The sequence below is a fragment of the Marinobacter alkalisoli genome (assembly GCF_045449795.1).
Taxonomy (GTDB): Bacteria; Pseudomonadota; Gammaproteobacteria; order Pseudomonadales; family Oleiphilaceae; genus Marinobacter.
Genome location: NZ_JBJJLB010000016.1, coordinates 57,672 through 173,014, shown reverse-complemented (window position 1 = coordinate 173,014; position 115,343 = coordinate 57,672). Strand labels below are relative to the sequence as shown.

Genomic DNA, 115,343 nt, shown 5'->3' with positions numbered 1-115,343 from the left:
GGCCGCTTTTCCGGACAGGTCAGAGTCCCAGTAGCTGACGTTCGCACCCAAACCTACAATGTCCGCATGAGCCAGCGGAGCTGCCAGGACCGCCGCGCCGCCCATGGCCAGAATCAGTTTACGCATATAACACCCGTTGCTTGTTGTTTGGTTCTTTTCGATCAATCGAACTGGATACCCAGCCGACGACCCACCTCTTCATAGGTTTCAATCACGTCACCCAATCCCTGGCGGAAACGGTCCTTGTCCATCTTCTTGCGGGTTTCCTTATCCCAGATGCGGCAGCCGTCAGGGCTGAATTCGTCACCCAGCACGATCTGCCCGCCGGAACGACCGAACTCCAGCTTGTAATCCACCAGCAGCATGCCGGCATCATCAAACAGACTCTTGAGCACGTCGTTCACTTTATAGGTAAGTTCTTTCATTTTGGCGAGTTCGTCCGCGGTTGCCCAGCCGAAACTGACCGCCAGGGACTCGTTCACCATCGGATCGTGCAATTCGTCGTCCTTGAGGAACAGTTCGAAGGTGGGCGGATTCAGGTTCTGGCCCTCTTCCACGCCCAGACGACGGCACAAACTGCCGGCGGAGACATTACGCACCACGCACTCCACCGGAATCATATCCAGCTTCTTGACCAGGGATTCGGCGGGTGAAAGCAAACCCTCGAAATGGGTCGGCACACCCGCCGCTTCCAGCTTTTCCATGACGAAGGCATTGAAGCGGTTATTGACCATGCCCTTGCGATTCAGTTGCTCTTTCTTCTCGCCATCGAACGCCGAGGTGTCATCACGGAATACCAGGACAAACCGTTCGGGATCATCCGTGCGATAAACGGATTTGGCTTTGCCCGCGTAGAGCTCTTCGCGTTTTTCCATTTCAGGTCTCCGGAAATGCCGGCTGCGTGCCGGCACTTCATCATTAATAAAGGTATTCAAACAGTTCTGAGAGCAGTTCGGAGGAGCGGTCGTCGCCGCTGTATTCCGCCGCGCGGGCAGCGGTCACCACCAGGGCGCCCTCTTGTTCCTTGAGGCGCAAATCAAAGGTGTGCTGCGGTTCCTCATCATCACTGGACCAGTCGAACCACCCGGATTCCCGCTCGGACTCGCTGCGGAAATCCACGTTGAACCAGCCTTCGCTCCGGTTCAGGTCCAGAACCGGCACCTCTGCCTCATCCAGTGCGCGACTGACTTCGGACCAGGCGCGGCCGTAGTCCAGATCCATCTCGATGGCGACCGGCTCTTCGTTCTCGGAAATCAGGCGCACCAGCGGTTCGCTGACCATACCCAGGGCAGCCCTGGAGTAGGATTTACTCTCATCGCGACCGCGCAGGAACTCGCCCATGTCTTCCAGCAGTCTTTTGCTGTTGGCCAGACCTTCTGCCGTTAGTTCCTCACCGGTTTGCCAGGACAGCAGCCCGTCAGGGTTACTCTCTACTTCATGGACCCGCAATTGGACTTCCGTGGTCTTGCGACGAACCCCCGGCGCCACACGGGTCTGAACCACCAGCATGTCTTCCGATGAGCCCGGATCGCTGTCCAGTTCCAGCAAGGTTCTTGCACGCTTGCTGAAATTAACCAGTTCGCTCTGCAAAAGGCCGAGCTGGGGGCTGTCATGGGCCACGCCCAGGCCCCGCTCGTTCATATAGGACGATACCGCCGGCCATACCCGCCCGGGCACGTCGTTGATCAACAGCCACATCTGGCCATCCAGTTCCTCGACCACGTAGTTCTCGTCGAGAATTTCAGACGTCATATCCGGCGGCTCAGGAATGGACGAGCGATACATGCGACCGGAATCGGCGGTGGTGACCTCGCGAACGGGCATGGCCTGCCCGAAACGGCTTTCATCTGCAGTATCAGGGAGACGGAGCGGCTCCCCTTCCTTCGCATTGACGTACCGTTCCGACCGGTCTTCCAGAAGACTGCAACCACTGGCAGCCAATACAAACAGCAGGCCGGTCGCTGGCGCAACCGACCCCAATACACGCTTTACTTCTGTCCTGAAAAGGAACGCCATCAGGCTACTCCAGCTTCTTTGGTGGTACGGAAAACTCAGAGTACGCCCGACGCTTCAAGGGCATCTTCCACTTCGCTGTGGAATTTCTCACTAAGTGGCGTCAACGGCAGACGAATACCCTCACCGATCATCCCCATGCGCCGCAGGGCCCACTTGACGGGAATCGGGTTGGCCTCCAGGAACAGTTTGCGATTCAGCGGCATCAGCAACTCATTGAGGCGTTCTGTTTCTTCACGGTTACCGGCAACGGCGGCCTCACACAACTGGGACATGCCCCTGGGCGCAACGTTGGCAGTCACTGAAACGTTGCCTTTGGCCCCGGCCAGCATCAGTTCAGCGGCGGTTGCGTCGTCACCGGAATAAACGGCAAGACGGCCCTTCACGGCCTCGATGAGCTCGGCGCCCCTGGGGATATTGCCCGTGGCGTCCTTGATGCCGATGATATTGGGAATGTCCGCCAGGCGCTCAACCGTCTCATTGAGCATGTCGCACGCGGTACGGCCCGGAACGTTATAGAGCATCTGACTCATCCCCGGAACGGCCTCGGCGATGGTCTTGAAATGCTGGTATAACCCTTCCTGGGTGGGCTTGTTATAGTACGGCACGACCAACAGGCAGGCGTCCGCACCGAGCTTGTGGGCCTCGGAGGTCAGTTCGATGGCTTCACGTGTGCTGTTACCACCGGTACCCGCGATCACGGGAATACGACCATCGACCCGCTTTATGATATGGCCGATAACCCGGCAATGCTCATCCGGGTCCAGCGTTGCGGATTCGCCGGTGGTACCCACGGCCACAATACCATTTGTGCCGTTTTCAATATGAAAGTCCACCAGCTTGTCCAGATCCTCCCAGTGAATATCACCGTTGGGATGCATGGGCGTGACCAGTGCGACAAGGCTACCCGTAATCATAAAAGCTCCGTCCGAATAAAACCGATATGGTAATGTTGGGCGCAAACTGACACAAGGGAATTAAAGGAGATGTCATGCCAGCAGTTGCACTAAACCAACCCGTTGACGATTTTGAGGCGCCGGCAACCGGAAACCAGACCATCCGGTTATCGGATCTCAAGGGCAAAAACGTCATCATCTATTTCTACCCCAAGGATAATACACCCGGCTGTACCACCGAGGGCCAGGACTTTCGCGACCGCATGGAAGCCTTTGAAGCACTCGATACGGTTATCCTGGGTGTTTCCCGTGATGGCCTGAAAGCTCACGAGAATTTCCGGGCCAAACACGAGTTTCCGTTCCACCTGATTTCAGACAAGGATGAAACGGTTTGCCAGCACTTCGATGTCATCAAGCTCAAAAAACTCTATGGCAAGGAATACATGGGCATTGACCGCAGCACCTTCCTGATCGACAAGGACGGGGTTCTCCGCCAGGAATGGCGGGGCGTTAAGGTCAAGGGCCACGCCGATGAAGTACTGGAAGCGGTGAAGAGTCTCTAGGCCTCTTCCGTTGCCTCCACTGGCAGACTGTCCTTGACCGGCCATGCGGCAAATATGGCCTTGAGCATGGTCGCCAGTGGAATGGCAAAGAACACACCCCACAAGCCCCAGATCCCGCCAAAGAACAGCACGGCCACAATAATGGCAACCGGATGCAGATTATTCACCTCTGAAAACAGCACCGGCACCAGCACGTTCCCATCCAGGCCCTGGATAATGCCATAGGCCACCATAACCCAGATGAAGTGGGATCCCCACCCAAACGCAAACAGCGCAATCATCGCCACAGGAATGGTGACCACTGCCGCGCCGATATAGGGAATCACCACACTCAGCCCCACCAGCAATGACAACAACGCCGCGTAAGGCATACCCAGAAGCTTGAAGGTGACGTAGGTGATGCCGCCGACGATCAGGATTTCAACGGCCTTACCGCGAACATAGTTAGCGCACTGCAGGTTCACCTCACGCCAGATTCTCAGCATCATCGGGCGCTGTGGCGGCAACAGGCGGGAGATGGACGTCAGCAGCAGGTTTCGATCCTTGAGGAAGAAGAACACCAGGATTGGCACCAGCACCATGTAAATCAGCAAGGCCACCAGATCCGGAATACTGGACAGGGAGAAAGACACCAGCCATTGGGTCAGATGCCCGGCTTCGGTACTGATCTGCCGATACACGGTGTTTACGGCTTCCATGGAGATCAGCGTCGGGTACTGTTGGGGTAGCAGCTCCATGTAGGACTGCATTTCGCGGATAATCCTGGGCGCTTCCCCCGCCAGTGACGATACCTGGGTCCACAGCAATGGCAGCAGGCCAAAGATAAAACCTACAAGGATGCCGAGGAATATGATGAACACGCCCAGGATCGAAACCATCTCCGGCACCCCCATGCGGGTCAGCTTGGTCACCAGGCCCTGCAGAATGAAGGCGATAATGACCGACGCGATCGCAGGCGCCAGCATCGCGCCAAAAAGGATGACAAATACCGTGCCCGCAACAAGCAGCAGAAAAAGAATGACGGCTTCTTCATCTGAAAAGTATTTGTGGGCAAGACCGCGTAAAATTCTGACCATGTACATCTCCGTGGAATCACGGCTGGGGGCGATAGCGCCAACTCATCAGCCGCCGCACTTTATCACAAACCGAAAACAGCCATCCGCTTCGGTTGAGCTCACCAGCTCGTGCCGGGAGAGTTTCAGGAAAGCCGGGATATCGCGGGCAGAACCTGCGTCCGTGGCTATCACCTCCAGCTCTTCTCCCGGTAACATGCTGTTAAGTTCAAGCTTGGTTTTTAGCAATGGCATCGGGCAGTGGAGCCCGGATGCATCAAGAATTCGTTCAGCCATGAGAACAGGTAACCTTGCGGAACTGACGAGAATCAGGCGGCATTATGCCGGCCTGACACGGCGAATGCACCTCAATACTGATTAATGAAATGTAGCAGAACTTTTAATGGCAAAATGGTGTCATATCAAGCGGTTTAACAACGGGTAGTCCATATTGATGAGTATGTTCCTTGCATTCACCAGGCCGGTACGATCGTCGCTGGCTCACTGTCTGGCAGTCTTGATGCTTCTGCTGCCGATGACCGCTGCCCAGGCCCAGGACAGCTCCCTGCCCTCCATTGGCGGGGCCGGCGGCGGACTGATCTCGGAGCAACAGGAATCCGAGATAGGGCGACAGGTGATGGTATCCATCCGGCGCTCGGCACCGCAAATCACCGACCCCCTGGTTTACAGCTACCTCAACGATGTCATCTACCGTCTGGTGCCTTCAGCGCCCCTGAAAAACCGGGACCTGACACTCGCGATCATCGACAGCCCGGACATCAACGCCTTTGCGGTTCCCGGAAGCATCGTCGGCATTAACGGCGGCCTGGTGCTCAATGCCAGCAGTGAGCAACAGTTCGCCTCGGTTCTGGCACACGAACTGGCTCACCTGAGCCAACGACATTTTGCCCGCCGCATGGAACAACAGGAAACCAGCGCGCCACTGACCATCGCCGGAATGATCGCCGGCATTGTCCTGTCCGCCGTCACCCAATCGGACATCGGTATCGCTGCCATTGCCGGCACCCAGGCCCTGTCGGTTCAGAACATGCTTGCGTACAGCCGAGCACATGAGCAGGAGGCCGATCGCGTGGGCATGGACATCCTCGCGGACGCCGGCATGGATCCCCGGGGCATGCCGGAGATGTTTGAAACCATGATGAAGCAGAACCGGTTGCAGGGTAATCGCCTTCCCGAGTATCTATCGACACACCCCCTGACCCAGAGCAGGGTCTCCGACACCCGCAACCGGGCGGAACAATACCCGGTGCGTAATATCGAGGATACCCAGGAGTACCACCTGATCCGGTCCCGGTTACAGGTCCATTACGCACGCTCCGCAAAGGTGGCGGCGGAAACGTTCCGGGATTACCTGGAGCGCCCCGACACCGAAAAAACCGATGCGATCCGCTATGGCATGGCCGTGGCGCACCTGCGTAATGACAACCCTGCCAGCGCTATCCAGGTGCTGGAACAGCTGCTGGACAGCAGCCCGGGCCGAATCACCTATATCGTGACCCTGGCAGAGGCCCTGATTCAGCAGAAGCGGCTTGATGAAGCCAGAAACCTGTTGACTGAGGGGTTGTCCCGCAATCCCGGTAACTACCCGATTACCTTCACCCTGGCAGAACTGGAAACGGCCAGCGGCAACGGAGAAGCTGCCTCGGAATACCTGCGAGAATTGACGAGACGCATGCCCAGACAGGAGCATCTCTGGAACCGGCTGGCGGAAGCGGAAGGCATGGCACGCAATATTGTCGGGGTACACCGGGCCAGGGCGGAATACGATGCCTTGATGGGGGATCTTGAGGCCGCGCAACGGCAACTTCGGCAGGCGCAGGAGAAATTGCCAGCGGGGGCACCCATGCGACAGGTGGTCACCGAACGCCTGGCGGAAATCACCGACAGGCTGAATGCGCAGCGGAGCTGAAGCCCCGCTGCGCATAACTTGTCAGGCGTTACCGGCTGCTTTCAGGTTCATTCCGGCGGTGAAATCCAGCATCCGATGCAGTGGCTTCAGGGCCCGCTCCCGCAGATCATCACCAACCAGCACTTCCTGATCCCCATGCTCCAGCACGTGAAGCAGGTTCTCCAAACCGTTCATGGCCATCCAGGGACAGTGGGCGCAGCTACGACAGGTCGCGCCGTTGCCCGCCGTAGGCGCCTCAATCAGGGTCTTGTTGGGCGCCAGCTGTTGCATCTTGTAGAAAATGCCATTGTCCGTCGCCACGATGAACTGTTGGTTGGGCAGTGTCTGCACTGCGTGAATCAACTGCGAGGTTGAGCCAACCACATCGGCCATTTCAACCACCGCGTCCGGTGATTCCGGATGCACCAGCACGGCCGCATCCGGATAGATCGCCTTCAGATCCTCCAGACCACGGAACTTGAACTCCTCGTGGACAATGCATGAGCCATCCCACAACAGCATGTCGGCGCCGGTGGTCTTCTGGACGTAGTGGCCCAGGTGCTTGTCCGGCGCCCAGAGGATCTTCTCGCCCCGGGCATCCAGAGACTCCACAATGGCCTGGGCACAACTGGAGGTAACCACCCAATCCGCCCTCGCCTTCACAGCGGCGGAGGTGTTGGCATAAACCACCACGGTGCGATCCGGGTGCTGATCACAGTATTCCGCAAACTCATCCGCCGGGCAGCCCACATCGAGAGAGCAGGTTGCCTCCAGGGTGGGCATCAATACCCGCTTTTCGGGATTCAGGATCTTCGCCGTCTCCCCCATGAAACGAACCCCGGCAACCACCACGGTCGAAGCCGGATGCTGGTTGCCGAAACGCGCCATCTCCAGTGAGTCGGCGACACACCCGCCGGTTTCCTCGGCCAGACGCTGGATATCGGGATCGGTATAATAATGGGCGACCAGCACCGCATCCTGATCTTTCAGGGTTTGCCGGATACGTGCTTCCAGTTCGGCTTTTTCGTCCTCACTCAACGGTTTGGGTTCAGCCTGGTGCGCCAGATGCTCCTGAACCAGAATGCGGTCTTCAGATCGTGTCATTACTGCGTCTCTGTGTTTCGTTGACCTGTGGAGTATACCATTGGGAGCGTTCGCGCAAAAAAAAAGAGCCCTAAGGCTCTTTTTTCCAGACAAGCAGCCAAGGCGGCCTGTCTTATTGGTGGGTCGTGAAGGATTCGAACCTTCGACCAATTGGTTAAAAGCCAACTGCTCTACCAACTGAGCTAACGACCCTTAACTGTTGATCCACTCTTCGCCTCGGCGTCAGGATCGAACACCGCAACCACTCAGCCAGTTGCCATGCTCCGGATTTGGTGGGTCGTGAAGGATTCGAACCTTCGACCAATTGGTTAAAAGCCAACTGCTCTACCAACTGAGCTAACGACCCAAACGAGGCGCATATAGTAATGATTTTTTGCCGCTGATCAACCCCTTTTCTCAGGTTTCTCAACATTCTTTCAGAGGGCGGTTATCAGCTGCCCGCGGAATCCAGATACTTTTGGGCCAGTTCGGCCGCTTTGGTGTCCGGGTAGTTGCCTACCACCGATTCCATCCGGCTCTTCGCTTCCGCTTTTTCACCCAGGCGATCCAACGTCACCCCGAGCTTATAGACAGCATCCGGGGCTTTCCGGTGATCCTCGTACCGCGTGGCCACAATGGTAAACGCCTGCTTGGCCTGCTCCAGCTGGGGCTTGACCAGATACACTTCCCCCAGCCAGTAATAGGCGTTCACTGACAAATCACCCTCCGGATACTTATCGACAAAGTCGTAGATCCGGCTGATGGCTTCGTCGTAATCCTTTTTCTTATGAATCAGATCCTGAATCTGCTCATAGGCCTGGCGCTCATCCGCTTCCGGTTGCCGGTATACCTTGGTGGCTGGCTTCTCAGCCTGCCCGGCATCGGAACCCTCGGCATTTCCGCTCGGAACGCTGTCACCACTGCTCGCCGCAGCGACGGTTTCGGACAACTCCAGAATGCGCTGATCAAGGTCAATGTAACGATCCCGAGACTGCCGGCTCAGCCGGTCAATCAGGTTTCGCTGCACCTCGACTTCGCCCTGAAGCCGGCGAACCTCACCCTGCAGCTGCTGAATCATGTAGAACAGCTCGGCGTTCGCCTGGCTGTTACTGGCCTTGTTGCTGGCTCCAGAGGCATTGTCCTGAAACACCGGTGTTGCAGATTGCGCCAGTGCTCCTCCCACTGGCACGAAGGCCAGTGAGAGTGCCGCTGTCGCCATGAGTAGATATCTCATGGGGGATCCTGTGGCTATCTGGTTGTTACTCAAATACGAGCTCAACACGACGGTTCTGGGCCCACGCACTCTCGTTGGAACCCATGACTGCCGGCTTTTCCTCGCCATAGCTTACGGTTTCCATCTGACCGCGGGAAGCGCCGTTCACAATCAGGAAACGCTCAACCGCGTTGGCACGACGCTCGCCCAGCGCCAAGTTGTACTCCTTGGTGCCACGCTCATCGGAATGACCTTCCAGGCGCACTTGCTGGCTCGGGTTGTTCTCCAGGTAGCGTGCATGGGCGACCAGTACTTCACGGGCTTCCGCCTTGATTTCGGCAGTATCGAAATCGAAGTAGAAGGTGGTGATATTGCGCATGGCTTCCTGTTCAGCGCGCTCTTGACGCTCGCGGAGCTCTTCCTCGGTCAGGTCAGAAGCGGACACACCGCCGTCGTCGGAACCGCCGTAAACGGTGCTGCCACCATCTTGGTCGACTGCAGATACGTCAGAGCCGTACTCATCTTCTCCCATAGTGTCGCCAGTGGAGCTACAACCGGCTACCAGGCCAAGGGACAGAACCATCGCAAATGCTTTCTGGTGAACTGACAATTTCATAATCTTTCCTTCCTTTAGGTTTACAGTTTTCTGGTGTTTTTTTAGTAGAACCACCATCGGGTGGTTCCGGATTAGCGAATGACCGGCGACCAGGCCGGCTCCCTGACATCACCTTCGGTGGCCGGCAGGCTGTAGGCTGCGCCGCCGTCCGCCGAAACCACTGTCAGCACACTGTTGCCACTGTGTTTGGTGGCGTAGATCAGCATTCTGCCGTTGGGCGCAAGTGACGGAGATTCATCGGACGCTGTCCGGGTCAGAACCGTTTCCTCGCCATTGCTCAAGTCCGTGCGCGCGATATGAAACCCGCCATTACGCTGGTGGACGTAATACACATACTCTCCCTCACTGTCCGGCCGCGGTCGGGCATTGTAACGGCTACCGAAGGTAATCCTCCGGGGCTCGGCACTCTCGCTGGACTTGTGATAGATCTGGGGCCCGCCCGAGCGATCGGAGGTAAAGTAAATACCGTCGCCGGTGTGATCCCAGACACCTTCGGTATCGATGGACCAGTGGTTGGTCAACCGCTTCAGGTTCTGGCTCTGGATATCCATACGATAGATTTCGGCGTTGCCATCCTTTGACAGGGTCAGTAACAGGGAACGACCATCGTCAGACCAGGCCGGAGCCGAGTTAAGGCCACGAAAATCGGCGACACGAGTACGGTTACCGGATCTCAATTCGTGAATGTAAACCGCGGGCTTCCCGGTTTCAAACGACACGTACGCCAACTTCCTGCCGTCCGGAGACCAGGCCGGAGACAGTATGGGCTCCTTGCTTTCCAACCGCACACTGGCCCGTTTACCATCCACATCGCTCACCTGGAGGCGGTAACGGGGTTCGCCATTGACAGCATCCCGGGTGACGTACGCCAGTCGGGTTGAGAAGGCACCAGGCACTCCGGTGATCGCCTCATAGGCTTTGTCACTGATGTGATGCGCCAGGGTGCGCATATTCCCTGCGCTGGCACTGGCGGACTCACCCAGAATGCGCTCCTCCCGGTTGACATCAAAGAGCTCATAACGGGCCTCCACCCGATCGCCATTGCGGGTCAGTTGACCGACCAGCACGTATCGCTGGCCCAGAAGGCGCCAGTCCCGAAAGTAGAGCTCTGAACGCTCGGACGGCAGGCTGAGCATTTTTTCCGGGGGCAAGGTGCGGAACTCTCCGCTCATGCTCAGATCGTTCTGGACGATACTGCTGATCTTGTCCCCGGACGGAATAACGCCACTTTCTGCAAACGGCACCACCGCCACGGGAATCGCCGAATCGGCCCCCTCGGTGATTCTGATGGTCAGCTCCGCAGAAGCGGAGCCCGCGCCAAGCATCCAGACCAGAAGGGAGCAAACCAGGCTGAACGCCAGGCGGGTACGGGTATTGTTTGTCCGGTGTGTCATCAGCTTTTCCATTTGTCCTTATTTCAATCGCCGTGGATTGAATTCGATCGTAAACTGGCGGAAATAACGCTCAAACGTATCCCGGTCATCCGGAATCGGATAGCGGCTCAGAGACCTGACCGCGCTCAGGGCGGAGTTGTCGAACGCGGTGTTGCCACTGCTGTTGACCAGCTTCACAGATTGTAGTTCACCGGTCGGCAGCAAGGTGATCTGCAACCGGGCCGTCATCTCCTCAGTTGCGGATGACGGCGGATACCAAGCCTGGCTCAGTCGCTCGCGAATCAACGCCTGGTACTTTTCACTGTCCGACATCATGCGGGCTTCCCGGGCTTTTGCTGCAGCCGCTTCCCGCTGGCGCCGCGCTTCTGCTTCGCGCTCACGACTGGCCTCTTCCGCAAGCGCTTCCAGTTGCTGCTCTTTCAGGCGGCGCTCAGCTTCCTTCCGCTTTTGCTCCGCTTCGCGACGAGCCTGCTCTTCACGCTCACGCTTTTCCGCTTCCTCGCGCTTGCGACGCTCCTCTTCTGCTTTACGACGCTCTTCTTCCGCCTTGCGCCTGGCTTCTTCCTGGCGGCGTTTTTCCTCTTCCGCCCGCTGCCGCTCGCGCTCTTTAGCTTCGGCCTCGGCCTTCTGTCGCGCCGCCTCTTCCTCGCGAGCCTTTTGCGCCTCGCGCTCACGGGCCGCAGCCTCTTCCTGACGCTTGCGTTCCTTTTCCTGTTCTATGCGCCTTGCTTCTTCCCTGGCCTTCTCTTCTTCAGCGGCCTTGCGTTCCGCTTCCTCCCGCTGCTTCTGCTCTTCCTGCTCCTTGCGGCGCTCCTCATCCCTGTCGGGCTCATCCACCTCCTCAACGACCGAACTGGGTTCCGGTTCCTGCTGAGTGATCAGCCGGGCAGCGATGCTGCGGGGCTCCGGTTCATCCTTTGGCGTGGTCCAGGTCCAGCCCGCCAACGCTACAACCACGATCAGCCCGTGCAGCAGCAGTGACAAGGCAACGGGCGACTTCCACGGTTGCTGCCCGATATTGGTTACATCACGTTCCTGACCTGTCACAAAAAACCTGCCCGCTCTATGCTCAGTTGTCAGTGGATGGCGCTTCGGTAATAAGTCCGACACTGGTGGCGCCGGCGCCCTGCAGTTCCGCCATCAGACGAACCACGGTGCCGTACTCCACATGCTCGTCGCCGCGCACCAGGATTTCCCGGGCACTGCGCTCGGACAGTATCTTGGACACCTGCGTTCGAACCTCGCCCAGAGACATCGGATCACTGTCTTCGTCACCGATTTCCAGGAAATAGGCGCCATTCGAATCCACCGACACAATAATCGACTCCACATCCTTGTCGGACTGAATCGGATCTGAGGTCGTTTCCGGCAAATCCACCTTGACGCCCTGAGTCAGCATCGGTGCGGTCACCATGAAGATCACCAGCAGAACCAGCATCACATCGATGTATGGAACTACGTTGATCTCGGACATTGGCTTCCGGCGGTGCGCCGGCATCATCCCCATGCCTTTCATGCCTGTATGCTCCTGACTGCCTTACACTGGCCGATGGATTTCACGCTGCAGATGACTGCTCGCTGCTGTGCACGCGACGATGGAGAATGCTGGAGAACTCGTCCGCAAAGGTCTCGTAGTTCTTCAGCAGGGCATCGGACATGGCGGAGAAACGGTTATAGGCAATGACGGCCGGAATCGCCGCAAACAGACCCATGGCGGTCGCGATCAGTGCCTCGGAAATCCCCGGCGCCACCGTGGCTAGCGTGGCCTGCTGAACCTGGGCCAGACCGCGGAACGAGTTCATGATGCCCCAGACGGTACCGAAGAGGCCGATATAAGGACTCGTCGAACCAACGGTCGCCAGGAAAGGCAAGGACATTTCCAGCCGCTCCTGTTCACGGGAGAACGCAACACGCATGGCGCGCTGGGTACCTTCCATGACAGCGTCGGCGTCACGACTCTGCTGGCGCAGGCGGGAGAACTCCTTGAAACCGGAACGAAACAGCGACTCCATCCCTGAAAAGGGCGTGGGATCGCTGTTCACTTCCCGGTAAAGCTGGCCCAGATCCATACCGGACCAGAACCGCTCCTCGAACTCGAGCTGTGCCCGCCGGGCTTTGCGAAACACCTGGAAACGCTGGAAGATAAGCGCCCAGGACACCACGGAAGCCAGAGCCAGCAACAGCATGACCAGTTGAACCAGCACCCCCGCGTTGGCGATGAGATACCAAACAGAAACTTCTGACTCCACCTTCTACTCCTGGCTTGTTCCGGTTAACAGTTGGTTTTCATGAACGTTTTCCAACAGTTCACGCATATTGTCCGGCAGCCGTCTCGGCCGCCCGCTGTCCAGGGCCACACAGGCAACCCTCACATCAGCGGAAGCAAGCAGGGTTTCGTCCCCCGCCTTCAGCACCCGCTGTCGGAAGTCCATCCACACCCGGCCAAAACCGATGGGCTCCGCTGTCACCAGCAATTGATCATCAAGCTTTGCCGGCACCGCGTAATGGATATTCAACCGCTGGACCACATAACTGATGTTATCCGCCAGACCCGCGCGCAGACCAACTCCGCAGGTCCGCACCCACTCTGTGCGGGCCCGTTCCATATAATGCAGGTACTTGGCATGGAACACGATGCCACCGGCATCGGTATCCTCGATATAAACCCTGACTGGCAGACGGAACTGCGCGGCACTTTGCGCTTCAGTCAAAGAGATCCTCCTTTCCCGGACGCGCCGGCGCCACACCGAAATGCTGGTAGGCGCTGGAGGTCACCATACGCCCCCTCGGTGTCCGAACCATGAATCCCTGCTGAATCAGGAACGGCTCAAGAACGTCTTCAATGGTGCCGCGCTCCTCACTGATCGCCGCGGCCAGACTCTCGACACCAACCGGGCCACCGTCAAACTTCTCAATCATGGCCAACAGCAGACGGCGGTCCATATGGTCGAAGCCCTGATCATCCACCTTCAGCATGTTCAGTGCCTGGTCCGCGATGGTATTGCTGATACGACCATCAGCTTTAACCTCGGCAAAATCCCGAACCCGGCGCAACAGCCGGTTGGCGATCCGCGGCGTACCCCGTGACCGCCGCGCGATCTCAAACGCCCCGCCTTCGTCGATATCGACAGAGGACAAACGCGCCGAGCGCAGAATAATGCTCGTCAGGTCCTGGGTGTTATAGAACTCCAGACGCTGAACAATGCCAAACCGGTCCCGCAGCGGTGACGTCAGCAGACCCGCGCGGGTGGTGGCGCCGACCAGCGTGAAGGGCGGCAAGTCCAGCTTGATGGATCGCGCTGCCGGACCTTCGCCGATCATGATATCCAGCTGGTAATCTTCCATCGCTGGATACAGGACCTCTTCCACCGCCGCACTGAGCCGATGAATCTCATCTATAAAGAGAACATCGCCCTCTTCCAGGTTCGTCAGCATGGCGGCAAGATCACCGGCTTTTTCCAGTACCGGTCCCGAGGTGGTTTTGATCGACACGCCCATTTCGTTGGCAATGATGTTCGCCAGCGTCGTCTTGCCCAACCCGGGCGGACCAAAAATCAGGACGTGGTCCAGCGCTTCCTCACGACCACGGGCAGCCGATATAAAGATATCCATCTGCTCCCGCACCGCAGGCTGCCCCACATACTCGGACAGCAGCGTTGGCCGGATCGCTCGATCCTGCACTTCTTCGTATTGCCCGGCCTGGGCAGTAATCAGACGATCTGACTCAATCATGGCGTTACCCGAACAAAGGGACTCAACTTCATGCCTGTACATTCACGTCGGGATCAGGTGAATACTGGAGACCCAATTGTACAAACGGCTCAGTGGCTGTCACGTTACGCTCTATACAGATTTGGCGCCAGACAGACCGCAAATTACGACGGATTCATCCCGCCGGAATCATATTACGCAAGGCCAGCCGGATCAGCTCTTGACTGGCCATGCCCTCCTCTTCGACCTTGTTGATGGCCTTGGCTGCCTCCTGGGGCTTGTAACCAAGGGCTATCAGGGCGGCTTCGGCTTCGTCCCTGGGGTCGTGCGTGGAGGTTGGCGCTGTCGCATTACTCGCACCATCACCTGTCGTTTCGGACGACATAGGCGTGAACTGCCCTTCAAGTTGCCCTATCCGATCCGTCATTTCAATAAGCAGGCGTTCGGCGGTCTTTTTTCCTACCCCCGGCAACTTCACCAACGCATTGGCGTCCCGCGCTTCGACACAACGAATAAACTGGTGCGCATCCAGTCCCGAAAGAATGCCTACCGCCAGCCTGGGGCCCACGCCATTGACCTTGATCAGTAACCGGAACACATCCCGGTCAAGACGGGACGCAAAGCCGAACAGGCTCTGGGCATCCTCCCGGACTGCGAAATGGGTGTGCAGGGTAACTTCCGCGCCTGCATCCGGGAGGTGGAAGAAGGTGGTGTAGGGAATATCCACTTCGTATCCCAGGCCTGAGCACTCAACCAGTGCCTGACCGGGGGATTTTTCTACCAGTGTGCCTCGAATTCGACCTATCAACGGAAGTCTCCTCGGGCGCGAACGCGCCGGCTATTGTTGTCTTACCCGCCCACTACGCACTTTTCCGCCGGCAGCCAGACGCGTGATGCTCTGGCTCATGTGGGCATGGCACAGTGCAATCGCAAGGGCATCGGCGGCGTCCGCCTGGGGGGTGCGGGAAAGAGATAAAAGCGCCTGGACCATATGCTGAACCTGGGACTTGTCAGCACCGCCCTTGCCCACCACCGCCTGCTTGACCTGGCGGGCAGAATACTCGTGTACCGGCAACCCGCTGTTGGCGGCACTGACAATGGCAGCGCCACGGGCCTGCCCCAGCTTGAGGGCGGAATCCGGGTTACGGGCCATGAACACCTGCTCAATGGCGAATTCTTCCGGACGGTACTCTCCGATCAACGTGGCAAGACTGTGGAAAATTGTCTGCAAGCGTTCCGCCATGGGCTTCTCACCCACCCGGATACAACCGCTGTCAATGTACTCAATGTGGCGTCCGTGCGCCCGGATAATACCGTACCCGGTAATTCGGGACCCCGGATCTACGCCCAGAATAATGGCCACATCACATTCCTTGGTTGGCTACAGGGAATCCATCACCTCGCCGGGAATATCGGCGTTGGAATAGACGTTCTGGACATCATCCAGATCTTCCAGCATCTCGATCAGCTTCAGGATGGTTTCAGCCCCGTCGCGATCCAGCTCAACGCGGGTGGAAGGCACCATGGTGACTTCCGCATTGTCCGGCTTGAGCCCGGATTCCACCAGCGACTGTTTGACATCCAGAAACTGCTCGGGCGTGGTGACAATCTCGTAGGAGTCGTCGTCCTGCTCGGCAAGGTCGTCCGCGCCTGCCACCAGGGCCGCCTCCATCAGTTTGTCCTCTTCCACCTCGGGACTGTAACTGATGATGCCCTGCTTGCTGAAAAGGTAGGCCACGGAACCGTCAGTTCCGAGATTGCCGCCCATCTTGTTGAAGGCGTGCCGGATTTCCGCCACCGTGCGATTCCGGTTGTCGGTCATGGCCTCTATGAAAATAGCGACGCCACCCGGACCATAGCCTTCGTAGGTCAGCTCTTCATAATTGTTGTCGTCGCCACCACCGGCGCCGCGCTCTACCGCGCGCTCGATGGTGTCTTTCTTCATATTGGCAGTGAGCGCCTTGTCGATCACCGCCCGCAAGCGGGGATTGTCGTCCGGGTTGCCGCCACCCTGACGGGCAGCGACGGTCAGCTCACGGATGATTTTGGTGAAGATCTTGCCCCGCCTGGCATCCTGAGCCGCCTTGCGATGCTTGATGTTGGCCCATTTACTATGACCAGCCATACTCTACTCCATCAATCTTCCGGGCTTCCCGATCCGCAACCGGGAAGCCCAACCAGGGTGTTGCTTACTCGTTATTGGCTTCTGCCTTGTTGCCTTCAGCTGCCTTGGCCGCTGGCTTGCGCAGGCGGATGTGCAGCTCACGCAGCTGTTTTTCGTCCACTTCGCCCGGCGCCTGGGTCATCAGACAGGTAGCGCTCTGGGTTTTCGGGAAGGCAATTACGTCACGGATGGACGAGGCGCCGGTCATCAGCATCACCAGGCGATCCAGACCAAAGGCCAGGCCACCGTGGGGAGGACAACCGAACTTCAACGCATCCAGCAGGAAGCCGAACTTGGCGCGGGCTTCTTCCTCGCCGATACCCAGGATACGGAACACCGCTTCCTGCATATCCTCGTTGTGGATACGGATGGAACCGCCGCCCAGCTCGGTACCGTTAAGCACCATGTCGTAGGCCCGTGACAGAGCCGTTGCCGGGTTGGCCGCCAGTTCTTCAGCCGAACAGGAAGGCGCGGTGAACGGGTGGTGAATAGCCGTCAGGCTGCCGTCCGGAGTTTCCTCAAACATCGGGAAATCCACAACCCACAGCGGCGCCCACTCGGAAGTGAGCATATCCAGGTCATGGCCGACCTTGATGCGCAGCGCGCCCAGGGCTTCGTTCACCACGTTGGCTTTGTCCGAACCAAAGAAAACGATGTCGCCGTCTTCCGCGCCAACACGCTCGATGATCGCCATGGCCACGTCATCGCCAAGGAACTTGATGATCGGTGACTGCAGGCCTTCAACGCCCTTGGCAAACTCGTTCACCTTGATGTAGGCCAGACCCTTGGCACCATAGATTCCGACGAACTTGGTGTATTCATCAATCTGCTTACGGGTCAGTTCACCGCCCTTGGGCACACGCAGTGCGGCAACACGACCTTTCGGATCCTTCGCCGGGCCGGCAAAGACCTTGAAGTCCACGCCTTCAACCAGGTCGCCTACGTCCAGTAGCTCCAGCGGAATCCGCAGGTCCGGCTTGTCACTGCCATAACGCTGCATCGCCTCTGCGTATGGCATGCGCGGGAATTCCGGCAGCTCGACGCTCAGAACGTCCTTGAACAGGGAGCGAATCATGCCCTCGTTCAGGGACATCAGGCTTTCTTCATCAACAAACGACGCCTCGACATCCACCTGGGTAAATTCAGGCTGACGATCGGCCCGCAGGTCTTCATCGCGGAAGCACTTGGCAATCTGGTAGTAACGGTCAACACCGGACACCATCAGCAACTGCTTGAACAGCTGCGGCGATTGCGGCAAGGCGAAGAACGAACCGTCATGGGTCCGGCTCGGCACCAGGTAGTCCCGCGCACCTTCCGGCGTGGCACGGGTCAGGATCGGGGTTTCCACATCCATGAAACCGTTGCCGTCGAGGTAATTACGGATATAGCTGGTCACGCGGGAGCGGAAACGCAGCCGGTTCAGCATTTCCGGGCGACGCAGGTCGACAAAACGGTACTTGAGGCGGACATCCTCGCCCACGTCGACGTGCTCATCCAGAGGGAACGGCGGCGTGGCAGCGGCGTTCAGGATACTCACTTCCTTGCCGAGCAACTCAACCTGGCCGGTGGGCATGTTGTTGTTCTCGGTGCCGGACGGACGGCGACGAACGCGCCCGGTCACCTTGATAACAAATTCACTGCGTACCTTTTCCGCCAGGGCAAAACTCTCAGGGGTATCCGGATCAACCACGACCTGGGATATGCCATCCCGGTCCCGCAGGTCGAGGAAGATAACCCCGCCGTGGTCGCGGCGACGGTGGACCCAACCGCAGAGTGTTACTTCCTGATCAATGTGAGATTCGTTGATACCACCGCAATAATGACTGCGCATACCGGTTCCCGTTGTTTCAGATGTGTGCATAAATGTGTGCGAAATATGGATTCGGCGGACACTAGGGTCTGTTGACGTTTCGTATTCACCCCCTGCTGGGGCCATTTTTTCGTCCAGCTAGGCAGAAGGAGCGCCGTTTGGTCATTCCAAATAAGCGACTGATAACGACGCTGGGCGGAAAAATGGCCCCAGCCCTTCGGGTTGCGCCTGAAAAAGCGCCACTCGTCGTTGCTCGTCACTTATTTGGAATGACCAAACCTCATTCCTCGCGCCTAGATTGGTGCTTTTTCAGGCGCAACAGGGGGTGAATACGAAACGTCAACAGACCCTACTGGAAAAGCCGCCCATTATAAACACAATGCGCGTGAAAATCAGGCTCCAATCACGGTGGGTGACGCCCTCTGCACAGACCGATAGAATGTAGCGCCCTATTCAGCAATCGGAGCCCTTGTATTGTCGTCCCGAGCCGAACAAAAACTTAAAACACGCCGCGCCCTGATGGACGCTGCCCTCGCCCAGCTCAGCGCGGATCGCGGCTTTGGCAGTCTCAGCCTGAGGGAAGTCGCCCGGGAAGCCGGCATTGCGCCGACCTCGTTTTACCGACACTTTGCTGAACTGGACGAACTGGGACTGGCGCTGGTGGACGAAGGCGGGGTGGCCCTGCGTCAGCTTATGCGCCACGCACGAAAGCGGATCGCAAGGGACGGCAGTGCCATCAGCACGTCCATTGAGACGTTCATGGAGTACCTGGGTAACAACGCCAACCTGTTCCGGCTCATGCTGCGGGAACGCACTGGCGTCTCAAAACCTTTCCGTACCGCCATCAAGGCGGAAATCGACCACTTTGTTACGGAACTGGCAGACGATCTCCGGCGCTTTGCGGATGAACAGAACAAGCCCCTGTCTGACGCCCGGCTCGTCGCCGAATCCATGGTGACCCTGGTATTCAATCAGGGTGCGGAAGCACTGGATGCCACGCCAAAGCAGAGAGAGGAACTGAAACTGAAACTGAAGACGGAACTGCGGATGATTCTGATGGGTTCCCAGGCCCTGGCGAAACACGCCCGAAGGGCGCGAACCTGAATACCTGAGATAAATTCTATTTTTTTGGGAACCTTAACGGCTCAACGTTCGTCAGCTAATTGGGATAGAGCCTATCCTATTGTTGAGTCGTTGCCTCCATGAGGCGACTTGAGCCCGCCACTTGGCGGGCTTTTTTCTGCCTTCTTCAAACGGCGTACTTCATTCTGCCGCCGACCTGATATCCCTCCGGAACCTCGTAAGCAGAGGAGGCCATGCGTGCAGCATCAGCATGGTGCCGGTCCAGGTAATTTTCTATCTCGATGGCCCGACGGCGAAAAGTATCTTCGATGTCGTGGTGGCCGGCGTACTCCAACTTGATTCCAACCCTGACCCCATTGCCAATATCGCTGACATAGCGAACATTACCGGGCACAAAACTGATGGCAAGCTCTTCCCTGGCATTCCGGGCCACATGCTTGCGCGCCAGGGAAAGACGCACTCTCTGGTCCGGCCTGACCTGCTCTTCGGGAAGAATCAACGCCACGCCGTCACGGTCAAAATCGAGCACTGCACATTCACTGATAAGTTCGGCGGTGTCTTCCGAATACACTCTCGCAGATAGCAACCCGAGGGCGAGGTATCGATAGTTAACGACCTCATCGTGGGACGCTTGTGGCAGATTTACATGAGCAAAGGAATGACTCTCCATGGGTACGCTCTCTTTTTTTCATTCGTTTTTGAGATCTACGTCACATTCTTATTATTCACACGCATATATAGCATCCCTGGTTCACAGAGATTCCCGGATAGGCTCATGGAGAAGGCCTTTGGCCCAATAAGTCAGACGCCCATGGCAGAACGGGCCACAGTAAAAGCCGGTGACGACCCCTGAAAGGTCGGCCGCCACTCGGGTCAGGCGAGAGAGGAAATAACGGGGTTAAGCTTTTTACGAACCGATTCCAGTTCGGGCTCGCTATAGGGTACCGGGGCCTGCTTGCCCCACACCGGGCCTGGCCATGCCGGATCACCCTCGAAGCGCACAATGTGGTGCAAGTGCAACTGCGGCACCATATTTCCCAGCGCAGCGACATTCAACTTGTCACCGCCAAACAGGGTCATCATGTCTTTACTCAGGGCCGAGGACTCTGTCAGCAGTCGTTGCTGATCGCTCACCTCGAGCTGATAGATTTCGCGGACCCCGGGCACGGCCGGCACCAGGATAACCCAGGGCCAGGTGCGGTCATTCATCAACCGCACCTGGCACAACCGGGTTCGTCCCAGGCTGACGGTGTCAGCGGCGAGGCGCTGGTGGAGCTGAAAGTCGCTGGTTGCCGGCATATCAGTCAAACTGGAACTGGTTACGGCCACGACCGATGGCGTAATAAATGAGGCCGTTGCGGTCCAGCATCTCCGGCTCATAAAGGTTTCGGCCATCAAACACCGCCGGCTCCCTCAGCGCCGCAGCTATGGCTGCGAAATCCGGAGAACGGAATTCCTTCCACTCGGTGCAGATAGCCAGAACGTCAGCACCTTTCAGGGCCTGCTCCTTGGTTCCGCACAGGGTGAGCCCGGCATGATCTCCATAAATGCGTTGTGTTTCCTCCATGGCTTCCGGATCAAAGGCCTGCACCTTGGCACCAGACTTCCACAGATCTTCCATCAGGGTGCGTGCTGACGCTTCGCGCATATCGTCGGTATTGGGCTTGAATGCCAGCCCCCACAGCGCCACAACCTTGCCCTGAAGGTCGCCGTTAAAGTAATGGCTGATCTTATCGAACAGCACATGCTTCTGAGCAGAGTTCACCGCTTCCACCGCATTGAGCAAGCGCGCATCATAGTCACAGTCCCGCGCTGTCCGGGCCAGAGCCTGGACATCTTTCGGGAAGCAGGAGCCACCGTAACCACAACCCGGGTAGATAAAGTGATAACCGATACGCGGATCGGAACCGATGCCACGGCGCACTGCTTCGATATCAGCGCCCAAACGCTCAGCAAGATTGGACATCTCGTTCATGAAGCTGATCTTGGTGGCAAGCATCGAGTTGGCTGCGTACTTGGTCAGTTCCGCTGAACGGATATCCATAAAGATCATCCGGTCGTGACTGCGATTGAAGGGATAATAAACCTCCCTCAGCAGGTCAGCGGCCTTATCACTGTCAGTGCCAACCACAATACGGTCAGGCTTCATGAAATCATTGATGGCAGCCCCTTCCTTGAGGAATTCCGGATTGGAAACCACGTCAAATTCCAGTTCCAGCCCGCGGCGATCAAGCTCGGCGCGCACCGCTGCCCTGACCTTGTCACCGGTACCCACAGGCACAGTGGACTTGTCGACGACCACCTTGTAATCATCCATTTGCTCACCGATGGAGCGGGCAACCGCTGTCACGTATTGCAGGTCGGCGGAGCCGTCTTCATCCGGTGGCGTACCAACAGCGATGAACTGGAGCACACCGTGCTTTACGGCCTTCGCGGTATCCGTGGTGAACGACAACCGGCCGGCGTCAACTGTGTGCCTGACGATGCTGTCCAGACCCGGCTCGTATATCGGGATCTGGCCATTTTCCAGCTTTTCGATCTTGCCGCGATCCACATCCATGCACAGCACGTCGTGCCCTACGTCCGCCAGGCAGGCACCTGTCACCAGCCCCACGTATCCGGTACCAAAAATGGTGATTTTCATCCGTCAATCCTGATAGTTATAAGGTTGCAAATTGAGTTGGGTCAGGCGATCTGCCGGTCTTGCCAGATTTTTTCCCAGGCCAGAGCGGTGCCCACGATGGTTTCCAGGTCATCGTAATCCGGCTGCCAACGCAGAACCTCCCGAATGCGCGTATTGTCCGCCATCAGGGCGGCAGGATCCCCTGCCCGGCGGGCGGTTTCCTGTACCGGGAAATCCGCGCCGGATTGGCGTTTGACCACATCGATCACTTCCCGCACGGTAAACCCGCGCCCGTACCCACAATTCAGTACCCGCGATTCTCCACCATCCGCCATGTAGTCCAGGGCCATCACGTGGGCCTTGGCCAGATCCTCCACATGGATGTAATCGCGGATGCAGGTGCCGTCACGGGTATCGTAATCCGTACCAAAGACGCTCATGCCCTCGCGCTTTCCCGTCACACATTCGCTGGCAACCTTGATCAGGTGCGTGGCCTCCGGAGTCGCCTGCCCCAGCAATCCGTCAGGGTTGGCGCCGGCCACATTGAAGTAACGGAGTATGACGTAATTCAGCGAACAGGATGCTGCCAGATCCATGATCATGCGTTCGCTCATCATCTTTGAGGCGCCGTAAGGGTTGATCGGCGCCAGCGGCAGGTCTTCGGTCAGCACGGTCTGTTCCGGCATGCCATAGACGGCAGCGGTAGAAGAAAACACCATGTAGGGTACGCGATGCTGCTCAACAGCCCGCAGCAGGTTCAGCGTATTGCGGGTGTTGTTGCTGTAATACTTGAGAGGGTTCTCAACCGATTCAGGAACCACAATGTTGGCGGCGAAATGCAGGACGGCATCAAACCGGTGCTGCGCAAACACATCGGCAATGGCCGCTTCGTCTGCCAGGTCTCCCACCACCAGTTCCCCGCAGGTCACTGCCCAGCGGTAGCCGGTGGAGAGATTATCGAAAACCACTATGTCATGACCTGCCGCGCCAAGCTGACGGACAACATGACTGCCAATATAGCCGGCTCCGCCGGTCACCAGTACTTTCATGGTTTGCCCTGCTCCTTCCCTGAATCCTGTTTTTGTTGCTGGCGCTGGCGGCGGATCTCCGCACGCCGGCGACTGAAAAACTGGCTGATCACTGCACCGCAACGCTCGGCAAGCACGCCACCACTGGCTTCTACCTGCCAGTTGAAGTGCTCTTCTTCCAGCGTGTTGCGCGCCGATTCCACGGCGCCCGCCTTGGGTTCAGCGGCTCCGTAGACTAATCGGCTGATGCGACTGTGGACAACCGCCCCTACACACATAGTACAGGGCTCAAGCGTGACATACAGGGTAGCGCCGGATAAACGGTAATTACCAACCCGCCGCGCCGCATCCCGCAGCGCCCTGATCTCGGCATGGGCGGTGGGATCACAACCGCTGATCGGAGCGTTGAAACCCGCCCCGATTTCCCGGCCGTCGAGAACGACCACCGCCCCTACCGGCACCTCTCCCCTGGCACCGGCTTGTTCCGCCAACGCCAGGGCGCGGGTCATCCACTGCTCATCCGCCTCAGCGCCAGTATTCATGAACGGTTTTGCCCCGTTTTCCACACAATCATCGACGAGGATTCTAGCCCATTGAAGTTAAGGGGGGTATAAACAGGCTGATTTTGGCTTTTACCGTCAGAATTGCCAATTTTTTGCTTCCGCTGGTAATGCAGCGGTTTTTCTGGCGACGGTATCTTAGACACCATAATCAACCGCTTGCATATTACCAGAGTTGATCATGCCGGCGCGACTGCTTGACTCTCCGTTCACCAACGAACCTGGCCCACCATCACGTACAAAGCTTACCGCGTGAAAAACGCACTCAGATCCGTTCCGATGTCAGGGGGAATCCGTAAATCTTACTGTTTTCCAGCTTCAATTTGTGCCGCAGCACACGGTGTCTCACCGCACAATCGAGTCGGTCTGCCGCAAGCTCAGAGCGTAGCTCAGCAAGTTCGGCCTGGCGGCCATAATATTCCTCTTCGTTATCGAGCAGTTCCGAGAGCTGTCGCGTTCCCAAATCAAAATATTGGCTGCGATAGAGTTCGCGCGTTCTCGACAGAAGATCGATCTGCTGCCGCAACAGCCCGGCCTTTCGATTCCCGGAGGCGAGTGAACGAAGCAATCCACGCTCTTCAAGGCTGTCCTCAAGCCTGACATTCTCCAACTCGGCCTTTGCCGCCGCAAACCTGTTGCGCTCCGCATTCGCCCTGGCGCTGAGAGCGCCGCCTTGCAGAAAATCGGATTGAATACCCAGATTTAGCCCGACCGGCAGCTCGCCGGTTCCCAGTTCGCCCCGCACCACCGGATTAAGCTCCACCCGGGGAATACGTGCGTTCTCAGCTTGTTCCAGCACAAGCTTCGCACGCGCTATTTCCAGCCGCGCTATAAGTAGTTCATCGGTTTCGCCGCGCACTTTGCAGCTCGAAGGGGATATCCGGACAGTCCCGCCATGCGACTGACCACTCAACAGGATCAACCGGTCCCGGGCCTCGGCCAGCGCCAATTTCGTATCATTGACCAGGAACGCCGCAGACTGCAGACGTTTTCGGGCTTCCAGAGCGTCGGTGGTTGATACTGCCCCCCTTTCGACACGCGCCGTTACGAGCGCCTCCAGCTCGCTCAACGCGTTGAGCTGTCGCCTGTAAATATGGAGCAGCTCACGTTGCCTCTGCACGTCGTCATAGGCTTTGAGAAGCTCAAGTAAAGCATCATCCACCGCTTTCTGGAAGTCGATATAACTAATCTGCAGGTCAAAATCCGCCACCTTGATCGCGCGCTGACTGTTACCGCCATCAAACAGCAACTGCGACCCCGTCAACTCAACGGCGGGATCGCCGCTTCCGGCGTCCCCCGTACCGGCTCCCAGGAAAAGGCTCAGTTCGGGAAACAACGCCGCGCGCTGCACCCGAACTTCATCAGCGCTGGCCGATATCTGGCTGGCGGCTTCACGCACGGAGGGGCTGCGCAGCAGGCCGTTTCGGGCCACACTCTTCACATCACCCTCACCGGACGGGGTTAATGTGGTGAGGCCCTCGGCACTCTCGATTACCGCTGCCTCGAACCCATCCGGCTCGGGCAGCCCGGCGCAACCCGCAAGCAGGATACAGGTGATCAGCGCGACGCTTCCGGGCCAACGGCATCTGTCCAGGGGTAATTGGCCGCGGATCATTGCGGCTGTTCGAGGACCAGATCAGCGCATTGCGGGCGACGCCAGACCGCGCTCGCCACCTTGTCCCGGTCGTCGAAGAACACGCGATACTGGCAAATAAGCCGATCCTGCCGGGTCAGCGGCAGGGACAGGTGATACTCATAAGAACCGTCATCATGCTCAACCGCAGAGCTGCCAAGCGCGGCCTGAAGCTCGTCCTGCGACTGCCCAACGGCGATACGGCGTACCTGGGTGATCTCGCGCAGGACGCCCTCCCGGGCATAGCGAGCATCCATATCGTCATAATTCCGCTCAGCGGATGAGAACTCCACCTCGGGGGCTACCCGGTTGAGCCTGTCGTTATCTTGCGCCTCGGCGGCACCAAGGGGCACGAGAACCAAAAGGAGCATTACCAAAGGGACGCCGCGCCCGCTAAACCATCGTGTCATATCAGGAACCTCTTCTCGGTATCAAAAAATCGTATAAAAGACTGCTGGCCATTAGCACATGCGCCATGGCGTCATCGTTCACGCAGCGCCTCCTGCGCCCGGTTGAACGGTTTGACCAGATATTGCCAGACGGTTTTTTCGCCGGTCCGGATGTCGACCGTCGAGATCATGCCCGGAACAATCGGAAATCGGGTTCCGGCCTTATTGACGAGGTACTCCTCGCGAGTCCGGATATACACCCGGTAATAGACCTGTTCCGGATCCACTTCATCGCGCACAGTATTGGGCGAAATCGTCACCACCTCGCCGGACAGGCCGCCGAAAATCGCATAGTCGTAGGCCGAGACCTTGACCAGCGCCTCCTGCCCCGGATGAATGTAAGCGATATCCCGGGGCGAAATACGCGCCTCGATCAGCAACTGGTCATCCATCGGAACAATGGTCATGAGTTGTCCGCCGGGTGGAACAACACCACCGATGGTCGTCACGGCGATGTCCTTGACGATACCGCGCATTGGTGCCCGGAATACCAGGCGTTCGAGCTGTTCAGAACGCCCGCGCATAATCGACGCCTGCACCTCCGCCTCCGCGTTGACCTTCTGCAGCTCCTCCCTGGCCTGAACCTGTGAATCCGCACGTAAGCGGGCAATTTCCAGCCTTATCTGAGCCGCTTCCCGACGTAGACGGATGACCTCAACCCGGCTCGCCGCGCCACTGCTTTGCAGCCTTTCGGCAATGCCCAGCTCCTGCCGGGCTAGCTCCAGACCCTCAGTCAGTCCCGCCAGCGCATCGCGCTGGCTGGTGCGGCGCGATTGGAACAGTGCCTGTTCATTGGTCCGCAACTGGGCGAATTCAGCACCGGACAACTCATCGGGGAAGGTGACCGTCTCACGGTCCGCCAGCTCGCCCCGCAGCCGTGCCGCCGCGGCAATGGCGGCATGATATTTTGCCGCCGCCTCTCCAACGCTGGAGGCGGTGCGGGTGGGATCGAGCCGCGCGATGACCTCGCCCTGCTCCACCAGATCGCCTTCCCTGACGGAAATCGAGGCGACGATGCCGCCTTCCAGTGACTGGATCACCTGTTCCCGGGAACTGGGCACCACTGTGCCCTGCCCGCTAGATACCTCCACCAGGGGAAAAAACCACGCCCAGCCGAGGAACAGCGCCAGCATCACAACCACCAGCCAGACCAGGCGACGCTCGGGCTTCGCGGTCTCGCGCTCTTCCATCACCAGCAAGACGCTCATGCCGCCGCCTTCGCGGAGCGCAGTTGCGCCAGTACCTGATCTTTCGGCCCGTCCATGGCAATTGCGCCGTTGTTGACCACAATCAGTCGGTCCACGAGCTTAAGCACTTCCGGGCGGTGGGTCGCGACGATGACGGACACACTGCGTCCGAGACGCCCAAGCACGTCAATCACTGCGGCTTCGGACACCTCGTCCAGGGAAGCGGTGGGTTCGTCGAGCAGCAATACATTCGGGTTACGTAGCAGCAGCCGGGCCAGAAGCAATCCCTGTTTCTGGCCACCCGACAGCCCCAGCCCGCCTTCCAGCACCATGTGGTCCAGGCCCTCGGGCAGCCGGTGGACAAAGTCCACCAGCCCCATCTGGCCAAGCGTTTCAAGGATGGCCTCGTCCGTTGCCCTGGGCGCACCAAGGGTCAGGTTCTCACGCAGGGTACCGTGGAACAGCCGCGCATCCTGCCCCATCAGGCCGATATCGCGCCGGAGGTCGGTCGGGTCGATCAGCCCCATCACCACGTCGTCAACGCGAACCTCTCCCGCCAACGGCTCCAGCAGACCGGCCAAACCGGACAACAACGTGGACTTGCCCGCCCCGTTGCGCCCGATAATGGCGATACGCTCGCCCCGGTTGATGGTCATCTGCCCGACCTTCAGCACCGGGGCCTGGGAATCATGACCGAATACGGCACCTTTAAGCCGAAGGTCGCCGTGAATCAATGGCTTGTGAATGCGTTGCTCTTGCGCCGCTGTATCCACCGGCAGGGCCATCAGACCATCCAGCGCCTCCCGTGCGACCTGCGCCTGCTGCCAGCGATTCAGAATCTGAGTCACCGAGGCCAGTGGCGCCAGCATCCGCGAAGACAGTATCGAGGCGGCGACGAGCACGCCTGTACTCATGTCCCCCGCCATTACCATGGGCGCACCGAAGAAGACCACCAGGGCAAAGACTCCGCCTTGCACCGTCTGGGCCCAGGAGGAGAGCCGGTTCATCAGGTCGCGCAGTTCCATCGACGATCCGGCGGTGGTTTCGTTGTAATGGTTCCAAAGGTTCTGGAACCGTGTCTCGGCCTGCAGGGATTTAATATCGTCCAGGCCCTGGATCGCCTCAACCAGCATCGCGCTACGCAACGCGCTTTCACGGGTGTTCGCCTCGGCCAGGCGGCGCAGGCGCTTCTGCGCCAGCAGGCCGGGCACAATCAGCAGGACCACTGCCGCCAGAGGAATCCAGACCAGCGAGCCGGCGATGTAGAAGAACAGCGCACAGAACAACAGGAAGAACGGCAGATCGGCAATCGCCGCGACCGTACTGGAAGTCAGCATCTCGCGCACATGTTCCAGCTCGCGAATCTGCGAGATGAAGGTACCGGTTGAACGCGGGCGGGCAGTGTTACGGACCCGGAGTGCGTGGCCGAACACCCGGTCGGAAATCCGCAGGTCCGCCGCCTTGCCCGCCGCGTCGGCAATCCGGCCACGCGCGACGCGCATCATCAAGCCAAAGAAGGTGGCTACCAGGACGCCTATAAACAGTACCCAAAGCGTGTTCATCGACTGCGCCGGTATCACCCGGTCATAGACCTGCATGGAAAAGATCACGCCCGCCAGTGCCAACACGTTGGTCACCAGTGATGCGACGGTAACGGCGCGATAGGGCGCCATGTCGGCCAGGGCGATGCTGCGCAGCCAGTCCGGTCGCCAGGGCGCAATATAGTCATCCACCCGGCGGTCGGCCCGGTTGGCCAGTGGACGCAATACAAACAGGCGGCGAACCCGTCCGGTCAGTTCCTCCCGCGTGAAGGGGGTTTCCAGCCCCTCATCACCCGTCAGGACGACGCCGAAGCCATCGGTGGTTTCGCGCTCGATAATCCCGATCTCACCGCCATCGAACTCGGCCACGAGCGGCAGGCGAAGGCCCGTTAAATCATTCGGCATTACACCGGTTTCGCGGATGGAAAGCCCGGCGGAGCGCGCCAGCGTGGCGAGCTGATCCCCCTCGGCAGACCAGGCCAGGTCGAGCCGAACCCGTTCGGGCGAAACGGCGATGCGGTAATGCGAAGCAACCCGCAATACCACATCCTGCCAGTCCCGGTTGTCGGTCGCGGCACCCGTGCCGAACGCGCCTGTCTCTGTTTTCACCACTCTAGACATCGTAGAGCACACCGGACTGGAGCTCGTCTTCCAGCGTCGACCCAGGCATCGGCCTGCCTGGATCGGAGGTGCTGGCATCATCGGTCGGAGCCGCATCACCGGTATCCTCTTCCGGCAGCCCCGCAGTCAGATCCTCACCGCCCGACTCGGCGGACAAAACCTCGTCCATTGTAATAACCGTCTCGGCTTCGGGTTCGTCCGCCTCCGGCGCCTCTTGAGTGTCGAGCGAGGCAAGACCGAAGCTTTCCGTATCGCCGGAGGACATCACCATGGACGATGCGGCGAACCCACTGACCGGCGGCGTAACCGTCACATCCTCGACCGTCAGGGTGACATCGCCCCCGCCGGAGGACGTGGTGCCGGTGTAGCTGCCGTCGCCGTTGTCGCTCCAGTCCCCGGAAAGGGACACCTCGTCCTCTCCCGATCCACGGATCGTCAGGAGGCTGTCGCCATCGGTCATGGCCTCGACCTGCTCCGGGGTCAGATCATCGATCGAGTTGCTGCCGTCGATCCCCAGCTCAAGCGTCTCAATGTTACTCAGTTGCGTGGCCAGCTCGTCGCCTGTCAGGCTTTCACCCTCGCGAAACTCAATGGTATCCGAACCGCCAAGGCCGTCGATGGATTCTCCGGTCCAGATCAGGCTGTCGTCACTGGTCGAGGGCAATTGCTCGCTGAGGTCGATCGTCGCGGTGCCTGCGACATCGTCCGACACGTCGGTTCCGTCCGACGTTCGCGCCGTTACGTTGATCTGCAGACCCGATGTACCGCCGTCCATGTCGGTCAGGGCACTGGTCGCCTGGCGAAAGCCCAGGCCGTCCAGATCGGTCTGGCTCAGTCCGGTCAGGGTATAGGTATCGGTTCCCGCCTCGTAGCTCACTCCGGAGGTCACGATCTCCTCGCCTATATAGAACGAGGCGTGCTCGCCCAGCCCCTGAAGTTCCAGTGTCGTAGTTTCAACACTGTCATCCGGCGCCGCCGTCACCGAGGCGTCTTCAGAATCGGCCATGGACGCATTCAGGTTCAGCGATACGATACCGCCTTCAGCGCCGAAGGATTTGGTGGGTGTCAGTTCGATGCCGTTGGCGACCGGGTTCACCGTCACATTGCCAACCTCGAAGCTCTCGACAAGCGATTCCGACAGGGCGGTTTCCCCCGAGGTCACGGTCAGGGACAGATCCTCCAGCGTCCCGCTCCAGTTCTTCGGCGGCAGGATACCAATGTAGTTCGGCAGGCTCCCTTCGGACAGCACCCAGGTGTTGGTGCCGTCGAGACCACCTGCGTTGGTCGTCATCTCGGCCAGGGTGGCATCACTTTCGCTGGGCCCGGTATAGAGCAGGAAGCCTTCCGGCAGGTTCGAGAGCAGTACCGTGGCGATCTCCTCGGAGCCGTCAGCGTCGCTCAGGGCCAGGTCCAGATCCAACTCGGTCAGGGATTCCTTGTCCGAATTCGCCGCTTCGCTCCCGGTGGTGGGATCGGACGACAGGGAGACGCCCTCGTTGACGATGGCGACCGGCAAGGTGGCCGAGCCCTCCGACGTTGTCGCCGTGGCGCCGGTTTCCCGGTTCCGCACCCAGGCATCCACCGTAATCTCGCCCTCAGACATGGTATCGGGAGTGAAAACCAGTCCCTCCAGCGGCGCGCCCATGGTGACACCGTCAATGACGTAGTAGTCCCCATCGGCGATACCGTCGACGCCGGTGACCGACTCGGCCGTGTAGGTCACGCCATCCAGTGTCAGCGTGCCCTCGCCCAGCCCGTTGGTACCGTCAATCTGCAGATAGAGTTCTCCGCCCTCAACGGTTCCGTGCTCGCCGTCCTCCGGATTGGTTACCGTCACCGTGAGCGGGATGTCACTGTCGGCTTCCGTTCGTTCACCGTCGGTGGTGATCGAGATTCCCGCCTCGTCGGTCACCGGGTCCACCGGAATCGTCGGCGCGACCGTTTGTTCCTCCGAACGCCCACCGGCAACTGCCGAGGTCAGCGTGGCGTTGAACGAGAGCTCGTCCGCAGCATTGTTCTCGTTCGCGTTATCCGCAGGGTCAATGACGATGCTGCTCATCAGGCCGTCAAGCTTGGCCTGCACAGCGGCGGGATCGTCGCCCGGATCGGTCGTCACCGAGGCCGTCCAGACCTCCTGCCCATCCACCGTGGTACGCACCATTCCGGTTACCTCGGTGCCAGCAGGCAGATCGGTGAGCGTGACCGTCAGGAGGTTGGATTCCGTACTCTGTGCCGTGACCTGTGCATCGAGCATGTCCGACAACAGGAAGCTCGTGTCCTCCGTGGCGGTGGCCTCGTTGTACTCCCAGGTATCAATTGTGGGCGGGGCAGTGGAGTCGCCAGAACCTTCGAAATCCGCCGTCAGGTTCCAACCAAGACTGTCGGCCAGGACCTCGGTCCCGGCCCCCGGCTCATTGCCGCGATCCTGGGTCTGCACGGTCACAGTGATCGGCACATCGGCAATGCCCGCCGCCTCATCGCCCACGGTGAAGGTCACGGGCACTACCAGGCCACCCGCGTCATTCACCGACAATGCATCGGCCTCGTCGTAGATCAGGAGCCAGCTTCCGCCAGAGGTCATCTCGCCGCCCTCGACGGTCACGCCATCAGGCACGTCGTCGATGAGCACGCGAATCAGGTGCTCGCTGCCGTCGCTGTCGGGCGTGGAGACATTCAGGTCGAGGGTCACCGGCTCTCCCGCGCTGGTCACGGTGACATCGTTACCGGACACGGATCCTGAGCCGCTTCCAAGCGTGATACTGTCAATCGCCAGATCCGGCTGATCGGTCACTGCTGCTGCGCCCAGGTCGAAATGGCCGTTCTGCCAATCGCTGGTCACGTCCGCAAGGCCGTCATTCCCCGGATCGGTGATTCGATAGATCAGATCAAATCCATCCAGGTCCCCATCGAGGTGTTCGCTGCCCTGGGCCGTCAGATTGCCCGCCTGTGCAGCGGTCAGCTCGTAATAGTCAACGCCGCCCACATTGATGATATCCAGGCCGGCATCCGCCAGGGCATCGCTCCCGAGATAGAGCGTGAAATCCGCACCCACGGTATCGGACACCTTGATGCCGGCAGCCTCGAGCGCCTCATCGGTGTCGCCGCCCTGATGAACGATGCCCAGATTGATCGGTTGCCGCGCATCCTCATTCAGCCCTGCCCCGGTGGTGATATCCGCTTCGGGCGAAGGCGTCACCGCGAAGTTGACCGTCTGCTCGGTACCGGTCAGCGAGTCACCGTCACTCTCCGTGGTCACCGGAACCGCACTAAACGACACCTCGCCGTTGAAGTTATCCGGCACCGTAATCTCGGCGGTGGCAAGCTGTGCTTCGCTCAGGACCCAGACCCGGTCCTCGCCAACCGCGGTGCCCAGCGAGGTGCCCTGAGTCAGGCCGAACCCTTCTGGCAGATCCGAGATCCGAACCGTGAGGGTTTCAGAACCGTCGCTATCCTGCTTATCCACAGACAGCAGGTCTGCCAACGTTACGCTGTCGGCGCCGCTGTCCAGGTTGGTTTCAGCGTATTCCTGCGGGGTCACGGAAACATCGGCCTGATCGGCGACACCCTGGATCTCAACATCCATATCCAGGCTGATCGGGTCCGAACTGTCTGAGTAGGTTGTCCCGTCAACTTCCAACTCGTCGACGGACTGGGCCGTGACGTTCAGCGTGAGGTCGTCATTGCTGTGTTCCGGCGGCCGCAGGGTGAGCGGAGCCGAAGAATCGAAGTTTTCGATGGTGACACTGCCCCCCGCCACGGTCAGCGGGTTGCCATCATAGGTCAGCACCGCACCATCAGGAATATCGGCAATGGTGACGGTGAAAACCTCGGACGGGTCGGAGCTGGTGGGACGGATATTCAGCGGGATGTCCTCGTCCTCACTGCCCTGCGTTCGCGAAGCGAGCGACAGGGTCACATCGTCGGCGACGGGGGTAATCAGAACGTTGGTCAGGGTCGCCTCGCCGCTGACCGCCTCTGAACTGTTCGTACCACCGTCATCGTCGGCATCGACGGTAAAGGCCTGCACCTTGATATCGAACTGACCCGAGAAATCGTCGGCGGCACGGAATTCCAGTGTGTCCAGCGCGCTTGCGGGCACATCGATCGGCGTGCCGTTGTAGACGGCCTCCTTCTGAACTCCATCTTCCATCCACCGGAACTGTGATCCGGTGGCATCGGACAGGCCACCATCACCGGCAATCAGCTCGGGCGTCAGTCGCGCGAAGGTTTCTTCGCCACTGTCCTGGTTGAGCCAGCCTGCGCTCAGGTCAAAACCGTCACTGTTCAGGTCGAACCACTGGTCTTCCTGCGCCGAGCTGGAGTAGGAAAAATCCGGTGCCATGGTCAGGTCATCGTTGGTGTCGCCGTCGGTATCGGTCCCGACTTCCTCGGCCACCGGGTTCACCGTTATGGTCAGGTCGTGTTCCCTTTCCAGGGCGGTATCCGTCTCGGTCGAGCCGTTGACAGAGCTTTCATCCTCGCTCGACACCCGGAGCGTGATGGTCGCGTCGCTGCTGTCATGGGCAGGCGGGGTGATGGTGAAGCCGTCCAGATATTCTTCACGCTCCGCTTCAGTCCCGCCCGTAAAGGTGATCGTATAGGTGCCCCCCGAAAGCCCGGCGGACGCACCCGTCGAGGCCCCGTTTGACACCGTTGAGTCCGCCACTTCCCAGCCTGCGGGAACCTCGAAGGACACTTCGGTGATTACTTCACTGCCGCCAGCGCTGACATCGGCACTGCCATCAGTCAGCCGGACCCCCGAGAGGAAGGCAATGGCGCTGTCCTCATCGCCTTCAGCATCATCGACCTGCACGTCGTCGGCCACTGGTGTGACGTGCAGGTTCAGCGTGACGCTGTTGTCACTCTCATCCGCCTCGGCGACGCCGTCGGCCGGGCCCGGCACCTCCGCGCCGTCCCAGTAGCCGTCAGCATCCCGGTCCTGGGCATTGAGCGTTACCGTAATGCCTTCAAGGTCGCCACTGAAATCGTCCGCGCCGCCGATGTTGATGGCGGGCAGACCTTCGGTATCGCCGCTCAGGCCAGGGGCGGCCACGGTCACGTCATCGCCGCTCGCAATCGTTTCCCCGTTGACAACGATATCGGCCCCGGTGTTGTTGCTGATGGTGATCGAACGCAGTTCGCTGCCGTCCAGGTCGTCGAAGCTGGTCGAGAGGATTTCGGACAGGTCGACCGTGGTGTCTTCTTTGAGGGTTACATCGGCCTGAGTGTTACCACCATCGCCCCCATAGCTGATGGCATCGGCGTTATCCACGGTGCTGTCATCAACCGAGCTGTCGAAGACCAGCGCCGCCGGGTCGGTCACCGCCTGGACATGGACCGTGACACTGTCGCTGCTGGTGGTCCCATCCACACCGGCCAGGACCGTGCCGCTACCGTCGACCTCATAGCTGGTGACTGTGTAATTCACCTCGAAATTCCCCGAGGCGTGCTCCGGCGGCAGCACCTCAAGCGCCTCGAGCTCAGCACTGGTCATGGTCAGGTCCGCGCTGGTGCCCGTTACCGTCAGCCCCGGATCACTCAGCGTAATGGTCACGCTGCCGCTGGCGTCGACCGTTGTGGTGCCAAACGGCCCTTGAAGCACCGCCCCTTCGGGAAGACCCGAGAGGGTGATCTCGCCAATCCGTTCGGGGGTGGTGTTGTTGCCGGTACCCCCGCCGTCATCGGTGATGGTCGGCGCCTCCAGCCCCAGGGCCACCGCCGTGTCTTCAAGCGTGTTGATATTGCTGGTATCGACAGACACCCCCGGGGCATCCGCCACCGGGGCAACATTTGCCGTGACGGTCGTGGTGGCATTCGTGCCGTCATCACTCGTGGTGACCTCGAACGTCTCCGTACCGCTGTAGTTCGTGTCGGGCACGTAGGTCACCTCGCCATCCGCGCTGATGGTCACGGTGCCATGCCCGGTCTTGTATTCCATGCCGCCGCCAGGTGTCGACGTGCCGGTCAGGGAGGTACCGTCCTGCGTCAGGCTGGTGTTGTCCGACGTCGCGTCCGCCGAAATGTTGAAGGAAAAACCGCTGCTGTCTTCGTCGATGTCTCGCTCGATTTCCGCCAGCGGCGCGTTATCCACCACTTCGACGATGAAACCGGCCGTGTCAGTGTCGCCATCGCTGTCGGTGACCTCGACACCGAAGGCCAGATCCTGACTCTCCGCACCGTTATGGTCGATCGCCTGCAGCAACTCGAAGGTATACCCGGCCGAGGCCGATGTCGGATCGGTCAGTGTGACAACGAAGACGGCCTCAGTCCCCGCGCCCTTGTAGGCGGTCAGGCTGTGCCCGTCGGCGGACAGCTCATAGCGCAGATCCTCGCCGCTGGACTGGAGCCCCGCGGGCGCGCTGTCGGTGGTCAGCGTCACATTGACGCTGTCCTGCCCCGGCGTCAGATCGAGCGATCCGCTTACCTCACGCTGAGCAGGGTCGGGATTACTCCCGGTCGGCAGATGTTCTTCGTCGATGATGGCATGGTCCGGCGTGCCGAGCTCGGGAACCGAATCGGTCACTGTGACTGGTTGCATTGCCGCTTCCGCGGACACATCACCATCGCCGTCGATGGTGGTGTAGCTGAAGTCGTCGCTCAGTTCGGTATCGTTGTCCGGCTTGGCGTGATCCGCGCTTGCCAGTGGCGTATAGGACCAGGTGCCATCGCTGCCAACGGTCAACTCACCATACTGTGTCTCGACCGTCTCGGAACCACCATCGGGGATAACCGCTGAAGCGCTTGTACCAGACCTGTCGGTATAGGTGATCTCATGGACCCGACCACCATCGGCCCCGAGTGTGTCGTTGGCCAGCAGGTTCGCCCCGCCAACGGTCGAGCCTCCCTCGGCAACCGACATCGGGGTGTCATCCACCGGCGCGGCCACATCATCAACAACGGCGGCAGTGAGTTCACCTACCCGGATATCGCCATCGGTTTCAACAGCGGCCACCTGGATCGTCTCGCGGACAATGTCATTGAGCGCGCCGGCGCTGTGGTCTTCCGTATTACCGTCCAGCGTGTAGGTGTAGCTGACAGCGCCGGTCCCGGCATCAAAGCCGGTAATGGTAAGCGTGCCGTATTGGGTTGATACGTCCACCGGCGTGGTGGCGGCATCTTGCAGCTGGGCAAGCGTCACCGTGTCGCCACCGCTCAGTGTGCCGCCCGCCACCGTGCCACCGATCACGATTTCGGAAAGCTCGGAGACATCGGCGACCAGCGCGAAGGTGGAACTGACCGCGTCCGCCCCGCTTCCCTCTTGCGAACCGCCCGTCAAGGCAGACTCCGAGACCACGATATCCTCGGGTTCGCCCGCCACCTCGTCGGTGACAGTAAGCCCGGTCACGGTACGGCCGGCACTGTTGGTGTTGCCGTAGTCATCCACCGCCTGGGCCGAAATTTCGGTATTTTCAGTCCCCAATGGGTCAGGCAGTGTCACGCTCCAGGCGCCTTCGGACTGGACCGTTGCAGAGTAGGTCTCGCCATCGACGTCGAGCGTGATGGCCGCACCGGGTTCGCCGGTGCCGGTGATGGTTGGCGCTTCGCCTTCCACCACCAGCACCGGGTCGATGGCCACCGGGGTGGCGGTATCCTTGAGAATCGTGTCAGTGCTCGTGGCCGGGTTGCCCTCCGCGTCCTCCACGTCGGCGGTTACGGTCAGTGTGCCATCATCCAGCCCACTGAGGTCGGCCGTCACCGAATAGGAACCGTCAGGCTGCACGGTGATACCCGCCGCCGGGACGTCCACACTGTTGGTGCCGTCGGAGATAGTCAGTGACGTCACGGTTCCGCCCACCGCCGCCTGGCCGGTGATGGACACCTGGCCCAGGTCATCCACCGAGGAGAGCACGTCGTCCGGTACATCGGCGCCAGCCGGGCTGGCGTCGTCGCTGATGGTCACACCAGCGATATCGATAACCCAATTCGCCGTCGCGGTAGCATCGCCCGCGCCACTGCCGTCGTCGACCGTATAGGGCAGCACAAGTTGCTCCGGCGCATTGGGCCCGGGTACAAAGGTCAGTTCCCCATTGCCATTGAGCGAGACCGTCCCGCGGTCACCACTCAGGGTGATGCTGCCGCCCGGGGCGATGGCCTGGCCGTCCACCTGGGTCACCGTCAACGTGGCGGTTTCACCCGCGTCGACGTCTGTGTCGTTGGCCAGAACGTCCAGCACCGCAATATCGCCCGGAGCAATCAGTGTGGTGTCGTCTTCCGGTTCGGGCCGGTCGTTGGCTCCATTGATCGTGACCTCTACGGTTACTGTGTCGCTCGCACCCTGCGAGTCCTCCACCGTCACCTGATACTCCTGGGTCAGCACTTCACCTGCGCTCAGTACATCCAGATCGGCGTCATCGACGGTAAAGGTCCAATCGAGCTCCCCTGTTTCGGGGTCGATCGTACCGGGGGTAAAGGTACCGAGATAGCCTGTGCCCTGAGGGACCGAATCAACCGAGTGAGTATCGGTAGTATCGAGGTCGGACACCTCAATCGTTCCTGTCTGGCTATGTTCGAGCGTGTTCTCGTCGGTATCGCCATCGGTCAGTTCCGTGACCATGGCCGTGGTGTCCGAACCGGCCGAGATGTCCGGGGTGTCGTTGCTGCCGGTGATGGTGACAGTCACCACCTGCTCGTCGTAGCCACCGTCGTTGTCTGTGACGCGTACGGTGATTTCGTCGGTCAGGGTCTCGCCTTCGGCCAGGGCCTGGACGCGAGCGTCATCGTTGTCCAGGGTGTAGGTCCACTCGCCGGTGCTGGTATCGACCGTCAGCTCGCCATACTCACCCGTGCTGCCTTCGACGCTCCAGCCGTGGGTGTTGCTGGTGTCGATATCGTCCACCGCCAACTGGCCGCTGGTGGACAGCACACCGTCTTCGGCCACATCTCCCGTGGCCTCGCCGGAAATGTCAGGCAGGTCGTTGGTACCGGTGATGGTCACCGTGATCGTGCCGGTGTCAGTGCCGTCGGCGGATATCACGGTCCAGCTTTCGGTCATCGTCTCGCCCAGGACAAGCGACTGCACCTCGGCCAGGGAATTGTCGACACGGTAGGTCCAACTGCCATCGCTCTCGACGCTCAGATTGCCCAGAGCCGGGCCTCCGTGACTGGCGCTTTCAAAGGCGAGGCTGGGAGCGTCTAACCGGTTTTCACCGGCATCGACATCGTCAATCGCAACCTGACCGCTCGTGCTCAGCAGGCCAGCCTCCACATCGGAGTCCTCGGTCACCTGGCCACTGTCATCCGTGACCACCGCCACATCATTGGTGCCAGTGATGGTCACAGCGATGGATTCGTTCGCCGTGCCGTCCAGGCTGGACACCGCCAGTTCGTCAGTCACGATTTCGCCATCGGTCAGGGCCTGGGTCGCCGCGCGTCCATCCTCCAGCGTATAGGTCCACGCCCCGGTCGCCGAGTCGAAGGTGAACGTGCCGTAGGTACCCTCAAGACTCGCAGGGGTTTCGAAGACGGCCTCGCCCTCGTCGGCGTCCGACACGGTAAGCGAGCCACTGGCACTCAGGCTTCCCGGGGTACCGTTATCAACACCACCAGCCTCGACCGCTGCTCCCTCCGTTTCTCCGGAGATCGTCGCCGGTTCGTTCCCCGGGGTTACCATGACCGGCACCGTCACGATATCGGTGCCGCCGTTACCGTCGTCTACGGTCACCTCGAAGCTGTCAGGGCCATCGTAATCTTCGTCGGGGGTGTATTCGTAGTTGCCGTCCGGGTTAACCGTCACCGTGCCGTGCTCGGGATCGCCACTCAGCTCGAACGTCAGTTGATCACCATCAGGGTCTGTGCCCCTCACTAACCCCCTGACCGGTGTGTCGCCCGGCGTTGTCACCGGATCGGCAGAGGCTGCGGGCGCAACGTTGGACGGCGCATCGGATGAAGAGCCGGAACCGTGCTCCGCCAGGGCCGCACCGCCGGCCAAAAGCCCCAGACCCGCCAGCGGCGCCGCCCAGGGGAACGGTGTGGCAGCGACATTGTCGTTGATCTCGGCGATATCAAATCCGTTCCAGACGTCACCGTACTGCGCCCACCAGGTGATACCGTTCCCGTCCTCGAATACGAGGTCACTTCGTTCGTCTGCGGTCTCAACGAAAAAATTCTCGATAACAAAAACCGTGCCGTCCTCGAGGACCAGTACCAGGTCGCTTCCATCCCGCTCGAATCGGGCAACTTGTTCCGGCCCAATCTGTAACTGAACCACACCCGGGGCCTCCAGGGTGACGCGATCTCCGTCAAACGTTCGGGAGGACCCATTCCCGGACTTGGGAAACACCGCTGACTTCATATTTGACTCCTGTTTAGCATCCTGGCCTTGTCGCCCCTGGCTCCAATAAACGCATTCTCTCGCCAGCCCAAGCATAAAGCTCTTGACCGGCTATAGAAGTCACAGTGGACGCAGTAACCGTCACACCCTTGGAAACAGTGGGCTGGAAACCACCGATACACCTTGATGTGACACCTGTCGTCACAATAAGATTGGGTAGTTTTTCGCACAAATGGACGACATCAAGCGTAAGGAGACGGTAATGAAGCGTTTTTGCGGTGAGCGATTTTGGGCGTACAGCCCTACTCTTAAACGGTTGTGCCAAGCCAAAAAGAAAGCATGGCGATGCCACACAGAATCAATGTGGCTGACACTCAACCTGATTAACGACCATGAATAATAGCTTATCTCGCGAAGACCACATCCTGATAAAGGATGAACTGGATAACATCCTTAACTCAAAATCATTCGCTCATGCTCCTGCCGTTCGAGCCTTTCTGGAATTTGTCATCAACGAAGTCATTGCCGGACGCGGTGACCGAATCAATGCTTACGCCATCGCATCGGAGGTTTTTGACAGGGGTGCTCAGTTTGACCCGTCGAACGATACCATTGTGCGCACAACAGCAGGTCGGATCAGAAAAGCGCTTCAGGCTTACTATAGCGACTGCGAGCAGAACGTCCGGGTTGTAATCAGCTTACCGAAGGGAAGGTATGTGCCCTCATTCGAGTTCCGGGATGCGCCTGCACCGCCGCAACCGGACTCATCCATAGAGGATTCCGTTAGCCGATCACCACTTTCACGCCCAGCCCTGTTAATGGCCACCTGCCTGTTGGCAGTGTTCGCTATGGGCTTGTCAGCGTATTTTTGGTGGCAGAGCGAGCCAGAATCCTTACCTACCCATATCGTTATTGATCTGCACCCGGTTCAGCATCCCGGCCAGGAGACAAAATCGCTGGCAAGAGCCATTGATATCCGTCTCGCTCCCGCTCTGTCACACATCGGGCTGGCCAGGATCACCCCGCCAGGCATAGTGCCAATTGCGACAAAAGAAAAACCGACAAAAAAGGCTTCCGGTTTTAATAACATCGCGTTTACCTTGCGGCCAACGCTCACCAATGATGCGAACCCCGAGCTGCTCTGGCAGTTGATCGATAACGAAACCGGCTATTTGTTGTGGGCCGCCAAGGAGCAATTATCAGGAACAGATTCCGCTTCAATCAACAGAGCCGTTAACAAGGTTTCGTTCCAGATCCTGGGCGAAGGCGGCGCCATACCTCTGATCCTCGACAGATACTACAGCGAAGTCTTCTCAAAGCAGGCCTGCCTCTCACGAGCACAACTCATCCGAGCGGTCGAAAACGCCAGCGTGTATCCCGAAATGCGCGAATGCCTCGAACGCGTTGTCGCCAGATTCCCCAACGATGCATCGGCGTGGGCCACCCTGAGCATTTTCAACACAGTACGATCCCGCTACTACACATCCGGCGGTCCGGAGGAGTTGTCCAAACTCATCGAAATCGCCAGACACGCCGGGCAGAAAGCCGAGAACCTTGCCCCAGAGGCCTATCTCACCAAGGTCGCTCTCATGCATCTGGCGCTTCGCCAGCGGAATATCGGGGAATTCGACACATTTCAAAGGCAAATCCGGGCGAGCTATCCGGGAGACATCTATCTCAAACTGCGTATTGCGTCCCGCATCGCTCGACTGGGACGTGGCCGGGAGGCACTGGAAATTTACCGGGAGGCGCGGGAGAGCTGGGGATTGAACCTTAGTTCGAGATCGGCCGAGTTAGCGCTGGCCTATTTCGTCGAGGGTGAGTACGAGCGCGCATATCATCACATCGCGCGAAACACATCCGGCCAACGCTACGTACTGACTCTCAAGGCCGCCGTTCTGGGTAAACTGGGTCTGGTAGAAAAAGCGCAACCAGTGATTGATGAACTTGTGGCGAGCAACCCCGACATCAGAGAGACCTTTTATCCCTGGCTCGCCGAACTGAGCTGGACACATCCATTGCTGACCGACATCGCCGACGGTCTCGCCAAAGCGGGGCTAACTGTCAGCATCACTGACAGTAATCGCGTCACAGGAATATCGGATCAATTCCAGTGAAATCAATCCGTTAACATCACATGAAGCTACCCATCGCTCAACTATGCTCACTCCTATAGCACAGTTGAATAACCCAAGCCTATAGTTCTGTCCCGCCTTGCCACTGACAGGCGCCGATCGTCCCTGAAAGGCGTATTTTCACTCCCACTCAATGGTGGCCGGCGGCTTGGACGACACATCGTAGGTCACCCGGGACACACCGGTGATTTCATTGATGATCCGGTTGGAGACCGTCTCCAGCAGATCATAAGGCAGGTGTGCCCAGCGCGCTGTCATGAAGTCGATGGTTTCTACCGCACGTAACGCAATCACGTACTCGTAGCGACGGGCATCCCCGACCACGCCCACGGACTTCACCGGCAGGAAGACCGCAAACGCCTGGCTGGTTTTGTGGTAGAAATCCGCCCGGTGCAGTTCTTCCAGGAAGATGGCATCGGCGCGACGGAGAATGTCCGCGTATTCTTTCTTTACTTCGCCCAGAATACGAACGCCCAGTCCCGGTCCCGGGAACGGGTGGCGATACACCATGTCATAGGGCAGCCCCAGCTCCAGGCCGATGCGACGAACCTCGTCCTTGAAGAGCTCACGCAGTGGCTCTACCAGCTTCAGCTTCATGGTCTCCGGCAGGCCACCCACATTGTGGTGGGACTTGATGACATGGGCTTTACCGGTCTTGGATGCCGCGGACTCAATGACGTCCGGGTAGATGGTGCCCTGGGCCAGCCAGTTCACATCGCGGATACTGGTGGCTTCTTCGTCGAACACATCGATAAATGTGTTACCGATAATCTTGCGCTTCTTCTCCGGGTCCGCCTCGCCCTTGAGCTTGGACAGGAACAGTTCCTCTGCGTCCACACGGATCACTTTCACGCCCATGTTGCTGGCGAACATGTCCATAACCTGATCGCCTTCATTCAGGCGCAGCAGGCCGTTGTCCACGAACACGCAGGTCAGCTGATCACCGATGGCCTTATGCAGCAGCGCGGCGGTTACGGACGAGTCCACGCCCCCGGAAAGGCCGAGCAATACTTTGTCGTTGCCGACCTGATCACGGATCTGCTGTACGGCGTCATCAACAATCTTGGCGGGGGTCCACAGCGCCTCACAGCCAGAGATGTTCAGCACGAAATGTTCAAGGATGCGTTTGCCCTGGAGCGTGTGAGTGACCTCCGGGTGGAACTGAACGCCGTACAGGTTGCGACTCAGGTCCTGCATGGCGGAAATCGGGGCGCTCTCGGTGGAGGCCAGCAGCTCAAAGCCGTCCGGCATGACCACAACTTTGTCACCGTGACTCATCCACACGTCCAGCAGGGACTCACCGGTGGCTGTCAGGTGATCGGTAATGTCCTGCAACAGCGGCCCGGCGGCCCGAACCTTGACCTGCGAATACCCGAATTCACGTTTCTCGGAACTGGCGACACGGCCACCAAGCTGCTCGGCCATGGTCTGCATGCCATAGCAGATACCAAGAATCGGGATACCACGATCAAACAGGCCATCCGGAGCACGGGGACCACCAAGCTGGGTGACAGATTCAGGACCGCCGGCAAGGATGATGCCTTTGGGATTAAACGCTTCAAGCTCGTCGTCGGTGATGTCGAACGCCTTGATTTCACAGTAAACCCCGATTTCCCGCACGCGACGCGCGATGAGCTGGGTGTACTGGGAACCAAAATCGAGAATCAGAATGCGGTGGTCGTGGATGTTCTGGGCCATGGAGTCCTCGGATCAGAAATAATAAGCGCGGCTCAGCCCCTGAGCCGCGCCCGGAACGGCATGATTAGCCGACACGGTAGTTGGGTGCTTCCTTGGTGATGGTCACGTCATGAACGTGGCTCTCACGCATACCCGCGTTGGTGATACGTACGAATTGTGGCCGGGTACGCATCTCTTCCATGGTGGCGCTACCGGTGTAGCCCATGGAAGCCCGCAAACCACCCATCAACTGATGCACGATGTTGCGCATTGGCCCCTTGCAGGCGACCCGGCCCTCAATGCCTTCCGGTACCAGTTTTTCAATACCCTTGGTGGCATCCTGGAAATAACGGTCACTGGACCCCTGCCCCATGGCGCCAATAGAGCCCATGCCCCGGTAGGCCTTGTAGCTGCGCCCCTGGAACAGCTCAACCTCACCCGGAGCCTCATCGGTACCCGCAAGCAGGCTGCCGATCATGACGCTGTGAGCGCCAGCAGCAATCGCCTTGGCAATGTCACCGGAGAAACGCACACCGCCATCAGCAATCAGCGGCACACCGCGTTCCTTCAGGGCAGCGGCAACGTTGGAAACCGCGGAAATCTGTGGAACGCCGATGCCAGCAACAATACGCGTGGTGCAGATGGAGCCGGGGCCGATGCCTACTTTCACGGCATCCGCGCCAGCATCCGCCAGCGCAATAGCCGCGTCGGCGGTGGCGATGTTACCACCGACAACCTGAACCTCGGGGAACTTCTCCTTGACCCAGCGCACGCGATCAATCACGCCCTTGGAGTGACCGTGGGCAGTATCAACCACAATCACATCCACGCCCGCTTCCGCCAGCGCCGTGATACGTGCCTCGGTATCACCACCAGTGCTCACGGCAGCCCCGACACGCAGACGTCCCTGCTCATCCTTGCACGCCAACGGGTAATCCTTGGCTTTCTGGATATCCTTGACGGTAATCAGACCCTTGAGCTGGAAGTCATCATTCACCACCAGTACTTTCTCAATGCGATGGCGATGCAGCAATTCCTTGACGTCATCAAGGCTTGCCCCTTCCTTGACGGTCACCAGCTTCTCCTTCGGCGTCATGATGTCTGACACCGGCGTGTCCATGCGGCTCTCAAACCGGATATCCCGGCCGGTGACTATGCCGACCAGGTCACGACCGTCAACCACCGGCAGACCGGAAATGTTATTGGCCGTGGTGATATCCACCAACTCACGTACGGTGGTTCCCGGAGTCACGGTGATAGGGTCTTTCACCACACCACTTTCAAATTTCTTGACCTTGCGAACGGCGGCCGCCTGTTGCTCGACGGTCATGTTTTTGTGCATGATGCCGATGCCGCCTTCCTGAGCCATGGCGATGGCCAGCTCGGCCTCGGTCACCGTATCCATTGCTGACGACACCAATGGAACATTCAGGGTAATGCCTTTGGTCAGCTGGGTCTTCAGGCTGACCTCGTGGGGAAGAACTTCCGAAAATCCTGGGATCAGCAGAACATCGTCAAATGTGAGGGCTTCTTCGGCAATTCGCAGCATTGGGATCCGCCTTTTGAACATGCTAAGTTGGGAATTCACCTGCCGCGCCCGGCATGGCGTGACAAAGCAAATACCTTAATCGGACTATTATAAATGGGCGTGGGTGGACAGTAAACCAGCGCAGTTTGAACCTTCGATTGCATCTTTTTGAAATTCCGCTATTTTTGCCCTTCACTTTTCGGCTATTGCGTATATTGAAGCAGGGAGTCACACATTGAACAGCCCCTTTCAGGATTCCCGTCCACGGGCATTGAGTGTCAGCGAACTGAACCACCAGGCCAAACACCTGCTGGAAACCAGCTTTATGCAGGTCTGGGTGGAAGGCGAATTGTCGGGATTTTCACGCCCGTCGTCCGGGCACTGGTATTTTTCCCTGAAGGATCGCAAATGCCAGGTCCGCTGCGCCATGTTCAGAGGCTCCAACCAGCGTATCCGCGAGTTACCGAAAGAAGGTGACCAGATACGAATCCGCGGCAAGGTGACCCTGTACGAAAACCGGGGCGACTTCCAGATCATCGTCGAACATCTTGAGCCAGCCGGCCTCGGAGCACTGCAGCAGGCCTTCGAGGAACTGAAGAGAAAGCTGCAACTGGAAGGGCTGTTTGATGCCACCCGCAAGAAACCCATACCTGCGGTCCCGCGTCACATTGGCGTTGTCACCTCGCCTACCGGCGCGGCCATTCATGACATTCTGACGGTTCTGGCGCGGCGATGCCCGGCTATCCCCGTCACGCTCTACCCCACAGCCGTTCAGGGCAAGGCGGCCACCGCCGATATTGTCCGCGCCATCCAACAGGCCCAGGCCCATGGCGTGGCCGATGTGCTGGTCATCGGTCGCGGCGGCGGGTCGCTTGAGGACCTGTGGTGCTTCAATGAAGAATCCGTTGCCCGGGCAATCGCGGACTGCAGCATCCCGACGGTAAGCGCGGTCGGCCATGAGGTCGACGTCACCATTGCGGATTTCGTGGCGGATCTCAGGGCGCCCACGCCCTCCGCCGCCGCAGAGAAAATCTCGCCGGACCAGCGGGAGTGGAGCCGGCGGGTGGATGAGACACAGGCTCGCCTCGCCAACGCCATCCGGCGGTCACTGCAACGCCTGGACACCCAGATGACGCATCTGACCGCCCGGCTTCGCGACCCCCGGCGAGAGCTGATGGATAAAGCCCAGCGCATGGACGAACTGGACATGCGCCTGGGCAAGGCCATGGCAGGGATACTCGGGCAGCAGGAGCTGCGAATGAATCATCTGAAGCAGCGGCTACTGATGCAATCCCCGAGTCGTCACCTGGACCATGGCCGGGACCGCCTGGAGCGGATGCGGGACAAGCTCCACGACGCCATCCGCCAGCGCCTCGATCGTCATCACGACAAGCTGAGCCACACCAGCCAGACCCTGCACGTGGTCAGCCCCCTGGCCACGCTGGGGCGCGGCTATGCCATTACCCGCCGTGAACGCGACGGCGCCATTATCCGGGATGCCAGCGAGGTCGCTAAAGGCGAATCCATCACCACCCGCCTGGCCAAAGGTGACCTCACCGCAACCGTGACCGAGGTCCACTCGCCCAATGAACCGGCTGACTAAGCCTATGGTCTAGTAGTCCTTCCCCTCAAAGCGCCTACAGTTGTGGTTAGTATCCAAAAACAACAACAGGATCATGAGGTAGATGGTATGGACTATAACTCTGAATTCAGGCGCTCGATCGACAAGCCTGAAGAGTTCTGGCGAGAACAGGCCGCAAACATCGACTGGTTCAAGTCACCCAACACCATCTGGCAGGCAACCGACAATGGTCATGGCGAGTGGTTTCCCGATGGTGAACTCAACACCAGCGATGTTGCCCTGGATGCCAACATCCGTGCCGGCCGCGGGGATCAGACCGCGCTCATTTACGACTCCCCCGTCACCAACACCCGGAAATCCTACACCTACCAGGAACTCACCGACGAAGTTGCCAGGTTTGCCGGCGCCCTGAAAGACCGCGGCATCGTTAAGGGCGACCGGGTTATCATCTACATGCCGATGATTCCGGAAGCGGTTATCGCCATGCTCGGCTGCGCACGTATCGGCGCCATTCACTCCGTGGTGTTTGGCGGATTTGCCGCCCATGAACTGGCCGTTCGCATCGACGACGCCCATCCCAAGGCGATCATTACAGCCTCCTGCGGCATTGAAATCTCCAGGGTGATCGAATACAAACCGCTGGTGGACAAGGCCATCAACCAGGCCAGCCACAAACCGGAATTCTGCATCCTGTATCAGCGCCCCCAGGCAAAAGCGTCCCTCGAGGCGGGACGGGATTACGACTGGAACGATCTGATGGCCAGCGCCCAGGCGGTCTCCCCCGTTGCCGTCAGGTCTACGGACCCGCTTTACATTCTCTATACCTCCGGCACCACCGGCAAACCCAAGGGGGTGGTGAGGGACAATGGCGGGCACGCCGTGGCACTGCGCTACAGTATGAAGCTGGTGTACGACGCGAAACCCGGCGATGTGTACTGGGCCGCATCGGACGTAGGTTGGGTGGTCGGCCACAGCTACATTGTCTACGGCCCCCTGTTTGCCGGCTGCACCACCATTCTCTACGAGGGCAAGCCGGTCAGGACGCCGGATGCCGGCGCGTTCTGGCGAGTGGTCCAGGACCATAAAGTGAACATGCTGTTTACCGCGCCAACCGCCTTTCGCGCCGTACGCAAGGAGGATCCCGAAGCCGATCAGCTGTCACGATACGACATCAGCTCATTGAAACGGCTGTTCCTCGCTGGCGAGCGCCTGGATCCCGCCACTTACGAGTGGCTGCGTGAACAGACCGGCTTGCCGGTGCTGGACCACTGGTGGCAGACCGAAACCGGCTGGGCTATTTGCTGCAATCCCGTCGGCATCGAAATGATGGCCACCAAGCCCGGCTCCGCCACGGTCCCCTCCCCCGGCTTCAATGTCCAGGTGGTGGATATGGAGGGCAATCAGGTTCCTGCGGAAGAGCAGGGACAGATCGCCGTCAAGCTACCACTGCCCCCAGGCTGCATGATGACTGTCTGGGGTGACGACGCCCGCTTCCGTAAAACCTACCTTGAGCCGATCAAGGGTTTTTACAGCTCCGGGGACGGCGGCTTCGTCGACGACGACGGCTATGTGTTTATCATGGGGCGGACCGATGATGTCATCAATGTGGCAGGTCACCGCCTGTCGACCGGGGAAATGGAGGAAGTGGTCGCCTCTCACCCCGCCGTTGCCGAATGCTGCGTGGTCGGCGCCCAGGACGAAATGAAAGGGCAGGTTCCCGTCGGCCTGGTTCTGGTCAAGGATGGCGCCACCATTGACCACGATGAACTGGAAGAGGAACTGGTGGAAATGGTGCGTGAGAAGATCGGCGCCATTGCCTGTTTCCGTCGGGCGCTGGTCGTTGAACGCCTGCCCAAAACCCGGTCCGGCAAGATACTCCGGCGGGTGATCCGACAGATTGCGGATGGGAAAGAGTACTCCGTGCCCAGCACCATTGACGATCCAGCCATTCTTGAAGAAATCAGCCAGCACTTCCGCGGCTGACCGAAACCCTGCCCGCAACGAACACCCTGGTCGGTTTCCGGCCGGGGCATTCGGTGACGATTTAATGACAAGCCGTTGTTTTTGCTGCTTTAAAAACCTTAATAAAAGTCATCAAAAAGCGTTGACGACCCCGAAAGTCGGTCTATACTGAAATTGCTGTGAAAATACAGTGGTATTTGGTGAATGCGCTCCAACGTCCTGCCGCAGTGCTCTTCGTTGTCCTTTCTTCAGTACGCTCGGATTTCTCAGCACCGGTTTCATCCCAGAAAACCGAAGGTCCCGTGAGGGCAAAATTTCAGGAATACAGGAAAGATCAATGTCTGATACAAAAACCGGCCACGTTAAGTGGTTTAACGAGTCCAAGGGCTTTGGCTTTATCGCTCAGGACGGTGGCAGTGACGTGTTTGTTCACTACAGTGCAATCAATGCCAGCGGTTTCCGTACCCTGACCGAAGGTCAGCAGGTACAGTTCACCGTGACACAGGGCCCGAAAGGTCCCCAGGCGGAAAACGTAACCCCGGTCTGAGGTTGCGGATCCGCCCCTTGCCCCTCACGGGCAATGGCAACAACCAGGCGTAAAAAAGAGCCGGCACATGCCGGCTCTTTTTATTGGGCGCCAGGGGTTTGGTCAGGCCCCGGCGGACTCCACCGCCTCTGCCGCTGTGGTATCAGCCGGGACACCAACAACCTGGGCCACCGCCGAGAACAGCGCCTGAAGGGTGGCCGAAGTGGTATCCTCCGCCAGTGCCGCCGCACTGCAATGGGCGCCGTTGGCGGTCAACCGGATGCAGGCCAGGGCATTGGCATTGGTCCCTTCGCCCAGGGCAAATTCATCGTATGCCTCAACAGCGATGCTCACTCCGTACCGCTCCTCCAGGGCCGCTGACACCGCTTCCACAGCGCCGAGACCACGACCTTCCAGCCGAACCGGGTGACTGCCCTCCCCCATGTTAACGACAGCCATCACACCGTCTTCGTCGCGGTGCAGGTCGTAAGAAGTCAAGGCCCAGGACTGATGCACCTTAAGGTATCGCTCTTCAAACAGGCGGTGAATGGTCACGGAGTCAATTTCACCGCCATTGACCTCGGCTTCCCCCTGAACCACTTTGCTGAATTCAATCTGCAACCAGCGTGGCAGGGTGATCTTATAATCACGCTCCAACACATAGGCGACACCACCTTTACCGGACTGGCTGTTGATACGAACCACTTCCTCATAGCGGCGACCCAGATCCCGGGGATCAATGGGCAGGTAGGCAACGTTCCAGACATCGCCATCCTTGCGCCTGGAGAGACATTTACGAATGGCGTCCTGATGGCTGCCGGAAAACGCCGTAAAGACCAACTCACCTGCGTAGGGATGGCGCGGATGGGTCGAAATCTCGGTACAGGCCTCAACAACCTCGGTAATCTCCGCCATGCCGGACAGATCCAGTGTCGGATCAATGCCCTGGGAATACAGGTTCATGGCCATGGTGACCAGATCCATATTACCGGTGCGCTCCCCGTTCCCCATCAGGGTGCCTTCCACCCGGTCAGCACCGGCCATGACCGCCAATTCGGCGGCCGCTACCCCGCAGCCACGGTCATTGTGGGTGTGGACGCTGATGCTGATGTGCTCGCGGTACCGGACCCGATCACAAATCCACTCTATCTGGTCGGCAAACACGTTGGGTGTTGCCATTTCCACCGTAGCAGGCAGGTTGATAATTACCGGCTGACCCTGATCTGGACGCCATACATCATTGACGGCATCAACCACTTCGGCAGCAAAGTCCAGCTCGGTGCCAGTGAAGCTTTCCGGCGAGTACTGGAAGGTCCAGTCGGTTTCCGGATGGCGTGCGGCAATGTCCTTCACCACGCGGGCGCCATTCACAGCAATATCCCGAATGCCGTCACGGTCAAGACCGAATACCTGTTCACGCTGTACCGTGGATGTGGAGTTGTAGACGTGGACAATGGCCTGCTTCGCGCCCTGCAGGGCCTCGTAGGTGCGTTCGATGAGCTCCGGGCGGGCCTGCGTCAACACCTGAATCTTCACATCCGACGGGATGCGATCCTCTTCAATCAACTTGCGACAAAAATCAAAATCCGGCTGGCTGGCCGCCGGGAAGCCGATTTCAATTTCCTTGAAGCCCAGCTTCACCAACAAATCGAACAGACGCTGCTTCTGGGCAACCGACATGGGCTTAACCAGAGCCTGATTGCCATCACGAAGATCCACCGCACACCAGGTGGGTGCTTTTTCAATCACACGATCCGGCCAGCGACGGTCTTTCTTGGCAACCGGCGTGAAAGCAACATACTTGCGATGATCAAATGCCATGACGTCTATTCCTTGCGCTGTTCTGGGGACAATCTATGTATGGTGTACAGACTAACCGGAAATCCGGGACAAATGATTGCTTTTTTTCACATCTGATCTACTATTTTAATCGTTTCTGCCCACATAAATAGATATGACGCAATATTATGCCGAGCTCAACCGAATCTCTCGTTAAAATCGACAAAACCGATCGCAGAATCCTGGAACAGTTGCAGCAGGACGGCTCCCTCACTAACCAGGAACTTGCGGACAAGGTGGGGCTGTCCCCCTCCCCCTGTTTGCGGCGGGTGAGGGCCATGGAAGACGCTGGCATCATTGTGCGTAAAGTGACCGTTCTGGATCACAAAAAACTGGGACTGTCGCTGACCGCCATCATCCTGATTGGCATGGATCGCCACACTCCGGAGCGATTCGCGGCTTTTGAAGAGCAGGTGGCGGAGTACCCGGAAGTTCAGGAATGCTATCTGATTACCGGCCAGGATGCCGACTATATGCTGAAAGTCGTGGTGCCCGATATGGACCACTATCACCACTTTCTTCTCAACCGCATCACCCGTATACAGGGAGTCAGCGGTGTTCACTCCAGTTTCGTGCTGCGACGGGTGATCGACAGCACAGCGCTCCCGCTAGGCTACTTATCCTGATACCGGGCAAGGATTAACATACGAGCTCTCGCAAATAAGCCCCCACCATACACTTGAGCTCATCAACCATAGGCCGCGCCTGGTCCTCCGGCAATGTCGCTGCAAGCCGCAAAACGGAGCCGGCGGACCTGGGCACCACCAGGCAAGCATTCCAGCGCCGATCGTCGGGAATGTGGGGGTACTCCTCGCTCAACCGGGCATCCAGGTCCCCGGCATTACTATACAGCTCCCGGAGATCCAGCTCGCGCAATTCCGGCATGGCCTCCACGCCACTCCAGATCGCCGAGTAAGCGGGCTCGGTCCTGTAAAACTCATAAAAGAGATCAATCAATACATCCGCCGCATCCACCAGATTGACCATGCCCAGTCGCTCCCGCAGCGCGGTTTCCATTTTCTCGACATGACGCTCCGCAATCGCCTTTACAATCGCGGCCTTGTTCGGAAAATAACGATACAGGGAGGCCAGCGACATACCGGATTGCCGTGCGATGGCCGACATGCTGGTGCTGTCCACACCCATCTCATGGAAAATCGCGGCGGCGTGCTCAAGGATGGTATTAACGCGTTCACGACTCCGGGCCTGGACCGGTTTCCGGCGCGGGGTGACACTAACGGATACGGCTGTGTTGTCTGCAGTCATATGGCCACTCGATCTGTACCTTGTGTGACAGGCTCCGTACAATAACCACCACTTTACGACAAATAAAGGTCCAGACGTGCCATATCTGGCCTGTCCATTAGTCTAAGAACCTTCACAACCTCAGACGGAAGACACAATGCGAGCAAGCCGTTTCCTGATTGCTACCCTGAAAGAAACACCCGCGGACGCCGAAGTTATCAGCCACCAGTTGATGCTCCGGGCCGGTATGATCCGCAAACTTGCCTCGGGCCTCTATACCTGGCTGCCGATGGGCCTGCGTACTCTGCGCAAAGTTGAGCGTATCGTGCGGGAGGAAATGGACAAGAGTGGTGCCCAGGAAGTGTTAATGCCAGCTGTGCAACCGGCGGAGTTGTGGCAGGAGTCAGGCCGCTGGGAGCAGTACGGCGGCGAGCTGCTGCGGATGAATGATCGCCACGGGCGAGACTTTTGCTATGGCCCGACCCATGAGGAGGTCATTACCGACCTGATCCGGAACGAGCTGAAGAGCTATAAGGAACTGCCGTCCAACTTCTATCAGATCCAGACCAAGTTCCGGGATGAGCGCCGTCCGCGCTTCGGTGTGATGCGGGCCCGGGAGTTCATCATGAAGGATGCTTATTCCTTCCATCTGAATGCCGAATCCCTGAACGAAACCTATCAGGTCATGCACCGCACCTATTGTGCCATTTTTGACCGCCTCGGCCTGGACTACCGTCCGGTACAGGCGGACTCCGGCGCCATTGGCGGCAGTGCCTCCCACGAGTTTCACGTGCTGGCATCGTCGGGCGAAGACGACATTGTCTTCAGTACCGACAGTGATTACGCCGCGAACATCGAGAAAGCCGAAGCTGTCGCACCTGCCGGTGATCGCCCTGCCCCGTCGGAAGAGCTGAAAGAAGTCTCAACGCCAGGCCAGCGTACGATCGACATGCTTGCGCAATTCCTTGGCGTTGACGCCTCCCGTACCGTGAAAACCCTGCTGGTCAAAGGCGAGGAAGACGAGAACGGCGAGTCTGGCCCCGTCGCGCTGATCCTCCGTGGCGATCACACGCTGAACGAGATCAAGGCGGAGAACCTGGCCGGCATTGCCGAGCCCCTGACCATGGCCACCGACGAGGAAATCGAGAAAGCGGTTGGCTGCAAGCCCGGCTCCATTGGGCCGGTTAAGCTGCCAGTGCCGGTCATCGTTGACCGCAGTGCCGCGCACCTGGCGGACTTTGTCTGCGGCGCTAACAAGGAAGATTTCCATCTGACCGGCGTGAACTGGGGCCGCGACGCGGAACTCTCCCGTGTTGAAGACCTCAGGAACGTGGTGGAAGGCGATGCAAGTCCTGACGGCAAAGGCACCCTGGAAATCCGTCGCGGCATCGAAGTGGGTCATATTTTCAAGCTGGGCAACAAATACAGCACGGCCATGAACGCCACGGTACTGGATGAAAACGGCAAGCACGTGATTGTGGAGATGGGCTGCTATGGTATCGGTGTTTCCAGGATTGTGGCCGCTTCCATCGAGCAAAACCACGATGACAGGGGTATTATCTGGCCCGAAGCGATCGCGCCCTTTGAGGTCGCCGTGGTCACACTGAATGCCCATAAATCGCCGACAGTAGCGGAAGCCGGGGAAAAGCTGTATGACCAGCTCCGCCAGGCCGGGTTTGATGTTCTTCTGGATGACCGCAAAGAACGCCCGGGCGTCAAGTTCGCTGATATGGAACTGATTGGCATCCCCCACCGCTTCGTGGTCTCTGACCGCGGCCTGGAGGCAGGCACGCTGGAGTACAAGGGGCGTCGCGATGCCGACAAACAGGACGTCGCCCTGGACGAGGCCCTGCCATTCCTGATCAGCGCTTCGCCACGCAACGGGCTCTGAGACAGGTATCAGGCAGGCGCGCTGGGGTCACTGCCCCAGTGCGCACTCCGGCGGAATGACGCCGGGCTCCATTTCCAGTGTTACACCAAACCGAGCCAGGACATCCTCTCGGATACGGTCCGCCAGCGCGAGTACATCCGATCCGCACCCCCCGGAATGGTTGATCAGCACCAGTGCCTGACGATTATGGACCCCGACCCGACCATTACGGAATCCTTTCCAGCCACATTGATCAATGAGCCAGGCCGCCGCCAGTTTTGCGCTGCCGTTACCCGGGTAGCCAGGAATGTCTGGATACGCCGCCTTTAACGCTTCCCAGACACTCATCTCCACCACCGGGTTTTTGAAAAAACTGCCGGCATTGGGGATCTGCTCGGGATCGGGAAGTTTGCGACGCCTGACCGCCATCACCGCCTCGGCCACGTCAAGCGGACTCAGGGTTGAAGCATCCTCGTCGTCAAAATAATTGGCCAGGTCGGCATACTCCAGGGAAAGAGGCCTGGAGCGGGAGAGCCTGAGACGCAGCTCAGTGATGACATAGCGCCCGGGGCGATGCTTGAACAGACTATCCCGGTAGCCAAATTCGCATTCTTCGTTGGCCAGCACCACCCACTCACCAGTATCCCGATCAAGGGCGGTAACACTGACCAGGGTGTCTTTCAGTTCCACGCCGTAGGCACCGATGTTCTGCACTGGCGCTGCGCCAGCCGTGCCGGGTATCAATGCCAGATTCTCTATGCCACAGTATCCTGCCGATGCGGCATAAAGCACCGACTCATGCCAGTTTTCGCCGGCCCCCAGCACAAGGACAGCCGAATCGTCTTCAACCTGCTCCCAATGACGACCGGCAATCGACATGCGCAACACCAGGCCGTCAAAATCACCAGCGAACACCAGGTTACTGCCACCGCCGAGAATCAGCGTGGCCAGATTTCTCCGGGCAGCCTCGTCCAGCAGAGACCTGAGTTCCTCGCCGGATCTGGCTTCCGCGAACCAGCGGGCGCTGGCCTGCACCGCCAGGCTGTTCATGGCCGCCAGGCTGACGTTTTCATCAAGCTCCGGTGAAAGGCTCAAGCCTGGTGCCTCCGTATCGCGTCCAGAAGCCCCTCGCTGGCGTCTTCGATCAGATCCAGCACAATTTCAAAACCTTGGTCCCCGCCATAATAGGGGTCGGGTACTTCGTCATGGTCACTACGGCCATAGCTCAGGAACAGCTCGGGTTCGGTGCCGCCATTCTGACGCCATATATCCCGCACATCCGCGAGGTTCTGCCGATCCATCACCAGAATGTAATCGAAACGCTCAAGATCGCTGGCATGGAACTGGCGGGCACGCAGACCGGAAATATCGATACCGCGCTGAAGGGCTTTTTGCCGGGCACGGCCATCCGGCGCGTTGCCGACATGCCAGTCCCCGGTGCCACAGGAATCAATATGAATCATGTCTTCCAGGCCCGCATTGCGGACAACGTGGCGGAATACGCCCTCGGCGCTGGGAGAGCGACAGATATTGCCAAGGCAGACAAACAGAACATTGACCGGTTTCTGCTCACTCATGCGCCTCTTGCCTCCGTTTCCATCCAACGCCTCAGCCGTTCGAGATCCGCGTCAGTATCCACCCCCGCCGGAGGCACCTGGCACGCTTCTTCAACATGAATGCGGGCGCCGTTATACAAAGCTCTCAGTTGCTCCAGCGATTCGGTCATCTCCGTAGGAGCAGGCGCCCATCGAACAAAGTCAGTCAATAACTGAACCCGGTAGCCGTAGATTCCAATATGACGGTAGTAATCCACATCCTCCGGAAGGTCGGCGTCTCCCAATGGCAAGCTTCCGTCACGCCAGGCATCCCGGGCCCAGGGTATGGGCGCACGGCTGAAATAGTGAGCCATGCCCTGATGGTCCGCCACCACCTTCACCACGTTCGGGTTCAAAACACTGGAGATATCGGTAATTTTTTCGCACAGGGTGGCAATGGCTGCGCGAGGGAAACGCTCCAGGTTATTCGCAACCTGATTGATCAGGGCCGGCGGAATCAGCGGTTCGTCGCCTTGTACGTTAACCACCCGTTCATCGGGCGCAAAACCAAGCACACGAGCTACTTCCTCCAACCGGTCGGTACCACTGGCATGGTCGAGCGACGTCATCACCACTTCCGCCCCGAAACCAAGGCACACGGACTCGATACGCTCGTCGTCAGTGGCAATGACCACTCGGCCGGCTTCGCTTTCCCCGGCGCGTTCGTAGACATGCTGGATCATCGGCTTGCCTGCAATATCAGCCAATGGTTTTCCAGGCAGACGTGTAGAGGCATAACGGGCGGGGATCACCACAGTAAAAGACATGAAACTTACCTATCAGCGCTTATCAAGGCGCTCGTCAGTGGACAGCGTTCGGGCTTCCGTTGCCAGCATGACCGGGATACCTTCGCGGATCGGAAACGCCATGGCGTCCTGATAGCAGACCAGTTCGGTTTTCTCCTGGTTCAGCTTCAGATCACCTTTACAAACCGGGCAAGCCAGCATGGCCAGCAATTTCTTATCCATTTTACGTTCTCACAGATTCATGAATAGTCAGGGAGCCGCTGCATTCCCGCACACGGGCCAGAAACGCATCGATAAATGCCTCAGGCAATTGTGCCTTTACCGACAACACCCAGGTATTGTCCGGTGCAAACTCCCGGCATTTTACTGCATCTTTGGCGGTCATCAGCAGCCAGGCATTATCATCGACCGGAAGATCCGACGCGCGGAACTTGTGGTGGTCGGCAAAGGCTGTCGCTGAAACCCGGGCCCCGAGTGACTCCAGTGTAGCGAAAAAACGCCGGGGATTACCGATACCCGCAATGGCATGCACCGGTTTGTCCCGCAGGCTGGCCAGCGGAGCCGTTTCGCCGGAACTGAGATTGCGCAAGGCTGCCGGCTCCAGCGTCATGGGAAATTGGGCAGGATGCTCGATCTCCTCCAGCATACCGCCGTTGGTCACCACAAAGTCGACACCCGACAGCCGATCCAGAGGTTCCCTCAGGGGGCCTACGGGAATTCCAGCCCCATTCCCGATGCCTCTTTCGGCATCGAAAACCGCCAACTCGATATCACGTGGCAACCGGTAATGCTGCAGGCCATCGTCACAAATCAGGATATCGCCAAGCTGCTGCTCAAGGGCCCACAGGGCACCGCGCTTTCTCTCGGGATCGACAACCACGGGGCAACCGGTTTCCAGCGCCAGCATGACCGGCTCATCGCCCGCCACCTCGGCGCGGGTCGTCTGATCAACTTGCAGGGGATAATGACCGGAGCGGCCACCGTATCCCCGGCTCAGGATCACCGGTCGCCAGCCATGTTCTTTCAGCAGTGAGACAAGCCGGGCCGTCAGCGGGGATTTACCGGTACCACCGGCCGTGATGTTGCCGACGACCACAACTGGCGCCGGCAACACCTCATCTTTCGCCTGCCAGGCTTTTCGCCGCCGGCTCTCGGCGACCATGCGATACAACCATGCCAACGGGTATAACGGCCACAATGGCCGGCCACGACCATACCAGAGCCTGTCCGTCAGCGTGGTCATGCCTGCTCGCTGAACTGCATCTGGTGCAACTGGGCATAGGCTCCGCCGATGGCCAGCAGTTCGTCGTGGCGACCGGACTCAACGATCTGCCCTGCTTCCATGACCAGAATCCGGTCCGCTTTTTCAATCGTTGACAGTCGATGGGCAATGACCAGCGTGGTCCTGCCCTGCATCACGGTTTCCAGCGCTTCCTGGATGTGACGTTCGGATTCCGTGTCCAGGGCCGATGTCGCCTCATCCAGGATGAGGATCGGGGCGTTTTTCAGCAACGCCCTGGCAATCGCGAGGCGCTGCCGCTGCCCTCCGGAAAGCATCACACCGTTGTCGCCGATCATGGTGTCCAGGCCTGCCGGCATACGGTCAATGAATTCCAGGGCGTGAGCCTTGGCGGCAGCGTCCCGGATTTCCTCACGGGTGCAATGGCGCAGGGCTCCATAGGCAATATTGGCGGCGATGGTGTCGTTGAACAACACCACGTTCTGCGTAACCAGAGCGATCTGGGCACGCAGCGCCTGCAGGCTGAACTCCTTGAGGGAATGGCCATCTATGCGGATATCGCCGCCGGTGTATTCGTAGAACCTGGGTAACAGGCTGACCATGGTGGACTTGCCACTGCCCGAGCGGCCTACCAGCGCCACGCTCTGTCCTGCGGGAATGTCCACGGAGATGCCGCTGAGCACATCATCCAACTGGTCCCGGTAGCGGAAGGAGACGTCGTCAAAGGTGATATCACCGTTCACCCGTGTCGGGCTGTAGGTGCCATCGTCCTGCTCGGGCTCTTCATCCATGGTGCCAAACACGTCGTGGGCCGCAGCCACCCCTTTCTGGATCTTGGCGTGGACAGACGTCACCTGGCGAATCGGCTTGGCCATGGTAGTGGCAGCGGTGATAAAGGCGATGAGCTCACCGGTGCTCATCTCACCACGAATTTCCGGCGCCAGCATGGTCCACACCAGCGCGGCAATAGCCACCGCCACCAGTACCTGAATAACCGGTATGCTGATGGCCTGGGTGGACGCCATTTTCAGGCTCTGCTTCAGGTTGCGCTCACTGACGTCGCGGAAACGCTCACGTTCGAAGTCTTCCCCGCCAAAGGTCCGTACCACGCGATATCCGGAGATGGATTCGGACGCCACATGGGTAATATCCCCCATGGACCCCTGAATCCGTTTACTGATCTTGCGGAAGCGCTTGCTCGCGTAACTGACCACCAGCCCGATGATAGGTCCGACCGCCAGGAACACCACGGTCAGTTTCCAGTTGGTGTACAGCATGAAACCGAGCAGGCCCAGTATGGTGAGCCCCTCACGCAGGGTGATCGTCACCGCATTGGTAGTTGCTTCCGCCACCTGCTCGACATTAAAGGTCAGCTTGGATACCAGACGGCCGGAGGCGTTGTCGTCAAAATAACGGGATGGCAGGGTCATCAGCCGGTCGAATACCTGGTTCCTCAGGGCATTGATGACCTGACGGCCAACGTAGCTGATGAAATACTGGCTCAGGAATGTCCCCATGCCCCGAAAGGCAAACACGCCGACGATCAGCAGCGTGAGCAGGATCCGGTTCTGTTCCGTGGGATTCTCAATGGCCAGGATCACGTATTCCATGGCAGCCGCCATGCCCGTGGAGGCGGCGGCATAGATCACGTTCCCCAGCACGGCCAGCGAGAACGCCAGCCAGAAGGGTTTGACGTAGGCCAGCAAGCGCTTGTAGGTCGCCCAGTTGGACGCTTCCTGTGGCTCGCTGGCGTCAGTGTTGGCGGTTTCACTCACTGCCCGTCAGCCTCCCGCTCAGTGGTAATGCTCAGCTTGGCAAATCCCAGGCGGCCAGCCACGTCCATTGCCCTGACGACAAACTCATGGGGTGTCCGGGCATCGGCCGTAATCACGTAAGGCAACGAGTTATCACCTTCCGAGAGTTCCCGCACGGCCCGTTCCAGGGTTTCCCGACGATTGTTGACGAGCGTTCGGTCATTAAGGATGTACTGCCCCTCGGCATTGATCACCACGTCGATTTCCCGCACCTCAGTTTCTGCGCGGGCATCGGCACTGGCCGAAGGCAATTCCACCTCAAGGTGGCTTTCGCGAGTAAAGGTGGTGGAAACCATAAAGAAGATCAGCAGCAGGAACACCACGTCAATCAATGGCGTCAGGTCTACTCCGACCTCCTGACTTCTCTGGCGCTTGAACTTCACGGCGTTCAGGCTCCTTCCACATCGATTTCACGGTCGCCATGGACCACTTCCACCAACTTGATGGCTTCCTGTTCCATACCCACCACCAGTTCATCAACACGGCGGATGAAATAGCGGTGGCCAATCAACGCCGGAATAGCCACACTCAGCCCCGCGGCAGTGGTAATCAGAGCCTCTGAGATGCCGCCCGCAAGATTGCCCGCGTTACCAACGCCGGCCAGTTGGATCTCTGCAAACACCTTGATCATGCCGATCACGGTACCCAATAGCCCCAGCAACGGCGTAATGGTAGCAACAGTGCCCAGAGGATTGAGGAAACGTTCCAGATCATGAATAACCTGACTGGCCTCATGCTCGATGCTTTCCTTCATGATTTCGCGGCCATGCTTGGCGTTCATCAGCCCGCCCGCGAGAATCCGGCCAAGCGGAGAGGAACCCTGCAACGCCTTGAGCTTGCGGCCATTCAGCTCTTTTTTCTTGATCCAGCGCCAGAGTTCGTTAATGGTCTGGGGAGGCGCTACCCTTGAGGGTCGCAACGTCCAGAAACGTTCAAGGATTATGGCAAGTGCCAGAATGGAACAGGCTACAATTGGCACCATCAGAATGCCACCGGCTTTCAACAGCTCGAACACGCTTGGTCTCCCTGATTGTTAACAAGCCGCGCTACTTTAGCATAGCTGCCGCCGCAGGCCACACCCGTTGTGTCACGGTATTTTACAATGCCCACCAATCCGTTACGGGCCGGCGAATCCAGAACGGGGCCGACTGTCGTTGCTCATCTACTTTCAGGCTGCTGCCGCCCATCCTCAAACGTATTGCGCCAGAGTACGCGGTATTCAGTGTCTGACTACCAGCCGCCCGGTAACGCTCTATAACCGAAGGATGCGGATGCCCGAATCGGTGCCGGTACCCCGCACTGAAGATCACCAGATCCGGGTCAAGCCACCGCACCCACTGGCCAGACGAAGAAGTTTTGCTGCCATGGTGCGGTGCCAGCACAACCCGGTAGGCCTCCGGGTCGGTCAGCCTGGCGAAGTGAGGCTGACCCGGCATGCCAGATTCCACTGTTCTGGTGATATCACCTGGCATCAACATCTGGAAAGAGCGATCCGCAGTGGTGATGGTAACGACGCAGGACGTATCGTTCGCGTCTGTGGCCGTCGTTACTTCCGGCTGTTGCCAAAAATCCAGGGTGAGCTCACCGACAGTCCGGCTCAGACCCCGGGAGCAGACCAGTGGCACAGGTCCGCCCCCACCCGAACGTTCGGCCACCCGGCCCGGCTCCCCGGTAATGGTTTCCGACACCGGGACGGAATCAAACAACAGAGGCAAGCCGCCGGCGTGGTCACTGTCGCCGTGACTGATCACCAGGGTATTGATGACGCCGACGCCCAGATTCGACAGATTGGGAACCAAGACCGACTCAACGGCGGAGAAAACACCGGGAATGGAAGGCCCGGTATCGTAGAGCAGCACCTGGTCCTGATGACGAACAAGCACCGACAACCCCTGACCAACGTCCCATACCCAGACCTCCGGCACCTCCACCCAACGGTTGCCGTTGCGCCCCTCAAACTGGGACAACAGCAGCCAGGGCACCATCGCCAGAACAACCAACAGGCGGATTCGCAATGACGGGACTACCAGGGCAAGGATGGCCAGCGCCGCAACCCCCAGGGTGGCGGGAACACCGGGGTTACCAGCCGGCAGGTCCAGGGTGGACAACCACTCCAACACGCTCCACAACACCCCTAGCACCAGGTCAAAGCAGCCCAGCACCCACGACTGACTCACCGGCAGCAGCGATATCAGCGCTGCGCCAGCCATCAACACCGGCATGACGACAACCGACACCCAGGGAATGGCGAACACATTGGCCAGCAGACCCGAGACAGGCTGCCCCTGCCCCAGCGCGGACAATACCGGCCACAGGCCGGCAAACACGGCTACCTGCGCAAGCGTCAGGGCCCCGGCCCAGCCCGGGGAGGACAAACGCCGGGAAAACACCAGCACCAGCACCGTAACGGCACCAAAGGATAACCAGAATCCCTGATCAAGCGGAGAAAACGGATCTGCCAGCAGCACCAGGAAAAGAGCGAGCACCAATCCCCGCCAGGGCGACACCTGGCGGCCATGAATCACCACCCAGCCAGCAACCAGCACCATAACCAGTGCCCGGCGTGTGGGCACCGTAAAACCGGCGGCCAGGCTGTAGGCTATGCTGGCCAGGGCAACGGAGATATAGACCAGATACCGCCCGTAACGTGGCGCAAGCGCCGGCCCCGGCAACCAGAGCAGCAATCGGCGGACCAGAAACCCCGCGCCGAGGGCGATCAAGCCAAGGTGAAGACCGGAGATGGCCACCAGATGGATCGTACCGGTAGCCTTCAAAACCTCCCAATGGCCAAGCGTCATTTCGCCCCGATACCCGATCAAGAGGGAAGCCACCAACGGGTAGTGCCTGGCCTCACCCATATTGGCGTCCACGGCATCGGCCAACTGTTGACGCCAGGCCATATAGCGGCAATGCAGGCCGCATGGCACCGAGGGATCGGAATCAACGCCCCGTATTGTCCCTGTCGCGCGGAAGCCTTTGCGGTACAGCCAGGTTTCATACCGGAATCCGGCGGGGTTGATCGCCCCATGCGGCTGCTTGAGCACAACCTTCAGGCGAAGCCGGTGTCCCGGAAGGGATTGCTCCTCGCGACCATACCATGCCAGCCTTACCTTGGCGGGCAACGTGGTGTCGTTTCCCCTGAATTCTTCTGGAAGACGCCAGCGGGTCACACAAAAACTGAACCTGAGACTGTTAAAACTTCCTTCCGTGGGAATTTCACACACGTAGCCCGAAACGTCGACGACCTCGCCTTCCAGCTCAGTCGGGAGAGTAAGTTGCAGGCGGTCTGATGCATGCCAGGATGACCAGGCCAGGCCAGCCAGCAGCCAGACGAAGAACATGAGCACGGTGGACACCCGCCGCGAGGTCGACGCAAAACGCCCATAAAGTACTGACAACAGGGCAACAATCAGCCACTTCAGAGGTGGCACGACCGGGAGGGTATAAAGTAAGATAACGCCGCAGGCAAACGCGACAAGACTTCCGGACAATCCATGTCCTCCTGATTATTCCAAAGCACCGGATACTCACTGTATCCCGGGCTGTCATTCTTAGCAGGCAGAACTTCCAGATGCCAAAGAAGTTCATGAAACGATACCTACCAACGCCCGATCGAGTCAGGGCGATGGAGTCGCTGCGATTTCTCGGCGACATCCTTCATGAACCCAACCTCTGGCACATTAACCGTCACAGTGTTTCCCGCGCCTTCCTGGTGGGGATTTTCCTGTGCTTTATTCCGATGCCGTTCCAGATGCTGGCCGCTGCTTTTTTCGCCATCTGGTTCAACGCCAACCTGCCCCTGTCCGTGGTGCTGGTCTGGATCAGCAACCCACTGACCATGCCACCGATGTTCTACTTCAGTTACAAAATCGGCGCCTGGATCCTGGACCGGCCGGTACTGAATTTTGAATTCCAGGCTTCCTGGTCGTGGATCAGTGAACGCATCCTGGATATCGGCATTCCGCTTTACCTGGGCTCACTGATCGTCGCCACCCTGTCAGCCTGTCTGGCCTACCTGTCCATACAGTTCCTGTGGCGCCGGAAGGTGCGGTCCGACTGGCAGGAGCGGCGCTTCCTGCGCCGCCGCAAGCGCTAGATCATCCGACCTCGCGCTCAACCAGTAACCGCCCCTGCTCCAGACGCAACACCCGCCCGAGACTCCGGGCCATGCTCATGTCATGGGTAACCATCACGAACGCAATTCCCAACTGGTCCCGCAGGGACTCGATCAATTGCCGCACGCCCTCACCGGTATGCTCATCCAGGTTCCCCGTGGGCTCGTCCATCAACACACATTCGGGTTCATTCACCAGCGCCCTGGCAATCGCTACCCTCTGACGCTCACCGCCGGAGAGCTCCCCCGGCTTATGCCCCAGACGTTCGCTCAAGCCTACTTTCCCGAGCACGGCCCGGGCCTTCTCCCGGGCTGCAGCGACTCCCATACCACCAAGCGCACAGGGCATCATCACATTCTCAAGAGCCGTGAACTCAGGAAGCAAGTGGTGGAATTGATAGACGAACCCCAGGTGCCGGTTGCGGAAACGCGCCCGCCCTGCCTCGCTCATCCGGTGAATATCCTGGTCGCAAATGGCGATATGGCCGGATGACGGGCGATCGAGCCCGCCGAGCAGGTTCAGGAGCGTGGTTTTACCCGCACCACTGCTGCCAACAATGGCCACCGTTTCACCGGCGGCTACCTGCAGCGAAATATCAGAGAAGATGGTGAGTTTTTCCGGGCCCTCGTTGTACGTGCGCGTCACCTTCTCGCAATCGATAACCAGTGATGCTCCGGCCGCTGAAGTATTCACATCATTCATATCGCAGGGCCTCCGCCGGATCGATTCTCGATGCCCGCCAGGCGGGATAAATAGTGGCCAGCAGGCTCAGGCCCAGGCCAGCCCCACTGATAATGGCCACATCCTGCCACTGCAATTGCGACGGCAGGTAACTGATGAAATACACATCCGCGCTCAGGAACTGATGCCCAAGGGCCGCTTCGAGCCACGAAATGAAAGCACTGATATTCAGCGCACCCACAACCCCGAGTAACGTACCGACCAGCGTACCGAAGATGCCAATGACGCCGCCCTGAATGATAAAGATCCGCATGATACGGCCCGGAGTAGCCCCCATGGTTCGCAGGATGGCGATATCCGCGGTCTTGTCGGTCACCACCATCACCAGGGTCGACACAATATTGAACGCGGCCACCGCCACGATAAACATCAGCAGCAGCCCGATCATGGTCTTCTCCATGCGAATGGCCTGGAACAGATTGCCATGGGTGCGGGTCCAGTCAGAAATATAGTAACGGCCATCCAGCCCCCGGGCCGCCTGCTCTGCGACTTTCGGAGCCGCGAACAGATCATCCACCAGCAGCCTCACACCCTGGGCCTCGCCGCCGGTTCGCATCAGCTTTGACGCATCGTCCATGTGAATCAGCGTGTAGTTGCCATCCAGCTCGGCGCCTACCTTGAAGATCCCCTTGACCGTGAACCGCTTGAGCCTGGGTAGCACACCAGCCGGCGTGACGGAGGCCTCCGGCAGCACCACCGTGACCTTGTCGCCGACCTGCAATCGCAGGCTGGAGGCCATCAACCGACCGATAATAATGCCGAACTCACCGGATTTCAGGTCATCCAGGCTGCCTTCAAGCATGTGATTCTCAATGATCGAAACGCTGCGCTCCTGCTCCGGAAGCACACCGTTAAGCATCACGCCACGGACATCACCGCCCCCGGTGACCATGCCCTGCCCCTGGATAAAAGGCGCTGCGGCGAGCACCCTGGGATGCTCCTCAACCTTTGCATCCACGGATTCCCAGTCCCGCAACTGGTCCGCCCCCTGGATCACAGCATGGGGCACCATGCCAAGGATGCGCTGCTTCAGCTCACGGTCGAAACCGTTCATCACCGAGAGGACAATAATCAGCACCGCAACACCGAGCATCAGCCCGATCATCGAAGTGAGGGAGATAAAAGAAATGAAGTGGTTGCGCCGCTTCGCTGCGGTGTACCGCAAACCAATGTACAACGATAAAGGTCTGAACATGAGAGGTGCCTGTTGCTACCTTCGGGTCATTCGGATTCCCGGCCACACGACTGGCTGGAAACTGCTAAACTTTTCAACATAAACAAAAAATACGGTGCTTACGGAGCCGCGATGCCCTCACGAACACGCAACACTCCCCTGTCCGCCTCCACATCGGAGACGGCCTCGGATCGCCGGGACTGTTTCCGGATTGAAGACCGGATTGGCCTGGAAATCCGCAAGGTTCCGGATAACGCCGGGGACGGGCACAACCCGTTCAACGGTGATCACCTGGACAACCTGCGCGCCGACCTGAGACGGCTGGACCAGGATGTCCGGTCCCAGCTTGCAAATCTCGCGGAGCGGGACCGATTGCTGACGTCCCTGATCAAGTCCCTGAACGGTAAGCTGGATACGCTGGCGCGCATTATGGCCTTTGAGCAAAATCCGTTGCAACCGGAGGACTGGCAGGATGTCACTCTCAGCGAGGGCGGACTTGCCTTTCACAGCGCCGCTGGCGCCTGGTCACAAGGCGACCAGCTGGCCTTGCGCATGACCCTGCCTCCCGAACTGTTTCAACCCCAGGCCATTGCCCGGGTCCTCCACACCACCCCGGATGATACCGGCGGCACAAGGGTTCATACCGAATTCACCCGCATTCACGACAGTGACCGCCAACAAATTGCGCGGCATGTGATGCGCTGGCAAATCCGGCAACGCCAAAACGTGTAGACTGACGAAACTGTGTGACTTTTGCTAACGTTTTTCGGATATTACGCTTTATCCATGTCTTTCAGATGTCTGATGTTCAGCTGAACATCAAGTTCCCAGGGAGTAATGAACCGATGAAAAAGCCTGTAACCCGCCTGCTCAGCGCTGTAACAACCGTGGCAGCCCTTGGTCTGTCACCCGTGAGTCCTATCCTGGCCGATGAAGTGAAGATCCCTGTCGGATCGCAGGCTGAACGGTCGCAGGCGGATCTGCCCCGCACCGGGATGACGCAGGGGAACGTACGTAAAGCCTGGGGCGACCCGCAACAAACCAGAGGCCCCGTGGGCGAACCACCCATTTCCCAGTGGCATTACGATGGATTTGTCGTCTATTTCGAGGACGACCGCGTTATCCATGCGGTATTGAAACGAAATCGTTAAAACACATCCTGACGCAACGTCATCCTTTGGTTAGAATGACGACTTTTTGCAATAGGTGGCTATCAAGTGACTTCCAGACGCGTGTTGCCCGCAGAGTGGGCGTCCCAAAGTGCGGTCATGCTGACATGGCCGCATCCCGGCACTGACTGGTTCGACATTCTTGAGGATGTCGAACCAGTGTTTATGGCGATTGCCAAAGCAGTCCTGAAACGCGAACACCTGGTGATCAGCTGTGAGCATGTGGTGCGCTTACAGGAATTGGAACAGCAACTGACCGCCTATGCCAGTGACAATGACCTGCCCGGTCGTGTTATTACGGTGCCCGCACCGGCAAACGACACCTGGGCCAGGGACCACGGCCCCATCTCCGTGGACACAGCGGACGGAAAGACGATTCTGGACTTCCGGTTCAATGCCTGGGGCGGCAAGTTTCCCTGGGAAAAAGACAACGCCCTGAACCAGCATCTTTCCAATGCCGGCACCTTCGGAACGACGCCGATGATGTCCGTGGATTTTGTCCTGGAGGGTGGCTCCATCGAATCCGACGGACTGGGCACCATCCTGACCACCAGCGAATGCATGCTGACCCCCACCCGCAACCCGGAGCTGGATCGTACAGACATCGAAACCCTGCTCTCTGAAACACTCGGGGCTGACCGCATTCTCTGGCTCAACCACGGCTACCTGTCGGGTGACGACACGGACAGCCACATCGACACCCTCGCCCGCTTCTGCGCGCCGGACCATATCTGCTACGTCGCCTGCCCGGATACAACGGATGAGCATTTCGGCGCCCTGGCGGCCATGGGAGAGGAATTGCGGCAATTCCGCCAGGCGGACGGTACCCCATACAAGCTGACCCCGCTGCCCTGGCCCGATGCCATCTTCGACGATGAAGGCCAGCGCCTGCCGGCCACCTACGCCAACTTCCTGATCATCAACGGAGCCGTACTGCTGCCGGTTTACAACGTGCCCCAGGACGACGAGGCCATTGCCGTCATGCAGGGCCTGTTCCCCGAAAGGGAGATCGTACCCATCAATTGTCGGCCCCTGATTCAACAACACGGCAGCCTGCACTGTGTCACCATGCAGCTGCCCGCAGGAGTGGTAACCCCATGACCAGCGCGAATCGCGCCGCACTGAAAACAGCAGCCATCCAGCAAGCCTCCAGCCCGGACAAGACCGCCAGTCTCGCCACCAGTGGAAAACTGGTCAGACAGGCTGCCTCGGAGGGAGCACAACTGGTAGTGCTGCAGGAACTGCATGCCACCCTGTATTTCTGCCAGACCGAAGATACCTCGGTATTTGAACTGGCGGAGCCGATCCCCGGCCCCACCAGCAATCACCTGTCTGCACTGGCCGCCGAACTGGGCATCGTACTGGTGGGCTCAATCTTCGAGCGCCGCATGAACGGCGTCTATCACAACACCGCCGTGGTCTTCGAGCAGGATGGCAGCATTGCGGGCCTTTACCGCAAGATGCACATCCCGGATGACCCCGGGTTCTATGAAAAATTCTACTTCACCCCCGGTGACGCAAGCTTCAATGACGGTCGCAGCGGCTTCACCCCGATTGAAACGTCCGTTGGCAAGCTCGGCGTCCTGGTGTGCTGGGACCAGTGGTATCCGGAAGCGGCACGGTTGATGGCCCTGGCCGGCGCGGAAGTACTCATCTACCCCACCGCGATTGGCTGGGACACAACAGACGAGCCAGAAGAACAGGCGCGGCAACTGGATGCCTGGGTCACCGTCCAGCGCGGCCACGCCGTCGCCAACAACCTGCCCGTCATCGCGCCCAACCGGGTCGGCACCGAGCCTGACCCGTCCGGCCACTCCGCCGGCATTCGTTTTTGGGGCAACAGTTTCATCTGTGGCCCCCAGGGCGAATTCCTGGCCCGGGCGGACGAACAGTCAGAATCCGTCCTGCATGCCACCATCGACCGCAACCGCAGCGAATCGATACGCCGGATATGGCCGTATCTGAGAGATCGACGCATAGACGCCTACAGCGACATTCTCAAAAGGGTACGGGACTGAATCCGGCATGAAAAAAATGATTGATACCGCCGTCAACGAGCTAAACACCATATTGCTGGGCAAGGAGCAACAGGTACGCCTGGCCATCTGCGGGCTCCTGGCCCGTGGCCACCTGTTGATAGAAGACATCCCGGGCATGGGCAAAACCACCCTGTCCCACGCCCTGGCCCGGATCATGGGGCTCAGCTACCAGCGCATCCAGTTCACCAACGACCTGCTGCCTGCGGATGTGCTGGGGTATTCCATGTACGACAAGGAAGCCGGGACACTGGTCTTCCACAAGGGCCCCATTTTCGCCCAGGTCGTACTCGCTGACGAAATCAACCGCGCCTCGCCCCGCACCCAGAGCGCGCTGCTTGAAGCCATGGAAGAACGGCAGGTCTCCATCGAAGGGGAAACCCGGTCACTGCCCCACCCGTTTTTCGTCATCGCTACCCAGAACCCGATTGAACAGGGCGGCACCTATCCCCTGCCGGAGTCCCAGCTGGACCGCTTCCTCATGCGTCTGCGGCTGGGGTATCCGGACCCCAAAGCCGAGCGGGAACTGCTTGAGGGTGAGGATCGCCGCATCCTTACGGACAAGCTGGGCACCCTGCTGAACCAGTCCGACCTGACGACCCTGCAGGAAGCCGTTGGCCGCGTAACAGCCAGCCCGGCACTGCTGGATTACGTCCAGCGCCTGCTGGAACACAGCCGGCGCATGCCCGGCCTGCTCTACGGCCTGTCTCCCCGCGCCGGCCTTGGCCTGGTCCGCGCCGCCAAAGCCTGGGCCCTGATGGACGGCCGGCACCATGTGCTGCCCGACGACATCCAGGCAGTATTTCCCGCAGTTGCGGAACACCGGCTGGAACAGGGAGAATCGGGAAAAAGCACGGAACGGGTCAGGCAACTTCTTGCCTCCACATCTGTCATTGGTTAAAGAGCGTCACTGATAACCAGCGCCATTCAGTGAATAGCATCATTCAATGACAGAAATTGGCCAAAACAACTGGCACAACGCCCCGTTCATGTTAGCCTTCAGCACTTTCCAGTAGACTTTCAGTTTTGACGAGAGACCCACAATGAGCGAAACCAAGCATTCCCGACTGATCATCCTTGGCTCCGGCCCTGCCGGCTACACCGCTGCCGTCTACGCAGCCCGCGCAAACCTCAAGCCAACCCTGATCACCGGCATTGAAGTGGGTGGCCAGCTCACAACCACCACCGACGTAGACAACTGGCCGGGCGACAACGACGGCGTACAGGGCCCGGAACTGATGCAGCGCATGCTCAAGCACGCCGAGCGCTTCGAAACCAACGTGGTTTACGACACCATCAACGAAGCCGACCTGCGCAACCGCCCCTTCCGCCTGAAAGGCGACAGCGGCGAATACACCTGCGACGCCCTGATCATCTCCACCGGCGCCTCCGCCATGTACCTGGGGTTGGACTCCGAAGAAAAGTTCAAGGGCCAGGGCGTCTCCGCCTGCGCCACCTGCGACGGTTTCTTCTACAAGAAGCAAAAAGTCGCCGTTATCGGCGGGGGCAACACCGCCGTTGAAGAAGCGTTGTACCTGTCCAACATCGCCGACGAAGTCACCCTGGTACACCGCCGCGACAGCCTGCGCGCCGAAAAGATCCTGCAGGACAAACTGTTCGAAAAAGCCGAGAACGGCAACGTCAACATCGTCTGGGACCACACCCTCGACGAAGTCCTGGGCGACGGCACCGGCGTCACCGGCATGCGCATCAAAAGCACCAAGGACGACTCCACCCGGGAACTCGACCTGGCGGGCGTCTTCATCGCCATCGGCCACAAACCGAACACCGACCTGTTCGACGGCCAGCTGGACATGGAAAACGGCTACATCAAAATCCGCTCCGGCCTGGAAGGCATGGCCACCCAGAGCAGCATCCCCGGCGTCTTCGCCGCCGGCGACGTTGCCGACCACGTCTACCGCCAGGCAGTAACCTCCGCCGGTTTCGGCTGCATGGCCGCACTGGATGCTGAGAAGTTCCTGGACCAGGATTGACCTGTCCCGGGAGTTGATCTGTACTGACCGAAGGCCACTCTGAAGCCTGAAGAGGCCATTGGGCGGGGTGTTCTGAAACTGTGCGGAGCCATGGGTGAAGTGCAAAGCACTTCACGGGCAAGCCAAGGACGGCTTGCCCAGGACCTTTAGCGCGACGCAGGAGCAATAAGCGCTAAAGGGCGGAGCCCAAGCGTACAGGGACGTATCCACAGCGTGTTTCAGAACACCCCGCCCAATGGCCGACACTCCAAAACTCGGTATACGGGCAAGTAGCAACAGCGGACCTGGATGACCTCACTACCCTGGATAGACCCCGACCAACTCTGGTTCCCTCCCGCCGAGGAAGCCTTGGATGAACCCGATGGCCTGCTGGCACTGGGCGGCGACCTCTCCACCGACCGCCTGATACTCGCCTACCGCAACGGCATCTTCCCCTGGTTCAGCGACGACCAGCCCATCCTCTGGTGGTCTCCCGACCCACGCTGCGTCCTGTTCCCGGACGAAATACACGTATCCCGCAGCCTCCGCCGCACCCTCAACCGCGGACACTTTTCCATCACCGCCGACAGGGACTTCAACAACGTCATCCGCCTGTGCGCGGAAACCCGGAAAAAAGAAGGCACCTGGATCACCGAAGACATGATCCACAGCTACACCCGGCTTCACCAGCTCGGTATAGCCCACTCCATCGAAGCCTGGAACCCCTCCGGAAAACTCGTTGGCGGCATGTACGGCCTGGCCCTGGGACAATGCTTTTTCGGCGAATCCATGTTCTCACTGGAAACCAACGCATCAAAAGTACTGATGGTGCATCTGGCCAACCAGCTGTCAGAATGGGGATACAGGATTATGGATTGCCAGGTGGAGAACGACCACCTACTGAAAATGGGTGCGCGATGTATTCCCCGCCACGAGTTTTTAACTATACTCAGGGCAAGTGTTGACCACTCTGCAAAGCAGAGATCCTGGCAAATTCAGTGGCAATGGCCCGGGCCCGGAGGTGTGAATGAGTAACCTCAGAACACTGGTATTCTTCGCCACGCCCCCGCACGACTGCAGCTACCTGCCGGAGCGTGACGCGACCACCATGTTTGTGGATCCTCGTGCGCACATTGACAAAAAGCTGTACAGCCAGCTTACCGCCCTGGGATTCCGCCGCAGCGGCTCCCATTACTACCGCCCGCATTGCGAAAACTGCAACGCCTGCGTACCGGTGCGGCTGAAAGTCGATGAATTCAAACCCGATCGTAATCAGCGCCGCGTGCTTGAAAAAAACCGCGACCTGACCTGTGAACTGGTACCGGCCAGCTTTACCGAACGCTATTACCAGCTCTACGCCCACTACATCGAGGAGCGCCATGCGGACGGCGACATGTACCCGCCTTCACGGGAACAGTTCACCTCCTTCCTGGTTGAAGGAGCCACGGATTCCTGGTTCCTGGAGATCCGCCTGGAAGACCAGCTGATTGGCCTTGCAGCGGTGGACATGCTGGATGACGGCCTCTCGGCCATCTATACCGTTTTCGACCCCGCCCATGAAAGCCGCAGCCTCGGCACCTTCGCCATTCTCTGGCAGATTGAGGCCGCGAAATCCTGGGAGTTGCCCCATCTTTACCTGGGGTACTGGATCAGGGAATGCCGTAAAATGAACTACAAAACCCGCTTCACTCCCATCGAGGCATTGCGGGATGGCCACTGGCAGGTACTGAAACGCAACTGATTTTGCTAAATGGCGACAAATCAGGCAGAATTGCGCAATTTGAAATTGAGCCAAATTAATTCCACAGAGGTTTGTACTGAATGGCGAAATCAGATGTCATTGAAATGGAAGGCGTTATTGTTGATACGCTTCCGAATACCATGTTCCGCGTTGAGCTGAGCAACGGCCATGTTGTGACTGCTCACATCTCCGGCAAGATGCGCAAGAATTACATCCGCATCCTGACCGGCGACAAGGTGAAAGTTGAGCTGACCCCATACGATCTCAGCAAGGGTCGTATTGTTTACCGCGCTCGTTAATCGCCAGAGTGACATCTGAAAAAGCCCCGGAAACGGGGCTTTTTTTGTTACCGCTGCCCGAACCCTACTCGCGATCCTCCGCACTGCACTCCATGGCTCCGGGATTGGTATAACACCGCACTTTCCTGAGGATGGTCATCATATTGTCGTCGTAGACCCCAGCCGCCTGTATTCCCGAGGAATCGCTCGCTCCCTGCATATCGATTCGCACGCTACGTAACATCTCCTGATAACCAACCATCGCTTCCCGGGAAATATCCACCCAGCGCTCCTCCGGAATGGAATTTTCATACTGCCGTACGATCCGGATGGCTTCCGGGTACAAACGCGACATGATCTTGCGGGATCGTCTCACAAAGCGGTCGTCAAACTCCCCCTCCCGCGCAACCAGCTGGATCGACACCTGGCCAACCGGATACTTCACAATGCCACCCTTGTCGCCCATGCCCTTGGACATCTCCAGAACTTCGTAGGCCGCCGCGGGTGCGTAGCTGATATCTGCCTGACCTGTGTTGAACAGGCGCGCAAAATTGGAGATCTTCGCGTCCACCGGCACCGCGCCAATGTATTCGACCATGTGCCGGGCGTCGTGGTGCCCTTCAAATACCGTGATGCGCTTACCCTTCAAGGCGTCTACGTGGTTGATACTACGGTCATTAACAAACAGGTACGCCGCACCCATCGGGGCTGCGCCAAGAACCAGATAGCCATCCTGGGACATATGCTCGTCCACTCTCGGACTGGAGAGAATGTGCATCAGGACCCGCAGGTCTTCATAATAAGGCACCGCGCCGATCGCACTGATTGAGCCGGTGAAGTCATTGAAGTGGCGGACCCCCATATCGGTAACAGCCACTATGTCGCATTTACCCGCCCTGAAATCCGCGACCGCCTCGTCTTCATCGGTATAGGGTTGCATGGTCAACTGGACGCCGGAGGCCACCGCCTTGCGCTGGTACTCCTGAAGTGTCCGATAGACAAACCCTCCAGCGCCGGCGACATCAAACACACAGAATTCTTTCCGCTCAGTGGCGGATAACGGGGTCCAGGCAGACAGACACATCACGCCTGCCAGCAGTGCAGCACGTACCTTCATTCGTCCTGATTCCTTGTCATTATTGTTTATTAGAGGTTTCACCGCCGACATTCCGTAACGGTCGGCGGAGTCTCCATAAACTGACAGAGATCAGCATGGATTGAATTGACGACAATGGCAGCCAAGCGGTTAAAAGACGGTCAACCGCCGAAAGCAGACATAAAAAAACCGCGCCGGTTACAGCGCGGTTTTCAGTTGGCTGAGCGAGAGCCTGTCAGACCGCTTCGGCAGGCTCGTCCTCGTACTCAAAGACCAACTCATCATCGCGAAGATGAATGTACACGTCACCGCCTTTTTCGGACAGGCGTCCAAACAGGATCTGTTCGGCCAGCGGCCGTTTGATCTTGTCCTGGATCAGGCGGGACATCGGCCGCGCACCCATGGTGACGTCATAGCCCTTGTCCGCCAGCCAGAGCTTGGCGGCTTCATCCACATGCAGTACCACGTGCTTCTCATCCAGCTGTGCCTGCAACTCGGTGAGGAACTTGTCCACCACATGAGTGATGGTGTCCTTCTGCAGATCCGCGAACTGAATGATGCCATCAAGACGGTTGCGGAATTCCGGCGTGAACGTCTTGCTGATGATTTCCATACCATCGGTACTGTGGTCCTGTTCGCTGAAGCCAATCGAGCGGCGGGCCATGCTCTCAGCGCCGGCGTTGGTGGTCATCACCAGGATAACGTGGCGGAAATCCGCCTTACGGCCGTTGTTATCCGTCAATGTGCCGTGGTCCATCACCTGCAACAACAGGTTGAAGACTTCCGGATGAGCTTTTTCAATTTCATCCAGCAACAGCACACAGTGAGGATGCTTGTTCACAGATTCCGTCAACAGGCCGCCCTGGTCGTAACCCACGTAACCGGGAGGCGCGCCTATCAGGCGGGAAACCGTATGCCGCTCCATGTACTCGGACATGTCAAAGCGCACCAGCTCGATACCCAGCACCTTGGCCAGCTGCTTGGTCACCTCGGTCTTGCCGACACCCGTCGGACCGGAGAACAGGAAAGCGCCTTCCGGCTTTTCCGGAGCCTTCAGGCCGGCACGGGCCAACTTGATGGCGGTCGACAGAGATTCGATCGCCGGATCCTGGCCAAACACCACCATCTTGAGATCACGCTCGAGATTACGCAGCAGATCCTTGTCGCTGGTGGACACATTTTTCGGAGGAATACGGGCGATGTTCGCCACCACATCTTCAATGTCGGGCACATCCACCGTTTTCTTGCGCTTACCCTCCGGAACCAGCCGCTGACGGGCGCCAGCTTCATCGATAACGTCGATGGCCTTGTCCGGCAGGTGACGGTCAGTGATGTACCGGTCGGCAAGTTCGGCAGCCACCCGAAGCGCCTTGTCGGTGTACTTAAGGTCATGGTGTTTTTCGAAATTGGGCTTCAGGCCCTTGAGGATCTGGTAGGTGTCCTCAACGCTCGGCTCGTTCACATCAATCTTCTGGAATCGACGGGCAAGTGCGCTGTCTTTTTCGAAAATGCCCCGGAATTCGGAGAAGGTAGTTGAACCAATGCAGCGAATTTCACCGGAACCCAGCATGGGCTTGAGCAGATTGGAGGCGTCCATGACACCCCCGGAAGCCGAGCCTGCCCCAATGATGGTGTGAATCTCATCAATAAACAGAATGGCGTGCTGCTCCTTCTTGAGCTCAGCCAGCAGTCCTTTGAGACGCTTCTCAAAGTCGCCCCGGTACTTGGTACCGGCCAGCAATGCCCCGAGGTCCAGCGAGTAAACCACGGCATCCGAGATAATATCCGGCACCTGGCCATCCACAATACGCTTGGCAAGCCCTTCGGCGATAGCTGTCTTGCCGACGCCGGCTTCACCCACCAGCAGCGGATTGTTCTTGCGGCGACGCACCAGAATCTGAACCACGCGTTCCACTTCATGCTCACGGCCGATCAGTGGATCAATGCGTCCCTGACGCGCCTGCTCATTCAGGTTGGTTGCATAGCTCTCCAGCGGACGCGAGGAGCCGCCCTCTTCACCTACTTCCTCATGGGAAGCCTGATCATGGCCTTCCTGGTCCTCGGCACCCTGAACCCTGGAGATACCGTGGGACACAAAGTTCACCACGTCGATCCGGGCCACGCTCTGCTTCTTGAGCAGGTACACGGCCTGACTTTCCTGTTCACTGAAGATGGCCACCAGCACATTGGCGCCGGTCACTTCTTTCTTGCCCGATGACTGGACATGGAACACTGCCCGCTGCAATACCCGCTGGAACCCCAGCGTCGGCTGTGTTTCACGCTCACTGTCGTTGCTCGGGATCAACGGGGTTGTTGAGTCTACAAATTCAATGAGTTCTTCCTGAAGCCGTTTCAGGTCTGCACCACAGGCTTTCAGAACGCCCACTGCCGATTCGTTATCCAACAGAGCCAGCAACAAATGCTCTACCGTCATGAATTCATGACGCTTGTCACGAGCATTTTTGAAGGCCGTATTCAGCGTAATTTCAAGATCTTTGCTCAGCATGGGCCACCCCTGGGTCTATCAGTCCGCACGTTCAATCTCGCAAAGGAGCGGATGTTCGCATTCCGAAGAATACTGATTCACCTGTGCCGCCTTTGTTTCTGCGATGTCACGGGTATATACCCCACATACGGCTTTTCCCTGCGTATGGACGAGCAGCATCACCTGCGTCGCCTTTTCTTCGTTCATTCCGAAGAACTTCATCAATACATCCACCACGAAATCCATGGGGGTGTAATCATCGTTCAGAAGCACCACGCGAAAGCGCGCAGGGCGCTTGAGTGCGGGCTTCTCGGGAGCAACACTGAGGTCATCCTGACGCCCCGGCTGTTGTTCTTCATCCCCCTGATTAAATACTAGTAGAGAATTCTGGATAGTCCTCATGATTCTTTACCGGTAGTCGGTGCCCTTGGTTAAAGATGGTTGTGAGTCGTCCGGTTTTCAAGCCAACAAGACTACCGGACGTGCGCTGGTTATCAATATCTTCATGATACCGCTTCCGGACCCCCTTCAACCATACATTCCCCCAAAGTCCGCTATTGACTCAAAAGCAATATTGGTCAACAGTAAAGGTGCAATGTAAAATAATGTAAATTGGCGTCATGTTATTGTATCCACGGAAGCGTTCATAAACAGGTAATCCGATATCACGCGTGCGGGCGAGAACGCACGGTAATAACGCCAACAACTGTGATTGACAGCGAAAGAACAGGGGAGTTCATCATGCCAAAGGGCAAAGTGAAATGGTTCAACAATGCCAAGGGTTACGGCTTTATAATTGAGGACGGCTGCAGTGATGATCTGTTCGCCCATTTCTCTTCGGTACAGATGGAAGGTTACAAGACCCTGAAAGCGGGTCAGACTGTCACCTTCGACAAGAAGCCCAGTGACAAAGGCATCCATGCGGTCAACATTGTTCCTGACGAACAGCCGCAGAAACAGCAGAGCCATACAAGCATGGGAGACGAGGCTGAAAAGAAATCTGACACCGACACCGGAAGCAACGGCCAACGCCTGAGCCCTGACGCTGCCAGGTTGTCGGTTACACATTGACTCTATGGCCGGCCCCGCTCCAGGGCCGACCAAACCGCACGCAGCCGACACCTGCATTGAGGTGACGGTCTCTGCAGCCCTGTGTCACTCACCCACCCAATTCCGCTTTTCCTGAACTCTCCGTTCAGCTACCCTCACCGCTTTCAGTCACTCAGCCCCGGAATCGCCCGCGGCATAGCACAGAGCAACCCATGGCGACCCTGATCCTCTTCAACAAACCCTACAAGGTCATGAGCCAGTTCACCGACTCCGGTGAGGGTAAAACCATGCGTTCGACCCTGGCGGATTGGATAAACACACCCCATGTCTATCCCGCGGGCCGGCTGGACTATGATTCCGAAGGACTCCTGCTGCTAACGGATGACGGCCAGTTACAGCATCGTATTGCGTCGCCACGAAACAAAATGGCAAAAACCTATTGGGTTCAGGTGGAAGGCGACATCAGTGAAGACGCTCTCGACAGATTACGGGCAGGTGTCTCGTTAAAAGATGGCCCCACTCGTCCGGCCAGGGCGAAAAGAATACCCGAGCCGGCGCTGTGGCCGCGCGTACCGCCGGTTCGCTATCGGGATTCGGTGCCAACATCCTGGATCGAACTGACCATTACCGAAGGCAAAAACCGTCAGGTACGACGAATGACCGCCGCCGTCGGCTTCCCTACCCTTCGCCTGATTCGCTATCGTATCGGCGACTGGAGCCTGGAAGACCTGGCGCCCGGCCAATATCGCAAACTGACCGTTCACGCACCGGCGCCCCCTGCTCCGCACCGGAAACGGAAACCGGGCGGCGGCAGCCACAAAACACGGAGAAAGAACTGACCATGACCTGGACACCTCACGCCACGGTGGCGGTTATCGTGGAAGACAACGATGGGCGATTCCTGCTGGTGGAGGAAGTCAGCGGTGGCCTGGTGGTCTTCAACCAGCCGGCCGGGCACATCGAGGAAGATGAAGCCATCCTTGATGCGGTACGCCGCGAAACGCTGGAGGAGACCGGCTGGCAGGTAGACCCCCTTCACTTCCTTGGCCTGTACACCTACAAGGCCCCGGCCAACGGCGTGACCTATTACCGCTTTTGCTATTCTGCCCGGGCAGTGAAAAAGGTATCCGATCAACTGGATGACGGCATTATCGCAGCACACTGGCTGACACCCGACGAAATCGCCGGTCTTGGCAAACAGCTGCGTAGCCCACTGGTGCTCCGGTGCATAGAAGATTACCGAAAGGGCCGGCGCTTCCCCCTCGATGTGATCGTCGACGCTGAGACGTAACCTCTGAACAATGATAAACTTCCGCGCTTTGACCAGTACGGTTCAGCTATGACAAAAGCACCCGAAAACACCCGAGTTATCGTTGGCATGTCCGGCGGCGTTGATTCGTCCGTGGCCGCCTGGCTCCTGAAAGATCAGGGCTACCAGGTTGAAGGCCTGTTCATGAAAAACTGGGACGAGGATGATGGCACCGAATACTGCACCGCCATGACCGACCTGGCCGACGCCCAGGCGGTCGCCGAAACCATCGGCATCCCCCTGCATACCGCCAGTTTCGCAGCGGAATACTGGGACCGGGTATTTGAACACTTTTTGTCCGAGTACAAGGCCGGTCGGACCCCCAACCCCGATATCCTGTGCAACAAGGAAGTGAAGTTCCGCGCGTTTCTGGACTATGCCGTTACCCTGGGCGCTGATTTCATCGCTACTGGCCACTACACCCGCCAGCGGCCGCTCAATGATGGCTCCGGCAAGGCACAGCTTTTGAAGGGGCTGGACCCTAACAAGGACCAGAGCTATTTCCTCCATGCTGTCTCCGGCGACCGCATCGCGCGGACGCTGTTCCCGGTCGGGGAGCTGGAAAAACCGGAAGTCCGTCAAATCGCTGAAGCTCAGGGCTTTGTCACCCACGACAAAAAAGACTCCACCGGCATCTGCTTCATTGGCGAACGCAAATTCAGTGACTTTCTTAAGCAATACCTTCCGGCCCAGCCCGGTGACATCGAAACACCAGATGGCCAGGTGATCGGTCGCCACCAGGGCCTGATGTATCACACCATCGGTCAGCGCCAGGGCCTGGGCATTGGCGGGCTCAGCGAGTTTGGCGACGATCCCTGGTACGTGGCGGAGAAGGATCTGAGCCGTAACGTACTGATTGCGGTTCAGGGCAAGCACCACCCACTGCTGTTTTCCCGCGGGCTGGTCAGCGGCCCGATTGACTGGGTGGCCGGCGAGGCGCCAGCCGATGAGTTCCGGTGCAAGGCCAAGACCCGATATCGCCAGCCCGACCAGGACTGTGTCGTTACCGTGTGTGACGGTGGCGTGACCGTGGTGTTTGACGATGCCCAGCGGGCCGTTACCCCGGGGCAGTCGGCGGTATTCTATGAGGGTGACGTTTGCCTCGGTGGCGGCGTTATCGAACAGACCTGGCGTGACGGGGAAACACTCCCTGCACGGGCAATCGTTACCGGAGCACAGGAATGAGCCGATCGCTGTACGACCAGACCCTGGCACTGGCCGGTGTCTTCCAGGCCGCCGCCCAGGTTCAGCAGGTGGCCCACACGGGCCAGTGCACCGACTCCAGTTTCGAGACCTCCATGCGCTCGCTGTTCGCGACGGAGCCGGAGACCACGCTCGATGTCTACGGGGGCGAACTCAAGGATCTTCGTGAGGGCCTGAATACATTGGCCAATGTGCTCAGCCAGCAAAGCAAGCAGCAGGACATCGAAGTCCTTCGCTATACCCTCAACCTGATCCACCTTGAATCTAAGCTGAACCGCGACAAGGACATGATGGAGGTGATTGGCAGCCGTATCGACCAGGCCCGGCATACCGCCAGCCATTTTGGCTACCTGCACAGCAACCTAATTGGCAACCTGGCTTCCGTCTACGGCGACACTATCAGCACCTTCCGCATGCGTATTCAGGTAACCGGCGATCCCGCCATCCTGCAACAGGAAGAGAACGCAGCCCGCGTAAGGGCCCTGCTGCTCGCCGGCATCCGCTCCGCCGTTCTGTGGCGCCAGAGTGGTGGGCGTCGCTGGCAGCTGATTTTTTCCCGGCGCAAGGTGATTGCCACCGCGCGGGACCTCGCCGAGAAGGCTAACCGTTCGGTTTACGACTGATTCACGCCTTGCGGTGGTGTATCATAGGTATCCCCAATTCAGTATTGACCCATTCTTTGATGATTTGAGAGGTTTTCGATGGAACTCACCGCCCTGACCGCCATTTCCCCGGTCGACGGACGTTATGGCAGTAAAGTCAGCGTCTTCCGCGATATTTTCAGTGAATACGGCCTGATTCGGAACCGGGTGACCGTCGAAATCCGTTGGTTGCAAAAGCTGGCCGCCCACCCCGAAGTGGCGGAAGTCCCGGCATTCTCCCCACAAGCCAATGCATTTCTGGACGAGATGGTACGGGAATTCAGCCTGCCGGACGCCGAACGCATCAAAGACATCGAGCGCACCACGAACCACGACGTCAAGGCTGTTGAGTATTTCATCAAGGAAAAGATCGCTGAGGTTCCCGAGCTGCACGCCGTCACCGAGTTTGTTCACTTCGCCTGCACCTCCGAGGACATCAACAACCTGTCCCACGCCCTGATGCTGCGGGAAGGCCTGGACCACGGACTGCTACCCGGCATGGACCGCATTGTGGACAAGCTGGCGCAGCTGGCCCACGATCATGCAGAGCAGCCCATGCTGTCCCGCACCCACGGTCAGACCGCGTCTCCGTCAACGGTTGGCAAGGAGCTGGCCAACGTTGTCCACCGTCTGCGCCGTCAGGTCAAGCAGGTTCGAGCCACGGAACTGCTGGGCAAGATCAACGGCGCGGTGGGCAACTACAACGCACACCTGTCGGCCTACCCCGACATCAACTGGGCACAGAACGCCAAGGATTTCATCGAGAGCCTTGGCCTGGACTGGAATCCCTACACCACACAGATTGAGCCCCACGACTACATCGCCGAGCTGTACGACGCCATTGCCCGCTTCAACACCATCCTGATCGATCTGGACCGGGACATCTGGGGCTACATTTCTCTCGGGTACTTCAAGCAGAAAACCGTGGAAGGCGAAGTGGGCTCCTCCACCATGCCGCACAAGGTCAATCCGATTGATTTCGAGAACTCGGAAGGCAACCTTGGCATTGCCAATGCCCTGTTCAGCCACCTGTCCGCCAAGTTGCCGATTTCACGCTGGCAACGGGATCTGACCGACTCCACGGTGCTCCGCAACCTCGGCGTTGGATTCGCCCACAGCCTGATCGCCTACGAAGCCACCCTGAAGGGGCTGGGCAAGCTGGAGATCAACCCGGGGCGTCTGGATGAAGACCTGGATCACGCCTGGGAAGTGCTGGCGGAACCCATCCAGACCGTCATGCGCCGCTACAACATCGAGAAGCCCTATGAAAAACTCAAGGCGCTCACCCGAGGCAAGGCGATGACTCCCGAGGTCATCAAGAACTTCGTCGAGACCCTGGATATTCCGGAAGCCGCAAAAGCCGAGTTGATGGCACTGACTCCGGGCTCCTACATCGGCAACGCCGTCGATCAGGCGCAAAACATCTGAACACAGGACACAGACCCATGGACATGCTTGGCGGGATTTCAGCGGCGGATTTTCTCAGGGATTACTGGCAAAAGAAGCCCCTGGTGATCCGTCAGGCGTTCCCCGGGTTCCAGTGCCCGGTGTCTGCCGACGAACTCGCGGGTCTTGCCTGCGAGGAAGGCGTCGAATCCCGGATCGTAATTGCAGATGACAACGACAAGCCGTGGCAGTTACACAACGGCCCATTCAGCCCGGACCGTTTCAGTACCCTGCCCGACCAGGACTGGACCCTGCTGGTGCAGGGACTGGATCACTGGGTGCCGGACATTGCCGACCTGCTGGACAACTTCCGTTTTGTTCCCAACTGGCGGCTGGATGACATCATGGCCAGCTACGCGCCGAAGGGCGGAAGCGTCGGGCCGCACTACGATCAGTACGACGTCTTCCTGCTACAGGCCCAGGGGCATCGTCGCTGGACCTTTGGCGGCCACTGTGATCACACCACCCCCCGGGTGGAAGGCACGCCGCTGCGCATCCTGAGCAGCTGGGATGGAGAAGAAACCGTTACCCTGGCACCAGGCGACATGCTCTACCTGCCGCCCGGCATTGGTCATCACGGCGTTGCAGAGGACGACTGCATCACCCTGTCCATTGGCTTTCGCGCACCGACCATTGATGACATCCTGACCGGCTTCACGGATTTCCTCTGCAGCCAGTCCGATGCCGCCGATCACCTCAACGATCCCGACCTCAGAGTCCAGGACAACCCAGGCACCATCGCCCCCGAGGTCATTGATCGTCTGGAGGGCGTTATTCGCGAGAAACTGTCGGATCGCCGCCAGCTCTCCCTCTGGTTTGGCCAGTACGCCACGATCCCCAAAAGCATGGACATCGTTGTACCGTCCGATGAGCCGATTGCGCCGGAGGTATTCAGGGACCTGGTCCTTGACGGCGCACAATTGCGCTGGAACGAAGGCTCCCGCTTTGCCTATCATGAGTTGGAGGATGAAACCGCACTGTTCGTCGATGGCGAGCAATACCTTCTGAGAGGCGATGCCCGGCCGCTGGCTCCCCTGCTCTGCGCCGGCGCCCGTATCAATATGGAGGCACTGGCCCCGCTGTCCGAGGACGAAGCCATCTGCGGTCTGCTCAGCAACTTATACAACCAGGGATCCGTTTACTTCGAATGACCAGGGTACGAATCCGCAAATATAGCTGGCCACTGGCGCCGGGCCACATCCGCGACATACGGCAACGCGTGTTCGTCGAAGAACAGAAAGTGCCTCCCGAGCTGGAATGGGACGACACAGACGATATAGCGGATCACTACCTGGCGGTCACCGAAAACAACGAACCCGCAGCGGTTGCCCGGATCTTCACCACCCTCGATGAAACCGCCCATATCGGACGCATGGCGGTACTGCCGGAGTTTCGCGGCCAGGGCGTGGGCGATGCATTGCTGAAACACCTGATCAGCGACGCGGTCGGTTTCGGGGAGCTGAAATTGTCCGCCCAGGAACACGCCATTCCTTTCTACCAGCGTTCCGGCTTCCATGTGTGTTCCGGCCTCTATGACGATGCCGGCATTCCCCACGTGGACATGCGCTGCCTGTCACCAGATATCGTGGCGCCGGAACTGGACCGGCGGCAGTGTCCGATGATCCTGGGTAAGGACCGGGACGCCTGGTTGTTCGAATCCGAGGGCCATATGATCAGCCTGCTGGATTCGATGACCGGCCAGGCCACGCAACGGCTGTGGTTGTATGACCGCCTGCTGGATCACGACACCTATAACCGCTACCGTTTCCGGGAATTGCTCTCCGCGCTTGCCCGCCGGCACAGACTCTGTGAAGTCAGACTTCTGATCCATGACGACAAGCCGCTGATAAAACGCCGTCACCAGATCGTCGAGTTGATGAGACGCCTGCCAAGTCGAATTGAGTTGAAACTGGTTAACGACGATTACCCCGTCGAAGACAGGCCTTTTCTGCTGGTCGACCGCGAAGGCGTGGTGTACCGACACAACTTCCACAAACCCGAAGGCTTTGCCAACTTCGCCGACGATGGACGGGTCAGGTTGCTCGGGGAATCCTTCCAGCGTATGTGGGACGTCGGCCGCAGTTCCCTCGAGTTACGGGAACTACCGCTCTGAATGATGCGCCACGGGGAGTTCAGCGGACTCGAACTGTGCCCCGAAAGGCGCGAACTCGGTGTCCACATCCTCCGCCACTTCTGCAATCAACCTCCTCAGCCACTGGTGGTCGGCATTGTGTTGCAGCAATGGACTCCACGCCATTTTTAGCTCGAATGGGGGGATCTCGAACGGCGGCACCTTGACCACCAGGTTGGGGTTGTCCTTTTGAAGCCAGGCCGCCCTTGAGGGCAATGTGGCAATGAGGTCGTGCTGCTCCGCCAGCAACATGGCCACCTGATAATGCCGGGTAAACACCGAAATCTGCCGTTTTCGGCCCATCAGCGACAGGGCTTCATCCACCCAGCCTAATCGCTGTACATCTTTCGGGTTGACCCCCACCCCGACCCCGAAGCCGGTTTTACTCACCCAGATGTGGCTGGCATCAAGATAGGTGTCCAGGGTAAACGGTTCCTTGAGAATCGGATTGCGGGCATTCATCAGGCAGGCAAAGTATTCGGTCCACAGGGTTTTCTGGTGAAATGACTGGGGGATTTTGTCAAAGCGGTTAATCGCCATGTCCAGCCGCCCCTGCTCCACATCCAGAAAGCTGACGTCACTGGGGGTGAGTACGTCCAGGGTTACGTGAGGCGCCTCCTGACGAATGCGCCTCAGCACCCGCGGCATCAGGCAGGATTCCGCATAGTCGCTGGCCATGATACGGAACACCCGCTGGCTCTCCATGGCCGAGAAAGGCGTCTTCTCCTGCACCGCCTGCTCGATGTCCGAGAGAATGCCGCGAACCAGCGGCTGCAATTCCCGGGCGCGCTCCGTGGCCGACATTCCCTCGCTGGTGCGAACCAGCAACGGATCCCCGAACAGGTCCCGTAAACGTCGCAGGCCATTGCTCATGGCCGGCTGGGTAATCCCCAGGTGATTGGCAGCCTTGGTCACGTTCCGCTCCCTGAGCAGTACATCAAGGTACACCAGAAGATTCAGGTCAACCCGGGAAATATCCATTCAGCAACTCCAGCCAACATGACACACCCTGGCCAGGCCAGGGCATTGATCCAGGCAATCTACAGGATCCATTCGATTCACGAAATAAATATAACGGAGGAATCATTCACATTTCAAAACGGAATCAATACGGGTTTTCTGCTAGTCTTTCGGATACTTGCTGAAGCGCGGTGGCCCCAAGAGCGGAATCCACCGCCCCTTTTTCCGATAACCGGAGTTATTGCCGATAACATGGATACCACTACGATCGTTCTGATACTCGCAGTCATCGTTACCGTTTCTATTGTCGTCATTGTCGGTAGTCAGATGCGGGAGCGGGCACGGATTGAACGGGCCCGGCGAATGACGGCCCAGGAAGATCAGTACAACCGGGCCGGCCGACTGCTGGGCGAGATTCCGGGACAGTATCTCACGCCTGACCTCAAGCTCCTGCTCATCAAAAGTATGGAAGAGGCGTGCCATGAACTGGTTGCCCTGAAATCGGGCCTGCCAGCAAAACAGTGGCTGGAAGAGACCCAGCAACTGAAAGACCGGGTCATGGAAAATAATGACAGCCGCCCGCCGGTCAAAATAGATTCCCCTGAGAAGTCCAACTATGTCAAAGAGTTACTGCAAAGTCTTTTCAAGATGATTGAAGGCATGCACAAGGCAGGAAAACTCGACAATGCCACCGCCAAAAAGAACCTGAAGTACGTGCTGTTCCTGGTCCACAAAACCCACGCGGACCTTCATGTATTCCAGGCCCGGGACTATGTGCGGCAGAACCAGATTCGCAAGGCCATACACGCCTACCACCTGGCCAGCACGGAGATGGGCAAATCCCGGGAGAACCCACTGGCCATGAAAGCAGTGAAAAGTTTCCGCACGCGTATCAAGGAACTGGAGGCAATGGACGCTGAGGGGGATCAAACTCCCGGCCCGCAAGAAGGCCAATCAAAACTGGATCGGGAATGGGATACCTTTCTCCATGATGATGAATGGAAGAAAAAGGCAGACTATGATGACTGATCCGACACGTACCACTCATCCCTGACAGGCCCCAGACAAGGATTGTGACAACTGGTGACTAGGCTATTCCGAAAACGCCTTTCTTTCCGCCTGACCCGAGATACCGTTCTGATTGCCATGGTACTGGGGCTGGCTCTCAACATGATTCAGGTAACCCTGGACTATTTCAGCGCCCAGGAGTCCATGGAGAATGAAATCCGTGCGCTTATTGAAATCAGTCACAGCCCCGCGTCGCAAATTGCCTATAACATTGATGTTCGCCTGGCCGAAGAGCTGCTCGATGGCCTGCTCCGGCACCCAGCCACCATTGACGCGCGAATCATCGACAATGACGGCCACACCATGGCCGCCTCCAGTGAGAGCAGTCCGACTTCCCCCTACCGCTGGATCAGCGATGCCCTGTTCGGATCAAACCGGTCGTTCAGTGACGAGTTGAGCGTCCAACAGCTGGAGGACCTGCCACTCGGAACGCTGAACCTCACCATTGATACCTATCACTACGGACTGCAGTTTCTGCAAAGGGCCGGGTACACACTGGTCAGCGGTTTCTTCAAGAGCCTGGTGCTCTCCGCGGCGCTTCTGGGAATATTCTATTTCGTACTTACCCGCCCGATGATGAATGTCATCAACACACTCGGGCGTGTGCAGGCGGATACACCGGAAAAAGTACGCCTGCCCATTCCCGCCAATCACCAGGAAGACGAGATTGGCGCAATGGTGGGCATCATAAACCAGCACCTTGAGACTATCGACAGTACCCTGGCCCAGCTGCGCCAGGCGGAAAGTTCCATGAAGAACTATTCCACGCAGCTGGAACGGGAGGTGGACGACCGCACCCGTGAAATCTCCGAGAAAAATTCAGCGCTGCAACGGGGTAACCGGGCCCTGATCAAGGCCAAGGAAGACGCGGTTCGGCGGGCCCGATCGCGGGCTAATTTCCTGGCCAGCATGAGCCATGAGATTCGCACCCCGCTGAACGGCGTGCTGGGCATGCTGGGTCTCGCGCTGGAAGGTAGCCTGGAACAAGAGCAGCGCGATCGGCTGAAAATCGCCCTGACCGCCGGTCAAAGCCTGCTTGGGCTGCTCAATGACATTCTCGATATATCCAAGGTCGAGGCCGGCAAACTGAGCCTGGAAAATATTCCATTCAGTGTCCGGAACCTGATTGAGGAATGCGCCACGCTGCACGCCCAACAGGCGAAAATGAAGAGCATCGAGCTGCGCATGGACATCGATCCCGAGTTGCCGGACATGTTCCTGGGCGACCCGACCCGCACCCGACAGGTCCTGAACAATCTGCTGAGCAACGCCATCAAGTTTACCGAGGAAGGCAGCGTCAGAATTCACGCTACCCGCTTCGGTGGCAATCTTCGCATTGACGTAATGGACACCGGCATCGGCATGTCCAAAGAAGGCCTGCATCGCATTTTCTCGCCGTTCTCCCAGGCAGATACGGACACGACACGCCTCTATGGCGGCACGGGCCTGGGTTTAACACTCTGCCGTCAGTTGGTGGAGCGCATGCATGGCCAGATCATGGTGGACTCGGAAATTGGCCATGGCACCCACTTCACGGTGACCCTGCCATTGCCTGTCTTCACTCAGACGGCCCGGCAGGCGGAGAAACCTCTACCCGTCGAGGAGCCCCACACGCCGGTGAAAGGCCTGCATGTGTTGCTGGTGGAAGACAACCAGGTCAACCAACTGGTGGCCAGCAGCCTGCTGCGCAAACTGGGCCACTCCGTGGATCTTGCCGAGAATGGCAAGCAGGCCCTGGAAGCGCTGGAAGAAAGGAACTACGACATGGTCCTGATGGATTGCCAGATGCCGGTTATGGACGGCTACGAGGCAACCCAGAAGATTCGCGGGAACCCGGCCTGGAAGAGACTGCCCATCATTGCGGTGACGGCCAATGTCATGCAGGGCGACCGCGAAGACTGCCTCGCATCCGGTATGAACGATTACATCACCAAACCGTATAACCGTAGCGAGCTCAAAGCCGCTATTGAGCGCTGGGCGCCTGATTCTCCAGTTGGGCCAGAACCGACCTGAGCTCGTCACGAAGCGCCACCAGGCGATCGGGGGCGACACCGGTACTGCACAGAAGTCGGGCAGGAATTGACCTCGCCTGCTCACGCAGGGCGAGGCCAGCGGCAGTGGCGGCCACGGTCACTACCCGCTCATCCTCCACGCTTCGCTGCCGACTGACCAGACCACGCTCCTCAAGGCGCTTCAACAGCGGCGTGAGCGTGCCCGAGTCCAGCCGCAGGCGTTCGCCCAGTCGGGATACGCGCACACTCTCGTCAACGGCGGCGGCTTCCCATAACACCAGCATCACCAGATACTGAGGGTAGGTCAGTCCCAGTTCAGTCAGCAACGGCCGGTAACGGGCCGTCACCGCCCGATTCGCGGCATAAAGCGCAAAACAAAGCTGGTTATCCAGGGCCAGGGTATCGTCCGCATTACCCATCAGTCACAGCAGCTTTTCGATATCGGCGCGGATGGCCTCAGGTTTGGCGGTGGGTGGATAACGACGGATCACCTTGCCCTCCCGATTTACCAGGAACTTGGTGAAGTTCCATTTCACTTTTTCGGATCCCATCACGCCCCTTGCCTCGCTTTTGAGAAAACGATACAGCGGGTGAGTGCCGGGGCCATTCACCTCAATCTTGGCGAACATGGGGAAGTCCACGCCATAGTTGAGGCTGCAGAACTGGCTGATCGCATCATCGTCCGCGGGATCCTGGTTCATGAACTGATTGCACGGAAAGCCCAGCACGGCCAGCCCCTTGTCGCTGAGATCACGGTACATCGACTGCAGGCCCTCAAACTGCGGAGTAAATCCGCATTTACTCGCGGTATTGACGATGAGCAGGACTTTGCCCTGATACTCCGCCATGTCATGTTCGTTGCCCTTGATGTCCTGAACCTTGAAATCGTAAATACTGTCGGCCATGCCCTGCTCCTTATGTTTTCTGCAATTATATTGCGCACAATACATTATTCGGCAACCGATGTCTTATTTACTGCACGAATCTACAGACGGTATGAACTTATCGCCTTAAATCTCCATGATTTAGCCACAATTCATCACAATTGACCTGTTGCCGGGCGGTCATGCTCCGCTAGAATACAGGCTTGTCTTTTGATTTTACTGATATCAGGTTAAGGAAACCGGAGTCCTATGCAGAATTACTACAAGTCCGCCAAGCTGGATAACGTGTGCTATGAAATACGGGGCGTGGTTCTGCGTGAGGCGCGTCGCCTCGAAGAAGAGGGACACCGGGTACTGAAACTCAACATCGGCAATCCCGCGGCGTTTGAACTGGACGTTCCCGAGGAAATCCAGCAGGACGTCATCTACAACATGCCTCTGGCCCAGGGCTATGTGGAGTCCAAAGGCCTGTTCTCCGCCCGCAAGGCAGTCATGCACTACTGCCAGAAAAGAGGCATCGACAAGGTCGATATTGACGACATCTTTCTTGGAAATGGCGTCAGCGAGCTGATCGTCATGTCCATGCAAGCCATGCTCAACACCGGTGACGAAGTGCTGATCCCCGCCCCGGATTACCCATTGTGGACGGCGGCGGTTACCCTCTCCAGCGGCAAGCCGGTGCATTATCACTGCGACGAAAAGCAGGACTGGTTCCCGGACATTGACGATATCCGCAAGAAAATAACCAAGCGGACCCGCGCCATTGTTCTGATCAATCCCAACAATCCCACCGGTGCCGTGTATTCCCGCGAGCTGCTGGAACAGGTTATCGAACTGGCGCGCCAGCACAACCTGATCATCCTCTCGGACGAAATCTACGACAAGATCCTGTACGACGGAACCGAACACGTATCCACAGCCTCCCTGGCCGATGACGTGCTTTTCTTCACCTACAATGGGTTGTCGAAGAACTACCGGGCTGCCGGCTACCGTTCCGGCTGGATGATCATCAGCGGCGCCAAGCATCGCGCCCGGGACCTGATCGAAGGCATCGAGATGCTATCCAACATGCGGCTGTGCGCCAACGTGCCTGCCCAGCTCGCCATTCAGACCGCCCTTGGCGGTTATCAGTCCATTGACGATCTCGTTGCCCCGGGCGGACGCCTGTACGAGCAACGGGAAACCGCCTGGCAACTGCTCAATGACATCCCGGGCGTCAGCTGCGTGAAACCGAAAGGCGCGCTCTACCTGTTCCCGAAACTCGATCCCAAGCGCTTCCCCATCATGAACGATGAAAAGCTGGTACTCGACCTGCTGTTGCAGGAAAGGATTCTGCTGGTCCAGGGCTCCGCTTTCAATATTGATGACAAACAGCACTTGCGGGTGGTGTTCCTGCCGAGGGTCGACACCCTTGAGGACTCCATGACGCGCCTCGCCCATTTCCTGTCCACCTATCAGCAATAATCGGTGCAGCATATGGCTGACATACACGTAGAGGAATTTTTTAAAGACGCCGCCATCGCCCTGGTCCAGCTATACAGCGCCTTTCCCAGACGCATTAACCTGTTTGTGGAAGACATTGCCGGCCCGGATGAACCGGACGAGTTCGGCCTGCACAGCAAACGCCACATGGCGTGCTTTGGCGCCCTGCTCTGGCTCGAAGAGGAGGGACTGCTTCGCTACGTGGATACCATTCGCCAGGAGGCGCTGGACCAGGCTGTTCTCACCCAGAAAGCCTTTGTTCGCCTAAGCACCCCTGCCAGCGCCGGACTACTGGCACGCCTGGAGAATCTGGCGCCCCGGGATCAGGATCAACTGCCCGAGTCCGTCAGACAGGATCTTTCGACACATATCCACCTTATCCGCAATGCCCTGCGAAGCGGCAGCTCGGCCACCATCAGCCAGGTGATGCAAGGCGCGTTCTTTGGCGGAACTTCCGCGCTGGCCAGCGATCATTAAATCCGCGTAAACCTATTGAACCCGGGCTGGTCGCCCAAATATAAACAGGCGGAAACCTGTCGCCTTTGTGGATAACGAGAGAACCAAGGAACCGATCATGCGCATTCTGTTGTTTCTGGCCACCAACCTGGCGGTCATTATTGTCGCCAGCATCACCCTGCGCCTGCTTGGCGTGGACAGCTACCTCGCCCAGAACGGGATCCAGTACGGCTCCCTGCTCGCCTTTGCGGCCGTATTCGGCTTCGCCGGCGCCATTGTATCCCTGCTGATCTCCAAACCGATGGCCAAATGGAGCACCAAAGCCAAGGTCATCGATTCACCCCGCACACCCGCGGAGCGCTGGCTGGTGGACACCGTCAGGGAACTGGCAAAAAACGCTGGCATCGGCATGCCGGAAGTCGCTATTTTCCCCGCATCCCAGTCCAACGCATTCGCCACGGGCTGGAATAAAAACGATTCACTGGTGGCGGTCAGCGAGGGCCTGCTTCATCGTTTCAACAAGGACGAAATCCGCGCCGTTCTGGGTCATGAGATCGGCCACGTCGCCAACGGAGACATGGTGACCCTGGCGCTGATTCAGGGCGTCGTGAACACTTTCGTCATCTTCGCTTCCCGGGTCATCGGCTCTTTTGTCGACCGGGTGGTATTCAAGAACGAGAGCGGCCATGGCATCGGCTTTTTCGTGGTCAGTATTGCGGCGGAAATAGTCCTCGGCATTTTGGCAAGCACCATTGTCTTCTGGTTCTCGCGGCGTCGGGAGTTTCGGGCTGACATTGCCGGCGCTCAACTGGCGGGCCGCAGCGCCATGATCAGCGCACTGGCAAGGTTGAAACAGGAAAGCGAGGTACCGGACCAGATGCCGGATTCATTGCAGGCGTTTGGCATCAACCGGGGCGCCCGAGGCGGTCTGAGCGCCCTGTTTATGACACATCCGCCGCTCGAAACCCGCATTGAAGCCCTTCAGAGTGCAAACATCTGATCAGATTTTCAACTTGAACCCCAGGGCACGGAAGGTGTCCTGGAGGGACTTACTGGTGCCCTTGAGCTGAATCTTCACACTGGAAAATTCCCGCCGCACGGGGTAGTTCTTGCGCAACCGGTCGAAGGCGTTGCCACGCTCCTCTGCCGGCAACGCCATGGTCAACCGGAGGCGCGCGTCGTCCTTGCGAGGATCGTAGCAAGAGCGCATGGCAATATTGCCGGCGTCCATTTCCTCCGCCGCACTCGTGAAAGACAACTTGCTTAGCGCCGATTCCGGCAAAAACTGACCCGCCTGTTTGCGCACTGGCAAACCCAGGAACCGGCAAAGAGACTGATAGATCATCTCAGTCCCCTGAACCTTGCCTTCAAGGCTGTATCCGGCGATATGAGGCGTACCCAGCCAGATACCGTCCAGCAGTTGCGGATTGATCTTCGGCTCCTGCTCCCACACATCCAACACAACAGTGGGTGCGTTGGCGGCATCCAGGCGTTCCTGAAGTGCGACTGAGTCAATCACTTCGCCCCGGCTGGTATTAATAAGCAATTGACCGGCACTGAGCTGGTCAAGCCTGGCCTGATCCATCATGTGGAACGTAGCGTGGGGACCTTCCCTGGTAAGTGGCGTGTGCAGGGTAATGACATCGCATTTCAGTGCCTCGTCCAGACTGCAAAAGCCCTCTTCCCCGCCCTCTTCCTGTTCCGCCCTTGGCGGATCGCACAGGCGCACGGTGAAGTCCAGCTTTTCCAGCTTGCGCGCCAGTTCACTGCCCACGTTACCGGCGCCCACAATACCAACGCTCAGCGTTTCCCAGTCCTCCAGCCCCTGTTTTTCGGCGTACAGTGAAAGCACGGACAACACGTATTCAGCCACACTGTTGGCATTACATCCGGGCGCTGCGGAAAACGCGATGCCACGGGAGTTCAGCCAGGCCAGGTCAACATGGTCGGTCCCGATGGTTGAGGTGCCGACATAGCGAACCCTGCTGTCCTTCAACAGCGCCTCGTTAACCCGGGTTACCGAACGTACCAGCAGGATGTCAGCATCATTCACATCCCCGGGGGACAGGGTACGCCCCGATACCCGGCGAATATCACCGATATCACCAAAGAACGAATCCAGTAGGGGAATGTTTTCGTCAGCTACGATCAACATGGTCTGGTCTTCCGGCCTCTTTAGTTCCTGCGCTGTCGCTGGGGGCGCCCGCCCTGATTGCGCCCACCCTGCCCACGATTACCCTGGGGACGACGTCCGCCACGCTTTCTGGTAATCGGTGAATTGGGCATGGCCTCGCTCAGCTCTTCATCCGGCACAGTGGTTTTGAGTTTCTGGCTGATATAGCTTTCGATCGCCGGCAGCGAGAAAGCATCATCCTCACTGGCAAAACTGACCGATACGCCGGTCTTACCGGCACGGCCGGTTCGGCCGATACGGTGCACGTAATCCTCGGCGTTCTCGGGGAGATTGTAGTTAAAAACATGGGTCACGCCGTTGACGTGTATTCCCCGTCCGGCCACATCGGTCGCCACCAATACCTGGATGTCGCCCTTCTTGAACTGTTCCAGCGTTTTCAGGCGCTTGTTCTGGGCAATTTCCCCGGACATCAAGGCCACCTTGACCCCCTGGTTACGCAGATCCTCATCCAGATCCCGGCACTGGTCACGACGGTTGGCAAAGACAAGGGCCTTCTCCACCTCCGGTCGTTTCAGGTAGTTCACCAATACCGGCAACTTTTCGTCCTCGCCAACCAGGTAAACCGTCTGCTCTACCCGCTCTGCGGTTTTCTGCTCGGGCTCGATTTCCACAAACTCGGCATTGCTGGTCCACATGGACGCCAGGTTGAGTACGTCCTGGTTAAAGGTAGCGCTGAATAACAACGTCTGACGCCCTTCCTTGGGCGTGCATTTGCGAATGATGCGCTTGACGTCAGGTATAAACCCCATGTCCAGCATACGGTCCGCTTCATCCAGGATCAGGATATCAAGCTGGTCCAGGAACACGTCCTGGGACCCCAGGAAATCGATCAGACGCCCCGGTGTCGCCACCAGAATATCGACGATTTCGTTTTGCAGCTGATCCCGCTGTTTATCGTAGTTCATGCCGCCAACGACCGTCACCACGTTGTGCCCGGTGTAACCACACAATTGTTCCGCATCCTTGGCGATCTGCATGGCCAGCTCGCGGGTGGGCGCCAGAGCCAGCACACGTGGCTCTGAAGCAAAACGGTCCTTCGGCGGGACCGGCGTTTCCAGCAGGCTCTGGATGGCGGTGATCAGGAACGCAGCGGTCTTGCCGGTGCCGGTCTGTGCCTGACCGATCAGATCCTGGCACGCCAGGGTGAACGGCAGGGTTTCGGCCTGAATCGGGGTGCAGTGCTCAAAACCAATGTCGGTGATGGCATCCAGCAGGCGCTGATCCAGATTAAGATCCTTGAACAGCGTCTTGCCGGTATCGTTTGGGTCAGATGTCATAGATATTCAGTCTTCCTTTATGTTTGTAGTGAAACTCAGGGGACCCAGGCGCCGGGACTCTTCCTGCCAGGCGTGCTCAAAGGTGTCTCCGGTTCCATAAAATGACCTGAGCGTGTCAAAAAATGCGCGGGCGCGTGCCGGCATTCCATGCTCCAGGTAACTATTGGCCTGCGCCCTTACCTTGCGGCGAAAGCCTGCCTCATCTGCTGCCCCGTCTCCGGAGAGATTGTCCACACTGATATGAAAGCGGGCCCCCGCAGCCACGGAAAAAAGCCACTCAAGAGCCTGAGGTTTGACCTCGACCTGCTCGAATGCCTGCTGCTGTGCCGTTGAACGGCCGTCGGGGCAGTACCAGTATCCGTAATCCCTGAGAGTCCGGCGATATTCGCCGGCGATGCACCAGTGACTGATCTCATGCAAGGCGCTTGCATAATAGCCGTGAGCGAAAATAATCTGTGCAACGCCGCCGGCCTCCGAAGCAGGCAGGTATTCAGGTTCATCACTGCCCCTGACCAGGACCGTCCGGTGATTTTCCCGGAACAGGTCATTGAACAGCATGATAAGATCGTCTGGATTGTGATTCATTGGGTCGCTATTGTGCGACTTTAAACCCTTCAATACCAGAGGGAACTTTAGGGTGGCAGGTTTGTCCATTGCAACCTGAAGCTTGCCATTCCCGGGTTATAATCCCGTAGTGACGATACTTAAAATCACCAGCCAGGATCCCGAAGCCTCTATGACCGAGTTTGCTTTAACCACCGGCCGCCTCCGCATCACCATGCCGGCCCGACGTGGCGCCATGGCACTGCTTCTCCTGCTGTTCTCGGCCGCTGCCTGGGGATTGGGCAATTCGGGCAATTCCCTGTTCGGAAACAACGGCGATTTTCTGCCCGTCGATGAGGCACTTCCGTTCAGCTACCTCACCGACACCGACAGCGTGGTGCTGTCCTGGGACGTGGCGCCGGAACACTACCTCTACAAGACCCGGGTGTCCGTTGAATCGGTGACCGAGGGGGTCACCCTGGGGGAGCCGCAGTTCTCACTACAGGGAACCACCACCGAGGACGAGTTCTTTGGAGAGGTAACGGTTTTCTACGAGCCGGTCGAAGCGCGCGTGCCTGTGTCTCTGCCAGAAGGTATCAGGGAAGCAGAGTTTCGGGTGACCTACCAGGGCTGCGCTGAAGCCGGTCTGTGTTACCCGCCGCAAACCCGGGACGTTCTGTATTACGCTGGTAGCGGAGGTAATACCAACACTGGCAGCACCAACACGGATTCCGGTGCCAATAGCAATGCCGGCAGCTCGGCAGGCGTCAACACCAATTCGGCCACCGGCCTGGCAGGCTTCCTCTCGGAACAGTCCACCCTCGCCATCGCCGCGGTTTTCCTCCTGCTGGGCCTTGGGCTGACCTTTACCCCCTGCGTACTGCCCATGGTTCCGATCATTTCGTCCCTGGTTTCCGGCCGCAACACCCGCACCACGGGCCACGCCCTGATGCTGTCCGGAAGCTACGTGCTGGGCATGGCGCTCACCTACGCTGCTGCCGGGGTGATCACCGGGCTTCTCGGCGCCAGCTTCAACCTGCAGGCGCAACTGCAATCCCCCTGGGTTCTCGGGGTGTTCGCAACCCTGTTCGTGGTCTTTGCCCTGTCCATGTTCAACCTGTTCGAGATCCAGCTGCCCCGCTTTATCCGGGAACCACTTAACGACGCCAGCCACCGCCTGACCGGTACGCGCGTGTTCAGTATTTTCGGCATCGGCGCACTATCAGCACTGATTGTATCCCCCTGCGTATCCGCGCCGCTGGCCGGCAGCCTGCTCTATATCAGCACAACCCAGGACGCGTTGATGGGTGGCATTGCCCTGTTTTCCCTCGGCCTGGGCATGGGAATCCCCCTGATCCTGGTGGCCGTCGGTGGTCGCAAACTGCTGCCGGCGACCGGTCCGTGGATGAACGTGGTCAAAGCCTTTTACGGTGTCATGCTGATGGCGGTCGCGATCTGGCTGGTCGAACGCCTGGTTCCGGCATGGGCAGCCTTGACGCTGTGGGGCCTACTGGTTGCCATCACCGGTGTCCAGCTCGGCGCGTTTGACGCCGCCAGGGCTGGCTGGGAGAGAACCCGCAAGGGTCTGGGACTGGTCATGTTCGCCTATGGCCTGGCGCTGCTCGCCGGCGCCGTTGGCGGTGCACAGGATCCGCTGAACCCACTGGCACCCTACACCGCAACAGCCGACAGCGGTGCCGGCATTTCCCGGGAGCATGCGGGTTTCAGACGGGTGGAGACCCCGGAAGAAATCAAGTCGCTGATCACAGCGGCTAGCCAGCAGCAACGGCCGGTCATGCTCGACTTCTATGCCGACTGGTGCATATCGTGCAAAGTCATGGAACGCAATGTCTTCAGTGATCCGTCAGTTATCCAGGCGCTCGCACCCTATACGCTCCTGCAAATTGACATGACCGATAACACCCCGGCTCAGCAGGCCTTCCTGGAGGAACTGGGACTTTTCGGGCCGCCGGCTATCCTGTTCTACCGGAGCGATGGCCGCGAACTGTCGTCAGAAACCCGGGTACTGGGTGAAATGGACAGGGACGAGTTCCTGGCGCACCTCAACTCCCTCGACGTATGAAGAAGAAGAACTCGTTTCCGCTCTCTTCACTGTGCACCAGTTGATGGTCGAGAAACTGGCAAAATCGGGGAATGTCCCGGGTGGTGGACGGGTCGGTCGCCACGACCTTGAGAACTCCACCCACCGGCACATCGTGAATCCGGTTGTGGAGCATCATCACCGGTTCCGGACAATACAGCCCCCGTGCATCCAGCTCGCCATCAAACGTTATCTCATGCAAGGCTGCTTCTCCGTCGGTTGATTCAATGTATTTCTGAAAATACGTGCTAAATTATTGTTTATAACAGTCAAAATGTTAAGAGGTAAGCCATGATCCGGGTATTGATTGAACGTCATATCGCAGAGACTCTTGAATCCGCCTATGAGGAACGGTCCCGCAAAGTGCTGCAGCAGGCTGTCGCCGCCCCTGGTTTCATATCCGGTGAGACCCTGGTGGATGCCCATGATCCCAACCATCGGCTGACGCTGTCCAACTGGCGGTCGGAGGCGGAATGGGATCGGTGGTACCGCTCCGAGGAACGGAAAGCCCTGATGGCCGAACTGGTCCCCATGATGGATCAGGACGAGGCCATCACGGTGCTCCACCAGAGCTGACCCGGTTTTGCCGCTACATCACCCGCTCCAGGAAGCAGGTGATTTCTTCACGGTCGTGGTAAAGATGACGAGCCCTGAGCCGGAACGTCATCTCCGAGTCCGCCAGACCACTCTCAAGAATATCGCGGCAGATCAGCCATTCCTCATACCGCTTTTTCATCGGCAGTTTGAGGTTGAATATGGTGTAACGGCATAGCCCGTTCTTCAGCCAGTCGACCGCCAGCTTCGAGGTCCGGCGTGGATGATCGACGATGTCACAGACCATCCAGTCAACACCGCGCCGGGGTTTCCAGGCATACCCGTCCGCTTCTACATGCTCAACCTGCCCCGATGCCATCAGGTCGGTGTTCATTGGGCCGTTATCCACCGCAGCCACCATCATACCCTGCCGGACCAGCTGCCAGGTCCAGCCACCGGGCGCAGCGCCAAGGTCCACTGCACGCTTGCCGCCCCCAAGATAATCGAGAACCTGTTCCGGTGGCAGGAAGACTTTCCAGGCTTCTTCGAGCTTCAGCGCCGATCGACTCGGCGCCGATGCCGGTAGGCGGAGCCGGGGAATGCCGCCGACATAACGGGCCCGGTTGCCGCTGGGACTGAGACCGATCACGGCCTGCTCAAACCCCGGCAGCAGAATATCGAGCCTTGCGGGCGCCTCGGCGTCCGGATCCGGTTTCATCAGGCCGGCCCCCCGTAGCCCCCGGGAAAGCGGAGCTACCCACTTCCTGGAGAAATTCCCAAGGTCACGGTCGGCGTTATCCTCCGGCACCCGCACCTCTACCCTGGCGCAGTTCGGAAATCCTCCAGGCAGGGCCTGCAAACCCTCAATCACCGCGCCAACGCGGTCCGCAGCGGGCAATGCCAGCTCCGCCAGCCCGACCATCCAGTCCCTGACGAAGACCATATCCTCCAGATTCAGCCGGCGGAGCAGTTCGTCGGCGCCTTCCGGCCCGGTAAGGAAGAAAAACAGGTAACCATGTTTGCCACGAGGCTCAAAATAGCCAAAAACACCCACGGCAGCGGCTGCATCGGTCATTTCGCGGCCTGCTTCTGTTTCAAAGCCAGGGCGGCAAAACAGGATCATGTGTTCCATGGAGCACCTTTATCGGGATTCCCACCACAGGAAATCCTTGAGAATTTGAAACTGTTTAACAGTGAACCAGATCGGCAATCGATAAACTGGCAGACTACTTCCCGGCAGGAATTCACAAATGCTGCTTTACCTGCGTACCTTCATCACGCTGACGGCCCTGGTTCTGGCGGGCACGGCTCCGGCGCTGACCGCCCACCCCGGGAGTCCCTGCCCGATCCTGGATGCCAGCCAACCCCAACAGCGGCAAGTGCTGATGAGCCATGTGTGTTTCCATGCAGCGGCCCCGGATGACCCCGCGCACCTGGCAAACACGCCTGCCGAACTGCCGGAATCCATCGAGTGGCAGGATGCCGGCGGCCATGACCTGGTGTTCAGCCACACAGATTCGGTGTACTGGGTCCATTTACACCTGACCAACTCCGGAAACAAACGGGGATTGTGGTACCTGAAACTCAATTATCCGCTCCTGGATGACGTCACTTTCTGGCAGGACGGCGATTCCACATCCACTACCATGGCCACTGGTGACCAACGCCCGTTTCTGTCGCGGGGCATAGATTACCGGTATTTTCTCCTTCCCGTCACCCTGGACTCCGGTGAAAACCAGAGCATTACCCTCAGAATACGGAGCAGCGGCGCCCTGAACGTGCCACTGTCCCTTGAAACTCCGGGGACCGTTATTGCCGAGAGCAACCACCTTACCCTGACTCATGGACTGTTCTACGGTGCGCTTCTGGTCTTCGCAGTGTTCAACCTGCTGCTGTTCTTCAGTTCGGGGACGGTCTACTACTTTCATAACGCCTTTTACATGGCGTCCATGGGCCTGTTCCTGTTTGCCATGGGCGGCTTTGCCAATCAGTATTTCTGGCCAGACAGCACCGGCTTCGCCAATACCTCCATTCCGTTGCTCATTGCGCTGTGTGCTCTGGCAATGACGCTGTTCGGACGTTCCTTCCTGGAAATTGAACCTGACACCCTTTCAGCAAGCACCTTGCGTGCCCTGGCCTGGTCATCCGTCGGGCTTCTGATCATTACCTTCCTGCTGCCCTACAACAAATCAATCCTGTTCAACACATTTCTGGTGCTGACGGTGATTGCCAGCCTGTTTGTCATCGGCATCCTGAGGTGGCGGCAAGGCTACGGGCCCGCCTTATGGTACGTGATGGCCTGGTCGGTCATGCTGGTAGGCGCTCTCATCTACGCCCTGGCGGCATTCGGCTATCTGACGGATTTCCTGGCCCGCGAGTTTTTCATGCTGACGGCCATCGGGGCTCAGGTCATCCTGCTGAACTACGCCCTGGTGCAGCGCTGGCGATTGCTCAACCAGAAATTGCTCAATGTGGAACACAATGCTCGCGCTGAGCTGGAAACGAAGGTCCATGAACGCACCGCCCAATTACGCAACACCATGGGAGAGCTGGAGAGGGCCAATCGAAAACTCGCGACCATGAGCCTTAATGACGCATTAACAGGGCTTTACAACCGGAGGCACCTCGACAACATGCTTCCCGAACTGTGTGCCGAAGCCCGCAGGACTGGCCACCCTCTGACCCTGGCCCTGATCGATGCCGACCACTTCAAGGACGTTAACGATACCTGGGGCCATGGTTTCGGGGATCAGTGCCTGCAACGCATTGCCGACATCCTCAGCCGGCACGTCAAGCGCCCCAGGGATGTTGCCATCCGCTTTGGTGGCGAGGAATTCGCGCTGCTCCTGCCCGGAACCGACCAGGAAGGCGCGTATCGGGTATGCCAGCGCATTCTGGAGGACATGCGGAACACAGCGATCCCGGCGGATGACGGCACCAACGTCACCATCACACTCAGCGCTGGCGTTGCCCTACTGGCTCCCGATGAAAATGAGCAAACACTGTTTCAACGGGCCGATGAGGCGCTGTATCAGGCCAAGGCATCTGGAAGGGACCAAATTGCAACCGTGACGGTGCCAGTCGTTGACTAGTGTCCCGTCTGGCGACTCATAAATGCGGCCGCTGATCTCGCCGCCTGCTGAATCAGGCCAATCTGGGTTTCCGGCTGCCTGGCTAAGGGCTGAAAGTCATGGTTTCCACCCTCGAGCCAAACCAGTTCAGGCTCTGCAAGCATTGCCAGACGCTCATTCACTTCATCAGGCTTGCCAAAAGGATCGCGGGTGCCCTGAATAATAAGGACCGGGCACCAGAAATCCGGAAAGTGATCGGTCCGCCAGCGGTCCTTACCTGGCGGATGAAACGGGTAGCCAAAACACAGAACGCCCCTGAACCGTCGCTTCAGGCGGGGATCGGCGGCCAGCAGGCTCGCCATCCGCCCTCCCATGGATTTACCGCCGATGAACAGCGGCCGTCCGGCCAGCGATCCCTCGATAATTTCCGCAATCAACTGTTCGAGCTGCGCCAGCAATGCCGGTTGTCTCTCGGGTGGACGCTTCCTGCCGTCCTCTCGACGCTTCGCCATATAGGAAAACTCAAACCGAACGGTGGTTACCCCCTCGTCAGCCAAGGATTCGGCAAGCATTTCCATAAAAGAGGAGTCCGCTGGCGCTCCGGCCCCATGTGCTAAAATCAGCACAGGTTCCTTTCCCGAGCATGAATGAGGGCCATTGGTCTTATAAACTTCCATCCAATTCACCTTGTAAGTCGAAGCTTCTATTATAGGGACCTGTAGCAACGAAAGCCCGGCAAAACCGATAAGCTCCCAGCATCAAAAAAGAATCCGTAGATGCTCTCTGCATGTTACTGATTCGGGCGCATTTGACGGGCATTGCGAGTTGATCTGAGTCATTGCAAAGCGCTAATGGTTTCTCCATACTTGCGCCCGCATATTTTCCCACTCTGAACCCATTGGTAAGGCTATGAGCACAGTAAATGCTAACCTGACATACAACTACAAGGTGGTGCGGCAATTCGCCATCATGACGTTGGTCTGGGGCATTGTTGGCATGGGCATGGGTGTGCTGATCGCATCCCAACTTGTCTGGCCATCGATGAACCTCGACTTTTCCTGGACCCATTTTGGTCGCCTGAGACCTCTTCACACAAACCTGGTTATCTTCGGGTTTGGTGGTTCAGCACTCTTTGCTACTTCCTACTATGTCGTGCAGCGCACCTGCCAGGCACGCCTGATTTCGGACGGGATGGCCGCCTTCACGTTCTGGGGCTGGCAGGCCATCATGGTCGCCGCCATCATTACCCTGCCAATGGGTCTTACCTCAACCAAGGAGTACGCCGAGCTGGAGTGGCCGATTGATATCGCCATTGCCCTGGTCTGGGTGACCTACGCACTGGTTTTCTTCGGCACCATTACCAAACGCAGCACGCCGCACATATACGTTGCCAACTGGTTCTATGGCGGCTTTATCCTGACCGTTGCGGTTCTGCATATCGGCAACAACCTCGCACTGCCAGCTACGGCGTTCAAGTCCTACTCCGCCTATGCCGGAGTAACCGACGCCATGATGCAGTGGTGGTACGGCCACAATGCCGTAGGCTTCTTCCTGACGGCCGGCTTCCTGGGCATGATGTACTACTTTGTTCCCAAGCAGGCCAACCGGCCGGTTTACTCCTATCGCCTGTCCATCGTCCACTTCTGGGCGCTGATTGCCACTTACGTGTGGGCCGGTGGCCACCACCTGCACTACAGCGCGCTGCCTGACTGGGCGCAGACTGCTGGTATGGTAATGTCCCTGATCCTGCTGGCTCCGTCCTGGGGCGGTATGATCAACGGCATGATGACGCTGTCCGGCGCGTGGCACAAACTGCGCACCGACCCGATTCTGCGCTTCCTGGTGGTGTCACTGTCGTTCTACGGCATGTCTACCTTTGAAGGCCCGATGATGGCTATCAAGACCGTCAACGCGCTTTCTCACAACACCGACTGGACCATCGGCCACGTACACTCCGGCGCACTGGGCTGGGTTGCCATGATCAGTATCGGCGCCATCTACCACCTGATTCCCAAGCTGTGGGGAGTGCCTGCCATGTACAGCACCAGCCTGATCAACGTGCACTTCTGGCTGGCAACCGTGGGCACCGTGCTCTACATCGTTGCGATGTGGGTAAACGGCATCATGCAGGGCCTGATGTGGCGCGCAGTGAACCAGGACGGCACCCTGACATACAGCTTTGTTGAAGCGCTTGAGGCTTCCTGGCCTGGCTACCTTGTCCGCTTTATCGGCGGCGTAATCTTCCTCTCCGGCATGCTGGTCATGGCTTACAACACCTACATGACCGTTCGCCAGAAAGATGCCGTCGCACAGGACAACGCGGCAGCTCAGCCGGCGTAACGGGAGACAATCAAGATGAAACACGAAATCGTAGAGAAAAACCTTGGCCTGATGATCGTGCTGATCATCCTCACCATCAGTGGCGGTTTCCTCGCCGAAGTGGTGCCGTTGTTTTTCAGCAAGCAAACCAATGAGCCGATCGAGGGCCTTGAGCCCCTGTCCGCGCTCGAACTGGAAGGTCGCGACATCTACATCCGCGAGGGCTGCCACGTGTGCCACACCCAACAGATCCGTCCCTTCCGGGCAGAAACCGAACGCTATGGCCACTACTCCGTGGCGGGCGAGTTCGTTTACGATCGCCCGTTCCTGTGGGGCTCCAAGCGCACCGGGCCAGATCTGGCCCGAGTCGGCGGCCGTTACTCCGATGCCTGGCAGCGCCAGCACCTGTACGATCCCCGCAGCGTTGTTCCCGAATCCAACATGCCGGCATTCCCTTGGCTGTTTGAGGATCGCGTGGACCATTCCGACACGGCAGCAAAGATGAAAACACTGCAGACACTGGGCGTGCCCTACACCGATGAGCAGATTGCCGAAGCATCTGCGGAAGTGGAAGGCAAGTTCGAAATCGAAGCGCTGGTGGCCTACCTGCAACAGCTGGGCACAGTGATTTCTGAGAAACGGTGATCCCGATGGATTTGAACGAGTTACGTGGTATTCACACCCTGCTTGTCATGGTGGCATTTCTGGGTATCGTCTGGTGGGCCTACAGCGCCCACCGCAAGAAACCGAACGACGAAGCGGCGCACCTGCCCTTCGACGATGACGAGGTGGAAAAGCGTACTCTTGAACAGGAAAAAACGGAGAAAAAGCAATGAGTACCTTCTGGAGCATCTGGATCAGTGTGATCGTGCTCGGTACTATTTTCGGATGCTGGTGGCTGCTGCTGGCAACTCGCAAGAGCCAGACCACCGACACCGAAACAGACCGGACGACAGGCCATTCCTTTGATGGCATCGAGGAGCTGGACAACCCACTGCCCAAGTGGTGGTTCTATCTCTTCATCGCAACTTGTGTCTTCTCTCTGGGTTACCTGGCGCTCTATCCTGGTCTGGGGAACTTTCAGGGCCTGCTGGGGTGGAGTTCCACCAACCAGTGGGAAGCGGAAGTTCAGCAAGCTGAGGCCCGTTATGGCGAACTGTATGCCAAGTACGGTGATACCCCGATTGTGGAGCTCGCCGACAATGATGACGCCATGAAAATGGGGCAGCGTCTGTTCGCCAACAATTGCGCGGTTTGTCACGGGTCCGCTGGCCGGGGATCCCTCGGCTTTCCCAACCTGACCGATGACGACTGGCTGCACGGTGGCGAGCCGGACAACATCCTGACCACCCTGCAGGAGGGACGCACCGGCAACATGCCTGCCAAGGGTATGATGCCCGGCATGACGTCCGAGCAGGTTGACCAGGTGGTCAACTACGTACTGTCATTCAGTGATCGTGCAAAGGACGCCGAGGCCGCTGAAGCCGGCGAGGAAGTCTTCGCCCAGGCCTGCTCCAGCTGTCATGGCAGCGACGCCAAGGGCAATTATGCGTTCGGTGCGCCCAACCTGACCGATGACACCTGGCTGTATGGCTCAACCTATGAGTGGATCAAGGAAACCGTGGTCAACGGTCGCCAGAACAAGATGCCCGCCCAGAGCGGTCGGCTCTCCGACGACCAGATCCAGATCCTGGCTGCTTACGTTTACAGCCTGTCCAACTGATTGCCTGGCCGGCCTCCGTGCCGGCCCGGTCTGCTCAACCCTGTGTCTGCCAACGCGGGCACAGGCTTGAGAAGACCCAAGCCCCTGAGGTTTCTCAGCGGCTAATTTTCATCGGGAGGTAGCGATGAGCAGTGAGATTCCGGTCAAACAGATTGACCCTTCCTCTGACCCCTCCGATAAAAATAACAAATCCGGAACCGTCGAGTTATACGCCAGTCGCAAGAAGATTTACGTCAAGGAAGTTAAAGGCTTCTTCCAGCGTATCCGTAATGTCAGCCTGCTGGTTCTGATGGGCATGTACTTCCTGTTCGTCTGGCTTACCCTGGATGGCCAGCCACTGATTCACTTCGATCTTCCCGCCAGGGAATTTCACCTCTACGGACTGACCTTCTACCCGAAAGATTTCTTTCTGTTGTCGGGTTTGCTGATCATCGCCGCTTTTGGTCTGTTCTTTATCACCACCCTGTTTGGTCGGGTGTGGTGTGGCTATACCTGCCCGCAAACCGTGTGGACTTTCATTTTCATGTGGGTGGAAGAACGCATTGAGGGCGGCAGAAACAAGCGAATGAAGCTGGACAAGTCACCCCGTTCCGCGGAAAAGGTGGTGAAAAAATCGCTGAAACACACGGCCTGGCTGTTGATTGCCCTGGCCACGGGCCTGACGTTTGTCGGCTACTTCTATCCCATCCGCGAACTGATCACCGATCTGTTTACCTTGCAGGCCAACGGCTGGGCGTATTTCTGGGTAGGCTTCTTCACCGTCGCAACCTACCTCAATGCCGGCTGGATGCGTGAGCAGGTTTGCCTGTATATGTGCCCCTACGCCCGCTTCCAGTCGGTGATGTTTGATCCGAACACCAGGGTGGTCTCTTACGATCCCAATCGCGGTGAACCCCGCGGCGGGCGCAAGAAAGGCGTGGAACCGGACGAACTCGGACTCGGGGACTGCATCGACTGCGGCCAGTGTGTCCAGGTCTGTCCCACGGGTATCGATATTCGGGACGGCCTGCAATACGAGTGCATTGGTTGCGCGCTGTGCATCGATGCCTGCGACGAAATCATGGATAAAATGGACTACCCCAGGGGGCTGATTCGCTACACCACCGAGAACGAGCTTGAGGGCAAGCCCTCCAAGCTCATGCGCCCACGCACCTTCGGTTATGGCGCGGTGCTGGCATTAATGATCGGCGCCATTGTGTTTGTCCTGGCGACCCGGGTGCCGGCAGAGCTGGACGTCCTCAAGGACCGCGGCGCGCCGTTCGGTTTCAACGGCCAGGGGCGAGTCGAGAATTCATACACCCTCAAAATCGCCAATATGACGGAGGTACCGCAAACCTTCGAAATCTCCGTTTCCGGCATGGAGGGTATCCAACTATTAACAGATACCAGCGTAACGGTCGACAGCGGCGAAAACCGGGCACTGCCGACGGTCGTTGATGTAGATCCCGACGTTATTTCACAGAGCAACAACGTCATCCGGTTCCGTATCACGTCGGAAACCGATGAATCTCTGATTATCGAAACTGAAAGCCGATTTATCGGTCCTAACCGCTAGCATTCCAGCTACCCGTTAGAGACTTCCAAGAGAGACAATGAGTTATGACTGAAGACACTGTTAAACCCTGGTATCGCCAGCCGTGGTTCTGGTTCCTGACGATCTTTCCGTTGGCGTCCATCACCTATTGTGCCATTGCCATCACCATCGCCATGAACTCCGAAAATGCCATGGTGACCGATGACTATTCCAAAGAAGGTCGCGGTATCAACATGGAAATTGCCCGTGACCAGAAAGCCAGGGATATGGGCCTGCAGGCGGAATTTTCATTCGCGGAACGTGATATTAAACTGTCCCTGACAGGCAATGAACAGCGGGATTACCCATACCTGATCCTCAACCTGTTCCACCCGACCATCGCCGAGAAAGATCAGACTGTCCAGTTCACCCGCACCGGCGAGTCCACTTATCGCGCCACCCTGAACCAGAACGTCAAGGGTCGCTGGTACTTTGATCTGCGGGGGCCAGACAACGACTGGCGCCTGAAAGGGGAAACCTCCCTGCCTTCGGATAAAGCCATTCACATTGGCGCGGCAAACCGCTGATCCGTGTGAACCCCCTGCCCTGTTTCCACTGCGGCGAAGCAGCTGACGGATCGCCGCCCATCACTCTTGAGCTTGATGGCGAGCCCCGTCACTTCTGTTGCCGGGGCTGCAAGGCTGTGTGTGAGACCATCCGTTCGGAAGGACTGACCGGTTTTTACCAATACCGGACCGAACCCGCCGCCACACCGAAACAACTCACCAGTAACGAACTGGACCGGATCCGGGAAGTGGACCACCCACTGGTTCAATCAGCCTTCGTGTCCGCCACCAAAGGCGGTCAGGAAGCCCAACTGCTGATAGAGGGCATCACCTGCGCCGCCTGCATCTGGCTGCTGGAAAACCACATGGCCAAACAACCCGGGGTGCTGTCATTTTCCGTGAACCACACCACCCAGCGAGCGCGGCTGGTCTGGTCTGCTGAACAGGCGAAACTGAGCGACCTGCTTGTCGCGATCCACGAACTGGGCTACCGGGCCCGGCCCTACCAGGCGGACGAGGCCGAGCAGGCTCTCAAGGCGGAGCACCGCTCCATGCTGATTCGGCTCGCGGTTGCGGGTATCGGCACCATGCAGAGCATGATGCTGGCATTCCCCCTGTATTTCGAGATGATCAACGACCTGTCTCCGGATTTCATTTCTTTTTTTCGCTGGTTCAGCCTACTGGTTGCCACGCCGGTGGTATTGTTCAGCGCCCGGCCCTTTTTCCGCAACGCCCGCAGAGACTTGCGTAGCCGGCACCTGACCATGGATGTACCCGTCGCCATTGCCATTGGCCTGGCCTACGCCGCCAGCGCCTGGGTCACCGTCATGGGTGGTGACGAAGTCTATTTCGAATCGGTGTGTATGTTTACCTTTTTCCTGTTGCTGGGCCGCTACATCGAGATGCAGGCCCGATACCGGGCAGGACTCACCGGTAATGCCCTGGCTGGCTTCCAGCCCGACGTCGCTACCCGTGTCAGTGGTGATACCACCGCCATTGTTGCCACCCATGAACTGCGAACCGGAGATACCATCCGGGTGCGTCCCGGCGAAACGCTACCGGTGGACGGTCGCATCATCAGCGGTCATTCCACACTGAATGAAGCCGCCCTTACCGGTGAATACCTGCCGGAAACCCGCCAGCCTGGCGATACTGTGCATGCCGGCAGCGTTAACGGGGAGAACCCGCTGGACATCGAAGTTGCCAGCGCCGGCGCCCAGACCCGGCTCTCAGGCATTCTGCGCATTCTCGACCGCGTGCAGGCAGAGAAACCGCCGGTGGCGCGGATGGCCGATCGCATCGCCGGCACCTTTGTCAGCCGGGTACTGATCCTGACGCCGCTGGTCTGGATCGGCTGGTGGCTGGCCGGGGCCGACAATGCGTTTGATATTACCCTGTCGGTATTGGTGGTCACCTGCCCCTGTGCGCTGTCGCTGGCAACCCCGACGGCCATCACCTCGGCCACGGTCAGGCTACGCCGGCTGGGGTTCCTGCCTACCCGGGGCCACACCCTCGAATCCCTCAATGACATAGACACCGTTATTTTCGACAAGACCGGCACCCTCACCCGTGGTGAACTCAGCCTGATCGAGACACGGGTAACCGGTTCCCTGGATGAATCAACCTGCATCAGTCTCGCCACTGGCCTGGAAAAACATTCCGAGCACCCCATTGCCCGGGTATTCCAGCCGTTCGCCGGCGCTTCCGTATCCGCCGTCACCAACCACCTGGGTGGCGGGTTGTCCGGCATCCATAATGGCAAACCGGTCTATATCGGCCACAGTGAGTTTGTCAGGCAGCATACCCGGGCCACGCAACCATCCGTGCCGACCGGTCAGGGAATCGATATCTGGCTGGCTACCGATGATCAGTGGCTGGCCTGCTTTACGCTGGACGACCAGCCCCGGCCTGACGCAAGGACCACCATCGCCAGACTGAAGTCTTCGGGCATCCACACACTTCTACTCAGTGGTGACCGGTCGGGACACGTGGCGCAGATCGCCCAACAGGTGGGTGTTGATGAAGCCATTGGTCAGGCCACGCCGGAACAGAAGCTGGAAACGTTACAGAAGCTTGTAGCCCAGGGCCGCAAGGTGATGATGGTAGGCGACGGATTGAACGATCTGCCTTCCATGGCTGGAGCGGGAATTTCTGTGGCCATGGGCAACGCCGCTGATCTGACGCAACTCAAGGCGGACGCCGTACTGCTCAATGGCCAGTTGATGCAACTGACCGAGGCCATGAACACCAGTCGCCTGACTCGCAGGATTATTCGTCAGAACCTGGGCTGGGCGCTGGTATACAATGTGCTGGCACTACCGCTGGCAGCGGCGGGAATGGTGCCGCCCTGGCTTGCTGCCATTGGCATGTCACTGAGCTCCCTGGTGGTGGTGCTGAACGCCCTGAGACTTGGCCGGACCGCGCCTGACAGCCATCAATCGGAGCATGCGGTTGGCGTCCCGACAACGTCCTGATACCGTAGTCAGACTACCCGGTTACCTTGAGGTTTCACCGTGCAAATAGTAATGATTCTGGTCCCCGTCATGCTGATCCTGGTGGCGCTGGGGATCGTCCTGTTCTCCTGGGCCGTCAAGAATGGCCAGTACGATGACCTGGACGGCCCGGCACACCGGATCCTGTACGATGACGACAAGGATATGATCCCGGATGACGCCAGGCAGGCCAGTGAACGGAAGGTTGCTGACACGGACAAGGCCGAAGACGAGAAAAAAGACCGTTGATGAGCGAAGGCCTGTATCTGAGTTACCCCAGCGCCTTTCTGATCGGCTTGCTGGGCAGCACCCATTGCCTGGGTATGTGTGGCGGCATCAGCGCATCGCTGTCCATGGCCCTGCCGGTCGGCAAGGGCTTTCGCATACGTCAGACCTTGATGTTACTGGCCTTCAATGGCGGGCGTATTGCCAGCTATACGATGATCGCAGCCCTGGTTGCACTGCTGAGCACCAGCGCCGCCGCGCAATGGGCCCAGCTCGCGCCGGTACTGAGAACCATCGCCGGCGTCCTGTTGATTCTGATGGGCCTGTCCATGGGACAGTGGTGGCAGGGTATTCGTTATATTGAACGGGCGGGAGCACCGATATGGAAACGGATATCTCCCCTGACCCGCCGTTTCCTTCCCGTTCAGCATGCCTGGCAGGCCCTGGCCCTGGGTGGGTTGTGGGGGTGGCTGCCCTGCGGCCTGGTCTACAGCACCCTGGGCTGGGCCGCGCTGCAACCCTCCGTTGGCAGTGCCGCCGCTACCATGGCATTTTTTGGCCTCGGCACCCTGCCCTCCATGCTGGCGACCGGATACGCAGCCACCTGGATACGAAAACTTCAGGGCCAGAAACAGGTTCGCCAGCTCACCGGCGTGTTATTGATTGGTTTCGGAATCTGGACACTGCCCCTCGGCATGGTTATACACGGGGGGCATGGCGGGTAAGGAAGGGAAACGGGTTCCGGATTCAGATATTAAGCACGTCCAGACGGCCAAAGTCTTCCGGCTCAGGCTCTACGGAACCAACGGCCGGAGCGGCCTGCCCGTTCCCGTTCAGCCGCTTGCCTTCACGGAAATCGTACAGAGAGTTATCCGCCAGGTGCGACGGCTCCACGTTGCACATGGCCCGGAACATGGTTTCCAGCCGGCCCGGGTGCTGCTTGTCCCAGGTCTGGAACATTTCCTTGATCACCTGGCGCTGCAGGTTTTCCTGGGAACCACACAGATTGCAGGGAATGATCGGAAATTCCCGCAATGCCGCGTAGCGGGCAATATCCTTTTCGCGACTGAATGCCAGCGGGCGGATGACGGTATTTCTGCCATCATCGCTGTGCAGTACCGGCGGCATCGACTTCAGCTTGCCGCCATAGAACATGTTCAGGAACAGGGTTTCCAGAAGGTCATCCCGGTGATGCCCCAGCGCGATCTTGGTGACACCGTGCTCTTCCGCAAAATTATAGAGAATTCCACGACGTAGACGGGAACAAAGTCCGCAGGTGGTCTTCCCTTCCGGCACTTTTTCCTTAACAATACTGTACGTGTCCTTTTCGATGATGTGGTACTCGATACCCATGGATTGCAGGTATCCAGGCAACACCTCTTCCGGGAAACCCGGCTGTTTCTGGTCAAGGTTGACTGCAATCAGCTCAAAGGAGACCGGCGCGCTTTTCTGCAGGTTCATCAGGATATCCAGCATGGCATAGGAATCCTTGCCGCCGCTCAGGCAGCACATAACCTTGTCACCGGCTTCAATCATCGAAAATTCTGCAATGGCCTGCCCGACTTCACGGCGCAGACGCTTCTGCAGTTTGTTAAGTTCCAGTTTGTTCCTGCGATCCGCCTCGGACGACAGGGTTTGATCTGGGTTGGCAGTCATTGCATCGGACATAAAACACTACGTTCACTGGATTGGTGGGCTCAGGATTATACGCGTGTGAAACACTCAGGGACAGGATACCGACATGGATATGTTACAGAGCAGGGATGAAGCCGTTGGCAAACGGGAAACCAACCGGATCCGCAACCGCAGCGCCATCCTGCTGGCGGCCCGGGAATGCTTTCGGGAAAAGGGGTACGATAACTCCACCATCCGCGACATCGTGCGCCGGACCGGCCTGGCGGCGGGTACGTTCTATAACTACTTCTCCAGCAAGCAGGACATTTTTGCCGCCCTGCTGAACGACTTTCTCAACCACCTCAACGCCAACCTGACCGGTTTACGGCAAACGCCCGGCACCACGGAAGACTTTATCCATTCGGCCTATCTCGCCCTGTTCCGTGCCACTGCGACTGATCCACTGGTCTATGAACTGGCACACCGTAACGATCACGCCATCCGGGATCTGTTCGGGTCGGATCTTCTGGGGCTGGCGATGCTGTCTCTGGAGGAAGACGTTCAGCGGGCCGTCGAGAAAGACCTGCTGCCTGACGTGGATCAGGACTACCTTTGCGCGGTGTTTTCCGGCGTTGCCTACGAAATGAGCCTACGCGTTGCGGAACGCGCCCTCCAGACGCCGGACAAGGGGGAGCGGGAAGCCCACCAGGCCGCACACTTTGCCTCCACACTGTTTCTTGGCGGGCTGACTCGCCTGGCCAAGCTTTCCTAACGTTGCCCGGTCCCCTAACATGGAGCCATGAACGAATCATCCCCGACCAACACCTCAATGGCCGACAGGCCAGTACCATCGAAGTCCGACAAGGAGGCGGTGCTCGACCTGCAGATCCAGCACATGCTGATTGCGGTTGAGCACGAGCTGCGCCAACACCCTGCGGGCATGAATGAGCTGACACTGATCAAACGCCTCCAGGGCTCGCCCTGGGAGCTGATCGGCGACGTCTCATTCAGTGAACCGGAGCAACTCTACCCGGTCCACTTCCTGCTGTTTCACACCCTGTACCGGTTGCGGGATCAACTTGCCGAATCGAGAGAAACCATCACCATTTCACCCATGCACCTGCGGCTCTACGAGAATCCGGTTGTTTCCGGCTCCGGTGTTGCCGGAGAAGTCGATGCCCTGAGAACCTTTTACCTGGACCTGACCCAGTACCAGATGTCCGGGGACAGCATCCAGAAAATGATGAACGACTTCTGGAACGGACATTACCCGCAGCGTCCTCCACACCAGGAAGCCCTGAACGCCGCCGAGGTCCTAGGCTTTGACCGCCTTCCGGACAGCTTCGGCAAGGTCAAACACCGGTTCCGCCGCGCCGTCATGCAGGCCCACCCGGATCGGGGTGGCGATACCGAAAGCATTCAGAGCCTGAACCAGGCCTTTGCGACACTTAAAGCCCACTTTCAATAAATAGCCAGACTGAGGATTAACGAATGGTCAAAACAACCACACGTTTTGTCTGTGGATTACTGTTTATCAGCGTCGCCATCGGCGCCAGGGCCGATCTTGTGGTTCTCCAGTACCACCACGTCAGCGATGCCACTCCGCCTGCAACGAGTACCTCCGTCTCGCTGTTCGAGGAACAGCTGGAGATGATTGAAAGACTGGAGCTGGATGTAGTCGACCTGCAGAAAGGCACCGAAGCCGCGCTCGGCGGTGAGCTGGACGGCAGCAAACAGGTCGCGATTACCTTTGACGACGCCTACGATTCCGTCTACACAGCTGCGGCTCCCATGCTGGAAGACAGAGGCTATCCCTACACAGTCTTCGTCAACACCGACGCCGTCGGGGGCCGCGGATACATGAGCTGGGATCAACTGAAAGAGCTCGAAAGCAAAGCCTCCGTCACCATCGCGAACCACAGCCACGATCACGGACACCTGGCAAAGCGACCCGATGAGAGCCAGTCAGGCTGGGAGCAAAGAGTGGAAAGCAGTTTGGACCAGGCTCAGTCGATCCTGAAGGAGAAACTTGGCACCGATGTTCCCATGTTTGCGTATCCCTATGGCGAGTTCGATGCCGGGCTTGAGGAAAAGCTGGCGGAAAGAGAATGGATCGGTTTTGGCCAGCAGTCCGGCGCGGTGGGGGAAACCTCCGGTATTACCCGCTTGCCACGATTCCCCATGGCTAATGCCTATGGCCAGCTTAACAGCCTGAAGAACAAGCTCCTCAGCAAGGCGCTACCGGTGGATGCCAGCACCTTGCCGGCGGGTATTGTGACCGACAACCCGCCAACCCTGGAATTGACGCTCCCCGATCACATCAGCGTAAACCGACTGACCTGCTTCGCATCGGGCCAGGGTCGTATCGACGTCAACCCCAGCGGCCCGGGTATCGTCAGAGTGCGAGCTCCGGACGCGTTCAACAGCCGGCGCTTCCGTTACAACTGCACTCACCCAACCGATGACGGCAGCTATTACTGGCTGTCTCAGCAATGGCTGGATCTGAGTAAACCGGAAGACTAAAGCTAACGCTCCCGGATCTCAGCCAGCCCAAGCTCACCCTGCTGGCTGTGTTTGATGGCACGGGGCCCCCGCTTATCTTCGATAACGGTTTGGCCCCTCAGGTCCTCTTCCCGGGTGAAGATCACCATCCAGCGCTCACCGTGCCCGGGAAACACCGGAATAAAAGATTCCAGGTAACCACGGCGGTGCCAGGTTTCCGGGATATAGTCCGCCACCAGGTCGGTCACGATTCTCACCGGCTTCATGGCCACATCCAGGAAAGCCACGGACGGCACAAACATCCCCTCCCTCGCGAATGATCGCAGGCGCATGATGAAATCCCGCCTGCCGGCTCCCGCCGGAATCCGAACCAGTCGATAGTGGCTGTGCCCGGTGATGAATGAATGGGCCGGGGAACTGTCATCGACAGTCAGACCAAACTCACGATCACTGTGCCAATCCTCGACATCGCCCCGGCCGAAAGCCTCACAACAGTTCTCCGCCCAACGCTCCAGGAAGCTGTCTCCGGCAGCCTCAACACCGAGAATAGCAAAGGCATCCGGGTCGCCCCCCTCCCGCTCCACAACGGGATCTGGAGAGTCGCTGCGTTGGTAGATACTGGCGGGCGTCAGTTGCACCGGCGGTTTGATGCGCCCTTTTTCCACATCGGACCGGGTATCCGGCTGGTAATAGCTGGTGCGGATATTGCCATCAGCGTCCTGCCAGGTGAAATAAGGCTGGGGTTCCCCAGGGCGAACATAGCCCCGTCGCTCCAGTTCGTTTCCGTCTGGATAGTTCTCCAGATTGAACTCGGCGTCCTCGTCGGAAGCGGATGGGCTGGGGTGTCCTGGATCCGGGCGAGGATCCTCGGTTTCAGGTTCTGGCTCACGAATGATCCGCGAATGCTGAACCCTGCCCTGATCGTCCACCCAGGTGAAATAGCCCTCCCGGGACGACGATGTGCCGCCACTGCCCTGGCAACCGGCCAACAGGACCACCGCCAGGGTGAGCGAGGCTATAAGGGCACCCCGATGCAGGGGTCGGCTGTTCGACATAACGGCTGATCACCTGAACGACGCCACCGATTCCCGGTTTGCGTCAGAATTTGGTCCGGAAACTGAGCCCCGCCATAACCACTCGCAGGGAGGTTTTCACATCCAGCCCGGCGTACGGGTTGTAGATGATATTGGTTATATTGTCACAGTTGACGTTGCAACTGGTATCCGCCGGAATGGTTTCGACGGAGTGGAGGTAACTCAGGTTCATATCGATTTCGGTGTCCTTGTCCCACTGATACCCCATGCCGATGCTGTACAGGTTGGCACCCCCGAACGGGGCCATGATGGATCGCTGATCATCCGGAATCACCGAATCACGGATCTCTACCCCGGCCCTCAGGTCCAGTCGGGATGAGGCGTGGAACTCTACCCCGAACGCCCAGTTCCACTGGTCGGTGAAGCCCAGGGGCAACCGCAGGGTATCCGGTGTGGCGTTGTCCGGAGACAGGATACGCGCCGCATTGAGGAATTCCAGGTTGCGGTCAAAGCGGAACAGGAACGCATCCCACTGCTTGTAGTCGGTCCAGCCCACATCCACATTCACAGTCAGTTTCGGGTGGACATCCACGCTGACGCCGGTCTGGAAATGCTGCGGATACACCAGGTCCATGCTGACGTTACCGGCCTCACGGGGGGCGCCGGAAGGCAAACTGAGAATGGCGGAGGAAATTGCGCCCAGTACCGAGCCGTTCACACTCTGCCAGAAGCCGGACCAGTCATCGGTGTACTCAATCTCGAAGGTACCCTTGAGGTTCATATCCGCTTCGGACGTATAGCTCGCGCCCCAGCTGAACCAGTCTGTCGGCTCCCACATCACCCCGAGGGAATAGGTGGGAGACAGGGTTTCCTGAACATCAATGCTCAAGGCGCCAATATCGTCCCAGGGGCCCACATTACCGCCGCATAACGCCAGCCATGGTTGTAGTGGTTCGTCACCACTCTCACAGTTAAAGGCGTCCTGGAGCACTTCCGCCACCCCCAGC

General features: G+C 58.6%; 106 protein-coding genes and 2 tRNA genes (2 of these 108 cut by a window edge). 47 read left to right on the top strand and 61 right to left on the bottom strand.

Features of this window, described 5'->3' with window-relative positions:
* The 4 genes in view from ACJO3M_RS05395 to dapA are tightly spaced (at most 43 nt apart) and all read right to left on the bottom strand, a layout consistent with a single transcriptional unit that may run on beyond the window.
* A protein-coding gene (locus ACJO3M_RS05395) for a TIGR04219 family outer membrane beta-barrel protein (RefSeq protein WP_407000337.1) crosses the window boundary here: on the bottom strand, positions 1–126 show its start. The gene continues 618 nt to the left of window position 1, outside the view; the window shows 126 of its 744 coding nt (coding positions 1–126); the start codon lies at positions 124–126; the stop codon falls past the left edge of the window.
* Positions 127–161: 35 nt separating this feature from the next.
* Entirely contained in the window at positions 162–875 is a 714-nt protein-coding gene (gene purC / locus ACJO3M_RS05390; protein WP_407000336.1) for a phosphoribosylaminoimidazolesuccinocarboxamide synthase, read from the bottom strand.
* Positions 876–918: 43 nt separating this feature from the next.
* Positions 919–2,016, bottom strand: coding sequence for an NlpB/DapX family lipoprotein (gene bamC, locus ACJO3M_RS05385; protein WP_407000335.1), 1,098 nt, complete (start codon positions 2,014–2,016; stop codon positions 919–921).
* A gap of 35 nt (positions 2,017–2,051) precedes the next feature.
* A complete protein-coding gene (dapA, locus tag ACJO3M_RS05380) occupies positions 2,052–2,930 on the bottom strand; it encodes a 4-hydroxy-tetrahydrodipicolinate synthase (RefSeq protein ID WP_407000334.1) in 879 nt (292 codons plus the stop codon).
* Positions 2,931–3,004: 74 nt separating this feature from the next.
* Here dapA and ACJO3M_RS05375 point away from each other — a divergent pair, with 74 nt between their 5' ends.
* Positions 3,005–3,472 (top strand): peroxiredoxin, encoded by a 468-nt coding sequence (locus ACJO3M_RS05375; RefSeq protein ID WP_407000333.1) that lies wholly within the window; start codon positions 3,005–3,007, stop codon positions 3,470–3,472.
* Here ACJO3M_RS05375 and ACJO3M_RS05370 read toward each other — a convergent pair.
* Positions 3,469–4,548, bottom strand: coding sequence for an AI-2E family transporter (locus ACJO3M_RS05370; protein ID WP_407000332.1), 1,080 nt, complete (start codon positions 4,546–4,548; stop codon positions 3,469–3,471). The genes ACJO3M_RS05375 and ACJO3M_RS05370 overlap by 4 nt on opposite strands.
* A gap of 45 nt (positions 4,549–4,593) precedes the next feature.
* The gene (locus ACJO3M_RS05365; RefSeq protein WP_406985087.1) at positions 4,594–4,821 is read right to left on the bottom strand and encodes a sulfurtransferase TusA family protein; all 228 of its coding nucleotides are present in this window, start codon (positions 4,819–4,821) and stop codon (positions 4,594–4,596) included.
* 223 nt (positions 4,822–5,044) lie between these two features.
* Between ACJO3M_RS05365 and ACJO3M_RS05360 the strand changes: the two genes are divergently transcribed.
* A complete protein-coding gene (locus ACJO3M_RS05360; protein ID WP_407000912.1) occupies positions 5,045–6,454 on the top strand; it encodes a M48 family metalloprotease in 1,410 nt (469 codons plus the stop codon).
* Between the two features lie 21 nt (positions 6,455–6,475).
* Here ACJO3M_RS05360 and nadA read toward each other — a convergent pair whose 3' ends face one another.
* The 15 genes from nadA to aspS form a co-directional block, all read right to left on the bottom strand.
* Entirely contained in the window at positions 6,476–7,537 is a 1,062-nt protein-coding gene (nadA, locus tag ACJO3M_RS05355; RefSeq protein ID WP_407000331.1) for a quinolinate synthase NadA, read from the bottom strand.
* Between the two features lie 116 nt (positions 7,538–7,653).
* Positions 7,654–7,729: transfer RNA gene (locus ACJO3M_RS05350), tRNA-Lys, on the bottom strand.
* A 78-nt stretch (positions 7,730–7,807) separates the two neighbouring features.
* Positions 7,808–7,883, bottom strand: a tRNA-Lys gene (locus ACJO3M_RS05345).
* 84 nt (positions 7,884–7,967) lie between these two features.
* Positions 7,968–8,750, bottom strand: coding sequence for a tol-pal system protein YbgF (gene ybgF / locus ACJO3M_RS05340; protein WP_407000330.1), 783 nt, complete (start codon positions 8,748–8,750; stop codon positions 7,968–7,970).
* Between the two features lie 25 nt (positions 8,751–8,775).
* Positions 8,776–9,345: a peptidoglycan-associated lipoprotein Pal gene (gene pal, locus ACJO3M_RS05335; RefSeq protein WP_407000329.1), complete on the bottom strand. Its 570-nt coding sequence runs from the start codon at positions 9,343–9,345 to the stop codon at positions 8,776–8,778.
* 71 nt (positions 9,346–9,416) lie between these two features.
* The gene (gene tolB / locus ACJO3M_RS05330; RefSeq protein WP_407000911.1) at positions 9,417–10,670 is read right to left on the bottom strand and encodes a Tol-Pal system beta propeller repeat protein TolB; all 1,254 of its coding nucleotides are present in this window, start codon (positions 10,668–10,670) and stop codon (positions 9,417–9,419) included.
* Positions 10,671–10,757: 87 nt separating this feature from the next.
* The gene (tolA, locus tag ACJO3M_RS05325; RefSeq protein WP_407000328.1) at positions 10,758–11,786 is read right to left on the bottom strand and encodes a cell envelope integrity protein TolA; all 1,029 of its coding nucleotides are present in this window, start codon (positions 11,784–11,786) and stop codon (positions 10,758–10,760) included.
* A 22-nt stretch (positions 11,787–11,808) separates the two neighbouring features.
* Positions 11,809–12,255 carry a protein TolR gene (gene tolR, locus ACJO3M_RS05320; RefSeq protein WP_407000327.1) on the bottom strand — a complete coding sequence of 149 codons (447 nt, stop codon included), beginning with the start codon at positions 12,253–12,255 and terminating at the stop codon, positions 11,809–11,811.
* Positions 12,256–12,295: 40 nt separating this feature from the next.
* A complete protein-coding gene (gene tolQ / locus ACJO3M_RS05315) occupies positions 12,296–12,988 on the bottom strand; it encodes a protein TolQ (RefSeq protein WP_407000326.1) in 693 nt (230 codons plus the stop codon).
* A gap of 3 nt (positions 12,989–12,991) precedes the next feature.
* Positions 12,992–13,450 carry a YbgC/FadM family acyl-CoA thioesterase gene (locus ACJO3M_RS05310; RefSeq protein ID WP_406985079.1) on the bottom strand — a complete coding sequence of 153 codons (459 nt, stop codon included), beginning with the start codon at positions 13,448–13,450 and terminating at the stop codon, positions 12,992–12,994.
* On the bottom strand, positions 13,443–14,471 hold the full coding sequence (gene ruvB, locus ACJO3M_RS05305; protein WP_407000325.1) for a Holliday junction branch migration DNA helicase RuvB: 1,029 nt from the start codon (positions 14,469–14,471) through the stop codon (positions 13,443–13,445). Before ruvB ends, ACJO3M_RS05310 begins: the two co-directional genes overlap by 8 nt.
* A 154-nt stretch (positions 14,472–14,625) precedes the next feature.
* Positions 14,626–15,258, bottom strand: a complete 633-nt coding sequence (gene ruvA / locus ACJO3M_RS05300; RefSeq protein WP_407000324.1) for a Holliday junction branch migration protein RuvA — start codon at positions 15,256–15,258, stop codon at positions 14,626–14,628.
* 30 nt (positions 15,259–15,288) lie between these two features.
* Positions 15,289–15,813, bottom strand: a complete 525-nt coding sequence (ruvC, locus tag ACJO3M_RS05295) for a crossover junction endodeoxyribonuclease RuvC (RefSeq protein ID WP_407000323.1) — start codon at positions 15,811–15,813, stop codon at positions 15,289–15,291.
* Between the two features lie 18 nt (positions 15,814–15,831).
* On the bottom strand, positions 15,832–16,575 hold the full coding sequence (locus ACJO3M_RS05290) for a YebC/PmpR family DNA-binding transcriptional regulator (RefSeq protein WP_407000322.1): 744 nt from the start codon (positions 16,573–16,575) through the stop codon (positions 15,832–15,834).
* A gap of 64 nt (positions 16,576–16,639) precedes the next feature.
* The gene (aspS, locus tag ACJO3M_RS05285; protein ID WP_407000321.1) at positions 16,640–18,445 is read right to left on the bottom strand and encodes an aspartate--tRNA ligase; all 1,806 of its coding nucleotides are present in this window, start codon (positions 18,443–18,445) and stop codon (positions 16,640–16,642) included.
* A 453-nt stretch (positions 18,446–18,898) separates the two neighbouring features.
* Here aspS and fabR point away from each other — a divergent pair, with 453 nt between their 5' ends.
* Positions 18,899–19,528 (top strand): HTH-type transcriptional repressor FabR, encoded by a 630-nt coding sequence (gene fabR / locus ACJO3M_RS05280; protein WP_406985073.1) that lies wholly within the window; start codon positions 18,899–18,901, stop codon positions 19,526–19,528.
* 145 nt (positions 19,529–19,673) lie between these two features.
* On the opposite strand, the gene ACJO3M_RS05275 is transcribed toward fabR, so the two are convergent.
* The 10 genes from ACJO3M_RS05275 to ACJO3M_RS05230 form a co-directional block, all read right to left on the bottom strand.
* Positions 19,674–20,177, bottom strand: coding sequence for a hypothetical protein (locus tag ACJO3M_RS05275; protein ID WP_407000320.1), 504 nt, complete (start codon positions 20,175–20,177; stop codon positions 19,674–19,676).
* Between the two features lie 203 nt (positions 20,178–20,380).
* On the bottom strand, positions 20,381–20,806 hold the full coding sequence (locus ACJO3M_RS05270) for an HIT domain-containing protein (RefSeq protein ID WP_407000319.1): 426 nt from the start codon (positions 20,804–20,806) through the stop codon (positions 20,381–20,383).
* 1 nt (position 20,807) lies between these two features.
* A complete protein-coding gene (locus ACJO3M_RS05265) occupies positions 20,808–22,151 on the bottom strand; it encodes a UDP-glucose dehydrogenase family protein (RefSeq protein ID WP_407000318.1) in 1,344 nt (447 codons plus the stop codon).
* A 41-nt stretch (positions 22,152–22,192) separates the two neighbouring features.
* On the bottom strand, positions 22,193–23,179 hold the full coding sequence (gene galE, locus ACJO3M_RS05260; protein WP_407000317.1) for a UDP-glucose 4-epimerase GalE: 987 nt from the start codon (positions 23,177–23,179) through the stop codon (positions 22,193–22,195).
* Entirely contained in the window at positions 23,176–23,700 is a 525-nt protein-coding gene (gene tadA / locus ACJO3M_RS05255) for a tRNA adenosine(34) deaminase TadA (RefSeq protein WP_407000316.1), read from the bottom strand. The genes galE and tadA overlap by 4 nt, the downstream gene beginning before the upstream one ends.
* 283 nt (positions 23,701–23,983) lie before the next feature.
* Positions 23,984–25,333, bottom strand: a complete 1,350-nt coding sequence (locus ACJO3M_RS05250) for a TolC family protein (protein ID WP_407000315.1) — start codon at positions 25,331–25,333, stop codon at positions 23,984–23,986.
* The gene (locus ACJO3M_RS05245; protein ID WP_407000314.1) at positions 25,330–25,722 is read right to left on the bottom strand and encodes a hypothetical protein; all 393 of its coding nucleotides are present in this window, start codon (positions 25,720–25,722) and stop codon (positions 25,330–25,332) included. The genes ACJO3M_RS05250 and ACJO3M_RS05245 overlap by 4 nt, the downstream gene beginning before the upstream one ends.
* Positions 25,723–25,832: 110 nt before the next feature.
* Complete coding sequence (locus ACJO3M_RS05240; RefSeq protein WP_407000313.1) at positions 25,833–27,008, bottom strand: beta-barrel domain-containing protein; 1,176 nt, start codon at positions 27,006–27,008, stop codon at positions 25,833–25,835.
* Positions 27,005–29,149 (bottom strand): type I secretion system permease/ATPase, encoded by a 2,145-nt coding sequence (locus tag ACJO3M_RS05235; RefSeq protein ID WP_407000312.1) that lies wholly within the window; start codon positions 29,147–29,149, stop codon positions 27,005–27,007. Before ACJO3M_RS05235 ends, ACJO3M_RS05240 begins: the two co-directional genes overlap by 4 nt.
* The gene (locus ACJO3M_RS05230; RefSeq protein ID WP_407000311.1) at positions 29,142–39,440 is read right to left on the bottom strand and encodes a VCBS domain-containing protein; all 10,299 of its coding nucleotides are present in this window, start codon (positions 39,438–39,440) and stop codon (positions 29,142–29,144) included. Before ACJO3M_RS05230 ends, ACJO3M_RS05235 begins: the two co-directional genes overlap by 8 nt.
* A gap of 371 nt (positions 39,441–39,811) precedes the next feature.
* On the opposite strand from ACJO3M_RS05230, the gene ACJO3M_RS05225 reads away from it, so the two are divergent.
* Positions 39,812–41,536: a tetratricopeptide repeat protein gene (locus tag ACJO3M_RS05225; protein ID WP_407000310.1), complete on the top strand. Its 1,725-nt coding sequence runs from the start codon at positions 39,812–39,814 to the stop codon at positions 41,534–41,536.
* A gap of 138 nt (positions 41,537–41,674) precedes the next feature.
* Here ACJO3M_RS05225 and guaA read toward each other — a convergent pair whose 3' ends face one another.
* A complete protein-coding gene (gene guaA / locus ACJO3M_RS05220) occupies positions 41,675–43,252 on the bottom strand; it encodes a glutamine-hydrolyzing GMP synthase (protein WP_407000309.1) in 1,578 nt (525 codons plus the stop codon).
* A gap of 64 nt (positions 43,253–43,316) precedes the next feature.
* Positions 43,317–44,780 (bottom strand): IMP dehydrogenase, encoded by a 1,464-nt coding sequence (gene guaB, locus ACJO3M_RS05215; protein ID WP_407000308.1) that lies wholly within the window; start codon positions 44,778–44,780, stop codon positions 43,317–43,319.
* 214 nt (positions 44,781–44,994) lie between these two features.
* Here guaB and xseA point away from each other — a divergent pair, with 214 nt between their 5' ends.
* The 3 genes from xseA (at position 44,995) to ACJO3M_RS05200 (ending at position 48,850) form a co-directional block, all read left to right on the top strand.
* Positions 44,995–46,362, top strand: a complete 1,368-nt coding sequence (gene xseA / locus ACJO3M_RS05210) for an exodeoxyribonuclease VII large subunit (protein WP_407000307.1) — start codon at positions 44,995–44,997, stop codon at positions 46,360–46,362.
* 42 nt (positions 46,363–46,404) lie between these two features.
* Positions 46,405–48,324 (top strand): propionyl-CoA synthetase, encoded by a 1,920-nt coding sequence (locus ACJO3M_RS05205; RefSeq protein ID WP_407000306.1) that lies wholly within the window; start codon positions 46,405–46,407, stop codon positions 48,322–48,324.
* A 316-nt stretch (positions 48,325–48,640) separates the two neighbouring features.
* Positions 48,641–48,850 carry a cold-shock protein gene (locus ACJO3M_RS05200; protein WP_008169155.1) on the top strand — a complete coding sequence of 70 codons (210 nt, stop codon included), beginning with the start codon at positions 48,641–48,643 and terminating at the stop codon, positions 48,848–48,850.
* A 102-nt stretch (positions 48,851–48,952) separates the two neighbouring features.
* Here ACJO3M_RS05200 and leuA read toward each other — a convergent pair whose 3' ends face one another.
* Positions 48,953–50,650: a 2-isopropylmalate synthase gene (gene leuA, locus ACJO3M_RS05195; protein WP_407000305.1), complete on the bottom strand. Its 1,698-nt coding sequence runs from the start codon at positions 50,648–50,650 to the stop codon at positions 48,953–48,955.
* Between the two features lie 146 nt (positions 50,651–50,796).
* Here leuA and ACJO3M_RS05190 point away from each other — a divergent pair, with 146 nt between their 5' ends.
* A complete protein-coding gene (locus ACJO3M_RS05190) occupies positions 50,797–51,294 on the top strand; it encodes an Lrp/AsnC family transcriptional regulator (protein WP_407000304.1) in 498 nt (165 codons plus the stop codon).
* 13 nt (positions 51,295–51,307) lie between these two features.
* On the opposite strand, the gene ACJO3M_RS05185 is transcribed toward ACJO3M_RS05190, so the two are convergent.
* Positions 51,308–51,934 carry a TetR/AcrR family transcriptional regulator gene (locus ACJO3M_RS05185; RefSeq protein ID WP_407000303.1) on the bottom strand — a complete coding sequence of 209 codons (627 nt, stop codon included), beginning with the start codon at positions 51,932–51,934 and terminating at the stop codon, positions 51,308–51,310.
* Between the two features lie 136 nt (positions 51,935–52,070).
* Between ACJO3M_RS05185 and ACJO3M_RS05180 the strand changes: the two genes are divergently transcribed.
* Complete coding sequence (locus ACJO3M_RS05180) at positions 52,071–53,804, top strand: proline--tRNA ligase (RefSeq protein ID WP_407000302.1); 1,734 nt, start codon at positions 52,071–52,073, stop codon at positions 53,802–53,804.
* 27 nt (positions 53,805–53,831) lie between these two features.
* On the opposite strand, the gene murB is transcribed toward ACJO3M_RS05180, so the two are convergent.
* The 9 genes from murB to ACJO3M_RS05135 form a co-directional block, all read right to left on the bottom strand.
* Complete coding sequence (gene murB / locus ACJO3M_RS05175; RefSeq protein ID WP_407000301.1) at positions 53,832–54,878, bottom strand: UDP-N-acetylmuramate dehydrogenase; 1,047 nt, start codon at positions 54,876–54,878, stop codon at positions 53,832–53,834.
* Positions 54,875–55,360, bottom strand: a complete 486-nt coding sequence (locus tag ACJO3M_RS05170) for a low molecular weight protein-tyrosine-phosphatase (protein ID WP_407000300.1) — start codon at positions 55,358–55,360, stop codon at positions 54,875–54,877. Before ACJO3M_RS05170 ends, murB begins: the two co-directional genes overlap by 4 nt.
* Positions 55,357–56,145 (bottom strand): 3-deoxy-manno-octulosonate cytidylyltransferase, encoded by a 789-nt coding sequence (gene kdsB, locus ACJO3M_RS05165; protein ID WP_407000299.1) that lies wholly within the window; start codon positions 56,143–56,145, stop codon positions 55,357–55,359. The genes ACJO3M_RS05170 and kdsB overlap by 4 nt, the downstream gene beginning before the upstream one ends.
* Positions 56,146–56,157: 12 nt before the next feature.
* Positions 56,158–56,346: a Trm112 family protein gene (locus tag ACJO3M_RS05160; RefSeq protein WP_406985052.1), complete on the bottom strand. Its 189-nt coding sequence runs from the start codon at positions 56,344–56,346 to the stop codon at positions 56,158–56,160.
* Position 56,347: 1 nt separating this feature from the next.
* Positions 56,348–57,367, bottom strand: a complete 1,020-nt coding sequence (gene lpxK / locus ACJO3M_RS05155) for a tetraacyldisaccharide 4'-kinase (RefSeq protein ID WP_407000297.1) — start codon at positions 57,365–57,367, stop codon at positions 56,348–56,350.
* Positions 57,364–59,139, bottom strand: coding sequence for a lipid A export permease/ATP-binding protein MsbA (gene msbA / locus ACJO3M_RS05150; RefSeq protein WP_407000296.1), 1,776 nt, complete (start codon positions 59,137–59,139; stop codon positions 57,364–57,366). Before msbA ends, lpxK begins: the two co-directional genes overlap by 4 nt.
* Positions 59,136–59,561: an ExbD/TolR family protein gene (locus tag ACJO3M_RS05145; RefSeq protein ID WP_407000295.1), complete on the bottom strand. Its 426-nt coding sequence runs from the start codon at positions 59,559–59,561 to the stop codon at positions 59,136–59,138. Before ACJO3M_RS05145 ends, msbA begins: the two co-directional genes overlap by 4 nt.
* Before the next feature lie 5 nt (positions 59,562–59,566).
* Positions 59,567–60,193 carry a flagellar polar localization protein PocA gene (pocA, locus tag ACJO3M_RS05140; protein ID WP_127332786.1) on the bottom strand — a complete coding sequence of 209 codons (627 nt, stop codon included), beginning with the start codon at positions 60,191–60,193 and terminating at the stop codon, positions 59,567–59,569.
* Positions 60,194–60,275: 82 nt separating this feature from the next.
* Entirely contained in the window at positions 60,276–62,669 is a 2,394-nt protein-coding gene (locus ACJO3M_RS05135) for a DNA internalization-related competence protein ComEC/Rec2 (protein WP_407000291.1), read from the bottom strand.
* An 80-nt stretch (positions 62,670–62,749) separates the two neighbouring features.
* Between ACJO3M_RS05135 and ACJO3M_RS05130 the strand changes: the two genes are divergently transcribed.
* Positions 62,750–63,274: a DUF2062 domain-containing protein gene (locus ACJO3M_RS05130; protein WP_406985046.1), complete on the top strand. Its 525-nt coding sequence runs from the start codon at positions 62,750–62,752 to the stop codon at positions 63,272–63,274.
* A gap of 1 nt (position 63,275) precedes the next feature.
* Here ACJO3M_RS05130 and ACJO3M_RS05125 read toward each other — a convergent pair whose 3' ends face one another.
* Positions 63,276–63,995 carry an ABC transporter ATP-binding protein gene (locus ACJO3M_RS05125; RefSeq protein ID WP_407000289.1) on the bottom strand — a complete coding sequence of 240 codons (720 nt, stop codon included), beginning with the start codon at positions 63,993–63,995 and terminating at the stop codon, positions 63,276–63,278.
* On the bottom strand, positions 63,988–65,229 hold the full coding sequence (locus tag ACJO3M_RS05120) for a lipoprotein-releasing ABC transporter permease subunit (protein ID WP_407000287.1): 1,242 nt from the start codon (positions 65,227–65,229) through the stop codon (positions 63,988–63,990). Before ACJO3M_RS05120 ends, ACJO3M_RS05125 begins: the two co-directional genes overlap by 8 nt.
* Positions 65,230–65,340: 111 nt before the next feature.
* On the opposite strand from ACJO3M_RS05120, the gene ACJO3M_RS05115 reads away from it, so the two are divergent.
* The 9 genes from ACJO3M_RS05115 to infA all read left to right on the top strand — a co-directional run bounded on the left by ACJO3M_RS05115 (position 65,341) and on the right by infA (position 72,426).
* A complete protein-coding gene (locus ACJO3M_RS05115) occupies positions 65,341–65,940 on the top strand; it encodes a PilZ domain-containing protein (protein WP_407000285.1) in 600 nt (199 codons plus the stop codon).
* Between the two features lie 113 nt (positions 65,941–66,053).
* Positions 66,054–66,359 (top strand): hypothetical protein, encoded by a 306-nt coding sequence (locus tag ACJO3M_RS05110; protein ID WP_407000283.1) that lies wholly within the window; start codon positions 66,054–66,056, stop codon positions 66,357–66,359.
* 66 nt (positions 66,360–66,425) lie between these two features.
* On the top strand, positions 66,426–67,478 hold the full coding sequence (locus ACJO3M_RS05105) for an agmatine deiminase family protein (RefSeq protein ID WP_407000281.1): 1,053 nt from the start codon (positions 66,426–66,428) through the stop codon (positions 67,476–67,478).
* Positions 67,475–68,395 (top strand): carbon-nitrogen hydrolase, encoded by a 921-nt coding sequence (locus ACJO3M_RS05100; RefSeq protein WP_407000279.1) that lies wholly within the window; start codon positions 67,475–67,477, stop codon positions 68,393–68,395. Before ACJO3M_RS05105 ends, ACJO3M_RS05100 begins: the two co-directional genes overlap by 4 nt.
* A 7-nt stretch (positions 68,396–68,402) precedes the next feature.
* The gene (locus ACJO3M_RS05095; RefSeq protein ID WP_407000277.1) at positions 68,403–69,314 is read left to right on the top strand and encodes an AAA family ATPase; all 912 of its coding nucleotides are present in this window, start codon (positions 68,403–68,405) and stop codon (positions 69,312–69,314) included.
* A gap of 142 nt (positions 69,315–69,456) precedes the next feature.
* Positions 69,457–70,407 (top strand): thioredoxin-disulfide reductase, encoded by a 951-nt coding sequence (trxB, locus tag ACJO3M_RS05090; protein ID WP_407000275.1) that lies wholly within the window; start codon positions 69,457–69,459, stop codon positions 70,405–70,407.
* 288 nt (positions 70,408–70,695) lie between these two features.
* The gene (aat, locus tag ACJO3M_RS05085) at positions 70,696–71,421 is read left to right on the top strand and encodes a leucyl/phenylalanyl-tRNA--protein transferase (RefSeq protein WP_406985027.1); all 726 of its coding nucleotides are present in this window, start codon (positions 70,696–70,698) and stop codon (positions 71,419–71,421) included.
* Entirely contained in the window at positions 71,414–72,127 is a 714-nt protein-coding gene (locus ACJO3M_RS05080) for an arginyltransferase (RefSeq protein ID WP_407000272.1), read from the top strand. The genes aat and ACJO3M_RS05080 overlap by 8 nt, the downstream gene beginning before the upstream one ends.
* An 80-nt stretch (positions 72,128–72,207) precedes the next feature.
* Positions 72,208–72,426 (top strand): translation initiation factor IF-1, encoded by a 219-nt coding sequence (gene infA, locus ACJO3M_RS05075; RefSeq protein ID WP_008938619.1) that lies wholly within the window; start codon positions 72,208–72,210, stop codon positions 72,424–72,426.
* A 64-nt stretch (positions 72,427–72,490) separates the two neighbouring features.
* Here infA and ACJO3M_RS05070 read toward each other — a convergent pair whose 3' ends face one another.
* The 3 genes from ACJO3M_RS05070 to clpS all read right to left on the bottom strand — a co-directional run bounded on the left by ACJO3M_RS05070 (position 72,491) and on the right by clpS (position 76,388).
* On the bottom strand, positions 72,491–73,522 hold the full coding sequence (locus ACJO3M_RS05070; protein WP_407000270.1) for a putative solute-binding protein: 1,032 nt from the start codon (positions 73,520–73,522) through the stop codon (positions 72,491–72,493).
* Positions 73,523–73,736: 214 nt separating this feature from the next.
* The gene (gene clpA, locus ACJO3M_RS05065; RefSeq protein WP_407000268.1) at positions 73,737–76,007 is read right to left on the bottom strand and encodes an ATP-dependent Clp protease ATP-binding subunit ClpA; all 2,271 of its coding nucleotides are present in this window, start codon (positions 76,005–76,007) and stop codon (positions 73,737–73,739) included.
* 18 nt (positions 76,008–76,025) lie between these two features.
* Positions 76,026–76,388: an ATP-dependent Clp protease adapter ClpS gene (gene clpS / locus ACJO3M_RS05060; RefSeq protein WP_127332801.1), complete on the bottom strand. Its 363-nt coding sequence runs from the start codon at positions 76,386–76,388 to the stop codon at positions 76,026–76,028.
* 339 nt (positions 76,389–76,727) lie between these two features.
* Between clpS and ACJO3M_RS05055 the strand changes: the two genes are divergently transcribed.
* The 8 genes from ACJO3M_RS05055 (at position 76,728) to ACJO3M_RS05020 (ending at position 83,748) form a co-directional block, all read left to right on the top strand.
* A complete protein-coding gene (locus ACJO3M_RS05055) occupies positions 76,728–77,057 on the top strand; it encodes a cold shock domain-containing protein (protein ID WP_407000265.1) in 330 nt (109 codons plus the stop codon).
* Between the two features lie 191 nt (positions 77,058–77,248).
* Positions 77,249–77,875: a pseudouridine synthase gene (locus ACJO3M_RS05050; RefSeq protein ID WP_407000263.1), complete on the top strand. Its 627-nt coding sequence runs from the start codon at positions 77,249–77,251 to the stop codon at positions 77,873–77,875.
* A 2-nt stretch (positions 77,876–77,877) separates the two neighbouring features.
* Entirely contained in the window at positions 77,878–78,327 is a 450-nt protein-coding gene (locus ACJO3M_RS05045) for an NUDIX hydrolase (protein WP_407000261.1), read from the top strand.
* 48 nt (positions 78,328–78,375) lie between these two features.
* On the top strand, positions 78,376–79,530 hold the full coding sequence (gene mnmA / locus ACJO3M_RS05040) for a tRNA 2-thiouridine(34) synthase MnmA (RefSeq protein ID WP_407000259.1): 1,155 nt from the start codon (positions 78,376–78,378) through the stop codon (positions 79,528–79,530).
* Positions 79,527–80,171, top strand: coding sequence for a high frequency lysogenization protein HflD (gene hflD, locus ACJO3M_RS05035; RefSeq protein WP_407000256.1), 645 nt, complete (start codon positions 79,527–79,529; stop codon positions 80,169–80,171). The genes mnmA and hflD overlap by 4 nt, the downstream gene beginning before the upstream one ends.
* Positions 80,172–80,249: 78 nt before the next feature.
* The gene (gene purB, locus ACJO3M_RS05030) at positions 80,250–81,617 is read left to right on the top strand and encodes an adenylosuccinate lyase (RefSeq protein ID WP_407000254.1); all 1,368 of its coding nucleotides are present in this window, start codon (positions 80,250–80,252) and stop codon (positions 81,615–81,617) included.
* 17 nt (positions 81,618–81,634) lie between these two features.
* Positions 81,635–82,786 (top strand): JmjC domain-containing protein, encoded by a 1,152-nt coding sequence (locus tag ACJO3M_RS05025; RefSeq protein WP_407000252.1) that lies wholly within the window; start codon positions 81,635–81,637, stop codon positions 82,784–82,786.
* Entirely contained in the window at positions 82,783–83,748 is a 966-nt protein-coding gene (locus ACJO3M_RS05020; protein WP_407000250.1) for a GNAT family N-acetyltransferase, read from the top strand. The genes ACJO3M_RS05025 and ACJO3M_RS05020 overlap by 4 nt, the downstream gene beginning before the upstream one ends.
* Here the strand turns inward: ACJO3M_RS05020 and ACJO3M_RS05015 are convergent.
* On the bottom strand, positions 83,737–84,747 hold the full coding sequence (locus ACJO3M_RS05015) for a LysR family transcriptional regulator (RefSeq protein WP_407000248.1): 1,011 nt from the start codon (positions 84,745–84,747) through the stop codon (positions 83,737–83,739). The two genes, ACJO3M_RS05020 and ACJO3M_RS05015, sit on opposite strands and share 12 nt — an antisense overlap.
* A gap of 231 nt (positions 84,748–84,978) precedes the next feature.
* Here ACJO3M_RS05015 and ACJO3M_RS05010 point away from each other — a divergent pair, with 231 nt between their 5' ends.
* Both ACJO3M_RS05010 and ACJO3M_RS05005 read left to right on the top strand, forming a co-directional pair.
* Positions 84,979–85,755: a hypothetical protein gene (locus ACJO3M_RS05010; RefSeq protein WP_407000246.1), complete on the top strand. Its 777-nt coding sequence runs from the start codon at positions 84,979–84,981 to the stop codon at positions 85,753–85,755.
* Between the two features lie 54 nt (positions 85,756–85,809).
* Positions 85,810–87,807: an ATP-binding protein gene (locus ACJO3M_RS05005; RefSeq protein WP_407000244.1), complete on the top strand. Its 1,998-nt coding sequence runs from the start codon at positions 85,810–85,812 to the stop codon at positions 87,805–87,807.
* On the opposite strand, the gene ACJO3M_RS05000 is transcribed toward ACJO3M_RS05005, so the two are convergent.
* Complete coding sequence (locus tag ACJO3M_RS05000) at positions 87,758–88,225, bottom strand: MarR family winged helix-turn-helix transcriptional regulator (RefSeq protein WP_407000242.1); 468 nt, start codon at positions 88,223–88,225, stop codon at positions 87,758–87,760. The two genes, ACJO3M_RS05005 and ACJO3M_RS05000, sit on opposite strands and share 50 nt — an antisense overlap.
* Before the next feature lie 3 nt (positions 88,226–88,228).
* Positions 88,229–88,711: a glutathione peroxidase gene (locus ACJO3M_RS04995; RefSeq protein WP_407000240.1), complete on the bottom strand. Its 483-nt coding sequence runs from the start codon at positions 88,709–88,711 to the stop codon at positions 88,229–88,231.
* A gap of 228 nt (positions 88,712–88,939) precedes the next feature.
* On the opposite strand from ACJO3M_RS04995, the gene ACJO3M_RS04990 reads away from it, so the two are divergent.
* From ACJO3M_RS04990 to htpX, 3 genes are all read left to right on the top strand, one after another.
* A complete protein-coding gene (locus ACJO3M_RS04990) occupies positions 88,940–90,154 on the top strand; it encodes a pyridoxal phosphate-dependent aminotransferase (protein ID WP_407000238.1) in 1,215 nt (404 codons plus the stop codon).
* A gap of 12 nt (positions 90,155–90,166) precedes the next feature.
* Positions 90,167–90,649, top strand: a complete 483-nt coding sequence (locus tag ACJO3M_RS04985; RefSeq protein ID WP_407000236.1) for a hypothetical protein — start codon at positions 90,167–90,169, stop codon at positions 90,647–90,649.
* A 94-nt stretch (positions 90,650–90,743) separates the two neighbouring features.
* Entirely contained in the window at positions 90,744–91,628 is an 885-nt protein-coding gene (htpX, locus tag ACJO3M_RS04980) for a protease HtpX (protein WP_407000910.1), read from the top strand.
* On the opposite strand, the gene pdxB is transcribed toward htpX, so the two are convergent.
* From pdxB to ACJO3M_RS04965, 3 genes are read right to left on the bottom strand one after another with little or no spacing between them, the layout of a single operon-like run.
* Positions 91,629–92,783, bottom strand: coding sequence for a 4-phosphoerythronate dehydrogenase PdxB (gene pdxB, locus ACJO3M_RS04975; protein ID WP_407000234.1), 1,155 nt, complete (start codon positions 92,781–92,783; stop codon positions 91,629–91,631).
* 20 nt (positions 92,784–92,803) lie between these two features.
* Positions 92,804–94,099 (bottom strand): DEAD/DEAH box helicase, encoded by a 1,296-nt coding sequence (locus tag ACJO3M_RS04970; protein WP_407000232.1) that lies wholly within the window; start codon positions 94,097–94,099, stop codon positions 92,804–92,806.
* Between the two features lie 6 nt (positions 94,100–94,105).
* Positions 94,106–94,684, bottom strand: a complete 579-nt coding sequence (locus ACJO3M_RS04965; protein WP_407000909.1) for an elongation factor P hydroxylase — start codon at positions 94,682–94,684, stop codon at positions 94,106–94,108.
* 214 nt (positions 94,685–94,898) lie between these two features.
* Between ACJO3M_RS04965 and dsbD the strand changes: the two genes are divergently transcribed.
* The gene (dsbD, locus tag ACJO3M_RS04960) at positions 94,899–96,725 is read left to right on the top strand and encodes a protein-disulfide reductase DsbD (RefSeq protein ID WP_407000908.1); all 1,827 of its coding nucleotides are present in this window, start codon (positions 94,899–94,901) and stop codon (positions 96,723–96,725) included.
* Here dsbD and tusA read toward each other — a convergent pair.
* A complete protein-coding gene (gene tusA, locus ACJO3M_RS04955; RefSeq protein WP_407000230.1) occupies positions 96,706–96,945 on the bottom strand; it encodes a sulfurtransferase TusA in 240 nt (79 codons plus the stop codon). The two genes, dsbD and tusA, sit on opposite strands and share 20 nt — an antisense overlap.
* Positions 96,946–97,034: 89 nt before the next feature.
* On the opposite strand from tusA, the gene ACJO3M_RS04950 reads away from it, so the two are divergent.
* Positions 97,035–97,319 carry an antibiotic biosynthesis monooxygenase family protein gene (locus ACJO3M_RS04950; RefSeq protein WP_407000228.1) on the top strand — a complete coding sequence of 95 codons (285 nt, stop codon included), beginning with the start codon at positions 97,035–97,037 and terminating at the stop codon, positions 97,317–97,319.
* Positions 97,320–97,332: 13 nt separating this feature from the next.
* Here the strand turns inward: ACJO3M_RS04950 and rlmM are convergent, their stop codons facing one another.
* The gene (gene rlmM, locus ACJO3M_RS04945) at positions 97,333–98,409 is read right to left on the bottom strand and encodes a 23S rRNA (cytidine(2498)-2'-O)-methyltransferase RlmM (protein ID WP_407000226.1); all 1,077 of its coding nucleotides are present in this window, start codon (positions 98,407–98,409) and stop codon (positions 97,333–97,335) included.
* Between the two features lie 118 nt (positions 98,410–98,527).
* Between rlmM and ACJO3M_RS04940 the strand changes: the two genes are divergently transcribed.
* Positions 98,528–100,369 carry a sensor domain-containing diguanylate cyclase gene (locus tag ACJO3M_RS04940; protein ID WP_407000224.1) on the top strand — a complete coding sequence of 614 codons (1,842 nt, stop codon included), beginning with the start codon at positions 98,528–98,530 and terminating at the stop codon, positions 100,367–100,369.
* Here the strand turns inward: ACJO3M_RS04940 and ACJO3M_RS04935 are convergent.
* Positions 100,366–101,025 carry an alpha/beta family hydrolase gene (locus ACJO3M_RS04935; RefSeq protein WP_407000907.1) on the bottom strand — a complete coding sequence of 220 codons (660 nt, stop codon included), beginning with the start codon at positions 101,023–101,025 and terminating at the stop codon, positions 100,366–100,368. The two genes, ACJO3M_RS04940 and ACJO3M_RS04935, sit on opposite strands and share 4 nt — an antisense overlap.
* Before the next feature lie 232 nt (positions 101,026–101,257).
* Between ACJO3M_RS04935 and ccoN the strand changes: the two genes are divergently transcribed.
* The 9 genes from ccoN (at position 101,258) to ACJO3M_RS04890 (ending at position 109,911) form a co-directional block, all read left to right on the top strand.
* Positions 101,258–102,688 (top strand): cytochrome-c oxidase, cbb3-type subunit I, encoded by a 1,431-nt coding sequence (ccoN, locus tag ACJO3M_RS04930; RefSeq protein WP_407000222.1) that lies wholly within the window; start codon positions 101,258–101,260, stop codon positions 102,686–102,688.
* A 15-nt stretch (positions 102,689–102,703) separates the two neighbouring features.
* Complete coding sequence (ccoO, locus tag ACJO3M_RS04925; RefSeq protein WP_407000220.1) at positions 102,704–103,312, top strand: cytochrome-c oxidase, cbb3-type subunit II; 609 nt, start codon at positions 102,704–102,706, stop codon at positions 103,310–103,312.
* A gap of 5 nt (positions 103,313–103,317) precedes the next feature.
* A complete protein-coding gene (locus ACJO3M_RS04920) occupies positions 103,318–103,503 on the top strand; it encodes a cbb3-type cytochrome oxidase subunit 3 (RefSeq protein WP_407000218.1) in 186 nt (61 codons plus the stop codon).
* Complete coding sequence (gene ccoP / locus ACJO3M_RS04915; protein WP_407000216.1) at positions 103,500–104,390, top strand: cytochrome-c oxidase, cbb3-type subunit III; 891 nt, start codon at positions 103,500–103,502, stop codon at positions 104,388–104,390. The genes ACJO3M_RS04920 and ccoP overlap by 4 nt, the downstream gene beginning before the upstream one ends.
* A gap of 124 nt (positions 104,391–104,514) precedes the next feature.
* Complete coding sequence (gene ccoG, locus ACJO3M_RS04910) at positions 104,515–105,945, top strand: cytochrome c oxidase accessory protein CcoG (protein WP_407000214.1); 1,431 nt, start codon at positions 104,515–104,517, stop codon at positions 105,943–105,945.
* A 44-nt stretch (positions 105,946–105,989) separates the two neighbouring features.
* Positions 105,990–106,490, top strand: a complete 501-nt coding sequence (locus ACJO3M_RS04905; RefSeq protein WP_407000212.1) for a FixH family protein — start codon at positions 105,990–105,992, stop codon at positions 106,488–106,490.
* A 5-nt stretch (positions 106,491–106,495) separates the two neighbouring features.
* On the top strand, positions 106,496–108,943 hold the full coding sequence (locus ACJO3M_RS04900; RefSeq protein WP_407000210.1) for a heavy metal translocating P-type ATPase: 2,448 nt from the start codon (positions 106,496–106,498) through the stop codon (positions 108,941–108,943).
* 51 nt (positions 108,944–108,994) lie between these two features.
* A complete protein-coding gene (ccoS, locus tag ACJO3M_RS04895; RefSeq protein ID WP_407000208.1) occupies positions 108,995–109,210 on the top strand; it encodes a cbb3-type cytochrome oxidase assembly protein CcoS in 216 nt (71 codons plus the stop codon).
* A complete protein-coding gene (locus ACJO3M_RS04890; protein WP_407000206.1) occupies positions 109,210–109,911 on the top strand; it encodes a sulfite exporter TauE/SafE family protein in 702 nt (233 codons plus the stop codon). Before ccoS ends, ACJO3M_RS04890 begins: the two co-directional genes overlap by 1 nt.
* A 22-nt stretch (positions 109,912–109,933) precedes the next feature.
* Here ACJO3M_RS04890 and ttcA read toward each other — a convergent pair whose 3' ends face one another.
* Positions 109,934–110,854 (bottom strand): tRNA 2-thiocytidine(32) synthetase TtcA, encoded by a 921-nt coding sequence (gene ttcA, locus ACJO3M_RS04885; RefSeq protein ID WP_407000204.1) that lies wholly within the window; start codon positions 110,852–110,854, stop codon positions 109,934–109,936.
* Between the two features lie 73 nt (positions 110,855–110,927).
* Here ttcA and ACJO3M_RS04880 point away from each other — a divergent pair, with 73 nt between their 5' ends.
* Genes ACJO3M_RS04880 through ACJO3M_RS04870 form a run of 3 tightly spaced genes read left to right on the top strand, consistent with a single transcriptional unit; the run spans position 110,928 to position 113,323 of the window.
* Complete coding sequence (locus ACJO3M_RS04880) at positions 110,928–111,572, top strand: TetR/AcrR family transcriptional regulator (protein ID WP_407000201.1); 645 nt, start codon at positions 110,928–110,930, stop codon at positions 111,570–111,572.
* A gap of 27 nt (positions 111,573–111,599) precedes the next feature.
* Complete coding sequence (locus tag ACJO3M_RS04875) at positions 111,600–112,268, top strand: DNA-J related domain-containing protein (RefSeq protein ID WP_407000199.1); 669 nt, start codon at positions 111,600–111,602, stop codon at positions 112,266–112,268.
* Between the two features lie 23 nt (positions 112,269–112,291).
* A complete protein-coding gene (locus ACJO3M_RS04870) occupies positions 112,292–113,323 on the top strand; it encodes a polysaccharide deacetylase family protein (protein ID WP_407000197.1) in 1,032 nt (343 codons plus the stop codon).
* 2 nt (positions 113,324–113,325) lie between these two features.
* On the opposite strand, the gene ACJO3M_RS04865 is transcribed toward ACJO3M_RS04870, so the two are convergent.
* Both ACJO3M_RS04865 and ACJO3M_RS04860 read right to left on the bottom strand, forming a co-directional pair.
* Positions 113,326–114,357, bottom strand: a complete 1,032-nt coding sequence (locus tag ACJO3M_RS04865; protein ID WP_407000195.1) for a MalM family protein — start codon at positions 114,355–114,357, stop codon at positions 113,326–113,328.
* 43 nt (positions 114,358–114,400) lie between these two features.
* Positions 114,401–115,343: the 3' portion of an OmpP1/FadL family transporter gene (locus ACJO3M_RS04860; protein WP_407000193.1), read on the bottom strand. It continues 683 nt past the right edge of the window; only the last 943 of its 1,626 coding nucleotides appear in the window; its start codon lies off the right edge, out of view; the stop codon is at positions 114,401–114,403.

Coding starts and splice junctions, on each gene's coding strand:
- purC (WP_407000336.1), bottom strand. CDS start 875: ATGGAAAAACGCGAAGAGCTCTACGCGGGCAAAGCCAAATCCGTTTAT.
- bamC (WP_407000335.1), bottom strand. CDS start 2,016: ATGGCGTTCCTTTTCAGGACAGAAGTAAAGCGTGTATTGGGGTCGGTT.
- dapA (WP_407000334.1), bottom strand. CDS start 2,930: ATGATTACGGGTAGCCTTGTCGCACTGGTCACGCCCATGCATCCCAAC.
- ACJO3M_RS05375 (WP_407000333.1), top strand. CDS start 3,005: ATGCCAGCAGTTGCACTAAACCAACCCGTTGACGATTTTGAGGCGCCG.
- ACJO3M_RS05370 (WP_407000332.1), bottom strand. CDS start 4,548: ATGGTCAGAATTTTACGCGGTCTTGCCCACAAATACTTTTCAGATGAA.
- ACJO3M_RS05365 (WP_406985087.1), bottom strand. CDS start 4,821: ATGGCTGAACGAATTCTTGATGCATCCGGGCTCCACTGCCCGATGCCA.
- ACJO3M_RS05360 (WP_407000912.1), top strand. CDS start 5,045: ATGCTTCTGCTGCCGATGACCGCTGCCCAGGCCCAGGACAGCTCCCTG.
- nadA (WP_407000331.1), bottom strand. CDS start 7,537: ATGACACGATCTGAAGACCGCATTCTGGTTCAGGAGCATCTGGCGCAC.
- ybgF (WP_407000330.1), bottom strand. CDS start 8,750: ATGAGATATCTACTCATGGCGACAGCGGCACTCTCACTGGCCTTCGTG.
- pal (WP_407000329.1), bottom strand. CDS start 9,345: ATGAAATTGTCAGTTCACCAGAAAGCATTTGCGATGGTTCTGTCCCTT.
- tolB (WP_407000911.1), bottom strand. CDS start 10,670: ATGCTTGGCGCGGGCTCCGCTTCTGCGGAGCTGACCATCAGAATCACC.
- tolR (WP_407000327.1), bottom strand. CDS start 12,255: ATGAAAGGCATGGGGATGATGCCGGCGCACCGCCGGAAGCCAATGTCC.
- ruvB (WP_407000325.1), bottom strand. CDS start 14,471: ATGATTGAGTCAGATCGTCTGATTACTGCCCAGGCCGGGCAATACGAA.
- ACJO3M_RS05290 (WP_407000322.1), bottom strand. CDS start 16,575: ATGGCTGGTCATAGTAAATGGGCCAACATCAAGCATCGCAAGGCGGCT.
- aspS (WP_407000321.1), bottom strand. CDS start 18,445: ATGCGCAGTCATTATTGCGGTGGTATCAACGAATCTCACATTGATCAG.
- ACJO3M_RS05275 (WP_407000320.1), bottom strand. CDS start 20,177: ATGGAGAGTCATTCCTTTGCTCATGTAAATCTGCCACAAGCGTCCCAC.
- ACJO3M_RS05270 (WP_407000319.1), bottom strand. CDS start 20,806: ATGCCGGCAACCAGCGACTTTCAGCTCCACCAGCGCCTCGCCGCTGAC.
- ACJO3M_RS05265 (WP_407000318.1), bottom strand. CDS start 22,151: ATGAAAATCACCATTTTTGGTACCGGATACGTGGGGCTGGTGACAGGT.
- galE (WP_407000317.1), bottom strand. CDS start 23,179: ATGAAAGTACTGGTGACCGGCGGAGCCGGCTATATTGGCAGTCATGTT.
- tadA (WP_407000316.1), bottom strand. CDS start 23,700: ATGAATACTGGCGCTGAGGCGGATGAGCAGTGGATGACCCGCGCCCTG.
- ACJO3M_RS05250 (WP_407000315.1), bottom strand. CDS start 25,333: ATGATCCGCGGCCAATTACCCCTGGACAGATGCCGTTGGCCCGGAAGC.
- ACJO3M_RS05245 (WP_407000314.1), bottom strand. CDS start 25,722: ATGCTCCTTTTGGTTCTCGTGCCCCTTGGTGCCGCCGAGGCGCAAGAT.
- ACJO3M_RS05240 (WP_407000313.1), bottom strand. CDS start 27,008: ATGAGCGTCTTGCTGGTGATGGAAGAGCGCGAGACCGCGAAGCCCGAG.
- ACJO3M_RS05235 (WP_407000312.1), bottom strand. CDS start 29,149: ATGTCTAGAGTGGTGAAAACAGAGACAGGCGCGTTCGGCACGGGTGCC.
- ACJO3M_RS05230 (WP_407000311.1), bottom strand. CDS start 39,440: ATGAAGTCAGCGGTGTTTCCCAAGTCCGGGAATGGGTCCTCCCGAACG.
- ACJO3M_RS05225 (WP_407000310.1), top strand. CDS start 39,812: ATGAATAATAGCTTATCTCGCGAAGACCACATCCTGATAAAGGATGAA.
- guaA (WP_407000309.1), bottom strand. CDS start 43,252: ATGGCCCAGAACATCCACGACCACCGCATTCTGATTCTCGATTTTGGT.
- guaB (WP_407000308.1), bottom strand. CDS start 44,780: ATGCTGCGAATTGCCGAAGAAGCCCTCACATTTGACGATGTTCTGCTG.
- ACJO3M_RS05200 (WP_008169155.1), top strand. CDS start 48,641: ATGTCTGATACAAAAACCGGCCACGTTAAGTGGTTTAACGAGTCCAAG.
- leuA (WP_407000305.1), bottom strand. CDS start 50,650: ATGGCATTTGATCATCGCAAGTATGTTGCTTTCACGCCGGTTGCCAAG.
- ACJO3M_RS05190 (WP_407000304.1), top strand. CDS start 50,797: ATGCCGAGCTCAACCGAATCTCTCGTTAAAATCGACAAAACCGATCGC.
- ACJO3M_RS05185 (WP_407000303.1), bottom strand. CDS start 51,934: ATGACTGCAGACAACACAGCCGTATCCGTTAGTGTCACCCCGCGCCGG.
- ACJO3M_RS05180 (WP_407000302.1), top strand. CDS start 52,071: ATGCGAGCAAGCCGTTTCCTGATTGCTACCCTGAAAGAAACACCCGCG.
- ACJO3M_RS05170 (WP_407000300.1), bottom strand. CDS start 55,360: ATGAGTGAGCAGAAACCGGTCAATGTTCTGTTTGTCTGCCTTGGCAAT.
- kdsB (WP_407000299.1), bottom strand. CDS start 56,145: ATGTCTTTTACTGTGGTGATCCCCGCCCGTTATGCCTCTACACGTCTG.
- ACJO3M_RS05160 (WP_406985052.1), bottom strand. CDS start 56,346: ATGGATAAGAAATTGCTGGCCATGCTGGCTTGCCCGGTTTGTAAAGGT.
- lpxK (WP_407000297.1), bottom strand. CDS start 57,367: ATGACCACGCTGACGGACAGGCTCTGGTATGGTCGTGGCCGGCCATTG.
- ACJO3M_RS05130 (WP_406985046.1), top strand. CDS start 62,750: ATGCCAAAGAAGTTCATGAAACGATACCTACCAACGCCCGATCGAGTC.
- ACJO3M_RS05125 (WP_407000289.1), bottom strand. CDS start 63,995: ATGAATGATGTGAATACTTCAGCGGCCGGAGCATCACTGGTTATCGAT.
- ACJO3M_RS05120 (WP_407000287.1), bottom strand. CDS start 65,229: ATGTTCAGACCTTTATCGTTGTACATTGGTTTGCGGTACACCGCAGCG.
- ACJO3M_RS05115 (WP_407000285.1), top strand. CDS start 65,341: ATGCCCTCACGAACACGCAACACTCCCCTGTCCGCCTCCACATCGGAG.
- ACJO3M_RS05110 (WP_407000283.1), top strand. CDS start 66,054: ATGAAAAAGCCTGTAACCCGCCTGCTCAGCGCTGTAACAACCGTGGCA.
- ACJO3M_RS05100 (WP_407000279.1), top strand. CDS start 67,475: ATGACCAGCGCGAATCGCGCCGCACTGAAAACAGCAGCCATCCAGCAA.
- ACJO3M_RS05095 (WP_407000277.1), top strand. CDS start 68,403: ATGAAAAAAATGATTGATACCGCCGTCAACGAGCTAAACACCATATTG.
- trxB (WP_407000275.1), top strand. CDS start 69,457: ATGAGCGAAACCAAGCATTCCCGACTGATCATCCTTGGCTCCGGCCCT.
- aat (WP_406985027.1), top strand. CDS start 70,696: ATGACCTCACTACCCTGGATAGACCCCGACCAACTCTGGTTCCCTCCC.
- ACJO3M_RS05080 (WP_407000272.1), top strand. CDS start 71,414: ATGAGTAACCTCAGAACACTGGTATTCTTCGCCACGCCCCCGCACGAC.
- infA (WP_008938619.1), top strand. CDS start 72,208: ATGGCGAAATCAGATGTCATTGAAATGGAAGGCGTTATTGTTGATACG.
- ACJO3M_RS05070 (WP_407000270.1), bottom strand. CDS start 73,522: ATGAAGGTACGTGCTGCACTGCTGGCAGGCGTGATGTGTCTGTCTGCC.
- clpA (WP_407000268.1), bottom strand. CDS start 76,007: ATGCTGAGCAAAGATCTTGAAATTACGCTGAATACGGCCTTCAAAAAT.
- clpS (WP_127332801.1), bottom strand. CDS start 76,388: ATGAGGACTATCCAGAATTCTCTACTAGTATTTAATCAGGGGGATGAA.
- ACJO3M_RS05055 (WP_407000265.1), top strand. CDS start 76,728: ATGCCAAAGGGCAAAGTGAAATGGTTCAACAATGCCAAGGGTTACGGC.
- ACJO3M_RS05050 (WP_407000263.1), top strand. CDS start 77,249: ATGGCGACCCTGATCCTCTTCAACAAACCCTACAAGGTCATGAGCCAG.
- ACJO3M_RS05045 (WP_407000261.1), top strand. CDS start 77,878: ATGACCTGGACACCTCACGCCACGGTGGCGGTTATCGTGGAAGACAAC.
- mnmA (WP_407000259.1), top strand. CDS start 78,376: ATGACAAAAGCACCCGAAAACACCCGAGTTATCGTTGGCATGTCCGGC.
- hflD (WP_407000256.1), top strand. CDS start 79,527: ATGAGCCGATCGCTGTACGACCAGACCCTGGCACTGGCCGGTGTCTTC.
- purB (WP_407000254.1), top strand. CDS start 80,250: ATGGAACTCACCGCCCTGACCGCCATTTCCCCGGTCGACGGACGTTAT.
- ACJO3M_RS05025 (WP_407000252.1), top strand. CDS start 81,635: ATGGACATGCTTGGCGGGATTTCAGCGGCGGATTTTCTCAGGGATTAC.
- ACJO3M_RS05020 (WP_407000250.1), top strand. CDS start 82,783: ATGACCAGGGTACGAATCCGCAAATATAGCTGGCCACTGGCGCCGGGC.
- ACJO3M_RS05015 (WP_407000248.1), bottom strand. CDS start 84,747: ATGGATATTTCCCGGGTTGACCTGAATCTTCTGGTGTACCTTGATGTA.
- ACJO3M_RS05010 (WP_407000246.1), top strand. CDS start 84,979: ATGGATACCACTACGATCGTTCTGATACTCGCAGTCATCGTTACCGTT.
- ACJO3M_RS05000 (WP_407000242.1), bottom strand. CDS start 88,225: ATGGGTAATGCGGACGATACCCTGGCCCTGGATAACCAGCTTTGTTTT.
- ACJO3M_RS04995 (WP_407000240.1), bottom strand. CDS start 88,711: ATGGCCGACAGTATTTACGATTTCAAGGTTCAGGACATCAAGGGCAAC.
- ACJO3M_RS04990 (WP_407000238.1), top strand. CDS start 88,940: ATGCAGAATTACTACAAGTCCGCCAAGCTGGATAACGTGTGCTATGAA.
- ACJO3M_RS04985 (WP_407000236.1), top strand. CDS start 90,167: ATGGCTGACATACACGTAGAGGAATTTTTTAAAGACGCCGCCATCGCC.
- pdxB (WP_407000234.1), bottom strand. CDS start 92,783: ATGTTGATCGTAGCTGACGAAAACATTCCCCTACTGGATTCGTTCTTT.
- ACJO3M_RS04970 (WP_407000232.1), bottom strand. CDS start 94,099: ATGACATCTGACCCAAACGATACCGGCAAGACGCTGTTCAAGGATCTT.
- ACJO3M_RS04965 (WP_407000909.1), bottom strand. CDS start 94,684: ATGAATCACAATCCAGACGATCTTATCATGCTGTTCAATGACCTGTTC.
- dsbD (WP_407000908.1), top strand. CDS start 94,899: ATGGCACTGCTTCTCCTGCTGTTCTCGGCCGCTGCCTGGGGATTGGGC.
- ACJO3M_RS04950 (WP_407000228.1), top strand. CDS start 97,035: ATGATCCGGGTATTGATTGAACGTCATATCGCAGAGACTCTTGAATCC.
- rlmM (WP_407000226.1), bottom strand. CDS start 98,409: ATGGAACACATGATCCTGTTTTGCCGCCCTGGCTTTGAAACAGAAGCA.
- ACJO3M_RS04940 (WP_407000224.1), top strand. CDS start 98,528: ATGCTGCTTTACCTGCGTACCTTCATCACGCTGACGGCCCTGGTTCTG.
- ACJO3M_RS04935 (WP_407000907.1), bottom strand. CDS start 101,025: ATGGAAGTTTATAAGACCAATGGCCCTCATTCATGCTCGGGAAAGGAA.
- ccoN (WP_407000222.1), top strand. CDS start 101,258: ATGAGCACAGTAAATGCTAACCTGACATACAACTACAAGGTGGTGCGG.
- ccoO (WP_407000220.1), top strand. CDS start 102,704: ATGAAACACGAAATCGTAGAGAAAAACCTTGGCCTGATGATCGTGCTG.
- ACJO3M_RS04920 (WP_407000218.1), top strand. CDS start 103,318: ATGGATTTGAACGAGTTACGTGGTATTCACACCCTGCTTGTCATGGTG.
- ccoP (WP_407000216.1), top strand. CDS start 103,500: ATGAGTACCTTCTGGAGCATCTGGATCAGTGTGATCGTGCTCGGTACT.
- ccoG (WP_407000214.1), top strand. CDS start 104,515: ATGAGCAGTGAGATTCCGGTCAAACAGATTGACCCTTCCTCTGACCCC.
- ACJO3M_RS04905 (WP_407000212.1), top strand. CDS start 105,990: ATGACTGAAGACACTGTTAAACCCTGGTATCGCCAGCCGTGGTTCTGG.
- ccoS (WP_407000208.1), top strand. CDS start 108,995: ATGATTCTGGTCCCCGTCATGCTGATCCTGGTGGCGCTGGGGATCGTC.
- ACJO3M_RS04890 (WP_407000206.1), top strand. CDS start 109,210: ATGAGCGAAGGCCTGTATCTGAGTTACCCCAGCGCCTTTCTGATCGGC.
- ttcA (WP_407000204.1), bottom strand. CDS start 110,854: ATGTCCGATGCAATGACTGCCAACCCAGATCAAACCCTGTCGTCCGAG.
- ACJO3M_RS04880 (WP_407000201.1), top strand. CDS start 110,928: ATGGATATGTTACAGAGCAGGGATGAAGCCGTTGGCAAACGGGAAACC.
- ACJO3M_RS04875 (WP_407000199.1), top strand. CDS start 111,600: ATGAACGAATCATCCCCGACCAACACCTCAATGGCCGACAGGCCAGTA.
- ACJO3M_RS04870 (WP_407000197.1), top strand. CDS start 112,292: ATGGTCAAAACAACCACACGTTTTGTCTGTGGATTACTGTTTATCAGC.
- ACJO3M_RS04865 (WP_407000195.1), bottom strand. CDS start 114,357: ATGTCGAACAGCCGACCCCTGCATCGGGGTGCCCTTATAGCCTCGCTC.